Annotated in this window: 103 protein-coding genes, 7 tRNA genes, 4 pseudogenes and 1 riboswitch (2 of these 115 cut by a window edge); of the genes and pseudogenes, 65 read left to right on the forward strand and 49 right to left on the reverse strand. The window is 48.6% G+C overall.

The window, feature by feature from the left end:
- On the forward strand, positions 1 to 1176 hold the 3' portion of the coding sequence (locus EZMO1_RS20200; protein WP_061509670.1) for a homeobox domain-containing protein. 666 nt of this gene lie to the left of the window's left edge; only the last 1176 of its 1842 coding nucleotides appear in the window; its start codon lies beyond the left edge, outside the window; it ends in the stop codon at positions 1174 to 1176.
- Positions 1177 to 1567: 391 nt separating this feature from the next.
- Here the strand turns inward: EZMO1_RS20200 and EZMO1_RS20205 are convergent.
- Both EZMO1_RS20205 and EZMO1_RS20215 read right to left on the reverse strand, forming a co-directional pair.
- A pseudogene (locus EZMO1_RS20205) lies at positions 1568 to 2990 on the reverse strand (ISNCY family transposase).
- A 447-nt stretch (positions 2991 to 3437) separates the two neighbouring features.
- Complete coding sequence (locus EZMO1_RS20215; RefSeq protein ID WP_061509672.1) at positions 3438 to 3656, reverse strand: hypothetical protein; 219 nt, start codon at positions 3654 to 3656, stop codon at positions 3438 to 3440.
- A 491-nt stretch (positions 3657 to 4147) separates the two neighbouring features.
- On the opposite strand from EZMO1_RS20215, the gene EZMO1_RS20220 reads away from it, so the two are divergent.
- Positions 4148 to 6148, forward strand: coding sequence for a homeobox domain-containing protein (locus EZMO1_RS20220; RefSeq protein WP_061509674.1), 2001 nt, complete (start codon positions 4148 to 4150; stop codon positions 6146 to 6148).
- A gap of 93 nt (positions 6149 to 6241) precedes the next feature.
- Here the strand turns inward: EZMO1_RS20220 and EZMO1_RS20225 are convergent, their stop codons facing one another.
- Together EZMO1_RS20225 and EZMO1_RS20230 are read right to left on the reverse strand one after the other, a co-directional pair.
- Entirely contained in the window at positions 6242 to 7039 is a 798-nt protein-coding gene (locus EZMO1_RS20225; protein WP_236632015.1) for an aldo/keto reductase, read from the reverse strand.
- A complete protein-coding gene (locus tag EZMO1_RS20230; RefSeq protein ID WP_051789914.1) occupies positions 7032 to 8270 on the reverse strand; it encodes an FAD-dependent oxidoreductase in 1239 nt (412 codons plus the stop codon). The genes EZMO1_RS20225 and EZMO1_RS20230 overlap by 8 nt, the downstream gene beginning before the upstream one ends.
- Before the next feature lie 158 nt (positions 8271 to 8428).
- Here EZMO1_RS20230 and EZMO1_RS20235 point away from each other — a divergent pair, with 158 nt between their 5' ends.
- Entirely contained in the window at positions 8429 to 9163 is a 735-nt protein-coding gene (locus EZMO1_RS20235; protein WP_160174052.1) for a YccT family protein, read from the forward strand.
- A 7-nt stretch (positions 9164 to 9170) separates the two neighbouring features.
- Positions 9171 to 9863, forward strand: coding sequence for a 16S rRNA pseudouridine(516) synthase RsuA (rsuA, locus tag EZMO1_RS20240; RefSeq protein WP_034875871.1), 693 nt, complete (start codon positions 9171 to 9173; stop codon positions 9861 to 9863).
- Between the two features lie 18 nt (positions 9864 to 9881).
- On the opposite strand, the gene EZMO1_RS20245 is transcribed toward rsuA, so the two are convergent.
- From EZMO1_RS20245 to EZMO1_RS20280, 9 genes and pseudogenes are all read right to left on the reverse strand, one after another.
- On the reverse strand, positions 9882 to 10826 hold the full coding sequence (locus EZMO1_RS20245; protein WP_034875862.1) for a CNNM domain-containing protein: 945 nt from the start codon (positions 10824 to 10826) through the stop codon (positions 9882 to 9884).
- A gap of 132 nt (positions 10827 to 10958) precedes the next feature.
- Positions 10959 to 11531, reverse strand: a complete 573-nt coding sequence (locus tag EZMO1_RS20250) for an adenosyltransferase (protein ID WP_034875860.1) — start codon at positions 11529 to 11531, stop codon at positions 10959 to 10961.
- Positions 11532 to 11565: 34 nt separating this feature from the next.
- Entirely contained in the window at positions 11566 to 12540 is a 975-nt protein-coding gene (locus EZMO1_RS20255) for an NAD(P)H-dependent flavin oxidoreductase (protein ID WP_201772192.1), read from the reverse strand.
- On the reverse strand, positions 12537 to 14597 hold the full coding sequence (locus EZMO1_RS20260; protein ID WP_275934920.1) for an ATP-binding protein: 2061 nt from the start codon (positions 14595 to 14597) through the stop codon (positions 12537 to 12539). Before EZMO1_RS20260 ends, EZMO1_RS20255 begins: the two co-directional genes overlap by 4 nt.
- Complete coding sequence (locus EZMO1_RS20265) at positions 14582 to 15373, reverse strand: enoyl-CoA hydratase/isomerase family protein (protein ID WP_034875856.1); 792 nt, start codon at positions 15371 to 15373, stop codon at positions 14582 to 14584. Before EZMO1_RS20265 ends, EZMO1_RS20260 begins: the two co-directional genes overlap by 16 nt.
- A 7-nt stretch (positions 15374 to 15380) precedes the next feature.
- A pseudogene (locus EZMO1_RS20270) lies at positions 15381 to 16528 on the reverse strand (acyl-CoA dehydrogenase family protein).
- Positions 16529 to 16561: 33 nt separating this feature from the next.
- On the reverse strand, positions 16562 to 18178 hold the full coding sequence (locus EZMO1_RS20275) for an acyl-CoA carboxylase subunit beta (RefSeq protein WP_034875853.1): 1617 nt from the start codon (positions 18176 to 18178) through the stop codon (positions 16562 to 16564).
- On the reverse strand, positions 18175 to 18573 hold the full coding sequence (locus EZMO1_RS27890) for an AtuA-related protein (protein ID WP_330217121.1): 399 nt from the start codon (positions 18571 to 18573) through the stop codon (positions 18175 to 18177). The genes EZMO1_RS20275 and EZMO1_RS27890 overlap by 4 nt, the downstream gene beginning before the upstream one ends.
- 123 nt (positions 18574 to 18696) lie before the next feature.
- Positions 18697 to 20013 carry an acyclic terpene utilization AtuA family protein gene (locus EZMO1_RS20280; protein ID WP_330217120.1) on the reverse strand — a complete coding sequence of 439 codons (1317 nt, stop codon included), beginning with the start codon at positions 20011 to 20013 and terminating at the stop codon, positions 18697 to 18699.
- A gap of 247 nt (positions 20014 to 20260) precedes the next feature.
- Between EZMO1_RS20280 and EZMO1_RS20285 the strand changes: the two genes are divergently transcribed.
- From EZMO1_RS20285 to EZMO1_RS20295, 3 genes are all read left to right on the forward strand, one after another.
- On the forward strand, positions 20261 to 20647 hold the full coding sequence (locus tag EZMO1_RS20285; protein WP_051789912.1) for an AMP-binding protein: 387 nt from the start codon (positions 20261 to 20263) through the stop codon (positions 20645 to 20647).
- 14 nt (positions 20648 to 20661) lie between these two features.
- Positions 20662 to 21837 (forward strand): class I adenylate-forming enzyme family protein, encoded by a 1176-nt coding sequence (locus EZMO1_RS20290; RefSeq protein ID WP_051789911.1) that lies wholly within the window; start codon positions 20662 to 20664, stop codon positions 21835 to 21837.
- A 136-nt stretch (positions 21838 to 21973) separates the two neighbouring features.
- Positions 21974 to 22657, forward strand: coding sequence for a TetR/AcrR family transcriptional regulator (locus EZMO1_RS20295; RefSeq protein WP_051789910.1), 684 nt, complete (start codon positions 21974 to 21976; stop codon positions 22655 to 22657).
- Here the strand turns inward: EZMO1_RS20295 and EZMO1_RS20300 are convergent.
- From EZMO1_RS20300 to EZMO1_RS20310, 4 genes are all read right to left on the reverse strand, one after another.
- Positions 22654 to 24519: a TonB-dependent receptor domain-containing protein gene (locus tag EZMO1_RS20300; protein WP_051789908.1), complete on the reverse strand. Its 1866-nt coding sequence runs from the start codon at positions 24517 to 24519 to the stop codon at positions 22654 to 22656. The genes EZMO1_RS20295 and EZMO1_RS20300 overlap by 4 nt on opposite strands.
- Positions 24520 to 25431, reverse strand: coding sequence for a cobalamin-binding protein (locus tag EZMO1_RS20305; RefSeq protein ID WP_051789907.1), 912 nt, complete (start codon positions 25429 to 25431; stop codon positions 24520 to 24522).
- A 45-nt stretch (positions 25432 to 25476) separates the two neighbouring features.
- Complete coding sequence (locus EZMO1_RS27865) at positions 25477 to 25605, reverse strand: hypothetical protein (protein WP_275934921.1); 129 nt, start codon at positions 25603 to 25605, stop codon at positions 25477 to 25479.
- 18 nt (positions 25606 to 25623) lie between these two features.
- Positions 25624 to 25861, reverse strand: a riboswitch (cobalamin riboswitch).
- A 40-nt stretch (positions 25862 to 25901) separates the two neighbouring features.
- Positions 25902 to 26489 (reverse strand): cob(I)yrinic acid a,c-diamide adenosyltransferase, encoded by a 588-nt coding sequence (locus tag EZMO1_RS20310; protein ID WP_034875845.1) that lies wholly within the window; start codon positions 26487 to 26489, stop codon positions 25902 to 25904.
- Between the two features lie 138 nt (positions 26490 to 26627).
- On the opposite strand from EZMO1_RS20310, the gene EZMO1_RS20315 reads away from it, so the two are divergent.
- Positions 26628 to 26807: a type 1 glutamine amidotransferase family protein gene (locus tag EZMO1_RS20315; protein ID WP_051789906.1), complete on the forward strand. Its 180-nt coding sequence runs from the start codon at positions 26628 to 26630 to the stop codon at positions 26805 to 26807.
- Between the two features lie 132 nt (positions 26808 to 26939).
- Here EZMO1_RS20315 and EZMO1_RS20320 read toward each other — a convergent pair whose 3' ends face one another.
- Entirely contained in the window at positions 26940 to 27830 is an 891-nt protein-coding gene (locus EZMO1_RS20320) for a hypothetical protein (protein WP_034875843.1), read from the reverse strand.
- A 145-nt stretch (positions 27831 to 27975) separates the two neighbouring features.
- Here EZMO1_RS20320 and waaA point away from each other — a divergent pair, with 145 nt between their 5' ends.
- The 6 genes from waaA to EZMO1_RS20350 all read left to right on the forward strand — a co-directional run bounded on the left by waaA (position 27976) and on the right by EZMO1_RS20350 (position 35834).
- Positions 27976 to 29277: a lipid IV(A) 3-deoxy-D-manno-octulosonic acid transferase gene (waaA, locus tag EZMO1_RS20325; RefSeq protein WP_034875837.1), complete on the forward strand. Its 1302-nt coding sequence runs from the start codon at positions 27976 to 27978 to the stop codon at positions 29275 to 29277.
- A 9-nt stretch (positions 29278 to 29286) separates the two neighbouring features.
- Positions 29287 to 29922, forward strand: a complete 636-nt coding sequence (nth, locus tag EZMO1_RS20330; RefSeq protein ID WP_034875835.1) for an endonuclease III — start codon at positions 29287 to 29289, stop codon at positions 29920 to 29922.
- A 71-nt stretch (positions 29923 to 29993) separates the two neighbouring features.
- A complete protein-coding gene (dapE, locus tag EZMO1_RS20335; protein WP_034875832.1) occupies positions 29994 to 31154 on the forward strand; it encodes a succinyl-diaminopimelate desuccinylase in 1161 nt (386 codons plus the stop codon).
- Positions 31155 to 31173: 19 nt separating this feature from the next.
- Entirely contained in the window at positions 31174 to 31560 is a 387-nt protein-coding gene (locus EZMO1_RS20340; protein WP_034875829.1) for a hypothetical protein, read from the forward strand.
- 203 nt (positions 31561 to 31763) lie between these two features.
- On the forward strand, positions 31764 to 34253 hold the full coding sequence (gene plsB / locus EZMO1_RS20345) for a glycerol-3-phosphate 1-O-acyltransferase PlsB (RefSeq protein ID WP_051789905.1): 2490 nt from the start codon (positions 31764 to 31766) through the stop codon (positions 34251 to 34253).
- A 327-nt stretch (positions 34254 to 34580) separates the two neighbouring features.
- The gene (locus EZMO1_RS20350; protein ID WP_034875827.1) at positions 34581 to 35834 is read left to right on the forward strand and encodes a hypothetical protein; all 1254 of its coding nucleotides are present in this window, start codon (positions 34581 to 34583) and stop codon (positions 35832 to 35834) included.
- A gap of 108 nt (positions 35835 to 35942) precedes the next feature.
- On the opposite strand, the gene EZMO1_RS20355 is transcribed toward EZMO1_RS20350, so the two are convergent.
- From EZMO1_RS20355 to adk, 4 genes are all read right to left on the reverse strand, one after another.
- Positions 35943 to 36749: a class I SAM-dependent methyltransferase gene (locus EZMO1_RS20355; protein WP_082212228.1), complete on the reverse strand. Its 807-nt coding sequence runs from the start codon at positions 36747 to 36749 to the stop codon at positions 35943 to 35945.
- An 86-nt stretch (positions 36750 to 36835) separates the two neighbouring features.
- Positions 36836 to 37639 carry an undecaprenyl-diphosphate phosphatase gene (locus EZMO1_RS20360; protein WP_034875824.1) on the reverse strand — a complete coding sequence of 268 codons (804 nt, stop codon included), beginning with the start codon at positions 37637 to 37639 and terminating at the stop codon, positions 36836 to 36838.
- 93 nt (positions 37640 to 37732) lie between these two features.
- Entirely contained in the window at positions 37733 to 38476 is a 744-nt protein-coding gene (gene tsaB / locus EZMO1_RS20365; RefSeq protein WP_236632014.1) for a tRNA (adenosine(37)-N6)-threonylcarbamoyltransferase complex dimerization subunit type 1 TsaB, read from the reverse strand.
- A gap of 90 nt (positions 38477 to 38566) precedes the next feature.
- Positions 38567 to 39217 (reverse strand): adenylate kinase, encoded by a 651-nt coding sequence (adk, locus tag EZMO1_RS20370; RefSeq protein ID WP_034875822.1) that lies wholly within the window; start codon positions 39215 to 39217, stop codon positions 38567 to 38569.
- A gap of 212 nt (positions 39218 to 39429) precedes the next feature.
- Between adk and EZMO1_RS20375 the strand changes: the two genes are divergently transcribed.
- From EZMO1_RS20375 to EZMO1_RS20395, 4 genes and pseudogenes are all read left to right on the forward strand, one after another.
- Positions 39430 to 39927, forward strand: a complete 498-nt coding sequence (locus tag EZMO1_RS20375) for a hypothetical protein (protein WP_034875819.1) — start codon at positions 39430 to 39432, stop codon at positions 39925 to 39927.
- Positions 39928 to 40099: 172 nt separating this feature from the next.
- Positions 40100 to 41704: a C2H2-type zinc finger protein gene (locus EZMO1_RS25850; protein WP_086936430.1), complete on the forward strand. Its 1605-nt coding sequence runs from the start codon at positions 40100 to 40102 to the stop codon at positions 41702 to 41704.
- Positions 41682 to 42398, forward strand: a pseudogene (locus EZMO1_RS28295) (IS91 family transposase); the annotation flags it as partial. The gene EZMO1_RS25850 and the pseudogene EZMO1_RS28295, both read left to right, overlap by 23 nt.
- Before the next feature lie 153 nt (positions 42399 to 42551).
- Positions 42552 to 43049, forward strand: a pseudogene (locus EZMO1_RS20395) (transposase); the annotation flags it as partial.
- Between the two features lie 224 nt (positions 43050 to 43273).
- Here the strand turns inward: EZMO1_RS20395 and EZMO1_RS20400 are convergent.
- Positions 43274 to 44956: a hypothetical protein gene (locus tag EZMO1_RS20400; RefSeq protein WP_034875816.1), complete on the reverse strand. Its 1683-nt coding sequence runs from the start codon at positions 44954 to 44956 to the stop codon at positions 43274 to 43276.
- 213 nt (positions 44957 to 45169) lie between these two features.
- Here EZMO1_RS20400 and EZMO1_RS20405 point away from each other — a divergent pair, with 213 nt between their 5' ends.
- Entirely contained in the window at positions 45170 to 45481 is a 312-nt protein-coding gene (locus EZMO1_RS20405; RefSeq protein ID WP_034875814.1) for a hypothetical protein, read from the forward strand.
- 78 nt (positions 45482 to 45559) lie between these two features.
- Here the strand turns inward: EZMO1_RS20405 and ppc are convergent, their stop codons facing one another.
- Positions 45560 to 48193: a phosphoenolpyruvate carboxylase gene (ppc, locus tag EZMO1_RS20410; RefSeq protein ID WP_034875812.1), complete on the reverse strand. Its 2634-nt coding sequence runs from the start codon at positions 48191 to 48193 to the stop codon at positions 45560 to 45562.
- Positions 48194 to 48667: 474 nt separating this feature from the next.
- Here ppc and EZMO1_RS20415 point away from each other — a divergent pair, with 474 nt between their 5' ends.
- The 3 genes from EZMO1_RS20415 to EZMO1_RS20425 all read left to right on the forward strand — a co-directional run bounded on the left by EZMO1_RS20415 (position 48668) and on the right by EZMO1_RS20425 (position 50623).
- On the forward strand, positions 48668 to 49336 hold the full coding sequence (locus EZMO1_RS20415; protein WP_034875810.1) for a nucleoside recognition domain-containing protein: 669 nt from the start codon (positions 48668 to 48670) through the stop codon (positions 49334 to 49336).
- 2 nt (positions 49337 to 49338) lie between these two features.
- A complete protein-coding gene (locus tag EZMO1_RS20420; RefSeq protein WP_034875808.1) occupies positions 49339 to 49803 on the forward strand; it encodes a YjiG family protein in 465 nt (154 codons plus the stop codon).
- Positions 49804 to 50113: 310 nt separating this feature from the next.
- Positions 50114 to 50623 carry a nucleoside recognition domain-containing protein gene (locus tag EZMO1_RS20425; protein ID WP_082212044.1) on the forward strand — a complete coding sequence of 170 codons (510 nt, stop codon included), beginning with the start codon at positions 50114 to 50116 and terminating at the stop codon, positions 50621 to 50623.
- Here EZMO1_RS20425 and EZMO1_RS28300 read toward each other — a convergent pair.
- A protein-coding gene (locus tag EZMO1_RS28300) for an IS1 family transposase (protein WP_420809906.1) occupies positions 50576 to 51333 on the reverse strand; the annotation gives its coding sequence in 2 pieces (ribosomal slippage) (positions 50576 to 51066 and positions 51066 to 51333; 759 coding nt in all). The two genes, EZMO1_RS20425 and EZMO1_RS28300, sit on opposite strands and share 48 nt — an antisense overlap.
- A 120-nt stretch (positions 51334 to 51453) precedes the next feature.
- Here EZMO1_RS28300 and EZMO1_RS20440 point away from each other — a divergent pair.
- The 12 genes from EZMO1_RS20440 to EZMO1_RS20500 all read left to right on the forward strand — a co-directional run bounded on the left by EZMO1_RS20440 (position 51454) and on the right by EZMO1_RS20500 (position 60149).
- Complete coding sequence (locus tag EZMO1_RS20440) at positions 51454 to 51642, forward strand: hypothetical protein (RefSeq protein WP_051790433.1); 189 nt, start codon at positions 51454 to 51456, stop codon at positions 51640 to 51642.
- Positions 51643 to 51644: 2 nt separating this feature from the next.
- The gene (locus tag EZMO1_RS20445) at positions 51645 to 52106 is read left to right on the forward strand and encodes a YjiG family protein (RefSeq protein WP_034878035.1); all 462 of its coding nucleotides are present in this window, start codon (positions 51645 to 51647) and stop codon (positions 52104 to 52106) included.
- Between the two features lie 160 nt (positions 52107 to 52266).
- Positions 52267 to 52551: a DUF406 family protein gene (locus EZMO1_RS20450; protein ID WP_160174101.1), complete on the forward strand. Its 285-nt coding sequence runs from the start codon at positions 52267 to 52269 to the stop codon at positions 52549 to 52551.
- A 194-nt stretch (positions 52552 to 52745) separates the two neighbouring features.
- Positions 52746 to 53165, forward strand: coding sequence for a DoxX family protein (locus tag EZMO1_RS20455; RefSeq protein WP_051790434.1), 420 nt, complete (start codon positions 52746 to 52748; stop codon positions 53163 to 53165).
- 242 nt (positions 53166 to 53407) lie between these two features.
- Positions 53408 to 54010 (forward strand): alpha-ketoglutarate-dependent dioxygenase AlkB family protein, encoded by a 603-nt coding sequence (locus EZMO1_RS20460; RefSeq protein ID WP_034878037.1) that lies wholly within the window; start codon positions 53408 to 53410, stop codon positions 54008 to 54010.
- A complete protein-coding gene (locus tag EZMO1_RS20465; protein ID WP_061509678.1) occupies positions 53997 to 54617 on the forward strand; it encodes a tRNA-uridine aminocarboxypropyltransferase in 621 nt (206 codons plus the stop codon). Before EZMO1_RS20460 ends, EZMO1_RS20465 begins: the two co-directional genes overlap by 14 nt.
- 39 nt (positions 54618 to 54656) lie before the next feature.
- A protein-coding gene (locus tag EZMO1_RS28305) for an IS1 family transposase (protein ID WP_420809906.1) occupies positions 54657 to 55414 on the forward strand; the annotation gives its coding sequence in 2 pieces (ribosomal slippage) (positions 54657 to 54924 and positions 54924 to 55414; 759 coding nt in all).
- Positions 55415 to 55485: 71 nt separating this feature from the next.
- A complete protein-coding gene (locus tag EZMO1_RS25880; RefSeq protein WP_244886751.1) occupies positions 55486 to 55749 on the forward strand; it encodes a DTW domain-containing protein in 264 nt (87 codons plus the stop codon).
- 116 nt (positions 55750 to 55865) lie between these two features.
- Positions 55866 to 57368, forward strand: coding sequence for an ArnT family glycosyltransferase (locus EZMO1_RS20485; protein ID WP_051790435.1), 1503 nt, complete (start codon positions 55866 to 55868; stop codon positions 57366 to 57368).
- 157 nt (positions 57369 to 57525) lie between these two features.
- Entirely contained in the window at positions 57526 to 58119 is a 594-nt protein-coding gene (locus EZMO1_RS20490) for a TetR/AcrR family transcriptional regulator (RefSeq protein WP_051790436.1), read from the forward strand.
- Positions 58120 to 58126: 7 nt separating this feature from the next.
- Positions 58127 to 59035, forward strand: a complete 909-nt coding sequence (locus tag EZMO1_RS20495) for a phosphatase PAP2 family protein (protein ID WP_034878039.1) — start codon at positions 58127 to 58129, stop codon at positions 59033 to 59035.
- A 121-nt stretch (positions 59036 to 59156) separates the two neighbouring features.
- On the forward strand, positions 59157 to 60149 hold the full coding sequence (locus EZMO1_RS20500; RefSeq protein ID WP_034878040.1) for a nucleoid-associated protein: 993 nt from the start codon (positions 59157 to 59159) through the stop codon (positions 60147 to 60149).
- A 295-nt stretch (positions 60150 to 60444) separates the two neighbouring features.
- On the opposite strand, the gene EZMO1_RS27870 is transcribed toward EZMO1_RS20500, so the two are convergent.
- On the reverse strand, positions 60445 to 60573 hold the full coding sequence (locus EZMO1_RS27870; RefSeq protein ID WP_269077886.1) for a hypothetical protein: 129 nt from the start codon (positions 60571 to 60573) through the stop codon (positions 60445 to 60447).
- On the opposite strand from EZMO1_RS27870, the gene EZMO1_RS20505 reads away from it, so the two are divergent.
- The gene (locus EZMO1_RS20505; RefSeq protein ID WP_034878041.1) at positions 60573 to 61343 is read left to right on the forward strand and encodes a hypothetical protein; all 771 of its coding nucleotides are present in this window, start codon (positions 60573 to 60575) and stop codon (positions 61341 to 61343) included. The genes EZMO1_RS27870 and EZMO1_RS20505 overlap by 1 nt on opposite strands.
- On the opposite strand, the gene EZMO1_RS20510 is transcribed toward EZMO1_RS20505, so the two are convergent.
- Positions 61340 to 62089, reverse strand: a complete 750-nt coding sequence (locus EZMO1_RS20510; protein WP_222842150.1) for a class I SAM-dependent methyltransferase — start codon at positions 62087 to 62089, stop codon at positions 61340 to 61342. The two genes, EZMO1_RS20505 and EZMO1_RS20510, sit on opposite strands and share 4 nt — an antisense overlap.
- Positions 62090 to 62188: 99 nt before the next feature.
- On the opposite strand from EZMO1_RS20510, the gene EZMO1_RS20515 reads away from it, so the two are divergent.
- Together EZMO1_RS20515 and EZMO1_RS20520 are read left to right on the forward strand one after the other, a co-directional pair.
- Positions 62189 to 62374 carry a DUF3094 family protein gene (locus EZMO1_RS20515; RefSeq protein ID WP_034878043.1) on the forward strand — a complete coding sequence of 62 codons (186 nt, stop codon included), beginning with the start codon at positions 62189 to 62191 and terminating at the stop codon, positions 62372 to 62374.
- A 35-nt stretch (positions 62375 to 62409) separates the two neighbouring features.
- Positions 62410 to 63735, forward strand: a complete 1326-nt coding sequence (locus tag EZMO1_RS20520) for an NAD(P)/FAD-dependent oxidoreductase (protein ID WP_034878044.1) — start codon at positions 62410 to 62412, stop codon at positions 63733 to 63735.
- Positions 63736 to 63800: 65 nt separating this feature from the next.
- Here EZMO1_RS20520 and EZMO1_RS20525 read toward each other — a convergent pair.
- The 8 genes from EZMO1_RS20525 to EZMO1_RS20560 all read right to left on the reverse strand — a co-directional run bounded on the left by EZMO1_RS20525 (position 63801) and on the right by EZMO1_RS20560 (position 65402).
- Positions 63801 to 63876: transfer RNA gene (locus EZMO1_RS20525), tRNA-Lys, on the reverse strand.
- Positions 63877 to 63919: 43 nt separating this feature from the next.
- Positions 63920 to 63995 (reverse strand) — tRNA-Lys (locus EZMO1_RS20530).
- A gap of 75 nt (positions 63996 to 64070) precedes the next feature.
- Positions 64071 to 64146: transfer RNA gene (locus EZMO1_RS20535), tRNA-Asn, on the reverse strand.
- A gap of 64 nt (positions 64147 to 64210) precedes the next feature.
- A tRNA-Lys gene (locus tag EZMO1_RS20540) sits at positions 64211 to 64286 on the reverse strand.
- A gap of 36 nt (positions 64287 to 64322) precedes the next feature.
- Positions 64323 to 64398, reverse strand: a tRNA-Asn gene (locus EZMO1_RS20545).
- A 42-nt stretch (positions 64399 to 64440) separates the two neighbouring features.
- Positions 64441 to 64516, reverse strand: a tRNA-Lys gene (locus EZMO1_RS20550).
- 70 nt (positions 64517 to 64586) lie between these two features.
- Positions 64587 to 64662, reverse strand: a tRNA-Asn gene (locus EZMO1_RS20555).
- Positions 64663 to 64832: 170 nt separating this feature from the next.
- Positions 64833 to 65402, reverse strand: a complete 570-nt coding sequence (locus EZMO1_RS20560) for a TetR/AcrR family transcriptional regulator (RefSeq protein ID WP_034878045.1) — start codon at positions 65400 to 65402, stop codon at positions 64833 to 64835.
- Between the two features lie 94 nt (positions 65403 to 65496).
- On the opposite strand from EZMO1_RS20560, the gene EZMO1_RS20565 reads away from it, so the two are divergent.
- A complete protein-coding gene (locus EZMO1_RS20565) occupies positions 65497 to 66036 on the forward strand; it encodes a dihydrofolate reductase family protein (RefSeq protein ID WP_034878046.1) in 540 nt (179 codons plus the stop codon).
- 107 nt (positions 66037 to 66143) lie between these two features.
- Here the strand turns inward: EZMO1_RS20565 and EZMO1_RS20570 are convergent, their stop codons facing one another.
- Positions 66144 to 66746: a peroxiredoxin gene (locus tag EZMO1_RS20570; protein ID WP_034878047.1), complete on the reverse strand. Its 603-nt coding sequence runs from the start codon at positions 66744 to 66746 to the stop codon at positions 66144 to 66146.
- A gap of 236 nt (positions 66747 to 66982) precedes the next feature.
- Here EZMO1_RS20570 and EZMO1_RS20575 point away from each other — a divergent pair, with 236 nt between their 5' ends.
- Complete coding sequence (locus tag EZMO1_RS20575) at positions 66983 to 67756, forward strand: class I SAM-dependent methyltransferase (RefSeq protein WP_082212286.1); 774 nt, start codon at positions 66983 to 66985, stop codon at positions 67754 to 67756.
- A gap of 275 nt (positions 67757 to 68031) precedes the next feature.
- The gene (gene bfr, locus EZMO1_RS20580; protein ID WP_034878049.1) at positions 68032 to 68505 is read left to right on the forward strand and encodes a bacterioferritin; all 474 of its coding nucleotides are present in this window, start codon (positions 68032 to 68034) and stop codon (positions 68503 to 68505) included.
- A gap of 82 nt (positions 68506 to 68587) precedes the next feature.
- Here bfr and grxD read toward each other — a convergent pair whose 3' ends face one another.
- The 3 genes from grxD to EZMO1_RS20595 all read right to left on the reverse strand — a co-directional run bounded on the left by grxD (position 68588) and on the right by EZMO1_RS20595 (position 71250).
- A complete protein-coding gene (gene grxD, locus EZMO1_RS20585; protein ID WP_034878050.1) occupies positions 68588 to 68914 on the reverse strand; it encodes a Grx4 family monothiol glutaredoxin in 327 nt (108 codons plus the stop codon).
- Positions 68915 to 69018: 104 nt separating this feature from the next.
- Positions 69019 to 69828 (reverse strand): M48 family metallopeptidase, encoded by an 810-nt coding sequence (locus tag EZMO1_RS20590; protein WP_034878051.1) that lies wholly within the window; start codon positions 69826 to 69828, stop codon positions 69019 to 69021.
- A 153-nt stretch (positions 69829 to 69981) separates the two neighbouring features.
- The gene (locus EZMO1_RS20595; RefSeq protein ID WP_034878052.1) at positions 69982 to 71250 is read right to left on the reverse strand and encodes a pyridoxal phosphate-dependent aminotransferase; all 1269 of its coding nucleotides are present in this window, start codon (positions 71248 to 71250) and stop codon (positions 69982 to 69984) included.
- 202 nt (positions 71251 to 71452) lie between these two features.
- Between EZMO1_RS20595 and EZMO1_RS20600 the strand changes: the two genes are divergently transcribed.
- Positions 71453 to 71851, forward strand: coding sequence for a hypothetical protein (locus EZMO1_RS20600; protein WP_034878053.1), 399 nt, complete (start codon positions 71453 to 71455; stop codon positions 71849 to 71851).
- A 33-nt stretch (positions 71852 to 71884) separates the two neighbouring features.
- On the opposite strand, the gene metE is transcribed toward EZMO1_RS20600, so the two are convergent.
- The 3 genes from metE to EZMO1_RS20615 form a co-directional block, all read right to left on the reverse strand.
- Entirely contained in the window at positions 71885 to 74176 is a 2292-nt protein-coding gene (metE, locus tag EZMO1_RS20605) for a 5-methyltetrahydropteroyltriglutamate--homocysteine S-methyltransferase (RefSeq protein WP_034878054.1), read from the reverse strand.
- Between the two features lie 205 nt (positions 74177 to 74381).
- Positions 74382 to 75971, reverse strand: a complete 1590-nt coding sequence (locus EZMO1_RS20610) for an ATP-binding protein (RefSeq protein ID WP_034878055.1) — start codon at positions 75969 to 75971, stop codon at positions 74382 to 74384.
- Between the two features lie 22 nt (positions 75972 to 75993).
- Complete coding sequence (locus EZMO1_RS20615) at positions 75994 to 76707, reverse strand: winged helix-turn-helix domain-containing protein (protein WP_034878744.1); 714 nt, start codon at positions 76705 to 76707, stop codon at positions 75994 to 75996.
- A gap of 847 nt (positions 76708 to 77554) precedes the next feature.
- Between EZMO1_RS20615 and nrdA the strand changes: the two genes are divergently transcribed.
- The 10 genes from nrdA (at position 77555) to EZMO1_RS25885 (ending at position 89391) form a co-directional block, all read left to right on the forward strand.
- Positions 77555 to 79825, forward strand: a complete 2271-nt coding sequence (nrdA, locus tag EZMO1_RS20620) for a class 1a ribonucleoside-diphosphate reductase subunit alpha (protein WP_034878056.1) — start codon at positions 77555 to 77557, stop codon at positions 79823 to 79825.
- Positions 79826 to 79882: 57 nt separating this feature from the next.
- Positions 79883 to 81013 carry a class Ia ribonucleoside-diphosphate reductase subunit beta gene (gene nrdB, locus EZMO1_RS20625; protein WP_034878057.1) on the forward strand — a complete coding sequence of 377 codons (1131 nt, stop codon included), beginning with the start codon at positions 79883 to 79885 and terminating at the stop codon, positions 81011 to 81013.
- A 42-nt stretch (positions 81014 to 81055) separates the two neighbouring features.
- On the forward strand, positions 81056 to 81340 hold the full coding sequence (gene yfaE, locus EZMO1_RS20630) for a class I ribonucleotide reductase maintenance protein YfaE (RefSeq protein ID WP_413783219.1): 285 nt from the start codon (positions 81056 to 81058) through the stop codon (positions 81338 to 81340).
- Between the two features lie 118 nt (positions 81341 to 81458).
- The gene (locus EZMO1_RS20635; RefSeq protein WP_051790439.1) at positions 81459 to 83261 is read left to right on the forward strand and encodes an extracellular solute-binding protein; all 1803 of its coding nucleotides are present in this window, start codon (positions 81459 to 81461) and stop codon (positions 83259 to 83261) included.
- A gap of 51 nt (positions 83262 to 83312) precedes the next feature.
- Positions 83313 to 84110, forward strand: coding sequence for an acetolactate decarboxylase (gene budA / locus EZMO1_RS20640; protein ID WP_034878059.1), 798 nt, complete (start codon positions 83313 to 83315; stop codon positions 84108 to 84110).
- 92 nt (positions 84111 to 84202) lie between these two features.
- A complete protein-coding gene (locus tag EZMO1_RS20645) occupies positions 84203 to 85036 on the forward strand; it encodes a bile acid:sodium symporter family protein (protein ID WP_051790440.1) in 834 nt (277 codons plus the stop codon).
- Positions 85037 to 85359: 323 nt separating this feature from the next.
- Positions 85360 to 86280 (forward strand): aspartate carbamoyltransferase, encoded by a 921-nt coding sequence (pyrB, locus tag EZMO1_RS20650; protein WP_034878062.1) that lies wholly within the window; start codon positions 85360 to 85362, stop codon positions 86278 to 86280.
- Between the two features lie 28 nt (positions 86281 to 86308).
- Entirely contained in the window at positions 86309 to 86764 is a 456-nt protein-coding gene (gene pyrI, locus EZMO1_RS20655) for an aspartate carbamoyltransferase regulatory subunit (protein WP_034878064.1), read from the forward strand.
- Positions 86765 to 86891: 127 nt separating this feature from the next.
- Positions 86892 to 87554 carry a DMT family transporter gene (locus tag EZMO1_RS20660; RefSeq protein ID WP_187300034.1) on the forward strand — a complete coding sequence of 221 codons (663 nt, stop codon included), beginning with the start codon at positions 86892 to 86894 and terminating at the stop codon, positions 87552 to 87554.
- 286 nt (positions 87555 to 87840) lie between these two features.
- Positions 87841 to 89391, forward strand: a complete 1551-nt coding sequence (locus EZMO1_RS25885) for a transposase (protein WP_086936432.1) — start codon at positions 87841 to 87843, stop codon at positions 89389 to 89391.
- Between the two features lie 42 nt (positions 89392 to 89433).
- Here EZMO1_RS25885 and EZMO1_RS20670 read toward each other — a convergent pair whose 3' ends face one another.
- The gene (locus EZMO1_RS20670) at positions 89434 to 90882 is read right to left on the reverse strand and encodes a transposase (RefSeq protein WP_145912683.1); all 1449 of its coding nucleotides are present in this window, start codon (positions 90880 to 90882) and stop codon (positions 89434 to 89436) included.
- A 516-nt stretch (positions 90883 to 91398) separates the two neighbouring features.
- Between EZMO1_RS20670 and EZMO1_RS20680 the strand changes: the two genes are divergently transcribed.
- The 4 genes from EZMO1_RS20680 to EZMO1_RS20695 all read left to right on the forward strand — a co-directional run bounded on the left by EZMO1_RS20680 (position 91399) and on the right by EZMO1_RS20695 (position 95785).
- On the forward strand, positions 91399 to 93714 hold the full coding sequence (locus tag EZMO1_RS20680) for a hypothetical protein (RefSeq protein ID WP_061509687.1): 2316 nt from the start codon (positions 91399 to 91401) through the stop codon (positions 93712 to 93714).
- Positions 93711 to 94916 (forward strand): IS91 family transposase, encoded by a 1206-nt coding sequence (locus EZMO1_RS20685; protein ID WP_086936433.1) that lies wholly within the window; start codon positions 93711 to 93713, stop codon positions 94914 to 94916. Before EZMO1_RS20680 ends, EZMO1_RS20685 begins: the two co-directional genes overlap by 4 nt.
- 235 nt (positions 94917 to 95151) lie before the next feature.
- Positions 95152 to 95388 carry an EamA family transporter gene (locus tag EZMO1_RS27705; protein WP_034878071.1) on the forward strand — a complete coding sequence of 79 codons (237 nt, stop codon included), beginning with the start codon at positions 95152 to 95154 and terminating at the stop codon, positions 95386 to 95388.
- Positions 95389 to 95479: 91 nt separating this feature from the next.
- On the forward strand, positions 95480 to 95785 hold the full coding sequence (locus EZMO1_RS20695) for a hypothetical protein (protein WP_034878074.1): 306 nt from the start codon (positions 95480 to 95482) through the stop codon (positions 95783 to 95785).
- A gap of 232 nt (positions 95786 to 96017) precedes the next feature.
- On the opposite strand, the gene EZMO1_RS27445 is transcribed toward EZMO1_RS20695, so the two are convergent.
- Complete coding sequence (locus EZMO1_RS27445) at positions 96018 to 96227, reverse strand: hypothetical protein (protein WP_222842151.1); 210 nt, start codon at positions 96225 to 96227, stop codon at positions 96018 to 96020.
- On the opposite strand from EZMO1_RS27445, the gene rhlB reads away from it, so the two are divergent.
- From rhlB to EZMO1_RS20740, 8 genes are all read left to right on the forward strand, one after another.
- A complete protein-coding gene (gene rhlB / locus EZMO1_RS20705; protein ID WP_034878079.1) occupies positions 96208 to 97614 on the forward strand; it encodes an ATP-dependent RNA helicase RhlB in 1407 nt (468 codons plus the stop codon). The two genes, EZMO1_RS27445 and rhlB, sit on opposite strands and share 20 nt — an antisense overlap.
- 293 nt (positions 97615 to 97907) lie before the next feature.
- Entirely contained in the window at positions 97908 to 99311 is a 1404-nt protein-coding gene (locus EZMO1_RS20710; RefSeq protein ID WP_034878080.1) for a PhoH family protein, read from the forward strand.
- Positions 99312 to 99496: 185 nt separating this feature from the next.
- Positions 99497 to 100942 (forward strand): efflux transporter outer membrane subunit, encoded by a 1446-nt coding sequence (locus EZMO1_RS20715; protein ID WP_034878081.1) that lies wholly within the window; start codon positions 99497 to 99499, stop codon positions 100940 to 100942.
- A gap of 2 nt (positions 100943 to 100944) precedes the next feature.
- Positions 100945 to 102213, forward strand: coding sequence for an efflux RND transporter periplasmic adaptor subunit (locus tag EZMO1_RS20720; RefSeq protein WP_034878083.1), 1269 nt, complete (start codon positions 100945 to 100947; stop codon positions 102211 to 102213).
- Positions 102210 to 105344 (forward strand): efflux RND transporter permease subunit, encoded by a 3135-nt coding sequence (locus EZMO1_RS20725; RefSeq protein ID WP_034878085.1) that lies wholly within the window; start codon positions 102210 to 102212, stop codon positions 105342 to 105344. Before EZMO1_RS20720 ends, EZMO1_RS20725 begins: the two co-directional genes overlap by 4 nt.
- A 67-nt stretch (positions 105345 to 105411) precedes the next feature.
- On the forward strand, positions 105412 to 106389 hold the full coding sequence (locus EZMO1_RS20730; RefSeq protein WP_082212288.1) for an HlyD family secretion protein: 978 nt from the start codon (positions 105412 to 105414) through the stop codon (positions 106387 to 106389).
- Entirely contained in the window at positions 106386 to 107333 is a 948-nt protein-coding gene (locus EZMO1_RS20735; RefSeq protein ID WP_034878089.1) for an ABC transporter ATP-binding protein, read from the forward strand. Before EZMO1_RS20730 ends, EZMO1_RS20735 begins: the two co-directional genes overlap by 4 nt.
- An 8-nt stretch (positions 107334 to 107341) precedes the next feature.
- Positions 107342 to 108439, forward strand: a complete 1098-nt coding sequence (locus EZMO1_RS20740) for an ABC transporter permease (protein WP_034878090.1) — start codon at positions 107342 to 107344, stop codon at positions 108437 to 108439.
- On the opposite strand, the gene EZMO1_RS20745 is transcribed toward EZMO1_RS20740, so the two are convergent.
- On the reverse strand, positions 108436 to 109047 hold the full coding sequence (locus EZMO1_RS20745; protein WP_034878092.1) for a flavin reductase family protein: 612 nt from the start codon (positions 109045 to 109047) through the stop codon (positions 108436 to 108438). The genes EZMO1_RS20740 and EZMO1_RS20745 overlap by 4 nt on opposite strands.
- Before the next feature lie 346 nt (positions 109048 to 109393).
- On the opposite strand from EZMO1_RS20745, the gene gdhA reads away from it, so the two are divergent.
- A complete protein-coding gene (gene gdhA, locus EZMO1_RS20750) occupies positions 109394 to 110743 on the forward strand; it encodes an NADP-specific glutamate dehydrogenase (RefSeq protein WP_034878093.1) in 1350 nt (449 codons plus the stop codon).
- 23 nt (positions 110744 to 110766) lie between these two features.
- Here the strand turns inward: gdhA and bioF are convergent, their stop codons facing one another.
- Together bioF and bioB are read right to left on the reverse strand one after the other, a co-directional pair.
- Entirely contained in the window at positions 110767 to 111945 is a 1179-nt protein-coding gene (gene bioF, locus EZMO1_RS20755) for an 8-amino-7-oxononanoate synthase (RefSeq protein WP_330217135.1), read from the reverse strand.
- Positions 111946 to 111950: 5 nt separating this feature from the next.
- On the reverse strand, positions 111951 to 113027 hold the full coding sequence (gene bioB / locus EZMO1_RS20760; RefSeq protein WP_051790444.1) for a biotin synthase BioB: 1077 nt from the start codon (positions 113025 to 113027) through the stop codon (positions 111951 to 111953).
- 193 nt (positions 113028 to 113220) lie between these two features.
- Between bioB and EZMO1_RS20765 the strand changes: the two genes are divergently transcribed.
- Positions 113221 to 113718: an avidin/streptavidin family protein gene (locus EZMO1_RS20765; RefSeq protein ID WP_034878095.1), complete on the forward strand. Its 498-nt coding sequence runs from the start codon at positions 113221 to 113223 to the stop codon at positions 113716 to 113718.
- Positions 113719 to 113778: 60 nt separating this feature from the next.
- Here EZMO1_RS20765 and EZMO1_RS20770 read toward each other — a convergent pair whose 3' ends face one another.
- Both EZMO1_RS20770 and EZMO1_RS20775 read right to left on the reverse strand, forming a co-directional pair.
- Positions 113779 to 114294: a divergent PAP2 family protein gene (locus tag EZMO1_RS20770; protein ID WP_222842152.1), complete on the reverse strand. Its 516-nt coding sequence runs from the start codon at positions 114292 to 114294 to the stop codon at positions 113779 to 113781.
- Between the two features lie 46 nt (positions 114295 to 114340).
- On the reverse strand, positions 114341 to 115343 hold the 3' portion of the coding sequence (locus EZMO1_RS20775) for a transposase (RefSeq protein WP_145912468.1). It continues 425 nt past the right edge of the window; the window shows 1003 of its 1428 coding nt (coding positions 426-1428); its start codon lies off the right edge, out of view; it ends in the stop codon at positions 114341 to 114343.

A 115343-nucleotide genomic window follows, 5' to 3' on the forward strand; every position in this document is an offset into this window, starting at 1 on the left:
CCAAGTTCAGAAGAACAGAAGCCACTCCACTCACCTGATACATTCATAACAGCACTGGTTACTGCAAAAATGCAGTTATTATTGGAAATGACCGGTAATAATTTACACCACCGAGGACGGTATACAACCGTACCGGATAGTTTTAACCAAGAGCTATTGCTTTCACCAAAAACAAAATTTCCTGCTTACGACCTGTCCGTTAAGCCTGATAAATCCTACACAACTGTTATCACTTATATGTTTGGAATCTCTCCATACCAATATGATGGTGATTCATCTCTTATATTTCTTATTGAATACTATAGAGTTCAATACGATATGGGCAATCAGCAAGCGGCAGCTGCAATGAGTTTTGAGCAATACCTGTTAAATGAAATGCGCCAACAAAATCACATTTATACAGAGCAAGATATACTTGACCACCTTGCGTATATTAATCGGTATCGAGCTTCAGGAGCAACCTTCACCAACATTCAACCACCTACACATGCACGTACACATATACGCCATAAACGTAAAAGAAAATTTTTTACTCCTTCACAAAAAAATATTCTTGTTAATGCTTTTGCAAAAGATGATTATTTAGCCTCAAGTGATCTAGAGAAACTTTGTCAATCGACTGGACTCAGTCGGAAGCAAATTTTAACCTGGTACAGCAATAAAAGAGCACGAGAAAGAAAAAAAGAAGCTAAGTCTAATTCAAACGCTTTCAATCAGGGTCAAACTACGGCCGCACAAAGTGGAGGGTATTTATCACTTGCACCAACAGTGCAACCGAATATTCCGCCACCAATCATTTCAAATAATACTGTTAGTGTTAGCTCTGCACACGGTTTTCTTCTAAAACTGAAAAGGCAAAAACCATTCACAACCTGGAAGTTCCCCGACTATCCAGAATCGCCTGCACAGACAACAGCAAACAATGATAATGCTGTGCCAGAAGCATACATGTATGAATCGAGTTCAAAATCAGGTACTTCTGAGCCAGATGGCAGAAACCCTGCGTCAAGTGAAAGTACAAAATCTGAAAATGAACAAAATCAATCACAAAGAGCAATTAAGCCAAGGGAAAAGCCAAATTTTACAAAGGATGGTAAACCTGTCGAAATGGAAGTTAATGATAAAGGTGAAATAAAACGTGATAAAAACGGTGATATAGAGTTCAAAAGCGTCTAATTTAAAAAAAGAAGAGCAAATAATTCAATCACCAGTAAAGCATAACTGGTGAATGCCGCCCAAAGGAAATGCAGTTGGTCAGCAATTCCCGCTGAATATTAAAGCTCTTGTGCTGCAAGGTTTGTAGATCAGTAAAAAATAATCACATCGCAGACTCTATAGGGCTATATTGAAGAGCATTATATAGTGCCTGTCAGAAAACCTCTGAAAAATGGCAGTCGTTCCTGGCCGACAGAAGTTGATAACGGCTGGATTTCAGTTACCAGACGAACAAAGGATGTTTTTTGTACTGCGCTGCTCAAAATACAACCTGATTCGACTATCTACGAGCACAGTAATCTCTCATGCTTGGCATGATCAAAAGTAAACTGACGGGAGCCTGACTGAAAGGCTACTGACGATCTCTGGTCAGCAGAATTTTACCCAACCGCTTCAGGTTGCTGGCGACAACAGCCAGTGCGACATACCGCTCAAAGCCTTCTATCCCTTTATCCGGGCATTTGTCGAGACCATTCGCTTCCAGTGCGTTGATATCGGATTCAACGGCTGAGTGCTTCCTTCTTGCCCGGATAAATTCCGGGTGGCATTCCCGTTTTTTGTCATTGGCTGACAGCCTGCCTTTCTTGGGAAGAACTGAATGCTCCAGAAGAACTTCCAGCTTTTCAAGATTGCCCGGACTCCAGAAGCCTTTGTCGTAGCTCACCTGGCTTAATGTCGGGAACCGCTTTTTGGCAGCCTCAGCCATAGGTACTGTAACCTGGTCGTCTGTTTGTTTTTGCATGACCTGATGATGCAAAGTAAAACCGAACTGATCCTGCAACACGCAGACCCGTAACCCCAGTTCAACCGGAGTTCCGGCTTTGCCTTTGCTGATCCATTCTGTATGAGGCTCAAAGATTGAGAACACCTTCTCATTATGGGGAATCTGCTCATGTTCTATCACCCGTCGGTAAATCAGGTTTATCTGGTGACGACTGTGGGCTATGTGATATTTGAGGTTTTCCAGCCTTGGCTCATCCGGTTGCTTTTTCACCAGCAAGGACAAGGTCGTTTCAGCTCTGCGGACAATTGAAAGGCTGTACTTTATGTACTCGAGATGAGCCATCTCAATATCGTGCTGCCGCTGCTGCTGTTTCAGTTCACAGGTCGCACTGGAATGCTTCAGGTTTCGAGCCTTGTTGTAGCGCTTGCGATGCTGATCTTTGAGGTATTTGCGCTGACGCCAGCCCGGAAGCTGGTACTGATTGGCAAGAGCTGACGCAAACTCAATACTCTTACGGCAAGCGTCGCTCAGAAGGCTGATATCCGTGGGGAAATGGACATCGGTTTTGACTACGAACGAATCGGTACGGCCATGTAGCGGCTCATCTTTTTTTTAACCAGCTGGTGACCTGCATCCACCGTGACCTGGTTAATCTGATCCAGTATCTCCGGTGTGAAGAGGCTGATGTTGTCCTGTAATGTTTGTATGTGGTAGGTGTGGGTACAATAGGGACCATGCCCGAGCATTTTCCGTAATGTCCCATGTTCATTAGCCAACTCTTGCAGGCGGTCGTAGTCACAATTAGTGACAAGGCGCAGAGTGCCAAAGACCAGAATGTTCCAGAGGTCCATACCAGGACGACCATTGTGCCGACTGGCAGGAATTATGTTCTCAAGCACCTGAAAAACCCTGTGTCGCAGATCAGGTGTTATCCAGATATGTTGCAGCCCCGGAGCAGGCGGGGAATGTCGTCTCTGGACTTGGGATTAAACGTGATGGCGGAGATATCAACTTCGCCCAACTGCATTTGTGGGTTGATGGTTTGGCGCATAAATGTGGAAACAGCCTGTTTTGGAAAATCTTCGAGTACTATATGGGGCTACAGGCTGCTGTTTTCAAGTGTTTGTGGGTTTTCGGACAGGCACTATATAGGCTCTTCGCCGTTTCATATGGATTTCAGCACATCAGCTACAGGACTGGAGATCATGTACTCCACCTTAGAGTTTTAAATGTACGACTGTTTGGTTAGATTTTTTTCTTCACGAAAACCAGTCCGTCAGCCTGACGTTTAGCAGTTTGTCCAAACAGTCAACTCTCTTCCTTTTCTTAAGAATTATGCTGCTTTCGGCAAAATACTGATCGGTCGGTCGTGTATTTTCTCCGATATCAGCTCCAATTTTTGTTCATATCGGTTCCAGCAGCGGCGCACCCGAAGTGGAGGAATAATCCAGCACAAAGCACACTTTAACATTCCTGCTGTAACGGTATTCTCTGGCCATCAGGCAATTTTTCCGACTTCCAGGGCCGATTTATTCTGGCAAATGGTCAACAATTGCAATAAGGCATAACCAGCCATTTTTATATGCATCCACCGAAGCAACGTTCTGAGTTTTTGCTGCCAGAGATGCTTACAGCCGAATTCATGTTTCATTTGTTGAAACATAGGTTCGATAGGCCATCTTTGGGCATAAGCGAGCAGCACCTCTTCTGCTTCCATTGTCGTATCTGTCGAGATGAATATTTTACTTTCTGTTTCCCCTTGTTAACTCCGCTTTGTCGTTTATAAAACGGCTCCAGACGACAAGGACTATACGACCTTTTAGAAAACGAGCTCGGCAAAGACAGGAGCGGAAGGATACTGTCCGATGCTTTCCATAGAGCCAAACTTTCACACCTCCAGATTCCTTGGGAAATCCAATGATGATAGCTATTCCAGAACCCTTCGTAGTGGATAGCCAGCAATGCCTGTGTAACAAAGCCCTCACCGGAGAGCATACTCCCAAGGAGCAGTTCGCAGAACGTTGGTGCTGCATTTGAAGATAGCGCTCCGACAAGAAATGTCGTATATATAGAGTTCCTGAAGAATTACTCTTTGTTCTGAAGTGAACATGGCAACTGTTTCCTCTTGCTAGGAGGCTGTCCGAGAATAATCTGATTCGAAAAATACAAAACTTTCGTGCTTATAATTCTCTAAACTCGAGTATCCGTATGGCTTGCTATTTTATTCAACCATGGTTGGCTTTGCGTGCAAGTATCGCTCTTCTGTTAGTGCTATTTACTTGCAAATCTCAAAGTGATCTGGCTAACCACATTATCAGCTTTACTGCAACCGACTTTACTGCAACAGACTTTACTGCAACAGACTTTACTGCAACAGACTCTACTGCACCAGACTCTTCCATTCAGAAAAGCAATGGTTTTTACTGTCTGAAAAAAGACAATAGTCAACACTTCTGCTCTCTTACTGGTCTGCCGTCGAAAAACACAACGCCTACCTTTGTCAGGGTGCAGTCATCATCGCTCCTGACAGTCAATATAAATAATGATTCTAAAGACCCGGGTCGTCTGCTCATTAACAATGATGAAATCGTTGTGGTCTCCCTCAATGAACAGCCTGAAACCATTGAACTTAAGCTTCGCGACAAGATCAAACACCTGCCCGAAAGCCAGACAGACTCGGGCAACAGCTATTGCCAGACTGTTCCTGAACAGGAAGACATTCTGTCTTGTTACATGTATCCCGGAGATACTGTAAGAATAAAAACCCCTGCAGAATTGCTGCTGGGCAACAAAACGCGATATTCTGATGCATATGCAGAACTGACAACAGGCGAACCCAAGGACGCGAGCCACCAAACCTTTCCACCAGATGATTTTACCAATGGCTCTTTTCTTGTGCTTAATACAAGAAAGACAACCCCAAGTTCAGAAGAACAGAAGCCACTCCACTCACCTGATACATTCATAACAGCACTGGTTACTGCAAAAATGCAGTTATTATTGGAAATGACCGGTAATAATTTACACCACCGAGGACGGTATACAATCGTACCGGATAGTTTTAACCAAGAGCTATTGCTTTCACCAAAAACAAAATTTCCTGCTTACGACCTGTCCGTTAAGCCTGATAAATCCTACACAACTGTTATCACTTATATGTTTGGAAGCTCGTTCAAAAAACCTGGATATTATGGATATTGTGATGATGATCTTGCGCATCTTATAATAGGATTTAGACGTCAATATGATGAAGGGCGCATCTGGCTAGCTTTATTAGATGGAGTGACTTTTCAGGAATATCTGTTCGATCAACTCAGCCAAGGAGCTTACTCCCAGTATCCAAGGGATTATCTACTTTACTGCCTTAGCTTTTTGGAAACACGGCCAGCTTCAGGAACAAATCCCCCCCACATTCAACATTGTACATATGGTCAATATCCGTCAAATATCGCCTGCGCAATAGTAACTGCTCCAAATTCACGGGCAGGCTCAGGCCAAACTCTTCTTCAGTCCAGTAAACCCCTTGCAAGAAAGGCTGGAAACGAAAAATTGCCAGTAAAAAATAGGCAGTTATTCACAAAACGACAACAGACTGCACAGACACCAGGTACACCAGACAAGAAACGCAGAAGAGGAAAATTTACTCCTGAACAAAAAAGAATTCTTGAAAGCGCTTTTAAAGAAAATAATTATTTACCCCCAAAGGGTCAACAGAGAATTGCTGCTAAGGCTAAAATGACTACGATACAAGTCCGTGACTGGTTCCAGAATAGAAGAAAAGAGGAGAAAAAAAAGATGAATTCTTCACTTGCAACAACATTACAACAGTATTTTCATACCCCAGTCAATTCAATTAATGTTGCTGGAATTGCTGGAATTGCTGGAATTGCTGGAAGTAGTTTTGCACAAGTTTTAGCTCGAAGCTATCAGCAATTGCCGCCTCTTGTACTCGCCTCTGCCCCTGATTCAGGTGCGCAAGGATATAATTCACCTTTTGCATATCCTCTGCAGACAATAACAAACAATGATAATCCTGCATCGGGACCGTTGTTCTCAGAACCAAGCAGTTCAGAATCCAAAGATGAAGGTGAACAAAATCAACCAGGGTCAAGCCTAACACAACCAGATTTAACAATGGATGGTGAACCTGTAGAAATGGAACGTAATGAAGAAGGTTATGTACATTTCAAAAGGATCAAGAAGAACTGATTCAATCACCAGTAAAGCATAACTGGTGAATGCTACCTAAAGGAAATGCAGTCGGTAATCAGGTCCGGCACCGACTGCAAGGCAGAACAACGATTATTCCAATACTCGTGCGCAGGCTTTAACATTGTCCCGAAGATGCTTCGGATTAATGGTACCAATAATGGCTGAGGAAACAGCCGGATGACCCAACACCAGCTCCATGCTTTTCTCAACCGGGTCTTCACCTTCCAGACAGACATGTCCGCTGGCCAGTGCTTTTTTAATCAGAATACCTTTGTCGTGTGCTTCAGCATAATCCAGCACCGGCTTTTCCGCCTGCTCGTTCAGATTATAAGTCACCATGGCAATATCCGATTGCTCCAGTGCCAGAATACCGCCTTCTACCGTTTTGGTAGACATACCGGTAGCGCGAATCAAACCTTCTTTTTTCAGATCCGCCAGCACATCCAGACAACCGTATTGCTGAATGATATTAACGTCATCCCCACTGGAATGAACCAGCACCATATCAATGTAATCAGTCTTGAGGCGCTTGAGACTGCGTTCAATGCTGAAACGAACATGCTCCGGCGAAAAGTCAAAATGGGACTGTCCCTTACTAAACTCTTCACCCACCTTGCTGCAGATAACCCAGTCCTGACGCTGGCCTTGTAACAGTCTGCCCAGACGTTCCTCACTGATGCCATAGGCCGGCGCCGTATCCAGCAGATTGATACCCAGAGACCGGGCAAGTTTTAGCAGCTCTGTCGCAGTGCGATCATCAGGAATTTTAAATCCCTGCGGATACTTCACCTGCTGGTCACGGCCCAGCTTAACAGTGCCAAAGCCGATCGGCGACACCGCTATGTCTGTACCGGCAATCCGTCGGGGGGATAACACGGGGTCAGTCAAAATGCTTGCTCCAGAACTGTTCGCAGACTTCAGGATGCTTCAGATTAGCAGGCAGGGCAAAATCTTCATTGCCCGATGGCTTGACATTGTCAGCTTCCAGAAGGTTGCCCACTTCGTCGGCCAGGTTGGGAGCCAGAGCCAGCTTGGTCGGCCAGGTCACAATGCCATTGCCAACCGGCTGACAGAAAGCAGCATCGGGACGCAGCAGTTTACTTTGCTTGGGTTCGGCACGATTCACCCGCAGTGTGGACCACTGGGCATTGTCGAAGTTTACCCAGGGCAGAATCGCTGCCAGCTCCCGTCGAGCGACCCGAATCTGTTCTTCCGGTGTGCGCTCGACGCCGTCTTCAGCAATCTCGCCGCCCAGATACCAGACCCACTGACCATCTTCGGTCGGGTGGCTGGTGACCGTCATGCGCGGAACCGTTTTTACACCCAGACAATGTGCATAGAGCGGGTCAGGATGAGCGTGTTTTACCATCACCATATGCAGCGGACGCAGTTGCATCTCCGGCTCACTGATACCCCAGCGTCCCATCAGGGTACGTGTGCCTTCTCCGACCGTCAGCACAAACTTACCGGCCTGAATGCGATAGGTCATATCGCCCTGAGTATGCTCAATGTAAGCAATATCGCCATTGTCGCTGACAATACGGGAATTGCCGCTGTCCGGCGCCCAGTCCACCTTCAGGGTGCGGGATTCCAACCCCTTGACCAGACTTTTCACTACCGTCTGGATATCCAGAACAATCTCGTTCAACTCATAAGCCTTACCGCGGAAACTGTCATTACGGAAAATGGCTGGCAACTTCTCACGCTCTTTGACCTGATTGACACGCCCGCGCAGGGCTTTGCTGGCAAAGAAAGAGGTCATACGTGAAGCAATATCCCCCGGAGACCATAGGTAATGGTATTCGGACAATATCCGGGCATCACTGAGGTCAACATCCCCCTGCCCTGCCAGCGCATCACGCCAGCGTTTCGGCATACCGGCAATGCATTCCGCCGCCTTGGTCAGGTTGCCGGAAAGCGTGTACTTGGTACCACCATGAACAATGCCCTGAGACTTGATCGTCTGTCCGCCCCCCAGAGCCTCCTCTTCCAGCAGCAAAGCTTTATAGCCCTGCTGGTTCAGGGTATTAAACAGCCAGAGTCCAGCGATACCACCACCGATGACGACAACATCTGCGTTAATATCGGTCACGTTATCTGTTTCTACGGTTTGGTTCATAAGTCTGATTAGTTACTGTTAAGTGCGGCAAGTATAAGGAGTTAGGATCAGGAATTCACGCCCTGAAAGCCTTCAGCAGAGACATTCCCACTTGCTTTTGCAAAATGTCTACGGCATTTTGTGCCTTCTTTGGAGTTTCACTTATGAAGGTAGTCGCCATGAGCGTTGCGATGAGAACATTCATCAAGCCTGCAACGACTTTAAAAGTCATGCTGTTGTCACTGTTCACCCTGCCACTGGTCAGTAACCCTGCCTTTGCCGGGGTTGAAAGCACTCTCAAGCTACCTGTCAGGGCCGAACTGCTGGTACTGGACGGCAAAGCCGCAAAAGATCTGGATCTCTCCAGAGGCAAACCCATCCAGCTGACTAAAAAGCGTCATCAGGTCGTTTTTGAGCTGAAAGAAACCCTCGGTTCCGGCAACAATGTCGAACAGTTCACTTCCCGACCTTTTGTCATCAGTTTTCATCCGCTGGACGGACATCACTACACCATTGAAGCCCCAAGGCTGCTAAACAGACGACAGGCTGATGCTATCAACCGGGACCCGGGAAGCAAAATCACTGTAGTGAATGAAAAACAGGAAGAAGTGGCTTATGAAATTGCCACACTGCCTTCCCGTGGTATTCAGATTGGCCGTAACTATGCAGCCGATGTTCGCAAATTCAACATGACCGACAACGAAGCTGCCTTTCCCGAATTGGCTGGCGCTCAGGTAGCCGAGTCTACCCATGGTTTTGCCAGAGCCCAACAGGACACCTCCATTTATTCCGGTGCTGAAACCAACACTCCGGAAGAAAACGTGATGGCAGAACGTATGCTGAAGTACTGGTTCACGGAAGCTGACAGTGCAACCCGCAAAAGCTTTCTGGAATGGGCAGCAAGCCTGAAGTAATCCTACGATGCGTCTAGATAAATATCTGTGCGAAAGCACTGAACTAAGTCGCGCAGAAGCCAAGCGGCTACTGCGCGGCGGCGATGTCACCTGCAACGGCAAGGTGATCAAGTCCGGCAGCTTTAAAGTGCCGGAAGCCGCTGAAGTTCGAATAGAAGGTAACCTGCTGTCTTTACGCGGGTTGCGCTACATCATGCTCAACAAGCCGGTTGATTTCATCAGCTCAACCACCGACGACGATTATCCATCGGTTCTGAACCTGCTGGATATCGATAAAATCAGCACCCTGCACATCGCTGGTCGGCTGGATGTCGATACCACAGGATTATTGCTGATCACCGATGATGGACAGTGGTCACATAAACTGATGTCACCCAAAAAGGTCTGTGGAAAACGTTACCGGGTTGAACTGACCGATCCGATTCAGGACGATGCTGTTGAAACCTTTGCCAACGGTGTCGGGCTGCGTGGTGAAAAGACAGTGACAAAACCGGCAAAGCTGGAAATCCTCTCGCCCACTGAAGTATTGCTCACTATCACAGAGGGTAAATACCATCAGGTAAAACGGATGTTTGCTGCGATAGGCAATAAAGTTGAAAGACTGCACCGGGAACAGGTTGGTCAGATTGAACTGGATGAGAGCCTTGCACCCGGTGAGTGGCGCTATTTAACGGCGGAAGAAGTTAATTCGGTCACGTAAACCGTAAATACCTAAAAGTCATGCACTCTGGAGAATAGCCCGATAAATCTGCTTGGCAGTCACCATTCGGGTTTTCTCCGGCTCGGCTCCCCGCACCAGTGCCACTGATGCACGGGTTTCATGCAGGGTCTGCATCGCTTCCAAAAGAGTCGCACTCGGTTCCAGCCAGGCCGCTACTCTGGCAAGTTCTCCCACTTTTTTATCGTAATCGCCACGGATCAGGCAGCCGGTCAGGTGCCGGTACAAAACTACGCCTGTCGTTTTATTATCTTCAACCACCAGATAACGTTTATAGGGCTGATTTAAAACCTGTTCCTGAATTTCACCGAGAGTAGCTTCGGCTTTCAGATACATCGTTGGCCCGGTATCTTCCAGCAAATTAGCCAGAGTGGTGTGATTGGACGTTAATGCCTGCTCCAGCACCTTGCGCTCTTCTCTGGCAATGATTCCGGTCTTACCGTAATGTCGAATAATGCCTTTAAGCTCATCCAGAGTCGGCTTCCTGTTTTCCTGAATACCAAACAGCCGGGTCCATATTAAGGTAAAGCGAATCACCGGCCGCAGCAGGAAAGCCACAAAGCGAACAAAAGGTGCCGTATGATCCAGCACCCGATCCGCCACCTGCACTGCATAAAGCTTGGGAAGAATCTTGGCAAAAACAAGCATGCAGTAAGTCAGTAATGCGGTGAAAATAGCCAGCCCGAGATCATCAAACTGACGGGCAGCAATGGCGCCAATGACCGAACTTCCGGCAATACTGATTAAAGTGATCAGCACCACCATAGACGACAAATGTCTATCCTTTTGACGAATGACATACTTGATATCGTCCCGGTTTTTCGGGTTGTTTCTCAGAATGGTCGCCAGTCTCAGGTCATCAACATAAATAATGGCAGATTCGATCACGGACAAGGCAGCGGTCAACAAAACAATCAATGCGGCAACAACTACAACAAGAAGCATCCTTGCTCCTCCTTGGCATCAGACAGGGTAGATTCAGTACTTCTCTGAACTTCTAAGAGCTTCACAGAGTTTAAAAGTATCGGCGTCTCCCAACGTTTTTTTAGTCCCTATATTTAACATACGTGCAAAAACTCAACTTGTCTTAACTTTTGCAGACTTTGGCGGTTTCAAACTATAACTTTTGCTGGTGTAAGACGGTTCGGTGATGCCAAGACGGCGATTAATCACAACCGTTAAACGGAAAAACAGGTTACAGAGCATATTGGCAAAACGATGTAACTCATCAGGCACCTCGATACCTTCCGCATCCACAGCAACCAGTGCCCGAACCGCTTTTTTGCTCTGGGAACGACAGGCGTGGAGTAACTGCACCGATCGCCCACCGCGAGGCAAGACAAAGCCCGAAAGCTGTCCGGCAATTTCTGACTGGTAATGATCAAAATAACCGGCAAGCCATTGAATCTGCTCTTCAAAAATCGCCTGCTTACCCCGGATCGATCCGTTCAAGTTGAAGATTTTTGGCTGCAGCTCATCCAGAAACCGGAAAACATCTTCAAACCGGTCATCGCCTTCCAGCTCGGAAATCACTCCACCCAACGTGGCGCAGAGTTCGTCGGTAATGATTTCATAGTCACACAAGGCAGATGATTCGTAGATAAACGGGTAACAGAGTTCGCGGATATCCCGGGATTTTTGTAACGGCATAGCAGTATCCTTCAGATGTGAGAACGTTGATCAGTTACTTAGTGTTCGCAAGGCTCTGATGATATTCCCGAATCATCTGATCCACCAGCTCGTCACAACCAAGAATATCCTGTATGCCACACACCCCCTGACCGGCAGACCAGACATCCTGCCAGGCTTTGGAGCTGTCTGCTCCTTTTGCCGTTAATTTTTCCCCAAAATCCACCTGCCCCCGACTTGTCAGTGCGTCCGGATCATACCCCGACTGAATCAGGCTTGGTTTCATAAAGTTCGAAGGTACTCCCGTCACCGCAGGCGTATGCAGAATATCCTCAGCACCTGAGGCAATAATCATGGCTTTATGGCCTTCAGGAGCGCGGCTTTCGAGTGTGTTGATAAAGCGGGTTCCCACATACGCCAGATCGGCCCCCATCACTCTGGCGGCATGAACATGATGCCCCTTATTGATACAACCACCTAGCAAAAGACAACCATCCCAAAACTGCCGGATGCTTTCTATCAACGAGAAAGGATTGATGGTACCTGCATGACCTCCCGCACCACCACTTACGGCAATAATGCCATCCACATTGGCAGCGGCTGCTTTTCTTGCATGACGTGTATTGGTTGCATCATGAAAGACAACACCGCCATAACTATGAACCTGATCCACCACTTCCCGAACAGCACCCAGAGCGGTGATCACCAGAGGCACTTTGTATTGGATGCATAAGGCAAGATCAGCCTGCAAACGGGAGTTGGTGTCATGGACAATCAGGTTAACCCCAAAGGGTGCAGCAAGCTTCCCTGTTTCTTTCTCAAAATTGTGAAGTTCAGTGGTGATCTGAATCAGCCACTGTTCCAACCCTTCGCTGGTGCGTTGATTCAACGCCGGAAAGGTACCCACAATGCCTTTCTTACACCCGGCAATAACCAGATCAGGACCGGAAACCAGAAACATGGGCGCCATAACAACGGGAATCGATAGCCTTTCCTGCCAGCTTTCCGGCAATACCTGTTTTGACATCATGACTCAGCCTTTTCATCTTCCAGTTCGATCAGCAACTGGCGACCTTTAACCTGATCGCCGGCACTGGCTAAAACGGTGTTCACCACCCCGTCAACACCCGCCTTTAACGGATGTTCCATTTTCATTGCTTCAATCACCACCAACAGATCACCACGTTTCACCCGTTGACCACTCTCCACCAGCACATCGACGACCACCCCGTCCATGGAAGCTAGTACCTGACTGGAACCACTGGCGCTTTGCTTATCTACCACCAGAGAAATATCATCAAACTGCAAGTTACCCCGGGGACTGGTCAGCCACAATGTCTGCTCGTTTTGATAAAACGTGACAGTTTTCAAAACACCCTTAACCATGTACCGAAGCTGGCTTTCCAACAGTTCTACTAGCTGAATCTCATAATCCAAGCCATCCCTTTCAAGTCGATAGCAGTCAGCCGACAATCGGGTAAATCCCCACTGTTGAGCCTCATCACCACAACGAAGCTTCAGCAGTCGCTGACCAACACTCGCACTATTAAAACTGGAACGATTTAAACTGGAGCTATTTAAACTGGAACTATGAAAAGCTCGATGATGTTGTTCACCAACGCTCATCAATAAAGCTGCCACTGCCCACTCTTCCGCCTCAACCACCTGAGCTGACAAACTTGGATTGCCTGAAAATTGTCGTTCAATAAAATCCGTGGTTGCCTCACCTTCCCTGAAGCAGTCACTGTTCAGCAATTCGCTGAGAAAAGCTCTGTTATCCCGCAACCCTAGCAAATGGGAATCCTGCACCAGACGCACTAAACGACGGCGAGCCTGCTCTCGGTTGTCTCCGAAAGCAATCAGCTTGGCGAGCATAGGGTCATAAAAAGCACTCACCTGACTGCCCTTCTGAATGCCCGAATCAATCCGGACACCCTGCAATGCTTCGCTACTGACCTGATCAACCAGTGCAGGTTGCCATAACGCCACCGTACCCGTTTGTGGCATGAAGTCATGGGCAGGGTCTTCGGCGTACAAGCGCACTTCAATGGCATGCCCTTTTATACGCACATCGTCTTGCGTCAGAGGCAGGGTTTCTCCTGCTGCCACTCTCAGCTGCCACTCTACCAGGTCCAGTCCGGTTACCCATTCGGTGACCGGATGCTCGACCTGCAGGCGGGTATTCATTTCCAGAAAATAGTAATCATTATCCTGTGTCAGCAAAAACTCTACGGTACCGGCTCCCACATAATTACAGGCTTTTGCGGCCTGAATGGCAGTCTGCCCCATGGATTCACGCAAAGATGGCGTTAATACCGGCGACGGTGCTTCTTCAATCACTTTCTGGTGACGACGCTGCATACTGCAATCCCGCTCACCCAGATGGATAACGTTGCCATGGGTATCAGCAAAGACCTGAATTTCAATATGTCGGACGCGGGTTAAGGCTTTTTCCAGAATCAGCTGATCACTGCCAAAAGCACTCAGAGCCTCGGAACGTGCAGATTCAAGCTGGCTTTGTAACTGAGAGGCATCGGTGACAATTCGCATTCCACGCCCGCCACCTCCGGCAGCCGCTTTCACCATCAAAGGAAAACCAATACCTATGGCGGCATCCATCAGAACATTATCGTTTTGATCCTTGCCCTCATAGCCAGGAATACAGGGAACCCCGGCAGCCTGCATAGCTACTTTTGATGCCCGTTTACAGCCCATCAGTTCAATAGCCTGTGGATCAGGGCCTATAAAAGTCACGCCCTGATCAGCACAGGCGGCTGCAAAGAGACTATTTTCCGATAAAAAACCATAGCCGGGGTGAATGGCATCACTGTCTGTCGCTCTCGCTGCTGCCAATATCTTGTCAGGATTCAGGTAACTGTCTGCTGCCGTCTTTCCACCAATGCAGACGGCTTCATCTGCCAGATCAACATGAGGTGAACCTTTGTCAGCACTGGAATACACGGCAACCGTTCTATAGCCCTGATCTCTGGCAGTGCGGATTATCCGCTGCGCAATTTCACCACGGTTGGCTATTAACACTTTATTAAACATCGACGTTCCCTGTTGCCATACTAAGTGACTGACCATTCGGGCTTGCGCTTTTCGGCAAAGGCCAAGGCACCTTCACGCCCTTCCCCTGCGACCGTATGGACAAAGTCTTCTGCCGCCTGATCCAGCAATGCATCCATTGGGACATTACCCACCTGATGTAATAGCGCTTTCGTCATCGCGGTTGCATCAGGTGCACAGCGCAGTACCTGCTTTATCAGACGATCCACATCTTTCTCCAAAGCTTCCGGAGACCCAGACACCTGTTGCACCAGCCCAATAGAAAGCGCTTCACTGGCACTGATACGCAGCCCCAACAGTGCCAACCTGCGTGCTTGTGTCAGACCAAGGCGAGTAACTACAAACGGGGCAATCTGTGCAGGAATAATGCCGAGCGAGGTTTCAGGCATGGCAAAGGTCGCACTTTTATCACTGATGGCAACATCACTGATACAGGCAAGTCCGAGACCGCCACCCAGCACCGCGCCCTGTAGCACGGCTACTACGACATAAGGCAGTTGACTGGCTTTTTCAATCATGGTGCCAAACGCACGATTCATACTGGCAAGTGTTTGCCGGTCTTTCGCCATTGCCTGCATCTCTTTGATATCACCGCCCGCATAGAAATTACCGGCTGCACCTTGCAGGACAAGAACCCTTACCCCACCCTCAACAGCAAGGTCCATAACCTGAGACAGTTCGTTGACCATTTTCAGGTTCATGGCATTGGCTACAGCCGGACGATTCAGGGTGACTGACCATACTTTGTCGTTTTTATGAACCAGCAACGTTTCAAAGGCACTCAAATCCATCATCGTCGTTTTAACCCTTGTTTACGGTCATGTATTTGCCAATGATGCCCAGCATGATTTCATCGGCTCCGCCCCCGATAGAACCCAGACGATTATCCCGATAAAACCGGCTGACCACGTTATTTCACATAAAACCCATGCCACCCCAATATTGAAGGCAGGCATCGCTGACCTCGCGAGACAAGCGACCGGATTTCAGTTTCGCCATGGAAGCCAGACGGGTGACATCTTCACCCTGAACGTATTGTTCACAGGCCTGATAGGTCAGAGCACGTAACAGTTCCACTTCGGTTTGTAATTCAGCTAAACGGAACAAAATGGACTGGTTGGCAAGCAACGGTTTCCCGAACGCCTGCCGCTCGCGGGTATACGTCAGTGTTTCATTAATGCAGATTTCCATGCTCTTGAGGGACATGGCAGCAATATACAAACGCTCTTCCTGAAACTGCTGCATCTGCATCACAAATCCGGCACCTTCATGACCTATAAGGTTGCGTTGTGGCACCCGGACATTATCGAAAAATATCTGGGCGGTATCCGAGCTTCTCATGCCCAGCTTATCGAGCTTGTCAGAGAAGCTGATGCCAGCCGTATCCGTAGGCACAATGATCAGGGATTTATTTTTATGGGCGGGTTCATCCGAAGTATTGGCTAACAGGCAGATGAAGTCGGCCTGTGTAGCATTGGTGATCCACATTTTACTGCCATTGATTATGTAGTCATCGCCGTCTTTAATAGCGGTGGTTTTTATTCCTGAGACATCACTGCCCGCTCCCGGCTCGCTGACACCAATGCAGGCAACCTGCTCTCCGGCAATGGCAGGAGCCAGAAACGAGTCACGCACATAATCACTGCCAAAACGAGCCAGTGCCGGTGTTGCCATGTTGGTCTGCACACCAATAGCCATTGGTACACCGCCACAACGAATCCCGCCAAAGGCTTCAGCTGCAATCATTTCATAACTGTAATCCAGTCCCATTCCACCGTTTTCAACCGGCTTGCTGATGCCCAGAAAACCAAGATCGCCCATTTTTTAAACAGTTCTTTCGCCGGAAAGCAACCAGACTGCTCCCATTCTTCAACATGCGGATTGATCTCGTTTTCAACAAAACGATCGATGGTTCTTTTTAATTCGAGATGTTGCTGGGTCAAAATCATGAGGCTTCCTTATTATTTTTATTATTAAATGGTTTAAAAGCGTGCAACACCAAACTGGTTGGCCTGAAGTTCCCGATGCTCTGCCTGCCAGCAAATATCCAGAAGATGCGCCAGAAGCTCCCGGGTATCACGGGGATCAATAATGCCATCGTCCCACAGTCGTGCAGTACCAAAGACAGCTGTAGAACCGGCATTCAGCTGGGCTGCAGTGGCCATTTCCACTTGTTCCAGCTGCTTCTGATCCGGCTCAATACCCTGTTTACGCATTTTTTCTTCACTGACAATGCGCAGCACCTTACCGACCTGCTCACCACCCATCACTGCGGTTCTGGCATTCGGCCACGAGAATATAAAGCGGGGGTCAAGACCACGGCCACACATGGCGTAATTTCCAGCACCGTAAGAGCCACCAACCAAAATCGACAACTTGGGCACACTGGCATTGGCAACGGCCTGAATCAGTTTGGAACCGTGTTTAATAATGCCGCTGCGTTCTGCCTCTGTGCCCACCATAAAGCCGGTCGTGTTATGCAAAAACAACAATGGCCGCTTACTCTGCTGACACAGCTGGATAAACTGTGCTGCTTTGTTCGCGCCTTTTGCGGTAATAGGGCCATTGTTACCGATAATCCCTATGGCATGACCATCCACAGCGGCAAAGCCACACACAGTCTGAAGGTCGAACTCGCTTTTAAAATCACTGAACGCAGAGTCATCCACCAGCCGCGCAACCACCTCCCTGACATCATAAGGTTTCTTGCTATCCGAAGGGATAATGCCAAGCAGCTCATCCTGCGAATAGCGGGGCGGTTTCACTGCTTTTTTCTCAGGCAACACCAGAGATTCATTCCACGACAACGTACTGGTAATTTCGCGTGCCAGTGCAATGCCGTCACGGTCATTCCGGGCAAGGTAATCGGCGGTTCCCGCTTCATACACATGAAGATCACTACCACCCAATTCCTCGTCCGTGGCAGTCTCACCCGTTGCTGCTTTCAAAAGAGGCGGGCCAGCCAGAAACATTTTGGTTTGCTGCTTAACCGCTATCGTATAGTCCGATAGCCCTGGCTGATAAGCACCGCCTGCGGTCGCGTTACCATGAATCACCGTAATCTGGGGTATACCGGCACTGGATAAGCGCGCCTGATTGGCAAAGGCTCTGGCACCGGGTACAAAAACATCGGTGGCATACATCAGGTTGGCACCACCGCTCTCTGCCAGCGTAATCAGTGGCAGTTTATTTTCTCTGGCAATGTCCTGAAGCCTGAGGGTTTTCTCCAGTCCTGTGGGTGAAATCGTACCGCCTTTAATTGCACTGTTATTAACCTGCAACATACAGCGAACGCCGCTGACAAAACCCATTCCGGCAATAATGCCACCACCGGCTGTCGTACCGTCTTTATCATCATGCATTTTATAGCCCGCCAACGAGCTTAACTCGATAAAGCTGGAGCCCGGGTCTAACAGCAATGCCAAACGTTCACGAGGTAACAGCTTGTCTTTAGCATGAAACTTTTCTCTCGCGCTACGGGCTTTATCGTGCAATGCCTGTTCAAGGGCTCTGAATGCCTCGATACAGGCTGACATGGCCTGATAGTTTGTCTGGAATGATTCGCTATTAGTATCAACGCCGGACTCAAGAATCATCATTGCGAACCTCCGGAAACCTGTTCAAACAGTTTTTTACTAACGGTAACGGGCATCGACAATAACTGCTGGGCAATGGCTTTACCCTGAGGATCAATGCGAAGGCTCGCCATACCTCCACCGCCAAGACTGTGCGTCATAACAATATTGAGACTGTTCATACCAGGCAGCTGATAACGATGGATATCACTCCGAGGCGTAAGCAGATGTGCAAAGTACGTTTTTAGCCGATCAGTGGTCAAAGCCGCTTCAATATAAGGCAGATAACGTTTATCCCGGGCAATCACGCCAATATTGCACTGGTCACCCTTATCACCACTTCGCGCCAGCGCCAGCTTAACCAGCGGTACAGAAAAGTTGGTTTCTTCATCAGAGAGTTCAGGTACGGGATGATTCACCCAGTCACTGCGGATCGTTTCTTCTGCTTTGCCAGCTCTTACCTCAACTGTATGAGCTTCTTTATTAGCTGATGTTTTATCAGAAGTGATCAGGCTGAAAGTAGCATTTATCCGTCTTTTATCTCACAGGAATGAAAACAGACAGAGTCGTGGGCCGGGCTTGGGTCGCCCTCCCACCAGACCGGTAATACCGGGCGCCATCGCCGTAGCGGCCTGGGCGATTTCCTGACCAAACACCGTCAGGGCTTTTTTATCCTGATGGGAAACGGCCATTTTCACCACAACTTCCCGGGCATGGCTGCAATCGGCCTGCGCGCCATAAGTCGTTTCTGCGCCCAGAACCTCTATATTCACTTCATCAAAATCAGCGAGCCCTTTCCGGCTGAAAATATCTCTAACACGCTGGATAATGGCGTGGGCTACCACCTTGCCTTTATCCGCCGCGTCAATACCACCCAGCATAAAGGTTGCGTTTGAACGATAACCATCAAGACAGGTCGCACTGACCTTGTACTGATCAGAAGGCAACTGACCTTTAGCACCCGTTACCCTCACCTGATCAACAGCGATTTGCTCCAGTGAAACATTACGAAAGTTGCAGGTAACATCAGGCAACAAATACGCTTCAGGATCACCAATTTCATAAAGAATCTGTTCTGCCACCGTATGGCAACTCACCAACCCTCCAGTGTTTTCAGGCTTACTGACAACAAATGAACCATCTTCAGAACACTCAACAATGGGAAAGCCCATATTGGCATAGCCGTCTTTAACCAGATGCCAGTCCGTAAAATTGCCACCTGTCGTCTGAGTGCCACACTCGATAACGTGCCCGGCCAGCGACCCCTGAGCCAACCTGTCGTAGTCATCCCATGACCAGCCAAATTCGTAAACCAGCGGCCCGAGAACCAGCGCGCTGTCAACGACCCTGCCGGTAATGACAATGTCTGCACCTGCGGCCAAAGCGGCGGATACTGAGGGGGCTCCCAGATAAGCATTGGCACTGGTTAAACGCTCTGGCAACGCCTGACCACTGAACATGTCTACAACACGGGCTTCTTGGAAAGCAGGTTGCTGTGCCACAAGGTTGTCGCCTTCTACTAATGCTATGACCAGATCCAGTCCTGCCTGCTCAACCACGCTGGCGAGTGCTTCTGCGCAGCCTCTGGCGTTGATTCCGCCAGCATTACTGCAAACTTTGATGCCTTTGGATTGGATCGATTCCAAAAGAGGTTTAAGAGTGTGAATAAAGTCAGGGGCAAAGCCGGCTTCCGGATTCTTCAGCTGCGCTCCTGCCATGATGGACAGGGTCATTTCCGCCAGATAATCAAAGACCAGATAGTCCAGATCGCCACCCTGCACTAATTGAAAAGCTGCGCCGCCGGTGTCACCCCAGAACGCTGAAGCACAGCCTATTCGAACCGTTTTCTTTGACGTCATGTTAAAGCCCGGGCAATGAATATTTTTATTATTCTGCGACCATACCAAGCAAACGATTGGTAGAGAAGTGAACAGATTCGCAAATAAAAGATTCGTACCGTAAAGACTCCGGTTTTGCGGAGCAGTAGGCATTTCCATTCAAAACCAAGCGCTTGCTATTTATCGATATGGGTTTCTACGTTAGTTTGAAATTTACGCAACGCCCGAATATTAACAATAAAAACAAGAACAATAACGGAGCCTGCCAATGCCCTCACCCGCTCTTGAGAAAAACCTGATAGAAAGAATTGCCCTCGGCGATATGCTACGCCGGAGATCACGTGATTCTGGTAATCAGACGGCCATAGTTGGCTATAACGAGCACGGTCGCAGCACCATTACTTATCAGCAACTGAACCAGTTAAGCAATCAACTGGTCAGAGGGTTGCGAGAACAGGGTCTCAAACAGGGCGACTCATTAGCCCTGCTCGCTACCAACAGTATTGAGTTTTTTGCGGTGTTATTTGCCTGCTACAAAGGCGGCTTTGTGGCTGTACCTGTTAATTTTTTGCAGGCAGTGGGAGACATCCACTACAACCTGTCAAAAGCCAACGTTAAAGCCGTTGTCTGTGAACCGCGCTTCGCCCCCCCCTGACCGTTGGCGATGCTTTGGCAGACATCAGTATACGGGTATCCATTGGCAGTGATGAAGGACTGACGCTGGATGGATTAGCAGAAGGTCAGGATGTCAGCGATATCGATGATATTGTGATTCGTGACCGAGACACCGCCCACATCATTTTTTCCAGCGGAACCACTTCAAAACCTAAAGGTGTGGAAACGTCACACCTGTCAATGTGTCTGTCCAGTTTGAGCAACCCGATCACCTTCGGCTTCAATAAAAACGACAGCCATCTTGCAGTTCTGCCAACCTTTCAATGTGCATCATTGTCGATGTGTATCATGACGCTACAACTGGGCGGCAAACTCGTGCTTTTGCCACAGTTTGACCCGGTAAACGTAGCCAGACTGCTGGAAGCTGAAAAGATTCAGAACACCGGGCTATTGCCTGTTATGTGGCAGGGGCTTCTGGCATTACCCAACCTGAGGGAATTCGACTTCAGCCATCTCACCACCGGACTTTATGGTATGGCACCCATGTCCGGAGCTATTCTCCGGCAACTCAAAGAAGCTTTTAAAGGCTGCCAGTTCCACCTTGCCAGCGGCCAGTCGGAATACACCCCCTTCTCAAATGCGTTTTATGAAAACAGCGATACCGAACTGGAAGAAGCGAATTACTGGGGCGTACCGTCTGTCATTACGGATCAGGCCATTCTGGATGATGCGGGCAATGAACTACCACCGGGGCAGCAAGGCGAAATATGCTGGCGTGGTCCGCTGGTCATGAACCGGTACCTGGGTGATGAAACCGCTTCCCTGAAAGCCTGTGAACATGGTTGGCATCATAGTGGTGATCTGGGCTATATAGACAACTGTGGTCAACTGGTGTTTGTCGATCGCAAAAAAGACATGATTAAAACCGGCGGTGAAAATGTGGCATCGGTAAAGGTTGAGCAAGTTCTGCTGTCTGCGCCCGATGTCGTGCAGGTTGCAGTATTCGGTGTGCCCCATGCACGCTGGAGCGAAGCCGTGTGTGCTGCGGTGCAGATCGCGCCGGATCAGCCTTTTGACGAAGCCGCCATCATCCGGCACTGCAAAGACCGGCTGGCAGGTTTTGAAGTCCCCAAACGCATTGTTTCAGTAGAAACATTCCCTCTCACCGCAACCGGTAAAATTCAGAAAAACACCTTAAGGGCGCAGTACGAGGAGTTGTTTGAAGAATAAGCACCAGCTTCATTGCTGAGGTGTGTGGTAAAGCATCACACACCTTCTAAAAATGATAAGTACTCTAACGTCAATAGACGTTTGTCTGTGATAACATCGACCCGCGCTATACCAGAATAATTTTATAAGGCGACCCATGTCATTTACGCCCATCAATACGGATCAAATTCACCAGCTGAGACAACAGCTGATTGATGCAGGAACCATCGTAGACCCGGGCAGTGCCAAAGGCCGGTTGCTGAAGTCTGCTGCCACCTTGTTCAGAACCAAAGGGTTTGAGCGCACTACTGTACGTGACCTGGCAAAAGAAGTCGGCATTCAGTCCGGCAGTCTGTTTCATCACTATCCCAGTAAACAGGAAATACTGCGAAGCGTGGTAGAAGAAACCATTCTTCTGAATATTGCTTTGATGAAACTCTCTCTGAGTCTTAACCATTCTGTACAAAATAAACTCTACGCTTTGATACTCTGTGAGCTGCAGTCAATTCTGGTGGATACCGGTGCCGAAATGGCCGTATTGGTGTACGAATGGCGAGGTCTTAATGAAGAAAATCAGGCTCAAATCTTAACGCTAAGGGATGAATATGAGCGACTATGGCTTGATGTACTGAAACAGGCTTATGAAGAGCAGATGATTTCAATTAAGCCTACCTTATTAAGGCGTTTGCTTATTGGTGCCATCAGCTGGAGCATTAACTGGTATAAGCCCGACGGGGATTTGTCACTGGAAGAGCTGGCCGGAACCACATTGTCACTGGCTTTGGAGAAGTCGGGAGCCGTTCCCTCAACAGCTGACGTGGGAACGGCTTTGGAGGCTTAGAGTTCGGGGGTCCAGATCAGTGAGAGCATGCCATTAAACGGTTCACTCTTATAGCCAAGAGTAGTCGTATACTGCTTATCCAGTAGATTAGTTAATTTAAACTCTGTTTTCAGTTCAGACGAGATCTGATAACCACCTCGCAAATCGACTGTCATGAAGCCTGCCAACTCCTGATTGTTATTTACATCATTATAAGTACGTCCCTGACCACGAATAGTTCCTCCGACATTGAATTTCCCAAAGCGACGATCGGCATCCAAATTAATGAGCTGCTTTGCCCGTCTTTCCAGCACCTTATTTTTAGTTCTATTCTCTGGATCAAGGAGTGTTATATTTGCATTAACATCCCAACCTTCAATACGAGTGCTTGCTGCGAATTCAAAGCCTGTAATACGTGCTTTTTCAACATTTTCCATATGACCTGCAAATTCGTTGTCATCCGTTGGCTTGCTAACATAAAGGAACATATCATCTATATTGTTCCGGAAAATGCTTGCAGACCAACTGATTGTCTTAAACTTACCTTTAAGCTCAACTTCAAAGTTTTCTGATTTTTCTGGCTTTAAATTTGGGTTACCTGAGCCAGGAAAATATAAGTCAGAAAAAGTGGGAGCCCTGAAAGCTGTACCATAAGAAGGGATCAGTCGAAGGTTATATGGTAAGTCAAAACCCCAGGCAATATTACCCGTTGTTTTATTACCATAAGTCTCATTTTTATCATGGCGCAAACCAATTTGCAGATCACTACTCTCAAAGCTCGAGAGTTGCTGAGCAAATACCCCGTAATTATAACGGTTGTCTTCAGGGTACTTAGTGCCCGTATCAATAGTTTCGTAGCTGTAATCCAGTCCGGCTGTCAACAACTGGCTTTCCTGCCATTCTACATCGTTCTGCCAACTAGCCGAATACCTTCGACCTTTTGCAAAACTGGCTAATTTATCTTCGCCACGCCCCTCTTCACGACGAAAAGCATCCTCTTTGATATAGCCAGCCTCTAAGCGAGTGCTCCAAACCTCATTAACAGGGATCATGAGGTGAGAATTCAAGCTGGTCACAGAGAAATCATTGTAAGGCTTGGTTTCCAAATCGCCCCAGCCATTATGGTTATGGTCGTACTCAGCTTTACCTTCTGTATGATATACACTTACACCAGCATCTAAGCCACTTTCAAACTGCTTAGACACACTGCCCGAAATGGATTTATTGCGATAGCCATCATCGTCTCCATCACGGCCGATTTTACTGTCGGTGTGATCGTATCCCTGAGTTTCATAGAAGTTGGCACCCAGGTTAAATCGATAGCCGTTATGCTCCCCAGAATAATTTGCGTTGTACTCGCCGGTACCATGAGTTCCAATACCAGCTTTTAACCGTAACCTAGGCTTTCCATACCCCTGACGAGTAAAAATCTGAATAACACCACCCATGGCATCAGCACCGTACAAGCTGGACTTTGGTCCACGAACAACTTCAATACGCTCAATCATATCAGGATCGATATATTGGAGAGGGGCAACATTCATACTGGTGGAGTTAATCTTTTGACCATCCAACAACACCAGCGTCTGACCTGTTTTGGTTCCCCTCAGAAAAACACTGGCACTACTTCCTGGGCCTCCCGAAGTGGCCATTTGCATGCCCGGTGTTTTATTTAGAAGCTCAACGACACTACTCGCCTGACTCCTCTCAATCTCCTCACGGGTAATCACAGTTACCGGCGCCAGTGCCTGATCTACTGTCTGAGCCGTTCTGGAAGCTGTGACCACAACATCATCCAGACGATACACATCATCGGTAGCAACAGAAGCATTTACGAAACCGGCAACAGCAACCCCTATGGCTGCCTGTAATTTATACGACATTTAGTGTTTTCCTTGTGCAGTGCGCTGTTTGGCAGCTCTTACATGATCGAGTTGTTGGCAGAGAACTTCGGCACCGTTCAGGGCTCTGGGTGTGGGACGGGCAATCAGGTCACCGGGGATCGTAAACAGAAAACCGTTTTTCACCGCATTAATCTGGGCATACGGCTGCCAGCGGCGATGAATATCATGGTCTTTCTGCACGATTTCCGAGCTGACAATGGCATCAGGGTTTTGTGCCAGTACAGCTTCAATACTGACCTGTGGAACCCTTGGACGGGCACCGGCAAACACATTAACACCACCACACAGCTCGATGGACTGACTGATAATCTGCCCACCATTCACCGTCATTAAGGGGTTATCCCAGATTTCAAAAAACACTTTCACAGGTTCTGACTGGCGGTACTGCTTTCTGATCGCCTCATACTGCTGATAGAAGGCATCTGCATTCTTTTCAGCGACCGCAGCGGTTCCCATGACTGTTCCCAGACGTCGTATTGCCGATGCAATACCATCAAAATCAGTGGGATCAGCATAGAAGACATTCAGACCAATCTTTTCCAACTGGGTAGACAGACGCGAGTCGTTCCCTCCAGACCAGATCACCAACAGATCAGGCTTCATCGCCAGAACCGCTTCGGCACTGGTATTGGGATAGCCCCCTACCTTTGGCAGCTGTTTCACTGCGTCAGGGTAGTCACTGTGGTCATCCACCGCGATGACTTTGTCACCACCACCTGCGGCATAAACCAGCTCGGTCACCCCCGGAGCCAGAGAGATAATGCGTTGAACCGGCTTAACTGCACACACCGTCCGGTTCCGGTCATCCACAGCACAGCGAGGCTTAACCGGGGCGGCATAACCTGAAGCAGCGAAAAGTAAAAAAGTCAGGAAGAATACAGCGTGTTTCATGACATCCCTGAGGTTGCTTAACATTCTCAGGGCGGCAGGCAGCCGTCAGGTTATTAAAGCCTGACAGAGAATCGAATGCTTGTGATGCAAACGCTTCTGGAGAGGAAATCCACAGATTTTCTCAACCGCCAGGTAACCCGCCCGGTGTTTATAAACGGTAAACACATCATTCATCAGTGTTGTTCCTCGTTTACTGGTTGTTTTGCAAAGGCAGGTATCCTGGCTCCGGAGTCGTAAAGTCTGCAAACCTTCCCAAATCATCATAAACGACAAATGCTTTATGACTGTTCAGTGGTTTGATAGCAGACTCTCGTCCGTCACAGTTGCGGGTACAGCCGGGTTTTAAACCCAGTTCCCTGAAAGCCTTTTGGCTTTCCTTGCGCATAAGTATTTTTCAGCCACTACATGCGCAAAACCCTTACAGAGTCGCACATCATAACGGAACTAAGGTTTCAATGCACTGGGGAATTTCACAGTTTCTCCTTAGGAGACGCCTGCCATAACACCTCACCCTCATTTTGCCTGGCACAGTGGCGGGACAGCACATACATCACATCAGACAAACGATTCAGATACGTCATCAGCGGGGCATTGATCTCTGCACCAGACTCATGCAGTCGTACCACAGCCCGCTCCGCCCGGCGACCAACGGTTCGAACCATGTGGCAATGGCAGGCATTGGTGCCGCCACCGGGCAAGGTGAAATTGGTCAGCGGGGGTAGAGGTGCATTCAGCTCGTCGATCAGCTGCTCAAGAGCTTCGGTATGCTCCGCCTGAATCAGCTGATAACCGGGCATAGCCAGTTCTCCACCCACATCAAACAGCCGGTGCTGTATCGCCTCAATGTTTGCCAGCTGATCATCACTCACATCCTGACTGGCTCTTAACCCGTTCAGCAGCATGCCCATCCAGCTGTTCAGCTCATCGACTGTGCCAATAGCCTCAAAACGTGCATCACTTTTGGACAACGCCTGCCCGTCACCCAACCGGCTGGTTCCTTTGTCACCCGTGCGGGTATAAATCCGGGTTAATCGGTAATTCTGTTTTTTATCAGCCATTTAATAAATCCTGTCTAAGGGGAGCAGCAGGTAAAAACATACCATCGTCATCCTCGCGAAGGTGGGTATCCACTGTCCGCGGTGGATTCCCACCTTTGTGGGAATGACGGTATATTCTGTACTGCTACTTCCCTAAATTTGCTGGTCAGCCATAAAGATCAGGTCGAGCAACTGCCCGATGGTGCCACAATCATCACCACAATCATTGCATCCAGTGATTTCTGCCCTTACTACATGGTGACCTACGGCAAACACTTTTTAAGCATTCAGGGGCATCCGGAATTTACCAGAGCATATTCGGAAGCGTTAATTCTCTGACGTCAGAAGGACATTCCAACGCCGGTTGTCACAAAGGGCATTCAATCCATTCAAAAGCGGGTAGACAGCGGCATCACCGCCCAGTGGATGCTGAATTATATAGGCAAAGTACGATAGCGTGGGAGGGGGAATTTAGAATGAGTTCAAATACTCATCCAACATAGTGCCCAGTGCTTTTGGTACAGGTTGAGACAAATACCCTTTTCTGAATGAGTGGATGAGTTCTAATATTGATGGCTGAAACTCTTCCACATCTTCAGCTATTGACTGTAGTTCAATAGTCAGACCGGCAACTATCCACTTTAATGATTTTTCTGCATTCATCAAACCAGTGAAGTGTTCTAAGCTCATGCCAGGTGACAGAGTATCAATAAAATAAAAACGATCACTCCAATAGTCATACATATGATTTCTTAGATTTCTATCAGAAAAATTATGAAACAAACAATACAACTTCGTTTCTACTTCATTTGTGCACAGCATATGCATAGCAGCAACAGATTGCCCATATCTATAGTAAGCTTTTTTTGCTCTTTCCAGTGATACATCCCCTGAATTAAAAGCATCGTATGCAATTGCTTCTAAAGTTTTACCCCTTATAAATGGAAAGATTAAAAGTTCTAATGAAGAGTCGTAATTTAATATTTCCCTGTCCTGTATCGGAAACAATACTTTTGTACCAATATTTTTTAATTCTTCCAGAACGCCAGAGTCTGCCAGCTCACTTTTCTGAAAATTAAAAAGGTTAAATAGTGTATGCCCTGACTCAGGAGTTTTAACCACTTTTATGAAATAGTCTTTTGTCTTGTAAACGCCGTATGCTTCTATTAACTGCGCTCCAAAAACATCAACTATTTGACTCATAAAAAATTCATCAGGACACTTGTCAGTCTCTGGAAAGTTGTCCTGAATACTTGAATATACCCAAGATGACGTTCTATTTTCTGCAAACAGTTTAATTGGCAGTAACAAACTAATAAAAATAGCTACTATTCTTGCTAAATGTCTTGCTAAATGGATCATAAGTATGCCTGTTTGAATACATTCAGTAGCTAGACATCCCTTTTCGTTTAAAGTTCACAAAGTAACAATTTTTGCGTTTTAATCAGAACAATCTGTTATTATTTCGGGCATTAAAGCACTATTATCAAGGCTGACCAATATAAGCATGAACCGCTTTTTTTACTCCACACTTCTTTATCTGGCGACTCCTCTGGTCATGCTGCGAATGTTTCTTCGGGGTCGCAAAGCTCCCGCCTACCGCCAGCGCTGGAGAGAACGGTTTGGCTTCTTTCCGGCTCTGCCACAGGATAAACCGGTCATCTGGGTACATTCGGTCTCTGTCGGGGAAACCATTGCCAGTGCGCCACTGGTTACAGAACTACTGGAACGTTACCCCCGGCATCGTATTCTGATTACCACGATGACTCCCACAGGCTCGGACAGGGTTAAAGCCTTGTATAACCACCTGATAGGCGACCGGATTGAGCATGTCTATTGCCCCTATGATTTGCCCGATGCCCAGATGCGTTTCTTTAATCGGGTCAGGCCAGAACTGGCACTGATGATTGATACTGAACTCTGGCCAAACACCATTGCCGCCTGCCACAAGCGGAACATTCCGGTGGTTATTGTCAATGCCCGCCTGTCCGAACGATCTGCCAGAGGTTATGCCCGCCTCAAAGGGCTGGTCAGCACTATGCTGAAACAGACAACCATGGTCGCCTGCCAGAATAAAGACGACGGCGAACGGTTTATACAGCTGGGCCTCCCTGAACAACAGCTGGATATTACCGGAAGTGTAAAGTTTGATCTTTCCGTCAGCCCTGAATTAAAAGAAGCCGGAAAACAATTAAAAGAACGTTGGAGTGCCGAACTGGGGTACACACCGTTGGTCATCACCGCAGCGAGTACCCATGAAGGGGAAGACCAACCAATACTGGATGCCTTTAACCAACTACAGGCTAATCACAAAAACCTGCTTCTGATTCTGGTGCCACGGCATCCTGAACGGTTTGATCCGGTCTTTGAACTGGCAGTCAATAATCAATGTCATGTGGTTCGGCGCAGTGAGCAGCAACCTCTGTCACCCTCTACTCAAGTGCTACTGGGTGACACCATGGGCGAGATGATGACATTCTTCGCTGCTTCCGATATTGCCTTTGTCGGTGGCTCACTGATTGAACGGGGTGGCCACAATATGCTGGAACCGGCAGTGTTGGGGCTACCGGTTCTGTCCGGCCCCCATGTCTTTAACTTTCAGGACATCAGTGACTCTCTGGTAAAAGCGGGCGGCATGCAACTGGTTGACTCAGCAGAGCAACTGGCTGATTCTATTGACCGGCTGATGACGGACAAACAGCACTATCAGACAATGAGTGACAGTGCCGCCGAGTTTGTCGCCTCCAACCGTGGTGCACTGCAAAGAACCCTGACTTTGATTGGCCAGCAGTTACCTGCAATGAAGTAAACGTTTCAAATGAATAAACAAAAACGTACTGAAATTTTTACCCGCCTAAGGGATCAGAACCCGAACCCGACCACCGAACTGAATTACAGCTCCTCATTCGAGTTGTTGATTGCCGTAATTTTATCTGCTCAGGCCACCGACGTAGGCGTGAACAAAGCCACGGATAAACTCTATCCGGTGGCCAATACGCCACAGGCGATTCTTGATCTCGGACTGGATGGCTTGAAAAGCTATGTAAAAACCATTGGCCTGTATAACGCCAAGGCAGAGAACATCATCAAGACCTGCGCCATGCTGCTGGAACTGCACAATGGTGAAGTGCCTGACAATCGCGAAGCACTGGAAGCCCTGCCCGGTGTTGGCAGAAAAACCGCCAATGTGGTGCTCAACACCGCCTTTGGACAACCCGCCATGGCGGTAGACACCCATATTTTCCGGGTGTCTAACCGTACCGGCATCGCCCCGGGCAAGAACGTACTGGAAGTTGAGAAGCGACTATTGCGCTTGGTGCCCAAAGAGTTTCTGGTAGACGCCCATCACTGGCTGATCCTTCATGGTCGCTACGTGTGTAAAGCCCGAAAGCCCCAGTGTGGCAGCTGCATTATTGAAGACCTGTGCGAATTCAAGAAAAAAACGTCCGACTAATGGGTCAACTTCAAATGTGAAACCAGTGCTACAATCGACCTTTAATAAATCATAACGACCAAAGAACCTGCATGACTTCTGAAACCCTGAAACTCGCCATGGATCTGATCAGCCGCGCTTCCGTCACTCCGGAAGACAAGGGCTGCCAGGAACTGATGATCAGCCGGCTGGAACCTTTAGGGTTCACCATAGAACGGCTGCGTTTCGATGACGTTGACAATTTCTGGCTACGCCGGGGCACCGATGCACCGGTATTGGCTTTTGCCGGGCATACCGACGTGGTGCCCACCGGCCCCGAAAGCAAATGGGATAACCCGCCTTTTTCGCCGGTTGTTGATGATGAAGGCATGCTTCATGGTCGTGGCGCTGCGGATATGAAAGGCAGTCTGGCCGCGATGGTGACCGCCTGTGAAGTGTTTCTTCAGGAACATTCCGATCATCAGGGTTCTATTGCCTTTCTGATCACCAGTGACGAAGAGGGGCCGGCCAAAAACGGCACGGTTAAGGTCGTTGAACATCTTGAAGCCCGAAATGAAAAAATCGACTGGTGCATTGTTGGCGAACCCTCCAGTACAGAACTTGTAGGCGATATCATCAAAAATGGCCGTCGCGGTTCCATGCACGGCCATATGGTCATAAAAGGGATTCAGGGGCATGTTGCTTACCCGCATCTGGCAAAGAACCCGGTGCATGAAGTCGCGCTGGCTCTGTCAGAACTGACCGGTGAGGTCTGGGACAATGGTAACGATTACTTCCCGCCCACCAGCTTCCAGATCTGGCATATTCAGGCCGGTGAAGGCGCCAGCAATGTTATTCCGGGCAAATGCGAGGTAAACTTCAATTTCCGCTTTTCCCCGGAAGTCACTGCCGAACAGCTGCAGCAGCGTGTCCTTGCCATTCTGGATGCTCATGAGCTGGACTATGACATTGAATGGCACGTCAGTGGACAACCTTTCCTGACCCAGCCCGGAGCACTGGTGAATGCAGCCAGCGATGCCATCAGGGCCATCACTGGCAGAACCACGGAACTGTCCACTTCCGGCGGAACCTCAGATGGTCGATTTATTGCGCCAACCGGTGCTCAGGTGGTTGAACTGGGGCCGGTCAACGCCACCATTCACAAAGTCAACGAGTGCGTAAAAGCGTCTGATCTGGATGATCTGAGCCGGATTTATCAGGGTATACTGACCCGCTTGCTGACAGACGCTCTTTCTGATGAACTCTCTTGCTGACTAACAAGCATTAACTAAGATGACTACACCTGAAACCATTCAAGACATTGAAATCTATGCCAAAAACCTCAAGCTGGCGGATATTCGCAGCTGGCTTGAGAGCTGCTTTACATCGGTAGAAACCGCTCAGAGTGGCAAAGTCGTTCACGACTTGATTCTGGACGGCAATATTCCGCTGATGATTGTTGAAAACGCCGTTGGTAAAGCCTGGACCAGCATCTGGTTTAAATCTCCACACACACCGTGGTCAGACGACCGGGAATGCGCCCGAAGTCTGCAATCCTTTGCCGGATGTCGGGTTCGTGCCAATGCTGCGCCATGGTCAGACGGCGAAGACATGGACGAATGGTGGCAGGTGACCGAGTCCGGTGAAGAAAGCACCGTCTCCTGGCCCAATGCTGGCTGATACATTTCAGCATGTGTGCAGGAGCTGCTCATCTTGCACACAACCAACATCGAGTACGTCAATTAAGCCTGCATTGATCTGGTTCTTTGCGAACCTCCGCACAATCAAGCTAAAATCACGCGGTTTGAAAAGGTGAGCCACAAGGTTGTAAACGTACCCGTTCACCTGACCTATTCATCTGTTTTGCAGGCTATAGCCATTCCATGCATAAACCCATTACACTTAGCCGCTATGTCTTTCACAGTTTGCGTAAGCTGCTCGCTCTGGTAACAAGACCCTCGGTACAGAACGATTCGGCTGAAACCCTTGGTATCCAGCCTGACAAGCCCGTTTGCTACGTTCTGCGCAACCACTCCCTGTCTGACCTGCTGATGCTGGAGAACGTGTGCCGCAAAGCCGGTCTGCCCCGTCCCTACGCTTATATTGATGCCGGTGCCAAAGAAGGCGACCGGGCGCATTTTTTCCTGACCCAGCAGGAAGGTCTTATTCTTCAGCGGGAACGCCCCAAGCACTCCGATACACTGGAAAACCTGCTGAAGCGGGTAGAAGAGAGTGAAGATCAGGACATACAGCTGGTTCCCGTCAGCGTATTCTGGGGACGGGCGCCGGACAAGGAACATTCTGCCCTTAAACTGCTGTTTGACTGGAATTTCAGCCTGGGTGGCCGGTTCCGCAAGTTCTTCGCCATCCTGATCCATGGCCGTCATTCCATGGTGCACTTTAATCCAGCCATGTCTCTGCGAGAGATTGTTGATGAAGGTCAGGATTATCCTCGCACCCTTCGCAAGGTTGGACGGATTTTGCGCGTGCATTTCCGCCAGCTTCGTGAATCGGTCATTGGTCCCGATCTGTCCCACCGCCGCAACCTCGTCAACACCCTGATTCATACACCCCAGATTCGCAAAGCCATTGAAGCCGAGGCTGCGGCTCATGACATTACACTGGTGGAAGCGGAACAAAAGGCTCGTACCTATGCTAACGAAATTGCATCGGACTATTCTTATCCGGTTCTGCGTTCTCTGGATATTCTGCTGACCTGGTTCTGGAATAAACAATACGACGGCGTTTCTATAAACAATGTTGAGAAAATTCGTGATCTGGCTCAAACCCACAGCATTGTTTATGTACCCTGCCACCGCAGCCACATCGATTATCTACTGCTGTCGTATGTTCTGTATTATGAAGGTCTGACACCCCCTCACGTTGCCGCAGGCATTAACCTGAACATGCCGGTGGTGGGCACCATTCTGCGCAAAGGCGGTGCATTCTTTATGCGCCGGACTTTCCGTGGCAATCCTCTTTACAGCAGCGTGTTTCATGAATACATGCACACACTGTCTACTAAAGGTTTCCCGATTGAATACTTCGTGGAAGGCGGACGTTCCCGCACCGGTCGAACCCTGAACCCGAAAACCGGTATGCTGTCCATCAGCATGCGCAGTTATATTCGCGACAGCCGCAAACCCGTCACCTTTGTTCCGGTTTACATTGGTTATGAAAAGCTGCTGGAAGTGAAAACCTATCTTGGTGAACTGCGCGGCAAGTCCAAGAAAAAAGAGTCGCCTTTTGACGTTTTCACCACACTGGCTGCACTGAAAGACCAGTTTGGTAAAGCCTGGCTGAACTTTGGTGACCCGATTAATCTGGGCACACTGCTGGACAAACAGGTGCCGGGCTGGGAGAGCCACACTTCCATTGAAGAGAAACCCGTGTGGCTGAAGGAAGCTACCAACCAGCTGGCCTTTAGCATTGCCAGTGGTATCAACTCCGCTGCGGTTCTGAACCCGATCAACATGGTCGCCATGGCTTTGCTGTCTTCACCACGACACGCTCTGGGTGAACAGGAACTGGTACTGTTGCTTGATACCTACAGTCGTATCATGAGCCGTTGCCCGTACAGCTCCAAAACAGTGATGACGGATCTGGATGGTCACGCCATGCTGCGCTATGCGGAAAAACTGAATGTTGTAACCAAAATCAGCGATTCTCTGGGCGACGTTTACAGCCTTGAAGAAAAGACCGCAGTCGCCATGACTTACTATCGCAACAACGTATTGCACATGTTTGCAGTACCTTCATTGCTGTGCTGTCTGTTTGTTAATAATGACCGGCTGTCCCTGCGCGAGATTTACCGCGTGTGCACTATTTTGTACCCCTACCTGAAAGCCGAATTGTTCCTCCAGTGGAGCGAGCAAGGCTTTATGCGAGTGGTACGCAAGTGGCTGAATACCTTGGTGGATGAAGGGCTGATTACCGTAGACAGCGACAATGTTTTCTATCAGCCAGAACAGAGTTCGGCCAAGTACGTCATGCTGACCGTTCTGTCCCGTGCGATTTCCCAGACCATTGAACGCTTCTACATGGTGATCAGTTTGCTGATCAGTAATGGCAGTGGTTCTATTGAACAGGAAACGCTGGAAAACCAGAGCCGGGATCTGGCACAACGCTTGTCGATTATTCACGGTCTGAATGCACCGGAGTTCTTTGATAAATCCCTGTTCAAAGGCTTTATCGAACAATTGCGTCTGAATGGCGTTCTAGATATCTGCCAGACCAACAAGCTTAACTTTGGTGAAGAGGTTGTCATGGTCGCAGATGAAGCCTTCAAGGTGCTCACCAGCGAAGTGCGCCACAGCATTCTGCAAACCACGAAAAGTCAGCCTGCACCGATTCCGGAGCCGGGTGAAGACTAATATCAATCAAAATAATTAGCTATTCTATTGCGATTGGTATAATACCAATCAAAATAATTAGCTTCGTTATGAGCATGCCTTTTCAGCCGGTTAGGCAAGGCGGCGTGAGAAGCCATAGCCGTAGCTATGGCGACGAATGCCAACGCAGAATAACCGGCTGAAAAGGCAGCGCAATAGAATAGCTAATTATTGCGATTGGTATAAGCCCTTCCTGCGGGTTCAGAGCCTGACATAACGGTTCTGAACCCGCGATCAAATCTGACACACCAATGTACATATTTTCTTTGCCTATACTTTTGCGGTTATAGAGCCAAAGGTGAATAAGATATGTACTTTAAAAAACTGATAAAATTAATCGTTCCCCTATCTCTGATTACGTTATTCGGGCTGATTTCTTCCGTTTGGGCTACTTCCCCTGTATCTGATAACGAATCAGATGTTAAATCAGTTAAAGGCAAGTTGATGTCACGCTGGTTTATAAACAAGAACGACAACTCAGGCAAAGCCTTCTGTGAACATCATTTAATGATTGCAGTAGAAGGTGGCGGAACCAATACCCGCATTCGCATCACCACCCCTAACCCTGTAGATCAATCCAAGCCTTACGAACAAGTATTAAAACAAGGTAGCAACATTTATCGAACGGCTGAACAGGCCATCGACGTAACCCGGCTTCTGATTCAGGAAGGCGTTGAAGCCGTAGCTTCAAAAAACCACTGGAACAGTCAAAATACTTGTTATGAACTGGCGCTTGGAATGGCAGGCACCGAAGGAAACAATAATGATACTTTCCTGAAAGCACTGCAGAAAGATCCCCGTATGCAAAAGGCCGTTCTGGGATCAGATGCCGAGACCGCCTGGCTAAGTGTTTTTGACAGAGAAGGACTGATCGTTATTTCCGGAACGGGTGGCATTACACTTGGCCGCAACCATAAAGGTCAGGTCTATAGAAAAGGCGGATTCTCAGTACCGATGTCTGACACCCCTTCAGCTGCCGCTCACGCCCTGCATTATGGAAACTGTATTCACGATATTGTGAGTTTTGAAAATGAAAACGTATTTATCCCAGCTGGCGTTCATCTGGGCTTTTTTCAAAAACTCTTGAGCCGGAAGCAGGGATCTGGCAATGACGTCTTTATGTACTTACATGGTCTGGTAACCAGAGATCTGAGCCAATTTGCAGCGCTTGCTAAAGATATTCAACAATATTTCGATGGCTCGTTGATGTCAGAAGCGCTTCGGATCAGCCCCTCGTGTGAAGGGTATAAAAACGCTGGCATTGGAAGCAATCAGGGCAAGCCAGACGCAGGAAGCACGTCGATGGACTGGTCGAATAAAGATGACTGCGCAAATACAGCTATGGAAAAATCCATTCAGGATCTTACCAAGGCAGTATCCATTACTAATCCGGCATTCCAAAACTTGCCGTTTGCTATTCATGGCACTTTTGGCAAGGTTGTCTGGGACAGTGCGGTTCAATATGCCAGTATCCATGAGCACATTAGAAAGAGAAAAGTAGAACAGCCCATTGACCCACTGGCGGGTGCGTTGAAAATGTTGAAGGATATTCCTGTGCAATAATTTGCATTCACTGGCCGCTCTGAATTATACCAATTCCGTTTTCTAAATATGAATTGGTATTAAATCAGCAGCGGCCTTTTCCTGCTCTTTATGAGTCCCTCATCTGATTTATTTTTCTGACCCGAAAGCCTTATAAGCGTGAATATCATAACGACAGGCTTTACCTTCCAGTCGATAGGTTGGCTCTTTACCGGCCAGATCCGGTGCCAGCCTTGGACGTTTTACCACAACACGAAACTCTGCCAGTGATTCTGCCGGTGCCAGCAGTTCATCCGCATCGGGGTCGCCACTGAGCAGATCCTGAAAAATACGCATCTCTTTTTTGACCAGTGCCGATTTTTCCCGATGAGGGAACATCGGGTCCAGATAAACAACATCAAACTGTCGCCCATCGGTGGCAAGGTCTTGCATAGCCTGACGACTGTCGTCGTTAATGAGCGTCATTCGGCTGGCAATATCAGCTACTTCCGGGTTTTGCTTTGCCCGGTTAATGCCGTCCTGTAGCAGCGCCGCAATCACCGGCGAACGTTCAATCAGAGTGACGGTACAGCCCAGACTGGCCAGAACAAACGCATCACGTCCCAAGCCACCGGTTCCATCCAGCACATGTGGCGTTACACCTTTATTCAAGCCAACTGCCTTGGCAATATCCTGACCTTTGCCACCGCCAAACTTGCGCCGGTGTCCGGCTTTGCCACCCACGAAATCCACAAATACCGGCTTTTCTTTATCACCGGCACGGCGAAGACATAAGGTATCGTCCATAAAACCGAGAATAAGCGAACCTTTTTCCAGAGTACGGGTATCAAACACCCGTTCCGAGCCGGGGATTTTTTCATGCAGATCTGTCAGGCAAACGTGTTTCTCCAGCCCTTCGACCAGGCCGGAGTAATCAATGTAGAGAGAGAAGGACATCCGCAGCTTTCTCATTAAAAAATCAAATGAGAGTTTACCATTTAGACGGTGCCGAAGTATGTTGCTCTTGTTGCTTCAATCCAGGATCATCCCAACATGACCCAGAGCAGCACAGCCCCCAGACAGAAGCGGTAAATCACAAAGGGCATCAGGCCAATGCGGTTAATGAAGGCGAGAAAGTAATGGATACAGATCCAGGCGCTGACAGCCGCCACCAACGCTCCACCTACCAGTACAGACCAGTCCACCGGAGCCGTGTCTTTAATCAGATCGAGCGTCAACAGTGAGCCAGCACCAAGAATCACCGGAATGGATAACAGAAAAGAGAAACGGGCAGCGGCTTCTCTGGTGAGTCCCAACATTAATCCGGCTGTCATCGTAATCCCTGAACGGGAGGTGCCGGGAATCAGGGCAATCGCCTGGGCAAATCCGATAATCATTGCCTGCCTGAAGGTCAGTTTTTCCAGAGGCTGTATACGCCGACCTTTCAGGTCTGCCCAACCCAGCAGCGCACCAAAGATCAGGGTGGTTCCGGCAATGACACCAATGGTTCGCATGACTTCATCCAGCCCGATGGCTTTTAATGCAAAGCCAAAAGCCACCGCAGGAATGGTGGCAAAGATAAGATACCATCCAAGGCGGCTGTTAAATGTCGAGCCTTTACCGACCAGTGAGCCCAGCCAGTCGATGGCAATTCTGAAAATGTCGTTACGGAAATAACCAATAACCGCAGCCAGCGTACCAATGTGAACAGCCACATCAAAGGCTAACCCCTGATCGCTCCAGCCCAATAGCTGCGCCGGAAGAATCAGATGCCCCGAGCTGGAAACCGGCAGAAACTCGGTGATGCCCTGTATCAGGGCAAGAACAAACATTTGCAGAAAATCCATGAGTGGCACCTGTATCCATTGATAATGGTTATACAAGTATGTCGCCCCGAAGGAAGGTATCTCAAGGCTTTTCCGCAGGGTATCTGACAGGTGTTATCGTTCGCTTTTCTTCAACGCAACTTTATCACGCAGGTAGACAGGCATGGCCTGTTCAGCCGAAACTGTCAGCCCTTCGTTAAAATCGAAAGCTGCCAGCGTCGCAATGTCTCCGGCACGCGGGTAACAATCTGCATGGCAATCCACGACAGTGGCTGCCGTTTTTTCACGGAAAGCCCAGCCTGTTCCCATACCCAGCCATTGCTCATTACCCTCCGGGGCGATGCTCTGTGGAACAAGGACACTTTCCGGAGCAATAACCATTTCGTCCTGAGCCGGTTTCATTAAGCCATCCTGCTCCCGAAAAGCGCCCCAGTAAACTTCATTCATCCGGGCATCAATGGATGACAAAACAGAGGTGGTACCAAAACGGCGAAAACCTTCCTGCGCCAGAGCCGCCAGTGTGGAAACACCCAGCACCGGTTTATCCACAGCAAAGGCCAGCCCCTGAACCATAGCGGTCGCAACCCGTAAGCCGGTAAACGCTCCCGGTCCACGGCCAAAAGCCAGGGCATCCATTTCGTTTAATGAAAGTCCGGCATCGTCCAGAATCTGCTCAACCATCGACAGCAGTTCACGGCTGTGACGACGAGGCAACATCTGAAAATTTTCAATTATTTCACCATCAAGGTTCAGTGCTACAGAGCATGCCTCGGTGGCAGTATCCAGTGCCAGTAACTTCATGGGGTTCTCTGGGTTAATACCTTTACATGGTTGTCGTAAAAAATAAAAAGGACGCATAAGGCGTCCTTTTTATCGGTGTCATCTGACTGGGTAAGCTGCTTATATTACGCAGCTATCCAACGTAGCTATCCAACGTAGCTATCCGTATTACGCAGCTACCGGCTTCAGAGCGTCCAGCACCTTAGCTTTGATGTCGTCAACGCTACCTACGCCTTCAACGCTGGTGTAACGGGTTTCACCGCCCGCTTTCTGGTAAAAGTCTACCAGTGGAGCGGTCTGGTCGTGGTATACGCCCAGACGATGACGAACGGTTTCTTCTGCGTCATCTTCACGCTGAATCAGGTCTTCACCCGTCACGTCGTCCTTGCCTTCAACCTTTGGCGGGTTATAAACGACATGGTAAGTACGACCGCTGCCCGGATGAACACGACGACCCGCCATACGCTGAACAATCTCTTCATCTTGTACGGCGATTTCAACAACGTGATCAATCTCGACACCCGCATCACGCAGGGCTTCGGCCTGCGGAATGGTACGAGGGAAACCGTCAAACAGGAAACCGGCAGCGCAGTCAGCTTCCGCAATACGCTCCTTCACCAGGGCAATGATGATTTCATCAGAAACCAGAGAGCCGGAATCCATAACGGCCTTAACTTTCTTGCCCAGTTCTGTGCCGTTTTTAATGGCGGCACGCAGCATATCGCCAGTAGAAATCTGGGGAATACCGAATTCTTCCATGATGAACTGGGCTTGTGTACCTTTACCTGCGCCCGGGGCACCCAACAGAATCACTCGCATGAATAATGCTCCTGTCTAAAGCCTGCTTCGAAGTGTTTATACCCGTAAGCCAGCTTCAATTGACCGATATCTAAAAAGGCACACAGCATATACACACCCGTTGCCTGATACAAGAGTGCGATACAAGTTTCAAACTGAAATTCACAACGAATAAATAAAACGAGCTTTTATGCCGATAGGTTATTTAAGGATCGACTAACAGAGGCGCGGACATGTCCGGAAACAGAGCGAAAGCCCGAGCTAAAGCGGGTTTTCTCAGTGCAGCATTGTCACTGTTGATACTGCTGATACTGCTGCCATTGACTGCCCAGAGTATCCCAAACACCCGGATAATGGGCTATCGCTGGTTGCTCTCGGCCATTAAAAACAATCAGCCACCCAGTGGCTATATCGATCTGGCGAAATGCAGCATGACCAAAAACATCAGCGACATGCAGGCAGATCGTCGTACTTATCAAATTTCATTCACTGAGAATTTCTCGTACAACCCAGATAACGGAGAAATTGTCACCATAATGAATATTCTTTACCAGCAGACCAAAGACCTGAACGGAACACCTGTATTAATGAGTCGTCCTGCCACCACTATTTTATCCGGCAAGCCCCAGGGGAGTTTCCTCAATTATCAGATTGTGATGAATTATGATGGCAAGACATTGATGCAGCTTTATCAGTGTCCTTGGGATAAGGCTGTTTTTTTGTGGCGGTAAGTTCATATGAATTAGAGCGACAAAGGCGAAGACAGCATCAATTTTAGGCAACGTGTGTCTGACCATGCTTCTCAGACTCTACTCTGACAAGGTAGGCCGCTTCGCGGCGACTTTTTGATCTGTGCAGCCCTCCAACAACTGATAAAGCTTCCACACTTTTTATTGTCTATCCTTGCTGTCTCTGGTTGTAAAACAACAAAGGATAAAGACTATTAAAAGTCTAATTTTTCAGATACTGCTCTTCGTATCTTTCGCCTGTTTGGCCGAATCGCAGACTCACAGTTTTATCGTTGAGCTTGGATACAATGCGGATTCGCCAAACCAGAATTTATCTATAAAGCTTGAGTCGGACACATTGCCTGCAATGCAGATGGTTTATATGGAACCTTTACAAGGCAAACCAACAGAAATTATCAGCACAAACTGCTATTCAGGCTCAGACACGCCACCTGAAGATAAGCCCTATAGGCCAAGAGGTCTCTGGGAAAGCCTGACAACGGTTGTTGAGTCGGTTACTTTGCAACTGCTCTATGCCTCCAATAAAGTCATAGGTTACGAGCTGCTTCTGACACTTCAGGAAGACTCGCTATCCCCTCAACCTTTTTTATGGATACCCGTGGTAGCGACTGTTGTCGTTGGTTGGTTATCCAGAAATCGCTGGAACCCGGAAACGCCACTATTTAATCAACTCGATGAGCAAGAGTTTAACAAGCAACATGAACTTCAGATAATCTCATTTATGTTCGAGCCGCCTTCCAATAGCTCTCATTCATCAATGGTTCTATTCGGCACCCCGCAACCAAACTATCCTCATTCGCTTCGGTTCTACAATACCTGGGCTAATACTCATGGTGGTAGTAATGGTGGCGGCTGGCAAGAAAGCCAGCATACCTTAGGTGATAACTGTTACATCGGCGGCTGCTGGGGAAGGTGCCAATATGCACTGCCTAATGAAGCACTTCTGTACGATAATCATTACGGCACCGATCAGTATAAAAATGTATTCGCTGATGGATATGGGCAGCAAACATACGGGCAGGCCAATACTGAAAAGGATTACACCGGGGGGACAAACCATAGTACACATCCTGAAGGCTGTTTATGCGATAATTGTCTTGGTTCAAATTTGTTTTTCTGCTCGACTTCTGAAAGTACAGATACTACTATTCACTTTACTTCAATGAATTCTAACTCCTGCACTACAGAAGCGACCAGTACAGCACTTTCAAAACCAGTCACAATTGCCAATCCTAGTTCTAATTACGTAGTTTCTGCTGAACCATCGGAAAAAAAATGCAAGCAGACCCACTTGCCATCCGATCAAAGACCCAAGAGACCCAAAACACACGAATGTGACAAGTGCGGCTACAAAACCGATCGCGCTAGCATTTTGGAAAGGCACAAGCAGACCCACTTGCCCTCCGATCAAAGACCCAAAGCACACGAATGTGACAAGTGCAACTACAAAACCGATCGCGCTAGCAGTTTGAAAGCGCACAAGCAGACCCACTTGCCCGCCGATGAAAGACACAAAGCACACGAATGTGACAAGTGCAACTACAAAACCGATCGCGCTGGCAATTTGAAAACGCACAAGCAGACCCACTTGCCCTCCGATCAAAGACCCAAGAGACCCAAAATACACGAATGTGACCAGTGCGACTACATAACCGATCACACTGGCCATATGAACAAGCACAAGCGGACCCGGCACCCAGCTACAGGGCCAGACAACAACAATTCTGACGACGACAATGCGCCTGCCAACCCGCCTTAAAGAACTGTTCCATAAGAATGGCTTGTGGTGGCGTTTTTATCAGAAGCATAAACACCGCATACGCACTGCCATCGTCGATAACGTCATCAAAATGCTCAGCTGCGGACTGACCGTTCGTGGCTATGCCGTGTTTCAGTGCAGCAACCAGAGCTGTACCCATCAAAAGAAAATCTGTTTCAGTTGCAAAAGCCGGTTCTGCCCTACCTGCGGCAAGAAGCTCACGGACCAGTGGATAGAGCAACAGAAAGCCATTCTTCCGGATACCCAATGGCAACACATCACCTTCACCATGCCTTCGGAGCTTTGAGAACTGTTCCGTTATAACCGTCATTTATTGGGAAAGCCCAGCGCGCTGGCTGCGAAAGTTATGACGAAGCTCTCCGAAAAGAAAGGGTTCTTACCCGGCATCTTCACGGCACTACACACGTTTGGGCGTGACCTGAATGGAATGTTCACGTCCATCTGTCCATCACCCGCGGCGGGTTAACCGATGACAAAAAGACATGGAAGGAAATCTTCTTCAGCAAGCAGGTATTGATGCCCATGTGGCGGTACGAAATCATCAACCTGTTTCGGCAGGCATTCGCTCGTGGTGAACTGAAGTTACCGGAATCCCTTAAAAAGACTGGTGCTGCTACCAAAACAACCTTTAACCGCTGGCTCAATATCCACTATAAGAAGCTGTTCATGATCTTTTGAGGAAAGCGAAAATGGTGAGAAATTGTTGCTGTTTTTTGATCTCATGAGGCGCGTAGTGGTGCTACGCAACGAATGAGATCAAAAAACAGGGGCAATTTATCGACATTTGCAGCCCTCAATAAGATCGTGAACAGCTTCTAAGAAACCGTGGATCGTTCATTTTGCAAAGTCCAGTAAAAATCACCACCGTAACATCAAATACCCGGGTCGTTACCTGAAGCGTCCTGCGCTCTCCATGAGCCGCCTGAAACATTATGACGGCAAAGAGGTGATCTTCAGTTATCTGAATCACAAAACCAAACAGCACTTGCGCTTTGCCAGTGGTGCAGAGGATTTCATCAAACGGCTGGTTCAGCATATTCCGGATAAAGGATTCAGAATGATCCGCTACTACGGATTTCTTGCCTCGCGCATCCGGTCAAAACTACTTCCCAAGGTGTACGACCTTCTGGATCAACCAGAAAAAAAGGCGATCCCGATCCGTTTCCCGGCGTTGATGAAGAGCAGTTTCGGTGTTTATCCGCTGGAATGTATCCTGTGCAAATCCCGTATGGTGATGACTGGCATCGTAACCGGTAAAACGATGGCAGAACTGCGCCAGTGTCACGAAAGGCTTGCTCTGAACAGACCGATTATTTTGCAATAACAGGGAAAGTGCGTCCGGAGTAAATGGTGGCAGTGAATACTACTGGATAAAGGCATAAAACCTGACCTTTATCCTGCATTATTCCCAGTTGGCAGTATGGGTAAAAGTGCTCAAAAACAACTACCCAATAAAACCACCTATCCTATACGACAAACGGTTCCCTACCTGTGCTTTGAAATTCCTATGCATCGAGAAGTATCGCCAGAGTAATTTCAATCGACCAATCAACCTCTTCCCTTTTCATCTCTCCCTTCATCCATCGAATCATCATCCTCGGATGATTCTGCATCATCATCTATTTCTTCAGGCCCTGCAGTTTCAGATTTTTTACTCTTCGGATCGAATGACATTGGATCACCTATAATAGGCAATTGCAGCAATTTTTTGATCATATAGGCCTGCAGAAAATTCGCAGGCATTGATGTATAAAGCTCATGAAAAGCTTCAAGCATAATCCATTGTCTTTCATGCCCATTTTCAGCATAAATTTGTTGCATACTCTTAACAGGGTTTTTGGCTTCTGCGAACATGACAAATAACATAAGGCCTTCAATAACCTCATCAACACCAAAGGGCCTTTTCAATATTTGATCAAAAGTAGTTTTATACTTTGGTAAGAGATCGGTAAGTGCGTCTGCAAACCCTTGAGCATTTTTCAAAACCAGCACCTTTCCTCTTTCAATATTTTTATCTTGCCGACTTTCTGAGTACAACTTAGTCAATGCAACGTTAACCAGGAATCGTTGAACCGCATCAGACACGGCATGACCAGGAGACATTTTAGTATTCAAGATAGTCATGCCTTTAAACTGTTGTGTATCAAGCGTTAATGAAGGGTCGGGGTAATGCAGAGCAATACCCATTCCATGCCACCTGGCATAGGTCAGAAGATTAGCGAATAGCTGTTCCTGATCGTGTTTTCTTGAGTGTTTGTTAATAAAGCTTTTGATTGAACGAATGATTTTATCAGGATCAACTGGGCTTTTTTCCTTTAACATCGGGTGGTAAGTTATATTGATATCCATATCAAATTTGGGTGGCACCACATCACCAAAACCTGCTTCTGCCCGCTTTTGTTGTAGGTCATTCTCAAGCTTACTGACTTCCTGCGGGTCATAGGTATGACACTTTTTTACAATCATTTCAGGATACCGGTTTTGCAGGCTGTAGTCGGACTCAGAAGCACCAGCAGTTTCGTTTTTTTTATCCGCTTCAGATGCAGCAATGAAATTTCCATCGACAGTTAGCCCCAGCCGGTTATAACGCTCGTTTTCTTTGAGATACTCATGCCCCTTAACAAAAAGGTCCCAGTTTTTCTTTGTGAATTGTGCCCGCACCGGAGATTGTTGATTATCGTTTTTTCCCACAGCAACAGAAAAGTCACCCGCACTTTTACTATCGACAGACTCTGCCACTGATTGATCGTCTGCGGAGAAGCCGCGTTCTTGTTGCGAAGTGATAGGCGTTAATGATCCCTTTTCAACAATCAGAATTTCTGGATAAACACCTTTTACCGCTGGCGTCCCAAAACTCATCGGCGAATCCATGGCTGCAGATTGCTCCAACGCTGAAGACTGCTCTACCGCTAAAGATTTTGGAGGTTGACTCACATGCCCTTCTTCTGTTTTTGACTGAAGCGAGAGAGGCAGCTTAACAGGTTCAACGTACTCGCCGGTTTCACTGTTAATAACCCCACACAACAACTCCAGATCCAACACAAATTGCCCCCGATCATCCACTTTGACTGTCAAAACTTTCCTTTCACCAACCCCCTTTAAATGAAGCTTACCGGTACCATCATCCAGTTCTTCTACATAGCCGGAGATCTGACCATCTGCAGAAACAATTGGATTTAATGACAAACTCAATGCCGGTATTAAAAAAGCCAATCGCAAGACTGGTTTCATTGTAATTCCTCACTACCTGTGTTGATTACATCTGTTCCCTGAATGCATGGTTCTTCCATGTTTTAGTAAATATTCTGATCGGAGAAGTATAGACTCAATGACCAGATTCGCATCCTGACTAACTGGTTGAATTTCATCAATTTTCATATAAACGGGTACTTATAGACTCTGGCTATACTATTAATTCCAAGGACAATAAAAGGATGTACAGCTATGAGTAAAAAGAAAGACGTCCTGGTACTTTGCAAAGACAATAAAGCCAGTACACAGAGTCCGGTAGAAGAGTATTTTGCCTATCAACTTGATTTTGAAGCATTTAGAAAGTGGCGGGAAGGAAAACACAAGTGGCCTGACGGCAGCATCATTAAAGGTACCGGAAAACCTCTTTATAAAGGTGCCGTATTTCCCTTCACACAAACAAAGGGTAAGCCGGTCACTGCTGACCTGAGTGAATGGAAAGAGTTTGCAAATAACTCCCCGGATCTAAACCCGAATCCACGGGTTATTAATCCTGATTCTTTATAAATATTTATTTTTAAAATCAAACTGATATAAAAAAGCCCGAATGCCATTCAGCAATCGGGCTTTTTTATGTACCGGTTATTAGCCAGTGTTACGCATACCGGCAGCAATACCGGCCACGGTAATCATCAACGCCTGCTCCAGATTCTTACATTCCTTGTCTTCCTCCAGGTGGCGAAGACGGTAAAGTAGCTCTGCCTGCAGAACATTCAATGGATCAATGTAAGGGTTGCGCAGTGCAATACCCTGCTTGTTCACAGGATGGGCAGACATCAGTTCACTGCCACCTTTCAACTCCAGTACCGTATTAATGGCACTGTCCAGCAGCGTACGCAGCTTGTCGCCAAGATGCTGCAGCCCCGTTGGAACCAGACGATCTTCATAGTACTCAGCCAACTTTGGATCGGTCTTCATGAAGACCATTTCCAGCATTTCCAGACGTGCTTTGAAGAACGGCCACTGCTCCATCATCTCATCCAGAGTTTCGCGCTGCTCTTTCTCCAGAGCGTTTTTTAGTGCCACACCACAACCCAGCCAGGTCGGCAGCATCAGGCGAATCTGGGTCCAGGCAAAAATCCATGGAATCGCACGCAGGCTTTCTACACCACCATTAGGCTTGCGTTTAGCCGGGCGAGAACCCAGAGGCAAACCAGCCAGCTCCTGCTCTGGTGTCACAGCACGGAAGTAAGGTACAAACTCAGGCTCGCCACGCACCATGCCACGATACACTTCCAGAGAATCACGGGACAGCTGATCCATCATATCCCGCCAGCTCTGCTCCGGTGCCGGTGGTGGCAACAAAGTTGCTTCCATGGTGGCACTGGCGTAAAGCATCAGGCTCTTTCTGGCGACATCCGGAAAGCCGAACTTGAAACGAATCATCTCGCCCTGCTCGGTCACTCGCAGATGACCATTCACCGAACCCGGTGGCTGGGAAAGAATCGCAGAATGAGCAGGACCACCCCCACGGCCAATGGTACCCCCACGACCGTGAAAGAACGTCAGGTCTACATTGTGTTGCTTGCAGACTTCAGTGACTTCTTCCATGGCACGATACTGTGCCCAGCCAGCCGCCATCCAGCCAGCGTCCTTGGCAGAGTCGGAGTAACCGATCATGACCATCTGACCACCGGCACTGTAGCCACGATACCAGGGCAGACTTAACAGTTTTTCGATACAGTCAGCCGCACCGTCCAGAGCCGTGAGTGTTTCAAACAGTGGTACCACAGGCATTGGGAAATCAACACCGCACTCTTTTAACAGCAGAGCCACCGCCAATACATCAGACGGGTTGTACGCCATGGAAATCACGTAAGTACGCAGGGCTTTCTCACCCTCGCGGGCAATCACACGACAGGTATCAACCACTTCCTTAACGTCCGGGCTCGGCTGCCAGTTGTTCGGCAACAGTGGACGAGGGTTCTGCAATTCACGCAAGAGGAAGGTCTGACGGTCTGTTTCATCCCAGCTGGCGTAGTCACCCATACCCAGGGCGCGGGTCAGCTCACTCATCACTTCAGTGTGACGGTCTGCTTCCTGACGAATATCCAGCTTGATCAGGGTCAGACCAAAACTGTGGGCACGACGAATCATATCCAGCAGAGGGCCATCGGCAATCACGCCCAGTCCCACTTCTTTCAAAGAGCGATAGCACAGTTCCAGTGGCTCAATCAGCTCTTTATTGTCAGTCATGATGTCAGAGGCGTCGGCCATATCAACCAGAGAACGCTCACACCAGCTGCGGGTATGACGCAGACGTTCACGCAGCTTTTTCAGCACCGCACGGTAGGGTTCACGACACTCACCCATCACCTGCTTCATCTCTTCACTGCATTCGGTCATGGACAGTTCGCCAATCAGCGGCTTCATATCACGCAGATAAAGATCCGCTGCTACCCAGCGACTCAGCAGTAAAACTTCCTGTGTCACTTTGGAGGTCACAAACGGGTTACCGTCACGGTCGCCACCCATCCAGGAAGAGAAGCGAACCGGAACAGCATCAATAGGCAGGCGAATACCGGTGTGCTCTTCCAGACGTTCATCCATGGAGCGAACAAAAGCCGGAATGGCTTCCCACAAAGAGTGTTCAATGGTGGCATAGCCCGCTTTGGCTTCATCAATCGGGGTAGGACGCTGGGTACGGAATTCCAGAGTGTGCCAGGCCTGAGACACCAGCTGCTGCAGACGGTTTTCCAGACGCGCCTTGCGACGCTGGCTGAGGCTGGAGTCTTCCAGCTCGGTCAGGCATTCAAAAATAGATTCCTGCTTTTGAATCAGGGTACGACGGCTAACTTCTGTCGGGTGAGCCGTCAGAACCAGTTCCATGTCCAGTTTGCTGATGCTGCTGGCAATCTGTTCATTGGTCAGACCTTTGTCTTTCAGGCGTACCATGAGATTGTCAAAGTGATCGGGCATATCAAACGCTTCCTCACACTCTTTGGAAACACCATGATACTGCTCAGCAAGGTTTGCCAGATTCAGAAAGTGACTGAAGGCACGGGTAACCGGCACCAGCTCGTCATCAGACAAGCCTTTCAGCTGATCCAGCAGAACTTCGCGATCTTCTTCATTACCGGCACGGGCAGCTTTGGATAACTGACGAATGTTTTCAATTTTATTAAAAAACTCTTCGCCGTGATGATCCTTGATGGTGTGCCCCAACAAAGAGCCTAATCGATTGACATTACGTCGCAGGCTGGCCTGACTGTCTGCCATAGTGTTCGTTCCTGAATAGTTTAATAAAAATATCTGCCTATAAATTCTGGTACGTTTATACTAATGACTATCAAAATAACCAAAACGCTCTATTCAAAATTTATAAACCGACACATTCACGACTGGTTAATAGCCGAACAATTATTTCGGAAGCACCGAGCCTATAACAGAATTTCCGAATTTTAAAGCATTATCCACTTCGCTCAACGAACAACAAAAACAAACAATTACGCAATCAACTTCGTAACTATTGCTGTCATCTCTTGTTCATATATTAACTAAATAAATGCATAGAAAATAAAACTAGGTGGGTCAGCAATTAATGTAGATATTAACTGTATAAAATTTTCGCAATTCCCCGATAGGCGTGACATTCAAGGCTCTCTATCCTCTTTGATCGATTCTTTTTTGCACGGACGCTTCGTGATCAGGAAAGAATCCAACACTCCAACACAACATCCAACGGGTTTTATAATGAGCGCTACTGACGATCAGAAGGTCACGCTCGGAAACTATATTGCGCTGGCTTTTGCTGTCGTATTTTTTTCCGGTTTACTGCAGTCTAACGAATGGTACGGAGTCTTTGACTTCACTACCCTGAACGGTACTTTTGGTTCCATCGCTGGCGGCGGTATGTTCCGTGGTGCGGGTGGTGACGGTGCCCGTGACGGCTTCCTGTTCGCCCTGACTCTGGTTCCTACCTGCATGTTCGCACTGGGCATGATCAACGTTCTGGAACACTACGGCGCTCTGAAAGCGGCTCGTAAACTACTGTCTCCTCTGCTGCGCCCTCTGATGGGTCTGCCGGGTTCTGCCGGTCTGGCTCTGATTGGTTCCCTGCAGAACACCGACACCGGTGCCGGCCTGACCAAAAATCTGGTTGAAGATGGCGAACTGAATCAGGAAGAGACTGAAATCTTCACCGCGTTCCAGTTCTCCGCTGGTGCAACCATCGTGAACTTCTTCAGCTCCGGTGCGGTACTGTTCACCCTGACCAACGCCGACGGCTCTCTGGCAGTTCCAACTTCCATCGGTCTGACCGTGGCTATCATGTTCATCTTCAAGATCGTTGGCGCCAACATCCTGCGTCTGGTACTGAAGGCTCAAGGCAACAAAGTTAACGCTCAGACAAAGGCGGCATAATCATGGCTCAAGCTGGCAAAAAGATGATCACTGACGTCTTTGTGGAAGGCGCTCGCAAGGGGTGGAACATTGGTGCAATGAGCACCATTCCAAACGTAATGATGGCTTTCATCATCATCAAGGCTCTGAATGTGACCGGCGCACTGGGCGCTCTGGGTGCACTGTTCCAGCCACTGATGATTCTGGTGGGTCTGCCGGGTGAAGGTGCTGCCGTCATCATGAGCGCTATCATGTCCATGGGCGGTGCAGTCGGTATCGTGATGGGTCTGTTCTCTGAAGGCATCCTGACCGGCGAGCACATTGCGATTCTGGCTCCGGCCATTTACCTGTGTGGTTCCACTATCCAGTACGCTGGTCGTATTCTGGGTGTAATCGGTACCCGTGGTAGCCTGTACCCGATCATGTTTGCAATCTGTATCGCAAACAGCTTTATGGCTATGTTCGTTATGAACCTGTTCTTCGTTTAAGAAGCAACATTCATTGCCATAACGGGGACGATTTCGTTCCTGAAAAAGTCAGCTTCTAAGAAAAGAAGCTGGCTTTTTACACATTTACCACTATAAAAAAATATCTTCACACCAAGCTGGCAAATCAACCAGCAGTCGTAAATCGCACAACCGTGACTTTCAATCGAAAACAATCAAGTCATTAGTCGCAAATAGAGTCCATCTATAAAGATAATCACCATCAATTACACGCTTTATACCTGTGTTGAATTGTGACTGAAGTCCTTATTCTGACCCGCCTACACTCCAAACAAATAAGGTTCTGGTATCCATGAGTGCAACCGACGATCAAAGAGTAACGATCGGGAATTACATAGCACTGGCATTTGCGGTCGTGTTCTTTTCCGGTTTACTGCAGTCCAACGAATGGTACGGAGTCTTCGACTTCACCACACTGAACGGTACGTTCGGCTCCATCGCGGGCGGAATGTTTCGTGGAACGGGTGGTGACGGTGCCCGTGACGGTTTCCTGTTTGCCCTGACTCTGGTACCCACCTGTATGTTTGCACTGGGCATGATCAACGTTCTGGAGCACTTTGGTGCACTGAGGGCTGCCCGCAAACTGCTTTCACCACTGCTGCGTCCTCTTATGGGTCTGCCTGGCTCTGCCGGTCTGGCGCTGATTGGTTCTCTGCAAAACACCGACACCGGTGCAGGCCTGACCAAGAACCTGATGGAAGACGGTGAGTTGAATGAAAAAGAGTCTGAAATTTTTGGTAGTGGGCCAGAACTGTTATATCGCGTGAATATTGACCCCAAACTCAACTTTATTAATCAATAATCCAATAACAATATCGTGCATCTTTTCGAGCTTTGAAAAACAAATTGTCTTTCTGGCCAACCGTTTAATCCAAGTCCGAAAATTAAGGTTTTTACGCTCTATCTTCTGAGTGTTTGCTTTACCAATAATATGCATGTTTTCATCAAGGTGTCGCTCATAGGCTCCCCAATCATCGGTGTAAAATTTATTAATACCAAATGGCTTCAGAAGTGTTTTGAGTTCTTTAAAAACTTCATCTTTCCGTTTTCCGAAAACATAAGCAAGCACGGTATTTGTAGCGTGATCAACAGCATACCAAAGCCAGCGTTGGTTCGATTTATCATGAACATACGACCACTGCTCATCTAGCTCAGCCTCTTGGCAGACAAGCCCTACATGAATAATTGCATCTGACTTGAGATCAATAGTTTGAATATTTGGGTTGACCTTTACCAGACCGCTTTCTTTTTTTTTAGAGTCTTTATTACTGTTGTCTTGCTTATTCCGAGTACTTTACTTGTATCCCTGATTCCGCTGCCATTTATTGCCATATCGATGATTTTTTCTTTAACGCCAGGCTCACAGGCCTTGTAGCGATATTCAAGCATGAAGGTTTTGATTTCACATTTGTCATTACAGCAATAGTATCGTGGAACATCATGAGTGCTGTATCCGAAAGGCCGAACTTGGTTACTGCCACATGTTGTACAGAGGACTTGCGTAAGGCACATTTTTAAACCGCATTTTTCAAAGTTGCCGAATGTCGTATTTTAGCAGACAGGGCTAGAATCACAGAACTGTGCCACTACCAAATTTTTACCGCTTTCCAATTCTCCGGCGGCGCACTGATTGTGAACTTCTTCAGCTCCGGTGCCGTACTGTTTACCCTGACTAATGCCGATGGTTCCATGGCGGTTCCTACTTCCATCGGTCTGACCGTCGGTGTGATGTTTGTCTTCAAGATCATTGGTGCCAATGTTTTGCGCCTGATCCTGAAAACCCGGAACAAAAAGGTTAACGCTCAGGCGAAGGTGGCATAATCATGGCTCAAGCTCCAAAAAAGATGATCACTGACGTCTTTGTTGAAGGCGCGAGAAAAGGCTGGAACATTGGTGCAATGAGCACCATTCCAAACGTAATGATGGCTTTCATCATTATTAAAGCCCTGAATGTTACCGGTGCCCTGACCGCTCTGGGAGCACTGTTCCAACCGCTGATGGTGCTGGTTGGTCTGCCCGGTGAAGGTGCAGCGGTACTCATGGGAGCCATCATGTCCATGGGCGGTGCAGTGGGTATCGTAATGGGACTGTTCTCGGAAGGTATCCTGACCGGCGAACACATTGCGATTCTGGCTCCGGCGATCTACCTGATGGGGTCTACCATTCAGTATGCGGGTCGAATCCTTGGTGTCATTGGTACCCGCGGCAGCCTGTACCCGATTCTGTTTGCGATCTGTATTGCTAATGGCTTTATGGCAATGTTTGTCATGAACCTGCTGGTTTAACTCTTTCCGCCGAATCGTAGATTGGTATAAGATGAACTCGCCTGTGAGGCTGCATTAGACGGACAGAGACACGGTTGTTAAACATACGCTCTGTCCGACCTTTGCCATGACAAAATTAAAAACCGGGCCCTCTGCCCGGTTTTTTTTATGAGGTATGTTCATGAAAGACACTGACCAGTACGAGAGCGCCGCCTGCAACTGCGTGGAAGTTGGCACCCTGATCCGTGAAGACGACACCCTTCTGACACTGGACTTCTGCGACAACGATCAGATGACCGCTAAAGAACAGTTTGACCGGATGGAAAAGGATGCTCTATCCGTTGGCTCCGGCAACTGCCAGATTCAGTCAGAAATGGTTGAAGCCGATGGTAAACCAATCATTCGTGCCATGTTTGACTTTGACTGCACGGCCGAAAAGCTGATTTTCCAGATGAAGCATAAATAAGCGGGAAATGCGGTTTTCATTGCTTCGGTAATGAAAATTGCATTTTCAAAGATAACAACAGCACCTTATACACGACACAAGACTTGCAAACGATTCCTGTTCTCAGCCCTGAGCCAAATTGATCTGGATCAATGTTTTTCCAGCATCAGCATTGATAATAAACGGGCAATAAACACAATAAAAAGTAGCCAGTTATGCAAGCAATCATCTCTTCATTTTACGGGGCAGCCAGCCCGGAATTACGTCAGAAACTCTCCGGCTTTGGGTTACTGGTCATGCGGGCAGGCCTGGGCATCGGCATGTGGACACACGGCTGGCCGAAGCTGGTCAATTATGCAGAAAGGGCGCCAAAGTTTGTCGATCCATTCGGGGTCGGGCCTGAAGCCACTCTGGTACTGGCCATAATGGCCGAACTTCTGGGCAGTATTGCCCTGACCGTTGGTTTATTCTCACGTCTCAGTGCCTGCGCCCTGGCCTTCTCTATGGCAATCGCTGCCTATTATTTTGGACATGAACTGGCTTATATCTACATGCTGGCCTACATCGGGCTGATCTTTACCGGACCCGGCCGTTACTCCATTGACCAGATGATCTACAAGCGTTACGTCGCCTGACATCCATGGCTTGAGCAGGCAAACCCTGCCTGCTCTGTTATCCTTCCTGAATCTTCTTATACCAATTCCATTTTCTAAATATGACCATGAGCAAGCTATTTCAAATCGCTGGGCAAGGAAGAACGACGAGTAATAGCTGGCTATTGCGAGGAGTTCCGACGCAGAGCCAGTGGTTTGGAATGGCTGCACAATTCATGTTTAGAAGATAGAATTGGTATTATTAACGTCTACTGTATCGACTCATGGCAGCGCCTGAATGCATACCCGCACAAGATGCACAGCTTCAACTGTGGCATGAAGCTCTGTCACCCGCTGAGGCTCAACAGTATTTTCAGCATCTTCTAGCCGACACGCCATGGAAACAGGATCGGATACGGATGTTTGGCAAACGGGTGGCTATTCCCAGACTGCAGGCATGGTACGGTGACGAACATTGCAGCTACAGTTATTCCGGTCTGCAGCTTGCCCCTCTGGGCTGGTCACCCCTGCTAATGCAGTTAAAGACAAGAGTTGAAACCCTGAGCCAACAGAGATTTAACAGCGTTCTTTTGAACCTCTATCGAACCGGAAAGGACAGTAATGGCTGGCACAGTGATGACGAGCCGGAGCTGGGAGACCAGCCCGTTATTGCCTCACTGAGCCTTGGCGGATCACGCCGTTTTAAACTTCGGCATAAATTCGATCCATCGATTTCGGGGATCAATATTCAGTTAAACAGCGGTTCCCTGCTGGTTATGTCTGGACATTCCCAATCACACTGGCAACATTGCCTGCCGAAAACCGCTCGCCCAACCGAGCCCCGAATCAACCTGACGTTCAGGAACATCCTGCATGGCCCGCATTGAGTGCCCCCGCTGCCTTCGCCCGCTAAAAACCTGTTATTGCCAGGCACTAACCCCGGAAACAGCGACAACAGACCTGTTAATCATTCAGCACCCATCAGAAACCCGCCACGCTGTTAACAGCGCCCGTATTGCCAGCCTGGGCATTACAAACTGTGAAATAATCGTGGGCGAAGATTTCAGCAAGTCCACAGAACTGGACAAACGACTGTCAAATCGTCATGCCTGTCTGCTGTTTCCTTCAGACAACGCAGTGACCGTCAGAACTTATCAGGAGAACAGAACAAAACCGGATCTGTGCGTTATTCTGGATGGCACTTGGCGCAAAGCCAAAAAAATCTACTACCTCAATCCGGTTTTACAGGCTCTGCCCGCTGTCACGTTGTCCGACACTTACACATCGACTTACACCATCAGAAAAACCCCGGGCAAAGGCGCTTTATCAACCATTGAAGCGACGGTTGCTTTTTTAAGAGAGGTCAGCCAGATGCCAGCCGCCCACCAGAACTGTCTGGATGCCTTTGGGAAAATGATCAATGCCCAGATTGAAGCAATGGGCAAGGAAACGTTGGTAGTGGCACAGTTCTGTGATTCTAGCCCTGTCTGCTAAAATACGACATTCGGCAACTTTGAAAAATGCGGTTTAAAAATGTGCCTTACGCAAGTCCTCTGTACAACATGTGGCAGTAACCAAGTTCGGCCTTTCGGATACAGCACTCATGATGTTCCACGATACTATTGCTGTAATGACAAATGTGAAATCAAAACCTTCATGCTTGAATATCGCTACAAGGCCTGTGAGCCTGGCGTTAAAGAAAAAATCATCGATATGGCAATAAATGGCAGCGGAATCAGGGATACAAGTAAAGTACTCGGAATAAGCAAGACAACAGTAATAAAGACTCTAAAAAAAAAGAAAGCGGTCTGGTAAAGGTCAACCCAAATATTCAAACTATTGATCTCAAGTCAGATGCAATTATTCATGTAGGGCTTGTCTGCCAAGAGGCTGAGCTAGATGAGCAGTGGTCGTATGTTCATGATAAATCGAACCAACGCTGGCTTTGGTATGCTGTTGATCACGCTACAAATACCGTGCTTGCTTATGTTTTCGGAAAACGGAAAGATGAAGTTTTTAAAGAACTCAAAACACTTCTGAAGCCATTTGGTATTAATAAATTTTACACCGATGATTGGGGAGCCTATGAGCGACACCTTGATGAAAACATGCATATTATTGGTAAAGCAAACACTCAGAAGATAGAGCGTAAAAACCTTAATTTTCGGACTTGGATTAAACGGTTGGCCAGAAAGACAATTTGTTTTTCAAAGCTCGAAAAGATGCACGATATTGTTATTGGATTATTGATTAATAAAGTTGAGTTTGGGGTCAATATTCACGCGATATAACAGTTCTGGCCCACTACCCAAAACCGGATCTGTGCGTTATTCTGGATGGCACTTGGCGCAAAGCCAAAAAAATCTACTACCTCAATCCGGTTTTACAGGCTCTGCCCGCTGTCACGTTGTCCGACACTTACACATCGACTTACACCATCAGAAAAACCCCGGGCAAAGGCGCTTTATCAACCATTGAAGCGACGGTTGCTTTTTTAAGAGAGGTCAGCCAGATGCCAGCCGCCCACCAGAACTGTCTGGATGCCTTTGGGAAAATGATCAATGCCCAGATTGAAGCAATGGGCAAGGAAACGTTTATAAAAAATTACTCGGACAGAATCCAATAAAACATCAGAGTTGTGCCGGCTGAAGATTAATGCGAAAAATAAGAGTAATGGACTAACCTGAATCGTACTCAGGCATGACTCATGAGCAGATTCAGATACAAGGAGTCACAATAACAATGAACTCTGGCGCTCTCAATAGCACTAACAATGGCACTAGCACCGGCACTCAAGGCCAGAGCAGACTCTGGCTGTATGGCACTTTGATTGTTGCTGTCGCACTCATTATGCGTCTACTGTCGTTGGGAACCTACCCGCTGATGGACACCAGTGAAGCACGGTACGGTGAAATGGTGCGACTGATGGTTGAAACCAACGACTGGATTACGCCCTACTTTGATTACGATGTGCCTTTCTGGGGAAAACCACCCCTGTTTATCTGGATGTCTGCCATCAGTTTCAAACTGTTCGGCATCAACGAGTTTGCTGCCCGATTCCCGGCACTGCTAAGCAGCATTGGCACACTCTGGCTGACCTGGACACTGGCGTCTTTCCAGCTCAGCCGCAATGCCGCAAAACTGGCCGTTCTGATTCTCACTACCAGCGCCATGTTTCTGGTGTTAGCTGGTGCCTTGCTGGCTGACCCGATTATGGTATTCAGCATCACACTGGTCATCACCAGCTTCTGGATTGCGTTTAACAGCAACGAACGATCTCAGGCTGTTCACTGGGGTTACCTGTTCTTTGTCGGCTCGGCTCTGGCGTTGCTGTCAAAAAGTCTGGTCGGGCTGGTACTGGCAGGCCTGCCCATTTTCTTCTGGTGCTTGCTCCGTAGGCAGTTTATGCAACTCTGGCAGCGCCTGCCCTGGGTAAGCGGTACTGTTTTAGCCGCAGCAATTGCCCTGCCATGGTTTATTGCAGCTGAAATAAAAACACCGGGCATGCTGGAATATATGATTATCGGGGAACATTTCAGCCGGTATCTGGACAGCGGCTGGGAAGGCGACCAGTTCGGCTCGGCACACATCCGCCCCATTGGCATGATCTGGCCACTCTTTATTGCCGGAGGCATTCCCTGGTCTCTGGTACTGGCCGGATACGCCGTTCGGGCATTGTGGTGTAAGTTCAGACATAAACAGCCACTGGCTCTGTCTGAATGGGCATGTTTTCTGGCGTGCTGGCTGCTTTCCCTGTTGCTGTTTTTCACCTTTGCCAGAAACATGATCTGGACCTATGCCTTACCCATGATGCCGCCGCTGGCTCTGGCTCTGGCAACCCTCTGGGCGCCACACCTCAACACATCAATGCATCGGCGTATTGTATCGGGCGCCTGTATTACACCTGTATTAATGGCGATCACCATTTATATGCTCATAAACGACGGAGGGAAAAAATCCCAAAAGACTATGGTTCAGGCCATGCTTAACGAAAAGGCCAGCCAACCCGGTGAGCTTCTCTATTACAAGAAACGTCCTTTTTCTTCCCGTTTTTATTCTCACGGAAAATCCATACTGGTTGATACCGCCGATGAGATTAATACCCTGATTAATAATGGAAAAACAGACTTTCTGGCGACCAGAAAAGGTTACTTTGAATACCTGCCTGCTTATTTGCAGGAACGTTTTACCGCTATTCACTACTATCGCGACTGGATATTATGGCGGGAAAAAAATGACCGGTAATTCACCAGACACAGCATGATTCTTTGAAAAAGAACCTTCATTCAATGACTGTTTTATGCCAAACAATAACAGACTGACATATTTGCTTGTTTTAAAAATTAGCTGCTACATTGGAGTAACCTTTTTGAAACCAACACGTTTTTAAGCCATCACGGAAATGGGAAGACATTCATCATTTGATAAACAGGCTGTGCTTGAAAGTGCTTTGACTTTGTTCTGGTCAAAGGGTTTTTCTGCGACTTCTCTGAGACAACTTGAAGAAGTCACCGAATTACATCCGGGAAGTTTGTACCATCATTTCAAAAGCAAAGAAGGTTTGTACGTCAGTGTGCTGAAATACTATCTGGAACATGAAATGCCTGATCGTATCAACCGATACCTGACCGGCAACGCACCTTTAAGCGGCATTCGTCGTTTTTTTACTTCCGGCTATCGCAATCCACAGGAACAACATTATCGTAACTGTTGTTTTCTTGCCTGCTCCAGTGCCGAGCTCCATCTGCTACCGCAGGAGGCACAATCCCTGATCAATAAAGGCATGATGGATATTCAGGATGCCTTTGAAAAGCAGCTTGGATTACTTACCCGCCAAGGGTACACCTTTTCGCAAGAAATCAACGACATAGCCAAACATCTATCCTGCCTGTTTCTGGGTCTGCAGCTGTTTGCACGAATTCAGTCAAACCAGCATCAACTGGACTCAATCATTAACAACAGTCTGCAGCAATTGTTACCACACCGGATCAACTGAACCCGTTATGGATACCTTTATTATTATTTCCAGCATGCAGCAGCATCTTGCCTTTGTTGATGCACCTGTGCGCGCACTCTCCACCTACGGTTATTCTTACTATTACCTTTTGGTCGCTGCGATCGTTTTCTGGAGCGGCTTTACCCGTGCCGGAGGCAGGCTGGCCATGGGGACGGTGACCAGCAGTGTTGTCTTTGGCTCCTGTCGTCATTTCTTTGCCTCACCCCGCCCCTACTGGATTTACCCCGAACTGTTCAACGGGATGACAGAAAAGTCCTATGGAATGCCTTCCGGGCATACACAAAACGCCACTATGTTCTGGGGGTTAATGGCTTACAGCCTGAAAAACAGGTGGTTCTGGCTGGCAGCTGCCGCTTTGATTCTGTTAACCGGGATTTCAAGACTCTATCTGGGCGTTCATTTTCCTTTGCAGGTTGCCATCGGGCTAATGTTGGGTTTAACCCTGTTGCTGTTATTCATTCTCTTTGAACAGCGGGTAATAGATTTTCTCCAGCCTATGCCTGCCTGGAAAAAAATAACCCTGACTGTATTTGCCACCTTTCTGCCGTTTGTTTTTATCCTGATTTGTCGGGAAGTGTTGCATATCGGCTCAACCAGCCACAATCCATTACCCTACAGTTTGTTTTTACGATTCAACGGATTACTGACCGGCTGCGCTGTTGGATTACTGTTTACCCTGCCTGTAACGCCTTCTTTGCGACTGTTTTTCACCCGCGCCATTCCCGGAACCATCAGTGTCATTGTCATCTGGCAAAACATGCCGGAGCTTAACAGCCTGAAAGATCATCCTGTTCAGTTTTACACAGCACGGTTCGGTCTGTATACCTCGCTGGCTCTCTGGGCTACCTGGCTCTGGCCTCTTTTGCACCAGCGGCTGGGAGCCTTTCGAACTTAAATCTCACGAGCAAACAACCGCATTTGCAAACAAATGGCTATGTTTACCAACAGATAGCTATGCTCGCGAATAAACAGTCTGTACCATTAACCGATTACTGACAGTCAATCTCCAAGTACCCATGGCTATTAAACAGATCCTCGTCCATCAGCTGGAACAAAACCCTGAAAGCAACGCCCTGACCACAACAACAGGTCATATACTGCCCCCCACCCCGGCTTTGGAGGCTATGCTGGATGACCTGCTGCAAACCTATAACAAAAAACAGGATAAACGTTACGGTCAATTTGCTGCGGAGCCTGAAAGCCCGTTCCCGGCAGAACTCGGCCAATACCTGAATGACGAGCTGACGTTTGAAGATCTGACCGTTAACACACTGAGTCAGATCAGTGAAAAGCTGGGAGAAGCAGGCGCTCTGGGCGGAGGCTATGTTCTGTTTGCAGACTATCAGCAGGGACTCACCCGTTATCTGATACTGTGCATGTTGAACAGCAACATCAGCGTTACCGTTACAGAAGACCTTTCCATACAGGACTGTGCTTACCTCGACACCGGCAAAATGTCTCTGGCCTGTCGCATTAATGTGACCGAGTGGCAAGGCAACACCGACAGTGGCCGCTATTTGTCCTTCCTGCGTCCCCGGGGCGGGCGACGTCTGAGTGATGTATTCCAGGAAGCTCTTGGGTGCAGCGAAACCAGTGGCAGCAAGGAAGAAGCCGACACTCTGGTAAAAGCCGTAAAAGCGTTTGCCAGCGAAGCACCCTCACTGGAGAACCATAAAGAAGTCAGTCGTCAGGTATACGACTTCTGCCAGACTAAAGTAGATGAAGGCGATGCCCTGACTCTGGAAGAATTAACCGGCTATCTCAGTGAAGCCGGATCAGACGAATTTGCACGGTTCGTCAACACCCGCGACTACGATATGACCACGCCCATGGCGCCGGAAAAACGGACACTCACCAAGCTGGTTCGTTACACCGGTCGCAGCAAAGGGCTGACTCTGGCCTTTGATGCCGAGCTTCTGGGCACTCAAGTGCATTACGATGAAACCACTGACCAGCTGGTCATTAAAGGCGTTCCGGAAAAGCTGAAAGAGCAACTGAAAGGTCAATAATACCAATCAAAATAATTAGCTTCGTCATGAGCATGCCTTTTCAGCCGGTTAGGCAAGGCGGCGTGAGAAGCCATAGCCTTTATGCCCTATGGGTAGTAGCTATGGCGACGAATGCCAACGCAGAATAACCGGCTGAAAAGGCAGCGAATAGAATAGCTAATTATTGCGATTGGTATAAGCTCTCCATAAAGGTATGACCGGGGGGGACAGATTCACTCTGCTTCCTGTCAGCGATAACATTCCATTCTTTCTCTGCCATTTACACAGCTTCGCTCCTGCTGAATTACAGCGCTGTTCATGCGATGATGATTAAGTTCGACCAGAGTAATCCGATAATAACAGGCATCAGCCAGACATAATCAAACACCGGAGCCACCTGTTTTGCAGCGACTTTTACCCCCATCAGCATTCCAGCTAGCATCATTGCTCTTTGCTTTATTCATCGCCGGTGTTTCATTCAAGGCTTATTCCAAGGAAACACTGACAGCGAATAACCTGACGCCTGAACACATCATCCGTCAGGAGCTTCTTCTGAATCAGCTCATCGTTAATATTTACCTGTTACAAATTGACTTTCTCAACAGCGATGCACGGGAGAAAATACAGGACAACCTTTCACTGCTCGACTCATCCATTCCCAATCTTCCTACCCGGGGAGAAGATGGCGAAACCAGCGGCCTGCTCGCCACCACCAAGGCACTCTGGCCGGTTATCAGCCGTCATACCAGCTGGATGGGCAACTTGCCCAAACAGTCCCGCCCTCCGGAGGCTAGCAGCCTGTTGCTGGCGCTGGCCAAGCTGGATCGCCAGCTGTTACTCCTCAGGCAGAAACTGATGACCCAGACACCTGTGCAAAAACCGGAATTAAATATATTGGAGCAGGCTTTGCTAATGCAGAGACTCTCCAGAGAGTACCTGGCTCTGGCGATGAATGATCAATCTTCTGATATGGCACAATCCAGTCAGCAACAACTTCAGACTCTGGCCAAACATTTCAATGAGCGCATGCATCGCCTGAAAAGCCAGTACCAGAAACATCCTTATGCTGGCAAGCCGATCCGTCAGGCTCAGGCGGCCTGGCTCTTCATTGCTGACAGTATCCAGAGTTACCCACAGAAAGCCATTCCCGAGATGGTGGCTAAATACAGTGATCGCATTGTTGGCAAACTGACTTCTGTTCACAAAATGTTTTAAGTTTTGCGAGTCATTTCGCAGACTCTCTGAACATAAACGTCGGCAGCACCCCATGGAAAACAGGCTTCAAACTGATCCATCACTTCAAACGCAGGCTGATCAATGTAAGGTTGCAAAGAATAGCTGACAGTCACAATGCGGGTACCTGCCGATAACAAAGCCAGCTTTTCCGCCAACTGTGTGATCACCACATCATCCAGATCAGAAGCAAACAGATAAATGATCGTCGCAGAACTCAGGTCGGAATTCAGATAATCTTCACGGCAAACGTTAACACCAGAAATCCTTAACAACCTGACAACCCAGCTCAGTCGCCAGACAAAACCCGGCACCTGCTCAATGGCGGTTACCCGACATCCGGCTACAAGATTTAGCCACAACGAGGTAAAACCACTACCAGCCCCCAGTTCAAACACATGGTCATCACCAGACAAACCAATACGATCAGCCATACTGGCTAATGACATCAGAGGCGTTTCACCGTAACTATAAAAATCATCAGCATTCATCCATTTCAGATATCGCCGACTAACGCTGTAAGGGCCGGAAAAAAGGTAGAGAAACTTCAGCAGGCAATAACTCAACAAAAATATCTTACAGGCTCGAAAGCGCCATAGAACGCAAACAAACTCTTTCCATTCCTGATACTTAACATTCAATCCAAGCCCTATCAGTTTCAGCACAGAATTTTCCAGTCGTTCATCTATTTTTTTTATTAAACCAGTACGAATGCACCATTCCAACACAACAACCGCGTTTTACAGTCACTCTCAACACAAGGTATGGTTAGATTGTGAGCGAGGAAAATTTGTACTACCTTACCAAGCAGTCAGGGGATTTTAATAATGGACAGAACCCAGACCCGACTGAAGCCAGAAGATCAGGCCAAAGTCGATGATTTTTTGAATCGGGGAACCAACGCCACTGAACGCAATGCCTTCAGACCCTTTAAGCTAATGCTCTGGCTGGCAGCTATTATTGTTGTGCTTGGAGTACTGAGCAGGGTCATTGGCGTATTCATCCTGGGCTAATTACTTTTTACAGCAAATAACCGTGCGATATCCAAGTGAATAATGTAAATAAAAATGATCATTTACACCGGATTGTCATTGTTGGCGGGGGAGCCGGAGGACTGGAACTGGCAACAATGCTTGGGCAGTCCATTGGTAAGCAGAAAAAAGCATCCATTACACTGGTTGATGCACAGCGAACACATTTCTGGAAACCGTTATTGCATGAGGTAGCCGCAGGCTCCCTGAATGCGTTTGAGGATGAACTCTGCTATCTGGCCCAGGCAAAGTGGAATCACTTCCACTTTTTACTGGGCCGAATGACCAATCTGGACAAAGACAACAAAACCATCGAGCTGGCTCCGATCTGCGATGATTACGGCAACGAAGTCGTATCCCGTCGCCAACTGGAGTACGACACACTGGTTCTCTCGGTGGGCAGCACGGCTAATGATTTCAACACCCCCGGCGCTCCGGAAAATTGCCTGTTTCTGGACAACCGGGAGCAGGCGGAGCGCATACACACGACACTTCTCAACCATTACCTGCACGCACAGGCATCTGGCAGCGCGCAGTCAGAGCTGAACATTGCCATTATTGGCGCTGGCGCAACGGGCGTTGAACTGTCTGCGGAACTGCACAACGCTGCCATTGAACTGGCGCATTACGGTCTGGATGCCATTTCCCCCCAGAATGTCAAAATCACCCTGATTGAAGGGGCACCACGTATTTTGCCGGTACTTCCGGAACGCATTAGCAACAGCGTGCATAAACAGCTGGAAAAGATGGGCGTCACCATCATGACCGGACAACTGGTCAGCGAGATCCATCAGAACTCGCTGGTCACCCTCAGTAAAACGACTCTGAAATCGGATCTCAGCATCTGGGCTGCAGGCATAAAAGCACCGGGGTTTCTTGGCAAGCTAGGGCTGGAAACCAATCGCATCAACCAACTGGTGGTAAGACCCACATTACAAACAACGCAGGATGACCATATCTATGCATTTGGTGACTGCTCCAGCTGTACAATAACCCTTAAAAACGGCAGCGCCCTGACTATTCCACCTCGCGCCCAGGCTGCCCACCAACAGGCATCACTGCTGGCAAAAAGTCTGAAAAGAGTGGTAGCTGGCAATGATCCCATGAACTTCACCTACAAAGACTATGGCTCTCTGATTTCACTCAGCCGCTTCAGCGCTGTTGGTAATCTTATGGGGGCAGTGACGGGTGATATGATGGTGGAAGGTGCACTGGCCAAGCTGTTTTACATCAGCCTGTACCGAATGCATCAGATGACGCTGTTTGGCAAGGTTCGAACCGGGGCTTTGATGCTGAAAGACGCCCTGGGCAAAACCACGCGTCCCCATCTAAAACTTCATTGATGCTTTTCAACAAAAAAATTCACAACGAAAAAAGCCGCTCTGACGAATCAGAACGGCTTGGAAAATGGTGGGTCGTGTAGGATTCGAACCTACGACCAATTGGTTAAAAGCCAACTGCTCTACCAACTGAGCTAACGACCCACAAGCTACCAGCTACGCAAACTGTTAACCTTGTAAGTAAAAATGGTGGGTCGTGTAGGATTCGAACCTACGACCAATTGGTTAAAAGCCAACTGCTCTACCAACTGAGCTAACGACCCACGCCGTTTACCAGGCACGCAACCTGACAAACGCACTAACAACCCATTCAAAGATTGAACAAGTTGAAAGAAAAGTGGCTCCCCGAGCTGGACTCGAACCAGCGACCAATAGATTAACAGTCTACTGCTCTACCAACTGAGCTATCGGGGAACAATTTTTATCTTCAAAAACACCAGAGACATTGAATAATCCCTATCCGTTCTCAAAGAGAATATGGTGGGTCGTGTAGGATTCGAACCTACGACCAATTGGTTAAAAGCCAACTGCTCTACCAACTGAGCTAACGACCCACAAACAACCAGCCACACAAGCTGACCATTTAAATATGGCTCCTCGAGCTGGACTCGAACCAGCGACCAATAGATTAACAGTCTACTGCTCTACCAACTGAGCTATCGAGGAATTAAGGCCAGACAACTTAACACATAAACGCAACAGAAGGAATGGTGGGTCGTGTAGGATTCGAACCTACGACCAATTGGTTAAAAGCCAACTGCTCTACCAACTGAGCTAACGACCCATGCCGTTTATCAGATACGCAACCTGATAAACCCTGCCGCACTTCAACTCAAACAAGAATCTGAAAGAAGTGGCTCCCCGAGCTGGACTCGAACCAGCGACCAATAGATTAACAGTCTACTGCTCTACCAACTGAGCTATCGGGGAATCGCGTTCGGTGATGCGTTGTCGTCATCACCTGACGGCAGCGAATATTAATGAGATTTCTGAAGGAGTCAACCCTTTATCCAAAACAATGTGCAAAAAAGGCTCAAAAAAAGTTTCAGAGATAACAAAGAGATATATCAATATCCGGACTGGATAAGTTTCATACACACTCAATCAATGTTCTGCTCCAAAGCGAACATCACCATTCTGACCGGACGCTCAATATCTGTGGCTAAAATCGCTCCCGACTTCTTTTGGCACTCCATATTTTGGCACTCCATAGCCAGAACAAAACCGTGAAGATAATCTGCAATCAGGTTTAGAGCATCATCGATTAAAACCTTGGGTAATGATAACGGTGCCAATGCCAACTCAAACCGTTCTCTGAAGACGTCAGCCGGACCGAATTTCTTCATGGACAGCATGGTTTCCAGCAAACCCGGATGCCGGTTTAACAGAGACACATAGCTGATACACAACCGCAACACGTCACCCTGCCAGTCACCTCGCCCCTCTGGCTTATAAATATCACTCACCAGAGCCACGGTAACTGCCTCCAGCAATACCGCTTTACTGGAGAAGTAATGGTAGATCGCCATTGCATCGACTCCCAGCTCCGCCGACAGCCTGCGTATGCTCGGCACCTTACCTTCTGCTGTTAACAGTTCTCTGGCTGCAAGAATAATTTTATCTGCTGACAGAGAGCTGCCTGCACCTGACGGTCTGCCCCGTTTTTTCATCGTTTAGAATTTCCACGTATACAAACTTGTTTTTTCTACACTGTAGAATAAACTCAAAATTCACCATCACTCAACTGAATGATTGTAAAAACTTATGAGTAACATTGTTTATATTGCCACCAGCCTTGATGGCTACATTGCCGATAAAAATCACGGGCTTGACTGGCTGCACAGCACACCCAACCCGGATAATGACGATATGGGGTTTATGGACTTCATTTCCAGAGTGGATGCGCTGGTGATGGGGAGAAAGACCTTTGAAATAGTCGCCGGTTTTGATGGTGAATGGCCTTATCCAAAGCCTGTTTTTGTGCTCAGTCGTACTTTGAACAGCATTCCGGAACATTTACAGGACAAGGTATTTCTTATTAATGGAGACACTGAAGCCGTCACGTCCGACCTTCATCAACGCGGCTACAAAAACCTTTATATTGACGGTGGTACAACGATTCAGCAGTTCCTGCAGCAGGATATGATCGACGAGCTGATTATTGCCAGGATTCCGGTGGTGCTTGGCGGTGGCATTCCATTATTTGGCAATCTGGAGCAGCCACTGTCTTTTAAGCATACTGAAACAAAAGTACACCTCAACGCCATTGCACAAAGTTTCTATGTACGAAACCGTGCCCATTAACCTCTGAAAAAACAAAAGACACTACCAGTTCATCATGGTAGTGCCTTTACAGGGTAGCGCCTTTATATGCTCAAACAGGCTTGCCCAATAACCGTATAGTCTTTTACTTACAGTTCTTCAGCGCTTTCAGCGAGGTACTTGGCAACGCCGTCAGGAGAAGCGTTCATGCCTTTGTCACCTTTGTTCCAACCTGCAGGGCAGACTTCGCCATGCTCTTCATGGAACTGAAGTGCATCCACCAGACGAATCAGTTCATCCATATTCCGCCCCAAAGGCAGATCATTAACGATCTGGGAACGTACCACACCCTTGTCGTCAATCAGGAAAGCACCACGGAACGCCACACCGCCTTCAGACTCAACATCATAATCTTTGCAGATCTGATGGGTCATATCAGCAGCCAGAGTGTATTTAACCGGACCAATACCACCTTCATTGACCGGAGTGTTACGCCAGGCATTGTGTGTAAAGTGAGAATCAATAGAAACACCAACCACTTCAACGTTACGTTCTTTGAACGCATCCATACGATGATCCAGAGCAATCAGCTCCGATGGACAAACAAAAGTGAAGTCCAGTGGGTAGAAGAACAGAATACCGTATTTGCCACGGATAGCTTCCGAGAAGGTAAACCCATCGACAATAGTGCCATCACCCAGAACCGCAGGAACGGTAAAGTCAGGAGCCTTCTTGCCTACCAGTACGCCCATTTATTTATCTCCGGTTAGTTAACTGTGTCCAATAACACTCAGAGCCAACCTGTCCTCGTTGGCTTATATAGAGCCTCAACATCCTGAAGCTGCTGCCAATCATACACACCGCAGGTATTTTTGCCTATGTTCGCGACAAAAATAACTACCGGCAGAATAGACTGATCTCAAATGAAAGTCGGCCACAAGCTAAAAATCCTGCCTATACTCCTGTCTCCAAAACCTACATTCTGGGTATGAGCATGTCGGAGCCGGATAAGCTTTATCATAAAATGGCACACCCTGCCGGTGTTGCGTTCTCGGTCACCAACCCGCTGATTGATCACTGGCTTAACTGCTGGAATAACACCAATCCTCTGCTGGATATAGGTTGCGGCAACTGCCACAACAGTCTGAAAGCCTTGGATTTTGGTGCACAGGTTTATGCAACAGAGCTTAATGAAAACAGCTTGCATTTGCTGCAACAGGAACATAAAGACAAAGCTGACCGACTTAGTTTTCATCTGGCACAACTTCCTGACAGCATGCCTCTGCCAGACAATTACTTTTCCGGTATTCTCTGCTCCGAGGTGTTTCACTTTCTTAAACACGAAGAAATTCTGGCATCTATACAACAGCTTCACCGTTTATTAATCCCCGGTGGTAAAGCGGTATTAACCTGCGCCTGTGAAGACATACAGATTTTTCAGGCAGTGAACCTCAGGCAAACAAAAGAAACACAACGGCAAAAATATCCAGACAGGATGGATCCTGTGGATCATTATATTGACTATTTCGAACAGGCCATTCGTGAATTCGAGCCAGATCACGAAGCCTGGCAACTGAGAACGTTGTTAGATTCAATACTGCCCAGAGATATGTTTAATTACTTCAACCCGGATCAACTGGCAAAAGCCTTTGCCGATGCAGGTTTCCACATAGACCTCATCACAACAGGTCCCGCACTGCATTACCCGGCATGGGAACACGGTGAGCACGATCATGTAAGGCTCGTGGCTGCAAAACAATAAGCCTGCATTGATGACGCGTTCACGGGCTCTGTAAAGCAGAAAAGTGCATGATCCGGGCCCGTTACTCGACCAAAATCTTTTAATAAAAAATTTTCAATAAAAGCCTCTTGAAAAGTGATTAAATCCTAAACATTCAACACCGCCCACTCAATGCAAATGATAAATATTATCGTTATCTTTCAAGTAGATAGTTTTTGACAGATTCCGGTGTCACTCCATACTTGGTAGGTTAACGGGCAACCGTTTTTTTATTATTCCAGTAACGGATACCTATCATGAATGGTGATCAAACTGTTATCGAACACCTGAACAAGGCATTGATGAATGAGCTGACAGCCATTAACCAGTATTACCTGCATTCCAGCATGTTAAAAAACTGGGGAGTGAAAAAGCTGGGCAAAGAAGTCTACAAAGAATCCATTGATGAAATGTGGCACGCTGACTGGCTGATTGAACGAATATTGTTTCTGGAAGGAATGCCTGACTTTAAACATCTGGACAAGCCTATTCTGTCAGACTCTGTTCAGGGTATTCTTGAATCAGACCTGCAACAGGAAAAGAAAGCGATTCCTGTATTAAAGGAAGGCATTAAATGCTGTGAAAAAGCGGGCGATTATGGCTCAAGGCAATTGCTGGAAAAAATACTGACAGCTGAAGAAGAGCACATGGACAGTCTGGAGGTTCACTTGCACCAGATTAAAATACTGGGCATGGAAAACTATCTACTTTCCCAGAGCGCTGACGAATAAATACGTAAACAATTCCTGCTTAACCGGGTTGGACGCTAGCAACAAGCAGAACAGTCCAACCCGCAAAGCTTCTGGCAAACAGTTACTCGCTTGTACCAGCCGCTTCAGACACCAGCTTCTGCAAATCGCCACTGTTGTACATATCGATCAGAATGTCGCATCCACCGACCAGCTCGCCACCTACCCACAGCTGTGGAAAGGTCGGCCAGTTCGCGTATTTTGGCAGATTGGCGCGAATGTCAGGGTTAGCCAGAACGTCAACAAAAGCAAACTGTTCACCACAGGCCATCAGCACCTGAACCGCTTTGGATGAAAAACCGCACTGAGGCAGTTTTGGGGACCCCTTCATATAAAGCAGAATGTTGTGAGTTTTAATTTGTTCCTGGAAGTCTTCGAGTTCAAATGCCATTAGAACAGCCTGTTTATTAATAGAAATAAGTCTGGAGCATCATAGCAAAGGTATAACCCAGCGGTACACTGGGTTATACAACAATAACTATCAATCAGCGCACATTAATGCGGTTTCCCCAAGTGCTGCACCTTGGGAATATTAGCCCTCAAACCGGAAATCCGCGTGTTATGCGCAGGGTGAGTACTCATAAACTCCGGCGTTCCACCTCCGCCAGCGGCTGACATTTTCTCCCAGAGAGTCACCGCAGCGTTCGGGTCGTACCCTGCTCTTGCCATGAGTTCCAGTCCAATCAGGTCTGCCTCCACCTCATTGGTTCTGCTGTTTGGCAGGGTCATCGCATAATTAACCACCACATCTGCCATCTGCATCATATTCTGGTCGGTTCCCAGTAAAGCGGCCGCAGCACTAAAACCGAGTTGCTGAACATAGGCACGGGACATGGCTTCACGACCATGCTCGCGCAGCGCATGAGCCATCTCATGACCCATAATCGCAGCAATTTCATCGTCGGTGAGTTTCAGCTCATCCAGAATGCCGGTATAAAACATAATTTTCCCCCCCGGCATACAATAAGCGTTCAACTGCTTACTGCTGAGCAAATTAACCTCCCAGTCCCAGTGCTGAGCGTCCATACGAAATACACTAACATGCTGCACCAGCCGGTCAGCAATCTCTCTCAGTTGCTTTAATTGTTTCTGATTCTGATTCAGGGCTCCCTGTTCCTTACCCTTAGCCAGTTCCTTACGGTAGGCCTCGGCAGCCATCTGGTTGACTTCGCTTTCTGAAAGAAGGGTGACCATTCGCTGCTGACGCTCAACACCAATGGTACCGGGTGAGGTGGTAGAAACCGACTGACATCCTGTCAGCATCATTGCTGCCCCTACAGCAATCGCTCTGAACAACTTCTTCATAATTTATTTACCAACACTATTGAGCGATGTTTTATGTAACAGTGCCACTCTTCCTCCCCCGACAACAAAGATGGCACTTTAAAAATAAAGAATGCAGCCATTGAAACACACGGGCTGCATTTGCTTTAACCTGATTCAGGTCAGGTTTTCTTTTTAATCCAGCCAGCTGGCAATTCGATCACAAGCCTGTACCAGCTTTGGGCAGTGTGCTTCTACAAAAGCATCCCCGGATAAACCGCTGTCGTTTATAGCATCCAGAGCCTCACCGCCATCAAAATCCACAAACGCCATGCGAGTGTACAACTGATTGTCGTCTAATCCAAAGTCCGAACCCGGCAATACGGCTACTCCCTTCTCGTCGAGCAGTCTCTCACACAACGATTCCGACGAGAATATACCCTTTGCTTCCAGCTTTGGCCGAACCTTCTCAAAACTGGTGAGTAAATAAAATCCACCCACTGGCTCTTCCATTTCCAGCCCGATTTTACTTAGCCGTCTCACCATATACGACGATATTCGTTTCAGTACATCACGGGTCGCAACCAAATAAGCATCAAGCGCCGCAGATCGGGAAAACGCTGTGCAGGCAGCGTATTGTGTCGGCGCACTGATGGACGTAAAGGTTTCACTGGCAATCACGGCCATGGCTTCCTGCAACGGTCTTAATGCGTCAGGCAACAACATCACTCCCAGTCGCCAGCCTCCGGCACCACACCACTTACTCAGGCCGCTACTGATGACCGTTCCTTCCGGGTAATAAACAGACATGGATTGATGCTGTCCATCAAAGGTGGTTTCCGCATAAATCTCGTCTGCCACCACAATAATTCCATGTTTGCGGGCAACCAGTGACAAAGCTTTCAGGCTCTCAGCATCATAACTGCAACCGGTTGGATTACTGGGGTAATTTAGAATCAGAATGCGTGTCCTGCCCGGTTCCTGCTGGCAGAATGCATCCAGTTCATCCGCCTGCAACCGCCACTGGTTTTCCGGTTGAGTCGGCAGATGAAACACTTTTCGGCCCAACAATTTCGCCTGAGGCGCATAAGACACCCATGAAGGCGCGGGAATTAACAGATCACCTTCGCAGGCCATCTGTAAATTAAAAATCAGTTCCTTGGAGCCCGGCCCGACCAGAACGTCATCTGCCTTTCTTGGAATACCATCGCGCTGCTGATAATACCTGGCAACGGTTTCACGCAGCGTATAAAGCCCCTTAACCGGTAGATAATCTTTCTCATGAGCATGTTGTCTTAATGCGGCGGTAACTACTTCGGGAACGGGAAAAGGAGATTGCCCAAGCCCCAGTTTAATTATGTCACGTCCCTGTTGGATCAAGCGGTTACTGTCTTCGTTAATCCGCAGTGTGGCTGATGGTTTCAGCCCTCTCACATTCCTGTTGAGCTGATCGACTTTAATCATTGTTATTTTTCTGATTCGTCCTGTGACCGATAATACCCGCCCAACGAGGGTAATGTTTTCAGGCAGGTATACGCTGATTTAACACCCTATTGATTTAAGAGAACAACTGTTTTTTTCAATACATTGTATTTTTTTGTAAGAAACCGGATTCTGTCGCCATTGGCTACAATGGTGGCCAACTTCCTCTAAAGAATAATGATCCATGAAACAGACACCCAATCTTTTGATATTGCCACTGATATTGCTGTTATCAGCCTGTGGTTCACTTTCCAGAACCAATACAATGACTGAATACTATCAGCTTGAAACGAACCTGCTGATTGACGGCAGACCTCTTAATGAACAAAGCATCGAACTGCCAGGTCAGACAACCACAATTCTTTATTTTTATGACGACGTGCTGAATCAAACGTACAAAGTCGAGTACGCCGTCTTACCGGGAGAACAGGAACACACTCTGTTTATTGATACCCAGATGTACCGTACGGTAAACAGTCCTAATTTTCTGGTGTACGACAACGAGGAAGCAGCAGCCGTTTTTCAAGAGGAGGCTCCGGAGATTGAAATTAAAGTCAAAGCCAGACAGATCCACCGACACTGACAACCCGCCAGCTCTGCTGGCGGGCAGACGGTATCAGTATTCAGCTCTCAGCTCACGAGCCACCTGAACCATATTACTCAGGGCCTCTTCCACTTCAGGCCAGTCACGGGTTTTCAAACCACAGTCTGGGTTAATCCAAAGACGTTCAGCCGGAATTTTTTCAGCAGCTTTTTGCATAAGCTGTTTCATCCAGCTTCTTTCTGGCACATTGGGCGAATGAATATCATAAACCCCGGGGCCAATCTCATTGGGATATTCAAACTCCTCAAAGGCATCCAGCAGTTCCATATCCGAGCGAGAGGTTTCAATGGTAATGACATCTGCGTCCATAGCCGCAATGTATTCAATAATGTCGTTAAACTCGCTGTAACACATATGCGTATGAATCTGGGTTTCATCCTTTACACCACTGGCCGACAAACGGAAGCAGTTGACAGCCCAGTCAAGGTATTCAGGCCAGTCTGCCTTTCTCAGGGGAAGCCCTTCCCGGATCGCAGGTTCGTCAATCTGAATAACCTGAATGCCTGCCTGCTCCAGATCCACCACTTCTTCGCGCAATGCCAGCGCCAACTGTTCGCAAGAGACTTTTTCAGGAATATCGTCCCTGGTGAAAGACCAGCACAGAATCGTCACAGGCCCTGTCAGCATACCTTTCATGACTTTATCGGTCTGCTGCTGGGCAAAGACACTCCAGGTGACCGTCATGGGCGCTGGCCGACTGATATCACCATAGATAATCGGTGGTTTAACACAGCGGCTCCCGTAACTCTGCACCCAGCCATACTCTGTGAAAGCAAAGCCGTCCAGCTGCTCACCAAAGTATTCCACCATATCATTGCGCTCTGCTTCGCCATGAACCAGAACGTCCAGCCCTAACGACTCCTGCCGTTTGATCGTGGACTGTATCTCCTGCTGCATAGACTCAAGATACTGCTGATTGCTCAGCTGATTCTTACGATAGAGACTGCGTTGACGACGGATTTCGCTGGTTTGTGGAAACGAGCCAATCGTGGTCGTAGGAAACAACGGCAAGTTCAGTTTTTCCCGCTGCAAGCTATGCCTTTTAGCGTAAGGTGATTGCCGTTGCATCATTCCCGGGGTGATCGCACTGACGCTTTGTTCAACATCTTTCCGATGCACACGTCTTGATGTTTTTCGGCTACAGGCCACTGCGTCCGATAAGGTAAACCGGGTTCGGGTACTGTCGCTGCTATCGCCGGATAATGCCCTGCCTAATACAGCAACTTCTTCACACTTCTGGACCGCAAAAGACAACCAGGATTTAATTTCATCATCCAGTTGTTCTTCAGTAGACAGGTCAACCGGGACATGCAACAGGGAGCAGCTGGAAGACACCCAGAGCCGGTCACCCAGTTTCTCACGGGCGGGTTTTAACTGCTCAAGAATCGCGGAGAGGTCAGAACGCCAGATATTGCGCCCGTCAATCACGCCCACCGACAAGGTTTTGTAAGCGGGTAATCGATCCAGCTCCTGAAGCAACTGTTCAGGAGCCCGAACCAGATCAACATGCAAACCTTCAACAGGCAAGTTAACGACAGTCGTCGTAGCATCATTCAGGCCACCAAAATAAGTCGCCAGCATGATTTTAACGTTATGATTCTGAAGCCGGTTATAAACATTCTCACAAGCCTGCAGCCATGGCTGCGGAAGATCCAGAACCAGAACAGGTTCATCAATATGTACCCAGTCAGCACCCGCTTTGGCCAGCTCTTCCAGAACCTGACCGTAAACATCGATCAGACTGTTCAGCAACTCCAGTCGATCAAAGCTTTCACCTTTTATTTTGCCGAGCCATAGCCAGGTTAACGGCCCAATCAGCACCGGCTTGGTATTAAAACCCTGTTGTATAGCTTCTGCGGTTTCTTCGATGACAGACTGGCTGGTCAACTGGAATGTCTGACCTTTATGCAGTTCGGGCACAATGTAGTGATAATTGGTATCAAACCACTTGGTCATTTCACAAGCGGCGGCAGGCTTACCTGTTGGTGCCCGGCCTCTTGCCATGCGAAACAGGGTATCCAGTAGATTATCCGCATTCGTTTCATTGCCATCCCGAAAGCGCTGCGGAATCGCGCCTAGCATCAGGGAGTGATTCAGCATCTGGTCGTACCAGGCGAAGTCACCTGTAGCCACCCGATCCATACCTGCATTCTGTTGCATTCGCCAGTGCATTGACCGTAAACGCTTACCTTCCGCCATCAGGGCTGACTGATCGAGATCACCTCTCCAGTATGCCTCTGTCGCTTTTTTCAGTTCACGATGTTTGCCAATTCTGGGAAAACCAACACAATGCGAAGTCGCCATTGCCACCCTCCTTGAAGGTGATATGTCATGGGTTTTACTGGATTTATTCTGCTAATGGCTACAGTGCCTATAACAGGTAGGAACCAGTTTGGTCGATGAATGGCAATGCTTCAAATTGAATTGAAAAAACAAAAACGACGGAAAGTTTATATTAAGTATCGGACATGCAGACAGACACACGCAGTCTGTCTGCAATAACCCGATATCAGCGACGTTGTTTGCGGGGCCAAACAAGGCTGAAACGGGCACCGCCCATGGGGCTATGACTGACCATCGCCCGACCATTATGCCAGTACATTATACGACGTACGATAGACAGTCCGAGACCATAACCGCCTGTATTACGGGTACGACTGTCATCCAGCCGGGTAAAAGCAGAGAACACCCGATCCCATTCCGACTCGGCAATGCCTGGCCCATCGTCATCAATATCCACCCTGCAGGTTTCCTGAGTGGAGGAAAAACGCACTTGCACCCTGCCACTGGCATAACGACAGGCATTACCCACCAGATTCTGAATAGCACGGTGAATATAACGACGGTCAACATCCGCAAAACGTCTTGGGTCGAGTACATTACACGGAATATGTTCAATGGTGACACGATCCTGCAGCCGACCGTATTCACTCACCACCTGCGCCACGACTTTATCAACATCGTGTCGTTTATAACGAATCTCCGGAGCACCCTGTTCAAGATTGGCATAGGTCAGAAATTCATCGACCAGGTTATCCAGCTCTTCGATATCCTTATCCATCCCCTCCAGTTGTTTCTCACGCTCCTCACTGGTTTGGGCGTCTGCCACCAGATCCAGACCAAAACGCAGACGGGCCACCGGCGTTCGCAGTTCGTGGGAAACACCGCGAATCATCTCTTTCTGCAGGCTCAGTAATCGCTGAATGTATCCGGCCATCGCGTTAAATGCCGAGGCAAGACGACCAATAGAATCGGTGCCACCGATGGAGACCCTCACATCAAAATCTCCCCGACTGAATCGGGTAGCTGCCCGTTCCAGACGACGCAGGCGCTTTTCCATGCCACGTACCAGAATATAGATCGCCAGACTGATTGAGGTCAGCACGAACAGGCCAATGGAAATCATCAGCTTAAAGGGATAGGGGTTTAACAAGCGCAGAGGTCCCAGTCGCAGAAGCTCGCCCGTATCAGGCAGGCTGGTATACATGGAAATACTCTGACCTTCATCGTCCAGCAACACCAGCATACTGCCCTGACGTAACTCTTCCTGTTGCACCGGCAGTAACCGGGTCTGCGTCTCCCTGAGCAGATGTACCGGATAACTGAAGGATTTCTCCGACAGTTCCTGCAAGCGTTGCCCGCGCATTTCTGGCTCATAACGCAACAGTTTTTCCCGAAGCAGGCTCAGGGTGCCATTGATAATCTGTTCCGAAATATTGAGCACGCTTCCCTGTAGCAGCTGGCTTTCACCAAGGCGGGTAGACACCAGCGCACGATTATCATCCAACATCTGGATATAAACACCTGAACGATCCATATGACCAAGCGCTTTGTCACTCAGTTCAGCCTCGGCAACCGGTACGATTGAAAAAGGAATGGCAACGCGATAAGCCCACTCATCCAGCCAGCTCTGACGTTCTTGCTCAGGCAACTCCTGAAGACTTTCGGATACCAGCCGGAAAGTACCACGCACCATATCTTCGCGGTATTCACCCAGCCTCTGGCCATTAATCAGCGTGACCGACATGCCGGACAGCACCGCCACCAGCACCAGCGTAAACAGCAGCCCGCCATATATCCGGAGAAAAATACTACTCACAAACCTAACCTGTCACTGCCGCTTAATCACTCTTCACAAACAGATAGCCTTTACTGCGCACTGTTTTGATCAGGCGGGGATGCATGGGGTCATCACCAATCTTGGGTCGAATTCTGGAAACCCGCACATCAATAGAGCGATCCTGGCCGTCGTATTCAATGCCTCGCAGCTGGGCAAAAATTTCTTCCCGGCTCAACACCCGACCAGCGTTGGAGCACAACAGCCACAGAAGGTCGAACTCGGCACTGGTCAACTCAATACTTTCCTGGTTCAGCCAGGCTTCGCGCATAGCATTATCGACCACCAGCGGACCAAAGGTCAGACGACTGGTGTTTTCGTCCTGTTCATCTTCCACCGGGGCAACAGCACGGCGCAGCAAAGCCCGAATACGAGCCAGCAGCACCCTGGGGCGAACCGGTTTGGCAACATAGTCATCGGCACCCATTTCCAGACCCAGAACCTCATCAAGATCCTCTGCCCGGGCAGTAAGCATCAATATCTGCCCATGGTACTGACCACGAACCCGCCGACAGATCGATATCCCGTCTTCACCGGGCAGCATCAAATCCAGAACCACAAGATCCGGACGCTCCTGCAGAATACGCTCAACCGCTTTTCCACCGTCGCCTTCCACAGTCACCTGCAGACCATTATTTTCAAGGTAATCCCGGGTCAGGGCTGCCAGCCGCTCATCATCCTCAACAATCAGTATCCGGCCTGTCTCTGTATTTTCCACAAGCAAACTTCCACCACTCAACATATTCTGCGTGATACTACTACAGCACTGCGCCAGAATCCTGCCTGTTCAGGGACTATAGCGTCGGTTGTTACAATATCACGACAAATTTGACACCAGATTCATAAAAAGACTCATTCGTTCAGACTATTTTTTCTTCACTCTGTTTTTTTTGCCCTGATTCGTAAAAAAATGACATGTCAGCAGCTAACAGTTCAGCAAAATGGCAACCACTATATGTTGTGGTCAACAAAAACCCCGCCACTCTCGGGTTCAGAAAAAATCAATAGCATTTTCTTTATCTAAAGGGTTCGATATATTTCTTTTTATTATAAAAAAATTTGGGTCTTCATCATGAGCTGTCAGATACTGTTTGAGCCCGATAAAAAAGACAAATCACAAGTTTGCAAACACTAACATGAAAGTAAATTCACACGTTTTTCACTGTATTTCCACGACAGCGTCAGCTTGAACTTCTGCCGATACCGCATTATCTTGTGTATATAAACACACAGCATACAACATGTTGTATGCAGGGCAGTCGGCACACCACTATATGTCATGGTCGCATCGCTGACTGCGAGTACCTGAGAGTACCCATCAAGGCGCGGTAAGAACGCTAAACGTCAGGGAAGAGTACTTAAAAACACCCGGGCAATCATCTGTCCGGACTGGTTATCTAAGATGCGTGTTGCAGTTGAATCTGGTTTTTTTATCAATACAGGTTATAAGCACGCGATCAGTATCTCCCGTTCGTTCTCTGGCTTCTGTGTCTCTGTCTGATGCAGTCGGCGGGTCTCACTTCGACTTCGAAAACACAACATATTGATTTACAGGTAAGGGCTGAATGAATAAAAACATCCTGGTCACCAAGAGAAACGGCGACAAGGAGCAGCTGGATCTGGACAAGATCCATAAGGTAATCGCCTGGGCTGCTGAGGGATTAGACAATGTTTCTGTGTCAGAAGTGGAACTAAAGTCACACATACAGTTCTACGACGCAATCCAGACCACGGATATTCATGAAACCCTGATAAAGTCTGCTGCCGACCTGATCTCTGAACAAGCGCCTGATTATCAGTATCTGGCCGCCAGACTGGCCATTTTTCATCTGCGCAAAAAAGCGTACGGCCAGTTTGAACCTCCGGCACTCTACGACCATGTGCAAAAGCTCTGTGAAGCAAAAAAGTACGACATTCACCTGTTAACAGATTATAGTGAGGCAGAGTTCAGCCAGATGAACAGCTTCATTGATCACCAGCGCGACATGGACTTCAGTTACGCCGCCGTCAAACAGCTGGAAGGTAAATATCTGGTTCAGAACCGGGTGACGGGTGAATACTACGAAAGCCCTCAGATGCTGTATATGCTCATCGGTGCCTGCCTGTTTTCCAGCTACCCGAAAGACACCCGAATGGACTACATTCGTCGTTTTTATGACGCAGTGTCCACCTTCAAGCTGTCTTTACCAACGCCTATTATGGCCGGGGTCAGAACACCGACCCGGCAGTTCAGCTCCTGTGTTCTTATTGAGTGCGGAGACTCTCTGGATTCGATCAACGCCACATCCAGCGCCATTGTCAAATACGTCAGCCAGCGAGCAGGCATCGGTATTAACGCAGGCCGTATTCGCGCTATTGGTAGCCCGATTCGGGACGGCGAAGCCTTCCATACCGGTTGTATCCCTTTCTACAAGCACTTCCAGACCGCTGTTAAATCCTGCTCCCAGGGCGGTGTCAGAGGAGGGGCGGCCACCTTATTCTACCCGTTGTGGCACTATGAAGTGGAAAACCTGCTGGTACTGAAAAACAACCGAGGTGTGGAAGAAAACCGTGTACGCCACCTTGATTACGGTGTTCAGTTCAACCGTCTTATGTATCAGCGACTGATTCAGGGCGGCAACATCACCCTGTTCTCGCCCAGCGATGTGCCCGGCCTTTACGACGCCTTTTTTCAGGATCAGGAAAAGTTTGAAGCATTGTACGAACAGTATGAAAAAGACGACAGTATTCGCAAAAAGACGTTGAAAGCGGTAGAACTGTTCTCCCTGTTTGCCTCCGAGCGAGCCAGCACCGGCCGTATTTACCTTCAGAACGTTGACCACTGCAATACCCATAGTCCGTTTGACCCTGCGGTGGCTCCGGTACGTCAAAGCAACCTTTGTCTGGAAATTGCCCTGCCTACCAAACCCTTACAGCATGTAATGGATGAAGAAGGTGAAATAGCCCTGTGTACACTGGCCGCCTTCAACCTTGGCAAAGTGGAACAACTGGACGAGCTGGAAGAACTGTCAGACCTGCTGGTACGGGCACTGGACAGTCTGCTGGACTATCAGGATTACCCATTGCCTGCCGCTTACAACGCCACTATGGGGCGCCGTCCACTGGGTGTGGGCGTGATTAACTTTGCCAACTATCTGGCCAAAAACAGCGTGCGTTACTCCGACGGTTCCGCCAACGGCCTGACCCACAAGACCTTTGAAGCCATCCAGTACTACCTGCTGAAAGCCTCTAATCAGCTGGCGAAAGAACAGGGCACCTGCACCAAGTTCCATGAAACCACGTATGCCAAAGGTATCCTGCCCGTCGATACCTATAAGCAGGATCTGGACGCAGTATGCAAGGAACCTCTGCACCTGGACTGGGAAGCCCTGCGTGGTGAAATTCGGGAATACGGACTGCGTAACTCAACCCTGACAGCCCTGATGCCCTCTGAAACTTCATCCCAGATCAGCAATGCCACCAATGGCATCGAACCACCCAGAGGCTATGTCAGCGTTAAAGCCAGCAAAGATGGCATTCTCAAACAGGTTGTACCGGACTATGAAGCATTACGCGAGCGTTACGAGCTGATGTGGGACATTGACAGCAACGACGGTTATCTGCAGCTGGTAGCGATAATGCAGAAGTTTGTTGACCAGACCATTTCAGCCAACACCAACTACGATCCGGCTCGCTTCGAAGGTGGCAAAGTGCCCGTCAAACTGTTACTGAAAGACCTGTTAACCGCTTACAAACTGGGGGTTAAAACACTCTACTACCACAACACCCGGGATGGCGCAGCGGATACCCACGAAGATGTTGATGACGGTTGCGCCGGCGGTGCCTGCAAAATTTAACAACGATTCCATTTAACCCAGTCGTGGTCGCTCCGGCGACCCGGATAGACAAATACTATGAGCTACACCACATTCAATCAGGAATTGTTTAACGCGACGGAAGAACCCATGTTCTTTGGCCGTAACGTCAACGTCTCCCGCTACGATGTACAGAAGCACCCGATCTTCGAAAAGCTGATTGAAAAACAACTGTCGTTTTTCTGGCGGCCGGAAGAGGTTGACCTGTCCACAGACCGCAGTGATTTTGCCGCGCTGCCCGAGCATGAAAAACATATTTTCCTGAGCAACCTGAAGTACCAGACACTGCTGGATTCTATTCAGGGGCGCTCACCCAATGTAGCCCTGCTGCCCATTGCCTCGTTGCCGGAACTGGAAACCTGGCTGGAAACCTGGGCGTTCAGTGAAACCATTCATTCACGTTCGTACACGCACATCATTCGCAACATCCTCGCCGAACCTTCTGCCGTGTTTGATGACATTGTGACCAACAATGCCATCGTCCAGCGAGCCACCGACATCACCCGTTATTACGATGACCTGATTGAAGGGGTTAACCAGTACAACCTGCTGGGCGAAGGTGAACACCGGATCAATGGAGAGACAGTCCATGTCTCGGTCAGTGACCTGAAAAGAAGGCTTTACCTGACGATCGTGTCGATCAATGTACTGGAAGCCATTCGTTTCTACGTCAGCTTTGCCTGTAGCTTTGCATTTGCAGAACGCTCCACCATGGAAGGCAATGCCAAGATCATCAAACTGATCGCCCGGGATGAAGCCCTGCACCTCACCGGCACCCAGCACATGCTGCAGATCATGGCCGAAGGCAAAGACGATCCGGAAATGGCACAGATAGCGGCGTCTCTGCAAAGCGAAGCACGGGAAATCTTTATCGAGGCGGCCAGACAGGAAAAAGAATGGGCTGAATACCTGTTTCAGGACGGTTCCATGATCGGACTGAATAAAGACATACTCAGCCAGTATGTTGAATACATCACCAACCAGCGTATGTCGGCGATAGGCATGGAACCGGCTTTTGCACCTATTCAGAATCCGCTGCCATGGATGAACAGCTGGCTGAACAGCGACAATGTACAGGTAGCACCGCAGGAAGTAGAAGTCAGCTCTTATCTGGTAGGGCAGATAGACAGCGATGTGGGTTCAGAAGACTTCAGTAATTTCTCACTGTAAACTCATCGACCGACAAACAGGGAAGACGACAGGAGACTTCCGTTGGCCAACATCATCAAGATAATGGAAGGGTTCAGCTTTATTCCCAGAAGCGAGCTGAACCTGCTGGAAGCCCTGGAGTCTCAGAAAGTCGAAGTCGAATACCAATGTCGGGAAGGGTTTTGTGGCAGCTGTCAGGTGCAGCTGCTGGAAGGTGAAGTGGAATACACCAGCGAGCCTATCGCCTTTATTCCTGAAGGCCGGATTCTTCCCTGCTGCTGCCATGCCAAAAGTGACCTGACTATTGAAATCCCGGGTGGCTGCCGCATGAAAAAGACATCACAATGATACGGCAGAAGAAAGCCCACCTGCGTACTACTGCCTAAAGCCCGGGAAAAACATCCTTAACTGGTAGGTCAACAATCTTTGGCTATGATTATCGTTGCCACAGCACAACGAGAACAAAATGCACCTTCCGCTTACTGTCTTTTTTCTGGCACTCACTTTCATTCAGACAACAAAAGCTAAGCCTGTCAGTTCAACGACAACTAAAACCACCATAAGCCACGAGTTCACTCTGATTGGCAAGAGCAAATACCCGGCGGACTTTACCCATTTTGATTATGTAAATCCGGAAGCCCCCAAGGGCGGGACACTGAAGCTGGCCACAAACCTCAACTTTGATTCCTTAAATCCCTTTAACAATCGAGGTACAGCCCCGCCCTACATCCACGACACCCATGCGCGCCTGATGGTTCGTTCAGCCGACGAAAATTACTCTTTATACGGTTATGTTGCGGAACAAGTGGAATATCCTGACGATTTCAGCTGGGTAATTTTTCACATCAACCCCAACGCAAAATTTTCCGACGGAACAAGCATTACAGCCAATGATGTTACCTTTACACTGAATCGCCTGAAAACAGAAGCATCCCCATTTTTCAAAAATCTGTATAAAAGTACCTCAGCTGAAGTTCTTTCCCCTCAAAAGGTTCGCTTTACCTTTGCCACACCCGGCCCCAAAGCCATCGCCCTTTCTGCCTACATGCCGGTTTTGTCGGAACATTACTGGAGTAACCGCTCACTGGATGACCGCTTAACAGAGGCGCCTGTCAGCAGTGGTCCACTGCGTCCGGGTAAATTTATCAAAGGGCAGACCATTATTTACGAAAGAGTCAAAGATCACTGGGCCGCCGGTCTCCCTGTAAATAAGGGTCGTTATAATTTCGATGCCGTCCGGGTTGATGTGTATCGTGATCAGCACGCAGCGGCTGAAGCTTTCAAGGCCGGACTCTATGACCTTCGTTACGAACAGGATGCCAGCCAGTGGCCAGTGAACAAAAAGAAACCGGACAAAAACAAACGAGCAATTGGGCACATCACGCTGTCACTGCAATACCCGCCCGCTATGGCGGGTCTGGTCTTTAACACCCGCCTCGAAAAGTTCAGGGATTTACGGGTTCGAAAAGCCTTAACGCTGTTATTCGACTTTGAGTGGATCAACCAGAAACTCCTGCATTCAAACTACCAGCGAACCGTCAGTTTTTTCAGCTATACCACTCTGCAGGCCACCGAACCACCTGACAAAAAAGAACTCGACCTTCTTCAACCGGTAAAAGCACAATTAAATGACTCGATGTTGGGTGATCCGGAACAACCCCCGGTAACCCGCGGCAATGGCGACAACCGGGACAACCAGCGCAAAGCCCTGCAACTACTGAAAGAAGCGGGCTGGGTACTCAATAAAGGCGTGATGAAACACCAGAAAACCGGCGAGGCACTTACCATGACGATTCTTGGCGATGATCATTCCCAGGAACGACTGCTCGTGCCTTTCAGGAAAATACTGGGCAAAATCGGGATTGATCTGGATATTCAAACCGTTGATAAAAGCCAGTTTCGAAAACGCGTCAGGCAGTTTGATTTTGATATTGCCAACTGGCACTTCTGGCATTCACTGTTTCCCGGCTCCGAACTGATGCACTCCTTCAGCAGCAAAACAGCACAGCAACCCGGCAGCGGCAATATTGCCGGCATTCAACACCCGGCCATCGACTATTTGTTGGACAAACTGGTTAACTGTCAGAGCTACAACGAACTGATTCCGGCAGGAAGAGCTCTGGATCGGATCCTGCGCAGCCAGTATTACCTGATTCCCAAGTGGCACACCCGTCAGCTGCACGTGTTGTACTGGAATCATATCGACAAACCGGATCAGAAGGGCATCTACTGGCATTCGCATAATGACTGGTGGTCACTGCCCAGATAATTTCAAAACAGCTGCTATATTGTCCTGAACAAAAAAACAGGGCGACGAACAATGAACAACCCATTCCGCGTCTTACCTTGTTACCTCAAGTTCAGTTTTTTACTGCTGGTTTTCACCGCAGGATGTACCAGTGCTGCTGAAGATTGCCTGTTTCAGTATTCAACCATCAACGCCCTGCTGGAAGGGTACTTTCATGGTGATATGACCTATAAAAAGCTACAGCGGAAAGGTGATTTTGGAATCGGAACCTTCAACCATCTGGATGGCGAGATGCTGGCACTCGACGGTTTCTTCTACCAGATTAAAGCGGACGGCAAAGCTTATCCTGTCTCTCCGGAAACCAGAACGCCCTTTGCCATGGTGTCATTCTTCCGAAGTGAACGGGAAGCAACCGTTCCAGCCAAACTGACTTACCCGGAACTGGAAAAGTTTCTGGATAACAAAATCGATGGCTCCCAATTGATTTACGCGATTCGCATTGAAGGCGAATTCAAGCAGCTAAAACTTCGCAGTATTCCTGCCCAAAAACCACCCTATAAGCGACTGGCTGATGTTCAGGCAAAGGATCAGGTAGTATTCAGGCATCAGAACGCCAAGGGAACTCTGGTCGGCTATCGTTTCCCATCCTTCATGGGCAACCTGAACGTGTCCGGTTATCACTTCCACTTTATTGATGATAAACGGCAGTTTGGTGGACATGTGATGGAACTTGAGATCATCACCGGGCTGGCAAAGCTGGATTCGCTGTCTAGTTTCAAAATGAAACTTCCCAGAGACAAAGCGTTTTCTGACCTCACCCTCGACAAGGCTGATAAAGCCGAACTGAAGAAAATTGAAAAAGGATCGTAACCCTGTTCTCCAGATTACTTCCTCTATGGGCACTATGCGGACTGGTTATTGGCTATAGCTTCAGTCCGTATATCACCCCTTATAAATACGCGATGTCACCTCTTCTGGCGATCATCATGTTTGCCATGGGGCTGACACTGACAATTGCAGACCTGCGTGAAGCCCTGACCGATCCCCGCCCTCTGATCATGGGCGTGTGCCTGCAATTCATTCTGATGCCTGTTCTGGCGTTCAGCATCAGTCAGGCTCTTTCGCTACCGTCAGAACTTCTGGTAGGGATGATGCTCGTAGGCACAGCACCGGGCGGCACCGCTTCCAATGTGCTGGCTTACCTGGCAGGTGGTCGGGTTGCCTTGTCCATTGGCATGACCACACTGTCTACATTGATGGCAGTGTTTGTCATGCCTTTTCTGTGCTCGGTCTATTTAAGTACGGTCATTAAGGTGGATCAGGTGGGGATGTTAATCAGTATTCTGAAAATCGTTATTCTGCCTGTGGCTGGCGGTGTTCTGCTGAATGCCCTGTGCCCAAAGCTGATCAATCGCATCAAGCCTTGCCTGCCATCAATTGCCGTTATCGGCATTTGTTCAGCTATCACGCTGGTGATTGCCATGAATGCTGATGCACTGGCCAGCCTGTCGGCGATTGTCGTTGTAGCAGTGCTGTTGCACAACACTCTGGGGTTGATATCCGGTTATGTCTCTGCACGCTTGTGTGGAATGGATATACCCACTGCACGAACCGTGGCCATTGAAGTCGGTACACAAAATACCGGCCTTGCTGCAGCACTGGCCTTTAAACACTTTACGGTTCTGGCTGCGTTGCCCGGGGCAATATTCAGCATGACCCAGAATATTCTGGGCGCTCTGCTGGCCAGCTACTGGTCTGCAAAACCACCGAAAAACAGGAAACCCTTGACCGACTGATGCCTAACCGTAGAATGTCACTCAATTTTGGTGGCAATTTTACTGTCATTTGCACTGCGTTCATGCAATAACATTGACTTACTGCAGTATTTTCACATCAATAACTTGTTAGAATGCTTTATTAGGTCTGAAAAACAGACCGACTGGACGAACGGATACTTCCGAGGCTAAGCGACCCATGTTCATGTTGGTTACAGCAAAACCTGAAGCACTGGCTCCCATTCTCAAAGCCAGCCGTCGTCGATTTCCCGTTTTTTAAAAAAGCCCCTTTTTATAAGGGGCTTTTTTTTGGTTTAAAAACCCACGCAGACAGGTGTTTATTGATGGAAAACCGACTCTACAAAAGAGATATCATTTCCATTGCTGACTTTGACCGGAAAGACCTTGAACTGGTTCTGGAAACAGCAGCACAACTGAAAAACTCACCACGCCCGGACCTGCTGAAAGGCAAGGTGATCGCGAGCTGCTTCTTTGAAGCTTCAACCCGAACCCGCCTGTCTTTTGAAACTGCAGTACAACGACTGGGTGGCTCCCTGATTGGCTTCTCCGATGCTGGCAACACCTCTGCCAAAAAAGGCGAAACTCTGGCGGATTCCGTTAACATCATCAGTTCCTACACCGATGCATTTGTGATGCGTCACCCTCAGGAAGGTGCAGCAAGACTAGCGTCCGAATTTTCCAGCGTTCCCGTCATCAACGGTGGCGACGGCTCAAACCAGCACCCTACCCAGACCCTGCTGGACCTGTTCAGTATCCGTGAATGTCAGGGCAAACTGGACGGTTTGAAAGTAGCTTTTGTCGGTGATCTGAAATACGGACGTACCGTTCACTCTCTGACCCAGGCACTGTGTCACTTTGGTGCAGAATTTACCTTTATTGCGCCCAAAGCTTTGACCATGCCCGATTACATTCTGGAAGAGCTGGATGCAAAAGGCATCAAATACAGTTTCTCTGACTCTATCGAAGAAACGACACCCCAAGTAGATATTATCTACATGACCCGTGTCCAGAAAGAACGGTTCGATGAAACCGAATACAAGCACATTGCCTCAAAATATATTCTGGATGTAGATTCACTGAAGAACGCAAAAGACAACCTGAAGGTTCTGCACCCGCTGCCACGGGTAGATGAAATCGCTGTTGAAGTGGATAAGACACCTTACGCCTACTACTTCCAACAGGCTGAAAACGGCGTTTATGCCCGCCAGGCTTTGCTGGCTCTGGTATTGAATGAAGTCCTTTAAACAGCTGAACCGAATTGAGGAATAGACAATGAGAAACAAACTTCAGGTTGAGGCCATTCGTCAGGGCACTGTTATCGACCACATTCCGGCCGGACAGGGCATTAAAATCCTGGATCGTCTGCAACTGCTGGATTCTGATGCCAGCATTACTGTAGGTTTCAATCTGCCCAGCAAAGACCAGGGCCATAAAGACATTATCAAGGTCACTGACCGGAAATTTACCGAGCAGGAAGCAAACCAGCTGGCACTGTTTGCTCCAAGTGCCACCATCAATGTGATTGACAACTACGAAGTCGTAGACAAATTCAAAATGGCGCTGCCCGACAGCCTGCTGGGTGCCTTTGCCTGCCCGAACTCCAACTGCATCACCCACAACGAGCCGGTTGATACCCACTTCTCCCTGCGCGCACATCAGGGCGACGTCCGCCTGAAGTGCAAATATTGCGAGAAAAGCTTTAGCAAAGACATTGTGTCCGGGCTGTAACCGTTCTTCCTGATCAATGTATTGGGCAGCTCCTTCAGAAGTTTATCTGCAAGAGCTGCCCTGTGAACCTCCCCTGATTATTCATGTCTATACTCCATCGGGCTTCAACCAGCAGTACGGGCAGGATGTGAATAAATATTTCTCTTCAAAACAGCTTATTCCCTATATCAAACTGGCTGTCATGAGCTTTTTCTTTGGCGGTGTTTTTGTGGCAGGAAGAACCATTGCCGGCGACGTTGAGCCTGCCATGGCAGCCTTTTTACGGTTTGCCATCGCCACTGTCATGCTGATCTTCATTCTGCTTTGGAAAGAAAAGCGCATACCCGTACCCACACCCACCCAGTTTATCGGGCTAACAGCCCTCGGGTTAACCGGGGTTCTTGGTTACAACCTGTGCCTACTGATCGGGCTGGAAACGGTGTCCTCCGGTCGTAGCTCTGTCATCGTTGCGACCAACCCCGTCTTCATTACCTTCATGTCCGTTCTGTTTCTGGGAGATCAGCTGACCCGCCGCAAACTGGTGGGCATTGGTTTGTCAGTGTCCGGAGCCGTACTGGTCGCGTCTCACGGAAGCTGGAATAATCTGATGCAGTTCAGTTCCGGCGACCTATCCATTCTGGTCTGTGCAATCTGCTGGGCCAGTTACTCGGTCATTGGCAAATACGTCCTCAAGGTAGGCCGCTTCGCTGCGACTTTTTGTGCGGTGCAACCTTTTGGCTTTGACAAAAAACACACTCATCAGGGTTTACGCATCAAATTAAAACAATCGTACCTATCTTGTAGAGGCTGAATATTAACGACTACAGATTTTCAAAGTACGACTGTTCGGTTTGGAATTGGTGAAAATCAGGAGATATAAAACCTACTGTCGTTTAAAAATCCTGAGAGTTTGATTATTTCAACTTCTTTTCAGCTGTGTGTTAGAGAAAACAACTCCCTAATCCTCGATGCTGCAGTTTTACCTAAACAAGTAACGTATTTATCTTGATTCTAAGCTGCATCTAAAAGTTTAAACCTAAATTCATCACTTGAGAATCCCGACTAAACTGTAACCCCATCTGCGAAGAGGGATACAGATGATTTTTCCACCAAAATCTGTTCACCCAAAAGGTGAACTTAAAGAACTCAGCAAAAAGTGCTCAACGACCTCTCTTGAAGTGGACACGTTTGAGGGAAAAATCCATGTTGAGTGGGAACCTGGCGCATCAGTCACACCAATGGGGCAGTTACCCTTTTTTATTCAGTTTTTAAAAACAGGTTGTAGATTTGAACCATGGGTTGAAGATTGCCCTTTAACTTACAAAAGCAATAACGCACCTGAAAAAGTTAATGTAATAGGTTCCCTTTTTCTCTCAATACTCTCAGGTCACAAACGTTATGCTCATATTGGAACGTTAACCGGGGATGGAGTGAATCCCAAATTACTGGGTATGACAAAGGTAGTCAGTGATGATTCTGCTCGTCGGGGTTTACTCAAAATAGATGAGAAAGAAGGTGTTGAATGGATGCAGCATCATTTGCAGGAATGCTATGAACCCTTATTAAAGTTAACATGGATATTAGATGTCGACGTTACGATAAAAACCATTTACGGAAGTCAGGAAGGAGCAGAAACAGGTTATAACCCTCATAAGAAAGGGCGTCCTTCACATACTTATCATTCTTACATGATGGCTAATTTAAAGCTGGTTCTTGATGTTGAAGTTCAGCCCGGTGATAAAGGAAACAGTAAGCATTCATTGCCCGGTTTAATAAATCTATTAAACCGTCTACCAAAAGAGTGTTGGCCTGAATTTGTTCGAGGTGATTGTGACTGGGGCAGTGACAGAGTGATGTCAGAACTCGAACAAGCAAATTGTGGTTATCTATTCAAAGTAAAGAAGACAGCCAACGTCAAAAAGTCCATATACCATGCGCACTGTAGCGGGGGATGGGTTCGCTACAACAGATATTGGGAAGGCAAGGAGTCAGAATTAAAACTAGGTGGTTGGGAGAAATCAAGACGAATCATTATTGTTCGAAGAAGATTATCAGGTGATTCTCTGTTGCTGGAGAAAGAGAATAATAAGAAGCAAAAAGAAATCGCTTTTATCTCAGACCCTGAAAACATCAAACTCTTTGAGTACTCAGTATTAGTGACCAGTCTTGATAATGACGTTGTATCCATCATAGATCATTACAGAGACAGAGCTGACTGTGAAAATAATTTTGATGAAATCAAAAATCACTGGGGATGGGGAGGTTACACAACCAAGGATATAAAGCGATGTCGTATTCTATCAAGGATGGTTGCACTGGCATATAACTGGTGGACTTTGTTTGTAAGACTGAGCAATCCTGATTCGCATAAAGAAGCAATAACCAGCAGGCCATTATTGATGAGTGCTATTGGCAAGTTAACAGAGAGTGGGCGTAAGAAAAAAATAACGATTACCAGTCAGCATAATTTGATAAAAAAGATCCAAACAATGCAGGAAGATCTCTGTGTATTTTTTGATGCCATTAAGAAGACTGCAGCGCAGTTGACTCCAATTGATATCTGGTGCCGAATATTAACGAGGGCTGTGTCGAAATTTTTAACAAAAGGTGAAATTATTACGCCTGTCCAGCTTATTAACTCAAGTTAAGCGAAAGCAAGGTTTAGCAGGATAGTAGCTGGCATTGCTCTCTTAGAGCGCGGTGGGTAATCGCTCAACTGCTGAATTTAGGTTAAACTTCCGGGCGTGTGCTTTGAGTGAGTCAGTTGCCTTTTGTTCTCCCAGGTCTCTACCAGCCATATGCCTGCTCGACTCCCGCTTGGGCAAAGTATGCTCTAAGGCTAAGGCCAGAGCCTTAAGCTCGGTATCTGGATCTTCCGATTCAACCACTGATTTCACCGTAGCAAGCAAGGCTTCTGCATTGAGGCGTTCGATCAGACAGCCTGCGGGCATTCCGGCCTGTTTGTTTTTCAGTAGGACGAATTGCTCAGGGTGCAGTAACAGCATGTGTTCGCACAGCAGGCTCAGGATCACGCCGCGCTGCGATCCGTCAGCACCTTGCTGTTTGCTCAACCTGTTCCAGCCACAATGAGCTTTCCAGTCTTGAATGAAAACCTCGACCAACCACCTCAAGGTGTAAATCCTGGCTATGTCGGTATGCCGCCATGACATATCTGAAGCCACCAGATAGCGATAATCCTCTTCACCCTCATACTTCAGGGCAATAACAAAACGTCTTTTCCCATGAGCCTTAACATACAGCCGAGCAGCCAGCATCGTGACCTGCTCTTCTTTGCCACCGCGTATTATGAGTTGAGTTTCAGCGCCTTTCTGGCGCGAAAAGTAAGCTTTGAGAGTCGCTTCCGAGTGGTTTCGGTTGGATACTTTCTGATTCGAGCGCAGTTGGCTGACAACCTGGGCTCCGCCTGTTATTTCCGCAGCCTTATCCATAAAGTCTCCTGTGCCATACAGTGCATCAGCGAGAATTGCTTTGATCGTAATGTTAGGAAACGAATCAACAAATTCTTGCAGCATAACCAGCGTCAACGACTGCATGGTGGGGTAACGAACATGATCTGGCTCAGGACGATTCGGTCGTTCTTTTTTCTGAATGCCTTGCTTCCTGAGCGCCTTGTCTTTCTTCCTCCATGCAGATAACTCAGGGTCAGGAATATAAAAGCGAAACCCTACTGGAAAGGTAGCTACTTCAGTAACGAGCACCATAAACACCAGTTCCTGCCCATTAAAATAACCACCTGTTGATTTGTCTTTTATCTTATGGGCACCGTCGATTTTTGAAGTCCTTTTAGTGCGCTTTTTTCCTGTATCGTCGATAGCAAGGGTTCCACTTTGTATTCCATAGCGTAGAAGAATATTTCTGACGCTGGCCTGTAGCAGGCTTTGCCATGCAATTTCTGCTTGATAAAACATCCAGCACAGACGGGTCGCTTTGAATCTGCCTAAGCTTCTGCGCTCAAAAGCAGCCCAGTTAATAGTTTTAGTTACCACGATTCCCATGATAAAAACGCCCAGTGCCACTTTCTGGGATCTACTCAACTGCGCAGAGGAATTGATGGACTTGAGCGAATCGTTCAAAGCATCCAGAAAGGCAGTGACAACGGGTAATGGGCGAATTAGCAAGATACGACACTTGACGGTTATTAAGTTCCTATGAGATCTTACCTCCAACCTGCTGCTGTGGCTATGATGGAATCTCGCAAGGCTTGAATTCGGAGCTGCAGTAGTAGTCTGCTCTTATGCCACCCTGCCATTTCCTGCTCTCCCTCAAATATCAAAAACTGCAGCATCGAGTAATCGGCATTTGCTAGTTCAGATTGATGCGTAAGCCCTGACACACTCATTTTCCTGAACTATCCTTTCTCACTCTAACAACTGGACATAGGGACAACATTAAGAGCAATCCCATGGTAATCAAGGTCTACAGCTATGTCTGTGATAAGCATGAACTTTACTGCCGAGCCATATAATGCGATCCGAGCGAAAGCCCTTGCAAGATCTGTCAATTGCGAGCCTGCCTGCAGACCTTAGTTGCCAAGGCCTTTCGCTTAATGTCGTCCTTATGAACAACTGGAATGAAAGGATAGAGCCATAAAACGCTTACTCTTTGCTGTACTACTGCTACTCTCTTTCGTCTGTTTGGCTGAGACGCAGACAAAGAGTTTTATTGTAGAGGTTGAACATAACAACCAAAGCTTTTCTATAAAGCCTGACCTGGATGCATGGCCTGCAATGCCAGCCATTGATATGGAGCCATTGCGGAAAAACTCGGCAGACACTACTGACACAAGCAGCTATGCAGGATCAGACTCACCACCTGATGACAAGCCATACAGACCTCCCGGTTTCTGGCAAACCGTGACCACTGTGGTTGAGTCCATTTGGCAGCCTCTGTACGCCAATCGTGAAGTCATCGGTTACACATTAATTCTGACTCTCCAAAAACAGGGAAGCCCCCCTGAGTCCCAGCCTTATTTATGGCTACCTGTGGTAGCGACTGTCGTCGTCGGTTGGCTGACCAGAAAACACTGGAATCCAGAACTCCCTCTGTTCAGTCAAATGGATGAACAGGAGTCTAGTGAGCAGCATGAACTTCAAATCATCACGTTGATGAACTCGAATCAAGGAAGTTCTTTCTGGCAATCTTTCCCGGAACGACAACAGGACCAATCATCTGGCTCATGGTATTCCTTTGGATATTCACCTTCTTCAGGCTGCCTGTCTGGTAATTCTGGTGGCGGTGGCGGTTTTCCCCCTGGTTCCGCACATACCTTCGGCCAGCATTGTCCCGAGCATCCATGTAACAATGGACCTTGCACCTATGCCTCCAATCGCGGCGCAGACCAGCATCCTGCTAATGGCCGGTGTCAGGATTACCGTATGGAACTGGATACATATATAGGTATAGGGGAACAGCTGTGTTTATCATTTCAATCTGCTCCAGCTCCAGCTCCAGGTTCCAGCGCTTCTAATGGCTTTGGTAATTTTCCCGTTGCCTCTGCCCTACAGCCTTTAGAAGCAACTGAACAACATTTATGCGGTTTCTGTACTGACGGCTCCTGTTTTCTCCGCAGAAATCCTTGTCCTGCTATAAAGAAAAAGCTTCAGCACACTGGCTCTGAATCTGAATTTACGGGAGATAACTCTCAACAGCTGTTAAACCAGCATCTTAAGGAATTCCGTGCTTTGCGAACTCCCACAGATAACCTTTGTTGGCTGCATGCTATCAATTTATCCGCAGATGTAAACGTCTCTGGTCTGATTGAAAGGCTCATTGCCATGATTAAAAATTACTTAGAAGGTAATGCGCAGGAATTGACAACCGAATATCTAAATTTTCTCTCAGGCTGGGAAGCTGTACAGGGTGTAGAAAATGTCCGATTGGTTTTGAAACAACTCACCAATCGAGAATGGCCAGACTTCACTATTTTATTGCCGCTTCTGAGCCACTTACTCGAAAAAACTTTTGTCGTTGTCAATCTGCATGCCAGTGGATTGACTCAGGATCAGGTTTTTACCTACGCCAATCCTGATGATTTTCAAGTCACCATAGTCTCAGAAGCATCGTCTATAAGTACCACAGGGGAACCTGTATATCTGGGACTTCTATCCAATGATAATCACTTTGTCGGTATTCGGCCTAGCACCCAAGATGAAAACAATCCATACCGCTGTCCTGTTTACTTGAACAACTTTACAGAAAACAGTGATATCAAGAGTACAAAAAGAAGAGACCACACCGGGCAACAAACCTGTGACGTGACAGTGGTCGGGGAGGATGGCCAGCAGCGGCCATGCGGGACGGTCTGCAAGAATGCTCAAGACCTGTTGAATCACAAAAGAATAGACCACACCGGGCAACAAACCTGTGACGTGGAGGATGACCAGCAGCAGCCATGCGGGACGGCCTGCAAGAATGCGAAAGCTCTGTCGGATTACAAAAGACAATATCAGCCCGGGCAACAAACCTGTGACGTGACAGTGGTCGGGGAGGATGGCCAGCAGCGGCCATGCGGGACGGTCTTCAATAATGCCCAACACATGTTGAATCACAGAAGACAATATCACCCCGGGCAACAAACCTGTGACGTGACAGTGGTCGGGGAGGATGGCCAGCAGCGGCCATGCGGGACGGTCTGCAAGAATGCTCAAGCCCTGTCGTATCACAAAAGAAGAGACCACACCGGGCCACAAACCTGTGACGTGACAGTGGTCGGGAGGGATGGCCAGCAGCGGCCATGCGGGACGGTCTGCAAGAATGCTCTAGACCTGTGTACTCACAAAAGCCAATATCACACCGGGCAACAAATCTGTGACGTGACAGTGGTCTGGGAGGATGGCCAGCAGCGGCCATGCGGGACGGTCTGCAAGAATGCGAAAGCCCTGTCGTATCACAAAAGAAAACATCGAAAACGCAAGAATGGCGATCTCAGTTCATCGGAAGGTAAAGAGTGATTCGCCTCCCAACCCGACTTAAAACACTTTTCCAGAAAGGCGGCGCATGGTGGCACTTTTACCAGAAGCACAAACACCGCATACGTCCTTCCATTGTGGATAACGTCATCAAAATGCTCAGCTGCGGATTGACGGTGCGGGGCTATGCCGTGTTCCAGTGCAGCAACCCAAAATGCTCGCACCAGAAAAAAGTCTGCTTCAGTTGCAAGAGCCGGTTCTGTCCCACCTGCGGCAAGAAACTCACTGACCAGTGGATAGAACAGCAGAAAGCGATATTTCCGGATACCGAGTGGCAACACATCACCTTCACCATGCCCTCGGAACTCTGGGAGTTGTTCCGGTACAACCGGCAATTGCTGGGCGCACTCAGCGGATTGGCAGCCAAGGTTGTTCTGAAGCTGACCCGAAAAAAGGGAATATTGCCCGGCATCTTCACCGCCCTGCACACCTTCGGCCGTGACCTGAAGTGGAACGTGCATGTGCACCTGTCTGTCACCCGTGGCGGGCTGGCCAATGACAACAAAGACTGGAAGCCTCTCTTCTTCAGCAAGCTGGCACTCATGCCCATGTGGCGCTATGAAATCACCCAACTTTTACGGGAGAGCTACAGCCGAGGGGAACTGAAGCTTCCGAAAACCCTGCAAGCCATCTGTCCCAACAAAACCGGATTCAATCGTTGGCTCAATGGCCACTACCAGAAACCCTGGATCGTTCACTTTGCCAAACCCAGCAAGAATCACCACCGCAACATCAAATACCTGGGTCGCTACCTGAAACGCCCAGCCCTGTCCATGAGCCGCCTGAAACACTACGATGGCAAGGAGGTGATCTTCGGTTATCTGAACCATACCACCAAAGCGTATCTGCGTTTTACCAGCAAAGTGGAGGACTTCATCAAACGCCTGGTACAGCACATTCCGGACAAAGGCTTCCGCATGATCCGGTACTACGGTTTCCTGGCCACCCGAGTGCGCTCAAAGCTGTTACCGAAAGTTTATGATCTGCTGGAGCAGCCTGAGAGAAAAGCCATTCCGATCCGGTTCCCGGCGCTGATGAAAAACAGTTTTGGGGTAGACCCACTGGAATGTATCATGTGCCAATCCAGGATGATTTTGACAGGCATCGTGCCGGGTAAAACACTGGCGGAGCTGCGGCAGTGCCATGAACGGCTGGCACTGGGCAGACCGGTTGCTCTGGAGTAACAGGGTCAGTGTGTCCTGAGCAAACAGAAGCAGAGAAATAGATGGTTTATTTCAACTTCACACCAATATCACCTGAAAAACTGCGGTTTTTTAGTGTCAGATAAAACGGCCTGATCTCTCTTCAGAAAAAACCATCAGAACTATACGACAACAGGTTTTCTATCTATGCTTTGAAATTCCTATACATCAAGCCATTCTCTCGTTTGATCGCAATGCCTGGATAGCCATTGTCTATATGGGCGTATTCGGAACGGTTTGCGCCTTTCTGCTCTACTATCAGGGCATACAGGCTCTGGGGGTAGTCAGGGCGGGAGCATTTATTAACTTGATTCCGGTCAGCACCCTGATGCTGGCCCTGCTTATCCTGAATGAAGATATCGACGCTTCAATCATGATTGGCACGATCATCACTATTTTCGGCATTTTTCTGGTTAATTCGCAGCAAAAAGCCGCCATTGGAACCAATCAGTGATACCTATGTCTAATACCCGAAATCTCTGAATAACCATAGAATAAAGAAGGTAAGGTTATAAGTCCGCCAAGGGTGGCTGAGGGTATGCAATATGGAATTTGGTCCCGTTCAATCACTTGTACAAATCCTTTCCGGCCCGGATCGCAGCAGTGCGCCTGCGCCCGAAACAGCCGCCGCGCAGGCTCAGAAATCCTTTGAGGAAGCGAGTTTCTTCGCTGCTCACTTTAAAAACTTCTCTGTTCGGCCAGTACCTGACCAGCCTCTGATGCTCATGTTGCTTAAAGGCAAGTGGCGTCGCAAACTGCGCAAAGTCGGTAAAAAAGAAAAAGCCGGACGCATCTATATGCGTAAACCCAGAGATAAAGAAGAAAAGGAAGAACACCACGAAGCGCTGTAAAACGACTGATTAATCAAGATCTATACGCTCAAAAGTGGTTCTTCCGCCTTGTTTAACTTAAAATCGATGGGATTAGCCGCAGAACCTTAAACAACCCTCTGCGACATCATACTGCGCCATGCCACCCTAGGAGCCTGTCGGACTTAGCCGACCGTAGCGAGAAAAAGACCGGTTTGAGACAGTTTTGACGATCATTTGAGGCGAATAGCGAGCTATTCAACGAAAAGGATCGTCAAAAATGGCCAAATCCGGCTTTTTCGCAGTAGGTCAGTGGTAAGTCCGACAGGCTCCTAGAGGCAGGTACATTGAACCTGACCTGTTCACCGCCAACATCATCTGGCAGTAGCTCTGGCCGCAGTTGCTCAGCCTGAATCTGTTCATTTGTCCGGTTCAGGAAATCGATAAGGAACGAGATCAAAGCATTGAGTGGTTTACTAAGCATTTTCCGCAAAAAAAAAGCGGCACCGCAATCCGGACAAAAGCAAACGTCTGCGACTGCTCCGAAAAATGAAAAAAAAGCTCAGGGTAAACACTCTGAGGCTTCCGGTTCGCGCAAGAAAAAGCGCAACCAGAAGCACACCAATAACGCCCGCAAAAGTCACTCCAGACCGGCTCAGAAAAAATCTGTACCTGAATGGGATATCAGCCAGTTTGTGGTAGAGCCGGAAGAAGGCAAAACACGCTTTCATGATTTCGACCTGCCCAACGGCCTGATGCAAGGCATTCACGAGTTGGGGTTCAAGTATTGCACACCCATTCAGGCAGAGGTTCTGGGTAGCACTCTGGCTGGCCGAGACGCCATTGGTAAAGCACAAACCGGCACAGGTAAAACCGCTGCATTCCTGATCAGTACCATCAAACAGCTGATCGATATTCCACCACCCGACACCCGCTACATTGGTGAACCCCGTGCAGTGATTATTGCGCCAACCCGAGAACTGGCTCTGCAGATAGGCAAAGACGCCGAAGCCCTGACCAAACACCTGCCTCTGCATGTGGTGACTGTGGTGGGCGGTATGGACTATGACAAACAGCGCCAGAAGATCAATGCCAACTACATCGATATTCTGGTGGCAACACCCGGTCGTCTGCTGGATTACTGTGAACGCAAAGACCTGTATCTGGACCTGACTGAAACCCTGATTATCGACGAAGCCGACCGCATGCTGGACATGGGCTTTATTCCCCAGGTTCGCCGCATTGTTCGAATGACACCTCGTCCGGGCGATCGCCAGACTCTGTTGTTCTCGGCAACGTTTACCGACGAAGTACTGCGCCTTGGCGAACAGTGGACCTGGACACCGGTTAAAGTCGAGATTGAACCGGAAAGCGTGGCAACCGATACCGTTGACCAGAAACTCTATCTTGTCACCAACGAACAGAAATACCCCCTGCTGACCAACCTGATCAAACAGGACAATCTGGATCGCGTGATCGTTTTCACCAACCGTCGTGACCAGACCCGCAAGCTCACAGAACGTTTGCAGAAAGACGGTTTCAAAACCGATCAATTATCTGGCGAAGTCCCTCAGAAGAAACGCATACGCACACTGGAAAACTTCAAGAACGGTAAAATCAATGTGCTGGTCGCCACCGATGTTGCCGGACGTGGCATTCATATTGACGGTATCAGCCATGTGGTGAATTACTACCTGCCCGAAGATCCGGAAGATTATGTACACCGCATTGGCCGAACCGGCCGGGCGGGCGCTTCCGGCACCAGCATCAGTTTTGCCTGCGAAGATGACTCCTTCCTGATTCCTGATCTGGAAGAAATGCTGGGCGCCAAACTGAACATGGAATACCCACCTGAAGAATTATTGAAGTAGCTCACAAAACGATAAAAAAGTGGCCGGTTCATCCGGTCATTTTTTTGTCAAAAAGACCCGTTCAATGATTAATCCGTCACAAAAAGCAGATTAAATGGGGAGTATTCGAAAGGTAAGTAGATAGTAGGAAAAGCAGCTTATTCTTTGAATTTTAGAACCAAAACAGGTGAAAAAAAGATTTTTGGAGTGAAAATTTTATTTTTTATTTCTAACGGAAATTTAAACTTGATGACCTCCATTTTTTCGATAACTATTAAATATGAGTGATCCACAAACCGACGAGGAAGTCGCTTATGGGAAAAGCCTTGGAAGCCAAGCCGATCATCTCAACCCAAACAACCACCTACATACTTGATAGCAATGTCCTGATACACGACCCAAACTCAATACTGAACTTCGAAGAGCACCGCGTACTCATCCCAATGACAGTTCTGGAGGAACTGGACAAACTCAAAAACGGAAAACAAACCATCGCTGCTGATTGCCGTCAGGCTATCCGCATTATTGACCAGATACTGGGCAGCGCCTCTCCGGCAGAAATTGAAAGCGGCGTCGCCATTACCCGGGGAGAAAAAGCCGCCCCCCTTGGCACACTATCCATCCTGTCCCACCAGGAAGCAGACAACGTTACCACGCTGCCGACCAGCAACAACGACAACAAAATCATTAACGACATCTGCCAGTACCAGCGCAACCACCCCGATACTGAAGTGGTACTGGTCACCAAAGACATCAACATGCGCCTCAAATCCAGGGGCTGCGGTATTCATTCAGAGGATTACCACAGCGATCAGCTGCTGTCCGATATCGGTATGCTGACCAACGGTTATCTGCACTTTGAGGGAAATTTCTGGGATCGCGTCAACGAAGTCAACACTCAGCAGGTGGAAGGAGCCACTTATCACCGAATCCCCAGAGACACCTTCAGCGAAGACTTATACCTGAACCAGTTTTTTCTGGACGACACCGGCTTTGTTGCCAGAGTACACAGTCTGACCGACGACGAAGTTCAGCTGCTGCACATGAGCCACGAAAACCTTATGAATCAGGAGGCATGGGGTTTACAACCGCTCGATATTTATCAGGCTATGGCTCTGAACCTGTTACTGGATCCGGATACCCATCTGGTGAATCTGACAGGCGCAGCCGGTTCCGGTAAAACCATTCTGGCACTGGCAGCCGCTATCGAAATGACGGTTGCTACCAAACAATTTCGTCGAATCATAGCCACACGTTCAACCCGTGGGCTGGACGAAGATATTGGCTATTTACCCGGCACCGAAGCAGAAAAAATGGAGCCCTGGCTCGGTGCCATTACCGATAACCTTGAAGCCCTGCACTACGATGATGAATCGACCAACGGCAGTGTCGATTACATTCTGAAGCAGGTGCCTCTGCACTTTAAATCCCTTAACTACATTCGCGGCCGAAGCTTCCAGCAAAGTCTGATTATTATTGACGAATGCCAGAACCTGACGCCACACCAGATCAAAACGATCATCACCCGCGCCGGAGCAGGCAGTAAGGTCATCTGTCTGGGTAACCTGGCACAGATTGACACGCCTTACCTTGCCCCTACCAGTTCAGGTCTGACGTATATGACTGAACGCCTGAAAAACTTTCCACATGGTGGCGCCCTACAACTGAAAGGCGTACCCCGCTCACCACTCGCAGCTTACGCTGAAGAGTATTTGTAACTCTCGAAGGAGCCTGCTTTGCAGGCTCCTTACCCCCTCAGAATCTGCCGAAATACGATCGAATTTGTAACATTCTTATACAAATTAAGAGAAACTGTCGAAACATGATCAGTGTCATACCCATCAAAAACCGTCTTCCGATATAACTCCCCACCAGCGCCAACTTCTGCAGTAAAGACTCACGAATGCACAGATATCGACATCACACCCTTGCTCTGGTCACAGTGCTGACCGCAGCCCTGTCGGGCTGTTCACTCATGCCTGCAGAACATACGACAGAATCTGCAAGCCTGCCGGACACTTTTTCCCAGACCGGCCAGTACAACACTTCAGAACAATGGTGGCATGAGTTTAATGACCCCCAGCTTAACGGTTTGATTGAAGAGGCCCTGACCAGCAATTTCACCATCCAGTCGGCACTGGCCAGAATGGAGCAAGCTGCAGCCCAGGCCAATGTGGCGCAAGCAGGTCTTTACCCAAATATCACCGGTAGCGGGGGTCAGAGTTATCGGCGCAACCAGCAGCAAAATGGCAATATCAATAAAAACGAATCATTTGATGTCGGCATCAGTGCCCGCTGGGAAATTGATTTATGGGGACGACTGCGCCATCGCTCCGATGCTGCTGTCTATGACTATCTTGCCAGCTCGGAAGCCTTGCAGTCTGCCGCCATCTCTCTGGCGGGTAACATCGCAAAAACCTGGTATCAACTCTCTGAACAGTCGGCACGCATTGATATTTTATCCCGTCAGCTGAACAACATTGAACACATCACCCAAGTGACTAATCTGCGTTACACCAGCGGTCAGGGCTCCATCAGCGCCGTCTGGCGTCAGGAGCAAATAGCAGAGTCAACCAGAGCCAGCCATTTGCAGGCCGTTAAACGACAGGAAATTCTTATCCGACAGCTCAATGTGCTGTTAGGTAAGCCACCAGCGAGTGAACAACAGTGGGAGATCACCCATTTTCCGGAATTCCCTGCACTGCCTGCAACCGGCCTGCCTGCGACTTTGGTTGAAACCCGCCCGGATATCAGAAACAGCTGGTATCAGTATCAGGCCAGACGCCATCAGGTGGCTGAAGCCAAAGCGGCACGCATCCCAACCTTTTCAATTGCTGCCGGTACCGACACCAGCGGTGACTCTCTGGATGACCTGTTCGACTTCTGGGCCACCGATTTTGCCCTGTCATTAAATGTACCCATTTTCCGGGGCGGTCAGCTGAAAAGCCAGCAACGCCGCGCCGAAGCTATGTCTACCCGCGCATTTTACGATTACACCCAAACGGTTTTAGACGCACTGCGTGAAGTAGAAACCAATATGCTGGAAGAACAGAACCAGCAGGAGCAACTCGCCAGCCTGCAGGAACAAACCCTTTCTGCCCAGAAGATTCTGGATGTAGAAAGTGCCCGTTATGCCACGGGCATTCAGCGCTATCTGGACGTACTGAACGCCCAGGAACGCCTGTTCAACCTGCAACTACGCAGCATTACCGCACAGCGCCAGCTTCTTGACCGGCGCATCAACCTGTATCAGTCACTGGGCGGAAGCCTGCTCAATATTGACGACAATGGAGAACTGATGATTCAAATGCCCATAGCGAAAGAAACCAAAGATCGGGAGGCTGTCTGATCATGGGTATTTCAGTAGCCAGCAGTAAAAAATGGGTAAAAATCATAGCCCCTTGCATTGTCCTGATCATGGGTGTTGCCGTTGCCAGCCACTATCTGGACAGCAAACCCCGAATTCGTTCCAGAAAAGGTCAGCCTGTTGCCAGACTGGTACAGGTTAAAACCATACAATCCGGCTCCCAGCAACCCTGGATAACCGGCAATGGACAGGTCATTGCCAAACAGGAAGTAGACCTTCGCTCACAGCAACGTGGACAAATCATCAGCCTGCCTGAAAAATTCATTCCCGGCGGTTTTGTCAGCAAAGGCGAAGTGCTATTACAGATCGATCCAAGAGATCATCTGCTGCAAATAGAACAGTCACAAGCTGGTCTGGCAAAAGCCAAAGCAACACTGGAAGAAGAACGTGGTCGTCATCGCGTTGCCCAGATCGAATACGAACTCTCCGGAAAAGAACTGCCGGACAATGAAGTAGGACTGGTGCTTCGCCAGCCACAGCTGGCGGATGCTGAAGCCAACCTGAAACGGGCACAGGCGGTTTTATCAAGAGCCCGCATTGATTATGACCGAACCCGTATTGAAGCGCCCTTCGATGCCCAGATCACAGCCCGCAATGTTGCCGTAGGCAGCATGGCACGTGACAACATGAGTCTGTTTCAGCTGGTCGCTACCGATGCTTTCTGGCTCGAAGTCAGCCTGCCCACTCAACACCTGCCATGGCTAACATTTCCTGCTGACAACCAGCATGAGACTGAAGATGGCAATTGCTTCGGCTCTGTCGTTCACATTCGCAATGTTGCCGACTGGCCAGAACATGTTTATCGGGAAGGCTGTGTGGTCAGTCTGTTGCCCGAGCTGAACAGTCGGGTTCGTACCGCCACTGTACTGGTTGAAATTAAAGACCCACTGGCACTGCTACCTGAAAACCAGGGCAAACCACAGGTACTGGTCAACGAGTTTCTGCAGGCTGAGATCCGTGGTAAGCAGGTGGATAATGTCGTCAGTCTGCCCAGACGAATGCTGCAAAATGGCAACCGCGTCTGGTTGATGAATACAGAAAATAAACTGGAATCCAGAGACGTCTCACTGACTTATCGCGGGCGTGATCATGTGCTGGTTGATGGCGGTCTGGTCGCAGGCGAAATGCTGGTCACTTCGGCACTGCCCGGAGCCATCGAAGGCATTGCACTTCGAACCGAACGCCGTCGTCGGGGTAACAGAGAAATCGCACAGCAGGATCAACCTGCAGCTGAGAGCAAGGAGTCTCTATGAGCCATTGGCCTGAAGGCATTCTCAGCAAAGGTCCCATCGCATGGATGGCAAGGAACAGTGTAACAACCAACCTGCTGATGCTGTTCTTCATTATTGGTGGGCTGGTGACGTCTTTTCAGATTCGTAAAGAGGTTTACCCCAATTACGAAATGAACTCGGTGCGAGTCACTGTTTCCTACAATGGTGCCACACCGGATGAAATGGAACTGGGTATTGTCTTACCCATAGAAAATGCCATCCGCGGTATTGAAGGCATCAAACAGATTAACTCCCGCGCACCCGGCGGATTTGCCAACATCACTGCCGAGCTGATGAACAATGTCAACGTTGATCAGGTGTTGCGGGAAATAGAAAGTGCTGTGAACCGCACCAACCTGCCCGCCGGAGCCGAGAAACCCCGGGTGGTTCAGTCATCAAGACGACACGAGTCCATGGAGTTGATTCTCTATGGCGATGTGAACCCTATTGCACTCAGGGAAACCACCAGACAACTGCGTGACATTCTGATGCGCTCGGCTTATCTGACCCAGGTTGAAATGCATGGCGCATCGCGATACGAAGTCAAAGTTCTGGTGGATCAGGCCAATCTTGAGCGCTATAACCTGACACTGAACAACGTTTCCAGCACCATTGCCAATCATGCGCTGAAACAGTCTGGCGGCAAGCTCGACACCGAAGGCGGGGACATCCTGATCGAAGTCGATAACCGTCAGGAATGGGCCAAGGATTTTGAATCCATTCCTGTGGTAACAACACCTCAGGGCGGACACATCTACCTTGACGAGATTGCTACGGTAGAAGATGGCTTTACTGACCGTAAATTCGTGTTCTATTACAACGGCAAGCCGTCCACCAGCATCAAGATATACCGGATCGGCGAACAAACCCCGATCGGCATCTCCGAAGCCGTACATGAGATGATGCCACAGCTTGAAGCAGCCCTAATGCCCGGCATTCAGTTGGAAATTGTTAACGACGATGCCATTTTGTATCGCGCCCGCATGGGACTGCTGCTGAAAAATGCTTTTTCCGGTCTGGTACTGGTATTAATCGTTCTGGCACTGTTTCTGGAACTACGCCTCGCGTTCTGGGTCACCATGGGCATCCCGACAGCCTTTCTGGGTTCACTGATTTTCCTACCGGTGATGGATGTATCGATCAATATGATCTCGATGTTTGCGTTCATCATTGCACTGGGGATCGTGGTCGATGACGCCATTATTGCCGGTGAGAATGTCTATGAGCGCATGAGTCAGGGCATGCCATTTACTCAGGCAGCCATTATTGGCGTTAAGGATATTGCCGTACCTCTGACGTTCAGTATTCTGACGAACATTGTCGCTTTTATTCCTATCTGGTTCCTGCCCGGCACACTGGGCATGATGTTTCAGGTGATCCCCTTGGTGGTGGCAACTGTTTTTGCCATTTCCTGGATTGATGCATTGTTTATTCTTCCAGCGCATCTGGCTCATCTTAAAAAAGATAATCCAGCCACACTGTTCCGCTATGCCAATGCTGTTCAGTCAAGGTTCAGCAAAGGTCTGGAGAGGTTTGTTGAACAGCTCTATAAACCGGCGTTGAAAGTGCTGCTGGAATTCCGCTATCTGATCGTTGCGCTCGGTATCGCCATGCTGATGACCTCAATCAGTTACATCAAAGGTGGACACCTTGGTTTTACCACCATGCCAAGAGTCGAAGCTGAATTTTCCGTAGCGCGCGTCACTCTCCCTCTGGGCACCTCTCTGGAAGAAGCCAATACGGTGCGCAGACGCCTTGAAGAGTCCGCTCAGCAGGTTATGGATGAAAACGGAGGCCGGGAGCTGGTAAAAGGCATCTCGAGTATGCAGCGCAACAGTGAAGGTGAATTCCACGTTGTGGTGAGAATGTTTCTGCAACCTTCCGAATTTCGGGATATGAGCACCCGGGATGTATCAAGGACATGGCGGGCAACTACGGGCGAGATTCCCGGCGTTGAAGGTGTGCGCTTCTCATCGGCTGGCGGCGGCCCCGGTGGCGATGTTGCCGGTGTCACCGTAGAACTTCGACATCACGATAATGACCTGTTGGAAGAAGCCAGTAATGATCTGGTGGCCATGTTGAGCAACTACGCCGGTGTCGTTGACATTGAAAACTCCTTTGCGTCCGGCAGCAGCAAACTGAACCTGTCACTCCTTCCTGCCGGACAAAGCCTTGGTCTGAATGAACGGGAGCTGGCCCGTCAGGTTCGTTCCGCCTTTAACGGTGTACGCGCTATACGACAACAGCGAGGCAGTGAAGAAGTCGATGTGATGGTTATGCTGCCCGATCATCAGCGAGCCAGTGAATTCGATCTCGAACAGTTGCCCATTCGTGCAGGTAACAGCTATGTACCATTATCACAGGTCGCTACGCTGGAGCGGGACTATTCTGCGTCTCTTATCCAGCGCCGGGAAGGTCGTCGCCGGGTCACTGTGGGCGCCGATATTACCCCATCATCAGAAGCCATGACCCTGAGCCAGACGTTGGCGGAAGAAACCTTCCCGATTCTGCGACAGGGCTATCCGGGTCTGGATATTGGCTTCCGTGGCGACCAGATGGAACAGAAAGAGAGCATGGACAGCCTGTTCACCAACGGCATTATGGTGATGCTGGCACTGTACTGTTTGCTCGCCATTCCGTTCAAAAGCTATACCCAGCCATTGATCATTATGACCATTATTCCCTTTGGTCTGATTGGTTCTGTGCTGGGTCATATTGCTTTGGGATACACAATGAGTGTCGTCAGCCTATTAGGTGTTCTGGCACTCAGTGGTGTGGTGATTAACGACAGTCTTATTCTGGTGACAGAAGCCAACCGCAGACGGAAAGAAGACGGAATGGATGTGCATGATGCGCTGATCGCCGCCTGCGGACGTCGTTTCCGCCCCATCATCCTGACGACCCTGACCACTTTTGGTGGTCTGGCTCCGATGATACTGGAAACATCCAATCAGGCTCGTTTTATGATCCCCATGGCGATATCACTGGGTTTTGGTATCTTGTTTGCGACGTTTATTACTCTGCTTCTACTGCCGAGTATGTATTCGGTTCTGGAAGATATTAAGGGCTTGTTTATCGCCAAGCCTCAATCAAAAGCATTGAGTCATAGCTAATAATACCAATTCCACCCGAGTAGGAAGTGTTATCATTGCTCACCAGAGAAAAACAATCGGTGATGCAATGATCACTTTCTCAAGACCTCACACATTTTTATCCTGCCTGCCTTTTCTCACCGTGTTCAGCCTGATGCTTTCAGGCTGTACAAACGACTCTTCAACCCGGGTTCTTGGCACACTGGAACGCGACCGGATTGTTCTGTCAGCCACCGCGCCTGAAGTGATCGTGGACGTACAGATACCGGAAGGTTCCAGAGTCAAAAAAGGCGATCTGATTCTCAGGCTTGACGACAAAAAACAGCGGGCTGTTGTCGCTTCGGCACAGGCTGAGGTCGAAAGGGCCGAAGCCTATCTTGCCGAACTGAACAGTGGCACCCGCCCGGAAGAAATTGCAGCCGCTCGTTCCCGGGTAGCCAGCCAGAAAGCGCTGTATATTGAAGCCAGAAATAACTACGAACGGACTTCAGCACTGGTTGAAAAGAAGATGCTCACCCAGTCTGATCTTGATGCCGCTCTGGCAAAACAGAACTCACTATCAGCCAATCTGCAGAACGTCAAAGACAAACTTCAACTGTTACTACAGGGCACCCGGATAGAAACTCTGGAGCAGGCAGAAGCTTCACTGGCAAAAGCTCTGGCATCACTTGAGTTAGAACAGCGTAAACTGGCTGACCTGTCTCTGCATGCTACCCGTGACAGCTGGCTCGACAGTCTGCCCAGACACCAGGGAGAAAGGGTCGCAACAGGCACGCCACTGGCTATTCTTCTTGCTGACCATGCACCTTATGCCCGTGTTTACATTCCGGAACCTCTGCGTACACAGGTCAGAACCGGCGACAGTCTGTCCGTTCATATAGACGGCATAGATCGTATTTATTCCGGCACCGTACGCTGGATAGCCCTTGATCCGGCGTTTACCCCTCACTTCGCCCTGAATGAAAAAGAACGGGCACAGCTGGTGTATCTCGCCAAAGTTGAACTACCGGCTTCTGCAGCAGACTTGCCAACCGGTGTTCCGGTTCAGGTGGAGTTACCGCAATGACAACACTGGCCATCAGGGCAGAGGGGCTGACACGTCGTTTTGGTGACTTTGTCGCTGTTAACAACCTTGATCTGATGATTCCGAAAAAAACCATTTACGGTTTTCTCGGACCTAACGGCTGCGGCAAATCGACCACCATGCGCCTTCTGACCGGCCTGTTAACACCCAGCGCCGGACAGGTAAAGGTTCTGGATATGGAGATCCCCAAAGATTCGGAAGCTCTGAGGTTGCGGCTGGGTTATATGACACAGAAGTTTTCCCTGTACGACGACCTGTCTGTGGAAGAAAACCTCAAGTTTATGGCACAGATTTACAACCAGCCTGCCCGAACCAGCAAACAACGTATTGAACAACAACTGTCAGAATTTGGTTTAAACCAGCGTCGTAGACGACTGGCAGGCAGTCTGAGTGGAGGGCAACGTCAGCGTCTGGCACTGGCGGCTGCAACTCTGCATCAGCCCGAGTTGTTGTTGCTGGATGAGCCCACCTCCGCCGTTGATCCGGAAAACCGCCGGGATTTCTGGGAAACCCTGTTCGACTTGTGCGAAGAGGGTACAACGATTCTGGTGTCCACTCATTACATGGATGAAGCAGAACGCTGCCATGGTCTGGCCATTCTGGAGTCGGGTTGTAAACGTGCTGACGGCTCTCCTAAAGAGTTAATGGCCAATATGGGAGCCCATGTACTGGAAGTGGATGGAGACGACCTGAGACAGGTAAAAAATACCGTAGAACCACTTCCCGACATTCTTTCCACCGCTCAACAAGGCACTTATCTCAGGGTTCTGGTTAATCAACACATTGCCGAACCTGAGCAATGGTTAAGGCAGACACATCCTGACATTATGGCAGGCAGATCTGTTCGTCAGGTACGACCCAGTCTGGAAGATGTGTTTGTGCAATGTACACGACAAGATTGCACCGGACAGAATAAACGTCAGTAGGAGTTTATGTGAATAGCCTGCAACGCATTCTTGCTATTTTCCTGAAAGAGCTTCGACAACTGGCGCGGGATAAGCCAACGTTTGGCATGGTGGTTATGGTGCCATTGATTCAGTTGCTGCTGTTTGGTTATGCCATCAATACCGATGTTCGCCACCTGCCGGTTGCCGTTGTAGATCATGCCGCCAACAGCGGCAGCCGCGCCATGGTGGCAGCCGTTCAGGCATCACAGGTTGCCAATGTTGTTCGTTACGAACACAGTATTCCGGAAGCTGAAGAGATCATGCGACGGGGCGATATTCGTGCCATCCTGATTATCCCCCGTGACTTTGAACAGCGTATGGCTCGCAAGGAGATTGCCGCCCAGTGGCTGGTTGACGGTTCCGACCCAATGATCAGCAGTGCTATAAAGCATCTTGCCAATATGCCCGCCAGTGCCATGCCGGGATTTTACTCACAACCTGAACCGCCTTTGTTTGAAATAACCCTTTATTACAACCCTGAACAACGTGCGGTGGTGAATATTGTACCGGGGCTGGTAGGCGTTATTCTGACCATGACCATGATTATGTTTACCTCGGCAGCACTGGTTCGGGAGCGGGAGCGCGGCAACCTTGAGCTGCTGATTACCACACCGGTCAAACCGGTAGAACTGATGATTGGCAAAATTGTGCCGTATATTTTTATCGGGCTATTACAGGTCGGCATTATTCTGACTCTGGGTTACCTGATCTTTTCAGTTCCCATTGATGGCAGTATCGTCCAGATTCTCTTAGCAACTTTGTTGTTTATCGCTGCCAGCCTGACCATGGGATTGATTATTTCAACCCTGGCCACGACCCAGCTGCAATCCATGCAGATGACCGTATTTATTCTGCTGCCATCGATACTGCTCTCCGGCTTTATGTTTCCTTTTGAAGGCATGCCAAAAGCAGCACAATGGTTGGCAGAGTTATTACCTGCCACACATTATATGCGACTGATGCGAGGCATTGTTCTGCGCGGTGCCAGCATCAGTCATATGTGGATGGATGTGATTGCCCTTGCTGTCTTTACCCTGCTGGGGATCTGGGTGGCTGCCATGCGGTTCAAGAAAACGCTGGACTAATCAAGGGTTGGCCGATCAATGGCAAAACGGTCTCTGGTGGTGGAGTAATAACTCCCTTCCATCCGGCCAACCGTATCCAGTTTGCCCACATTAATACGATCACCGTCTTTTAATTCATCATTCACATGGATATGACAGATTTGCCCCAAAATCAGGTTACCGGCCATAGGGTCATTGCCAAATGAAATGACATCGTGCAAACGACATTCATAGTGAACCATCGCCTCCTGAACGGAAGGTGGCTTTACCAGATAAGAAGGCATGGCAGTCAACCCGGCCTGCTGCAGTTCATCCACATGATGCTCGAAGGGAGCCGAAGTCTGGTTCATGGCATCTGCGACCTGATGGCTGACCACATTCACCACAAATTCCTTCGTGTTACGGATGTTATTCAGGGTGTCTTTGCTTTTTCCGGTACCGTCCAACAAAGGCGAGAAACCCAAAACAGGTGGATTCACACTCACCACATTGAAGAAAGAGAACGGTGCCAGATTGACTATACCCTGATCATCCATACTGGATACCCAGGCAATGGGTCTGGGCGTCACTGTGCTGATCAGTAATTTGTAGACATCCTTTACAGGGACCTTGTTTGGATCAATGTTCATGGCCGGTTCTCTTTATAATTGAGGTTTCTGGACGGCAACAGTATAGACATAACCAGAAAACCCCTCTTTTCGTCAATAATACCAATTCCGTTTTCTAAATATGACCATGAGCAAGCCAATCCAAATCGCTGGGCAAGGAAGAACGACGAGTAATAGCTGGCTATTGCGAGGAGTTCTGACGCAGAACCAGCGGTTTGGAGTGGCTGCGCAATTCATGTTTAGAAGACGGAATTGGTATAACACCCATTTATTGACACAGACTCACTATGCTTCAGCCTGATTAGTAGTACACTGCGCAAATCGAGCCAAACCCTCTCGTAAACCTTATAACAAAGGAGAGTTCCAAATGTTCTCCAGCCAACTAAATATCGATGAATTTATGCAGGGGCTGCACAAGCGCAATCCACACGAACCTGAGTTCCATCAGGCGGTGCAGGAAGTTGCCCAGAGCGTTATCCCTTACATTAACCGCCACCCGCAGTACATCAACACCCGAATTCTGGAACGCATGACCGAACCTGACCGAATCATCAGTTTCAGGGTCTGCTGGGAAGACGACGATGGCAATATACGGGTGAATCGTGGTTACCGGGTTCAGTTTAATAACTCCATTGGTCCCTACAAGGGTGGACTGCGCTTTGCAGCCAACCTGACGCTCGATACACTCAAGTTCCTTGGCTTTGAACAGACCTTTAAAAACAGCCTGACGACTCTGCCGCTGGGTGCCGCCAAAGGCGGCTCTGACTTCAACCCTAAAGGCAAAAGTGATCGGGAAGTCATGCGTTTCTGCCAGTCATTCATGACCGAACTGCACAAACATATCGGTGCACACACCGACATTCCTGCCGGAGACATTGGTGTTGGAGCCCGGGAAATCAGTTATATGTTTGGCCAGTACAAACGAATGGAAAACGAGTTTCAGGGCGTACTCACCGGTAAGGGGCTTGAATACGGCGGCAGTCTCATTCGCAAAGAAGCAACCGGCTTCGGAACCGTGTACTTTACCCAGGAAATGCTGAACGAGCACGGGCATACTCTGCAGGATAAAAACTGCGTGGTTTCAGGTTCCGGCAATGTCGCCCTGTACACGGCAGAAAAAATTATCGAGCTTGGGGGTAAAGTGGTTGCCATGTCGGATTCTTCGGGCAGCTTCCACAAGCCGGAAGGCATCACCCCGAACGAGTTAAACTGGCTGATTGATCTTAAAGAAGTACGCCGGGGTCGTATCAGTGAATTTGCCGAGCAGTTTGGCTGCGAATTTTACCCTGACGCCAAGGTGTGGCAATTCCCCTGCCAGCTGGCCTTTGCCTGCGCCACGCAGAACGAACTCAATCTGCACGATGCCAAAACCCTGTTTGCCAATGGCTGCATGGCGGTAGCAGAAGGTGCCAATATGCCCACCACACTGGAAGCCTCCCACTTCCTGAAAGAGCACAACATTCTGTTCGCCCCGGCCAAAGCTGCCAATGCCGGAGGCGTAGCGGTATCCGGGCTGGAAATGAGCCAGAACAGTATGCGGATTTCCTGGTCAACCGAAGAGCTGGAAGAACGTTTGCATAAAATCATGCGCAAGATCCACCAGCAGTGCATGACCTACGGTCGTGATGAAGATGGCTCGATCGATTATGTTCAGGGAGCCAATATCGCCGGATTCAAGAAAGTGGCCGACGCCATGCTGTCATACGGTGTCGTATAACATCAGGTGAATCACAAAGCCGGTCAGGCAGCCTGCTCCGGCTTTGGCCAGACAATGCTTTGTAGCGCGTCTATCAAACGATCGATATGCTCCCGGGTATGCGCAGTGCTGAGTGTTACCCGCAACCGGGAGCTACCCGCAGGTACGGTGGGAGGTCGGATCGGGGTCACCAGAACACCCAGATCAAGTAACTGCTTACTTACTCTCAAAACCTTTTCAATACTGCCAACATGAATCGGTTGAATGGCTGATTCGGAAGCAGTTAAAGGGATTCCCAGGCTTTCACAGTTTCTGCGAAAATACCGGATATTTGCCGTTAATTTGTCCCGGCGCCAATCTTCCCGTTCAACAATTTTCAGACTCGCTCGGGAAGCTTCGGCAATCGCTGGCGGCATGGCTGTGGTATAGATATAGCTGCGAGCGAACTGGATCAGATTTTCAATCAACGCCTCGGAACCTGCCACGAAGGCTCCTGCGGTTCCGAACGCCTTGCCAAGGGTTGCCATCAGAATGGGCACCTCATCCACAGACAAACCATTCTCATTCAAACTGCCTCGCCCACCTTTGCCAACACAGCCAAATGCATGGGCATCGTCCACCATCAAGCCAGCCTGATACTGTCTGGTCAATGTGATCAACTCTTTCAGCGGAGCCTTGTCACCGTCCATGCTGAACACACCATCGGTGGCAACCAGTGTTCGCCGGGCTTTGTTTTTTTTCAGACGTTGTTCAAGATTCTCCATATCAAGATGCTGATAGCGCTGAAACCTTGCGCCGGAAAGACGCCCCGCATCCAGCAGGGAAGCATGATTCAGACGATCCTGAAACAATGCATCGCCCGGATTCAGCAATGCACTGATTGTTCCCAGATTGGCCATATAACCGGTTGAAAACAGCAGTACCCTTGGCCGTCCTGTGTACTCCGCCAGCTCTTCCTCAAGCTGACGATGCGCCCGACTGTGGCCATTAATCAAAGCCGAGGCACCACTGCCAACCCCATAAACGTCAGATGCCTTCTGAAAGGCAGCCCGGATGTCGGGATGATCAGCCAGCCCAAGATAATCGTTACTGCAGAACATCAGGCAGGGGTGACCATCCACGATGGCTTCCGGTTTCTGGGGGCTGTCCAGTATCACACGATGACGATAGAGCTGTTGCGCCTTGCGCTGAACAAGACGTTCTTCCAGTTCAAAATTCATCATGGGGATTAACCTGCTGCAGCATCATAATAAAGAGGCTCGACTTCCTTCTCTTCCCTTTTCATGCCCAGCTTGTCAAACAGTGCCATATCCTCATCACTGTCAGGCAGTGGTGTCACCAGCAGCTTCTCCCCAAGAAAAAGGCTGTTGGCTCCCGCCATAAAACAGAGGGTATGGTGAAGCTCGTCCATTTGCCTGCGACCGGCACTTAGCCGGACATGGGCACGCGGCATAAGAATACGGGCAACGGCAATGGTGCGGATAAACTCGAGAGGGTCGAGCTCTTCAGTTTCCCCCAGCGGTGTGCCTTTTACCCTGACCAGCAGGTTGATGGGAACACTGCCAGGATGTTCCGGCAGGTTCGCCAGTACCCGCAGCATACTGGCCCGGTCACGCACGCTTTCTCCCATACCCAGAATGCCACCGCAACAGACGTTAATACCGGCCTCTTGCACATTCGCCAGAGTATCCATTCGGTCACTGAAGGTTCGGGTGGTAATAATATCACCGTAGTATTCAGGCGAGGTATCCAGATTGTGGTTGTAATAATCAAGACCTGCTGCTGCCAGTTCCCGTGACTGCTCCGGTGACAGCATGCCAAGAGTGACACAGGTTTCCATGCCCAGAGCCTTGATTGAACGAATCATTTGAATCACATGGGACAGGTCTTTGTCTGTCGGACTGCGCCAGGCCGCGCCCATGCAGAAACGGGTTGCGCCATTGGCTTTTGCCTGTTTTGCGCGCTCCAGAACCGTCTCTACCGCCATAAGCTTTTCTTTTTCGAGGCCGGTATTGTAATGACCACTCTGCGGGCAATATTTGCAATCTTCCGGACAGGCACCGGTTTTAATGGACAGCAGCGTACTGAGTTGAATACGATTCGGGTCGAAAAACAGCCTGTGCGTCTGTTGTGCCCTGTACATTAAATCGTTAAATGGCAGGGCAAACAGCGCTTCGACTTCTGCTCTGTTCCAGTCATGTCTGACAACCGGAAGTTCAAGGCTGCATAACGGGTTTGCTTCACTCTCCTGCTGACTGCTTTGCAGAATGGAATGAGCCTGCTCAACGGACACTTTTGAAACCATCGTTCTTGAAAACCACCTGAGCGATTTGTTTATTTTGTCGCCAAAGTGTATGAGCAGTCGTCATTATGTCAACCTGACAGACACTTAAAAGTTTACAACTAAAAGTCCATTGACGTATTCAGCCGGAACTTTAAAAAACTGAATCCTTGTCTATTGTTATGGATTGCGAACAACTTTATAAGACGATTATTCCATGTATAAAAGAACGGTCACCCGGTTGTTTTTGTGCGGAATGCTGGCTGCAGCCTGCCCGTTTTCAACTGTTTATGCTGCACCACTGACTAAAACACCCGTACAACTGCCTGAAACAGGTAAGCCTTCAATGCAGGATCTTTTCCACGGATATTGGGTAAATACCCGGGGTTCCAGTCTGGATCTCAAAGAAAATGCCGGTCAGCTCAGTGGTTATTTCACAACAGCCGTTGCTAAAACCAGAAGCTGCATAGGCGTACCGTTGGCCATCACCGGGTCAACGAATAAAAACGCCATGGCCATCAGTTTTTCACTGGCTAGCTGTGGCTCATCTGCGGTGATCGCTTTAACCGGACTGATCATGAAAGATCAAAATGGTAAAGAACAGTTGAGAACCCAGACATTGGTTCAGTTTAACGGCAAGGAAAGCTGGGATTCCCAGGTGCTGACCACCGACTATTACACCCGGCAGGAACCCGGCAAAAAAACCAGCCACTAAAATTGCCACTTATCCCAATGACCTGTCACAGCAGGTCATTTAGATTTTATGTCAGCCACTTCATGTAAGCAGATAACCTTCCATCACAAAGCCGACCAGAACACCCAGCGAGGCACCAATCATGACTTCAAAAGGCGTATGCCCAAGCAGCTCTTTTAGTCGCTCATCGTGAATTTTTTCTTCGATCTTATGCGTCAGTCGTTCAATAATTTTATTGAGCACACCGGCCTGTTTACCTGCTGCCCTGCGGATTCCGGCAGCGTCGTACATCACCACTGCTGCAAAAATGGTCGCCATGGCAAACTCGGAGCTGCCCCAGCCTTCAATCAGACCGACACAGGTAGCCAGTGACGTCACCGTTGCCGAATGAGAGCTGGGCATACCTCCCGTGTCCCAAAGACGCCTGATGTTAATCTGGCCTTCCATTAATACTGAACTGATGACCTTGTAAAACTGGGCACTGAACCAGGCAATGAACACCACATCCAGAATTTTATTACCCAGAAACACACCCGAATCTAATAACATTGTGTTCCATACAACCTTGAACAAAACATTGGCTGCGAACGTTAACACTCGATGCTGCAGTTTTACCTAAACAAGTAACGTATTTATCTCGATTCTAAGCTGCATCTAAAAGTTTAAACTTCCGGGCGTGTGCTTTGAGTGAGTCAGTTGCCTTTTGTTCTCCCAGGTCTCTACCAGCCATATGCCTGCTCGACTCCCGCTTGGGCAAAGTATGCTCTAAGGCTAAGGCCAGAGCCTTAAGCTCGGTATCTGGATCTTCCGATTCAACCACTGATTTCACCGTAGCAAGCAAGGCTTCTGCATTGAGGCGTTCGATCAGACAGCCTGCGGGCATTCCGGCCTGTTTGTTTTTCAGTAGGACGAATTGCTCAGGGTGCAGTAACAGCATGTGTTCGCACAGCAGGCTCAGGATCACGCCGCGCTGCGATCCGTCAGCACCTTGCTGTTTGCTCAACCTGTTCCAGCCACAATGAGCTTTCCAGTCTTGAATGAAAACCTCGACCAACCACCTCAAGGTGTAAATCCTGGCTATGTCGGTATGCCGCCATGACATATCTGAAGCCACCAGATAGCGATAATCCTCTTCACCCTCATACTTCAGGGCAATAACAAAACGTCTTTTCCCATGAGCCTTAACATACAGCCGAGCAGCCAGCATCGTGACCTGCTCTTCTTTGCCACCGCGTATTATGAGTTGAGTTTCAGCGCCTTTCTGGCGCGAAAAGTAAGCTTTGAGAGTCGCTTCCGAGTGGTTTCGGTTGGATACTTTCTGATTCGAGCGCAGTTGGCTGACAACCTGGGCTCCGCCTGTTATTTCCGCAGCCTTATCCATAAAGTCTCCTGTGCCATACAGTGCATCAGCGAGAATTGCTTTGATCGTAATGTTGGGAAACGAATCAACAAATTCTTGCAGCATAACCAGCGTCAACGACTGCATGGTGGGGTAACGAACATGATCTGGCTCAGGACGGTTCGGTCGTTCTTTTTTCTGAATGCCTTGCTTCCTGAGCGCCTTGTCTTTCTTCCTCCATGCAGATAACTCAGGGTCAGGAATATAAAAGCGAAACCCTACTGGAAAGGTAGCTACTTCAGTAACG

Origin of the sequence: Endozoicomonas montiporae CL-33, from assembly GCF_001583435.1 — a bacterium.
In the GTDB taxonomy this organism is placed as follows: Bacteria; Pseudomonadota; Gammaproteobacteria; order Pseudomonadales; family Endozoicomonadaceae; genus Endozoicomonas_A; species Endozoicomonas_A montiporae.

Bases quoted from the DNA above. Each gene is read 5' to 3' on its own strand.
- EZMO1_RS20285 (WP_051789912.1), top strand. From the start codon at position 20,261: ATGCCCTCACCCGCTCTTGAGAAAAACCTGATAGAAAGAATTGCCCTC.
- EZMO1_RS20600 (WP_034878053.1), top strand. From the start codon at position 71,453: ATGAAACAGACACCCAATCTTTTGATATTGCCACTGATATTGCTGTTA.
- gdhA (WP_034878093.1), top strand. From the start codon at position 109,394: ATGTTCTCCAGCCAACTAAATATCGATGAATTTATGCAGGGGCTGCAC.
- EZMO1_RS20715 (WP_034878081.1), top strand. From the start codon at position 99,497: ATGCACAGATATCGACATCACACCCTTGCTCTGGTCACAGTGCTGACC.
- ppc (WP_034875812.1), bottom strand. From the start codon at position 48,193: ATGGCAGACAGTCAGGCCAGCCTGCGACGTAATGTCAATCGATTAGGC.
- EZMO1_RS20730 (WP_082212288.1), top strand. From the start codon at position 105,412: ATGATCACTTTCTCAAGACCTCACACATTTTTATCCTGCCTGCCTTTT.
- nrdA (WP_034878056.1), top strand. From the start codon at position 77,555: ATGAATAAAAACATCCTGGTCACCAAGAGAAACGGCGACAAGGAGCAG.
- EZMO1_RS20350 (WP_034875827.1), top strand. From the start codon at position 34,581: ATGTACTTTAAAAAACTGATAAAATTAATCGTTCCCCTATCTCTGATT.
- EZMO1_RS20720 (WP_034878083.1), top strand. From the start codon at position 100,945: ATGGGTATTTCAGTAGCCAGCAGTAAAAAATGGGTAAAAATCATAGCC.
- EZMO1_RS20305 (WP_051789907.1), bottom strand. From the start codon at position 25,431: ATGAAACACGCTGTATTCTTCCTGACTTTTTTACTTTTCGCTGCTTCA.
- EZMO1_RS20415 (WP_034875810.1), top strand. From the start codon at position 48,668: ATGAGCGCTACTGACGATCAGAAGGTCACGCTCGGAAACTATATTGCG.
- plsB (WP_051789905.1), top strand. From the start codon at position 31,764: ATGCATAAACCCATTACACTTAGCCGCTATGTCTTTCACAGTTTGCGT.
- EZMO1_RS20320 (WP_034875843.1), bottom strand. From the start codon at position 27,830: ATGATCCATTTAGCAAGACATTTAGCAAGAATAGTAGCTATTTTTATT.
- dapE (WP_034875832.1), top strand. From the start codon at position 29,994: ATGACTTCTGAAACCCTGAAACTCGCCATGGATCTGATCAGCCGCGCT.
- metE (WP_034878054.1), bottom strand. From the start codon at position 74,176: ATGGCGACTTCGCATTGTGTTGGTTTTCCCAGAATTGGCAAACATCGT.
- EZMO1_RS20375 (WP_034875819.1), top strand. From the start codon at position 39,430: ATGTCCGGAAACAGAGCGAAAGCCCGAGCTAAAGCGGGTTTTCTCAGT.
- bioF (WP_330217135.1), bottom strand. From the start codon at position 111,945: ATGATGAATTTTGAACTGGAAGAACGTCTTGTTCAGCGCAAGGCGCAA.
- tsaB (WP_236632014.1), bottom strand. From the start codon at position 38,476: ATGCGTCCTTTTTATTTTTTACGACAACCATGTAAAGGTATTAACCCA.
- adk (WP_034875822.1), bottom strand. From the start codon at position 39,217: ATGCGAGTGATTCTGTTGGGTGCCCCGGGCGCAGGTAAAGGTACACAA.
- EZMO1_RS20735 (WP_034878089.1), top strand. From the start codon at position 106,386: ATGACAACACTGGCCATCAGGGCAGAGGGGCTGACACGTCGTTTTGGT.
- bioB (WP_051790444.1), bottom strand. From the start codon at position 113,027: ATGGTTTCAAAAGTGTCCGTTGAGCAGGCTCATTCCATTCTGCAAAGC.
- EZMO1_RS20565 (WP_034878046.1), top strand. From the start codon at position 65,497: ATGAGTAACATTGTTTATATTGCCACCAGCCTTGATGGCTACATTGCC.
- bfr (WP_034878049.1), top strand. From the start codon at position 68,032: ATGAATGGTGATCAAACTGTTATCGAACACCTGAACAAGGCATTGATG.
- EZMO1_RS20420 (WP_034875808.1), top strand. From the start codon at position 49,339: ATGGCTCAAGCTGGCAAAAAGATGATCACTGACGTCTTTGTGGAAGGC.
- EZMO1_RS20300 (WP_051789908.1), bottom strand. From the start codon at position 24,519: ATGTCGTATAAATTACAGGCAGCCATAGGGGTTGCTGTTGCCGGTTTC.
- EZMO1_RS27870 (WP_269077886.1), bottom strand. From the start codon at position 60,573: ATGATGCTAGCTGGAATGCTGATGGGGGTAAAAGTCGCTGCAAAACAG.
- EZMO1_RS20215 (WP_061509672.1), bottom strand. From the start codon at position 3,656: ATGGAAGCAGAAGAGGTGCTGCTCGCTTATGCCCAAAGATGGCCTATC.
- EZMO1_RS27865 (WP_275934921.1), bottom strand. From the start codon at position 25,605: ATGAATGATGTGTTTACCGTTTATAAACACCGGGCGGGTTACCTGGCG.
- grxD (WP_034878050.1), bottom strand. From the start codon at position 68,914: ATGGCATTTGAACTCGAAGACTTCCAGGAACAAATTAAAACTCACAAC.
- EZMO1_RS20450 (WP_160174101.1), top strand. From the start codon at position 52,267: ATGAAAGACACTGACCAGTACGAGAGCGCCGCCTGCAACTGCGTGGAA.
- EZMO1_RS20645 (WP_051790440.1), top strand. From the start codon at position 84,203: ATGTCACCTCTTCTGGCGATCATCATGTTTGCCATGGGGCTGACACTG.
- EZMO1_RS20360 (WP_034875824.1), bottom strand. From the start codon at position 37,639: ATGGATTTTCTGCAAATGTTTGTTCTTGCCCTGATACAGGGCATCACC.
- EZMO1_RS20595 (WP_034878052.1), bottom strand. From the start codon at position 71,250: ATGATTAAAGTCGATCAGCTCAACAGGAATGTGAGAGGGCTGAAACCA.
- EZMO1_RS20560 (WP_034878045.1), bottom strand. From the start codon at position 65,402: ATGAAAAAACGGGGCAGACCGTCAGGTGCAGGCAGCTCTCTGTCAGCA.
- EZMO1_RS20570 (WP_034878047.1), bottom strand. From the start codon at position 66,746: ATGGGCGTACTGGTAGGCAAGAAGGCTCCTGACTTTACCGTTCCTGCG.
- EZMO1_RS20500 (WP_034878040.1), top strand. From the start codon at position 59,157: ATGGCTATTAAACAGATCCTCGTCCATCAGCTGGAACAAAACCCTGAA.
- EZMO1_RS20265 (WP_034875856.1), bottom strand. From the start codon at position 15,373: ATGATGGATTTGAGTGCCTTTGAAACGTTGCTGGTTCATAAAAACGAC.
- EZMO1_RS20310 (WP_034875845.1), bottom strand. From the start codon at position 26,489: ATGGCTGATAAAAAACAGAATTACCGATTAACCCGGATTTATACCCGC.
- EZMO1_RS20460 (WP_034878037.1), top strand. From the start codon at position 53,408: ATGGCAGCGCCTGAATGCATACCCGCACAAGATGCACAGCTTCAACTG.
- EZMO1_RS20260 (WP_275934920.1), bottom strand. From the start codon at position 14,597: ATGGTCAGTCACTTAGTATGGCAACAGGGAACGTCGATGTTTAATAAA.
- EZMO1_RS20275 (WP_034875853.1), bottom strand. From the start codon at position 18,178: ATGATGATTCTTGAGTCCGGCGTTGATACTAATAGCGAATCATTCCAG.
- pyrB (WP_034878062.1), top strand. From the start codon at position 85,360: ATGGAAAACCGACTCTACAAAAGAGATATCATTTCCATTGCTGACTTT.
- EZMO1_RS20295 (WP_051789910.1), top strand. From the start codon at position 21,974: ATGTCATTTACGCCCATCAATACGGATCAAATTCACCAGCTGAGACAA.
- budA (WP_034878059.1), top strand. From the start codon at position 83,313: ATGAACAACCCATTCCGCGTCTTACCTTGTTACCTCAAGTTCAGTTTT.
- EZMO1_RS20455 (WP_051790434.1), top strand. From the start codon at position 52,746: ATGCAAGCAATCATCTCTTCATTTTACGGGGCAGCCAGCCCGGAATTA.
- EZMO1_RS20745 (WP_034878092.1), bottom strand. From the start codon at position 109,047: ATGAACATTGATCCAAACAAGGTCCCTGTAAAGGATGTCTACAAATTA.
- EZMO1_RS20765 (WP_034878095.1), top strand. From the start codon at position 113,221: ATGTATAAAAGAACGGTCACCCGGTTGTTTTTGTGCGGAATGCTGGCT.
- EZMO1_RS20465 (WP_061509678.1), top strand. From the start codon at position 53,997: ATGGCCCGCATTGAGTGCCCCCGCTGCCTTCGCCCGCTAAAAACCTGT.
- EZMO1_RS20445 (WP_034878035.1), top strand. From the start codon at position 51,645: ATGGCTCAAGCTCCAAAAAAGATGATCACTGACGTCTTTGTTGAAGGC.
- EZMO1_RS20695 (WP_034878074.1), top strand. From the start codon at position 95,480: ATGGAATTTGGTCCCGTTCAATCACTTGTACAAATCCTTTCCGGCCCG.
- EZMO1_RS20255 (WP_201772192.1), bottom strand. From the start codon at position 12,540: ATGATGTCAAAACAGGTATTGCCGGAAAGCTGGCAGGAAAGGCTATCG.
- EZMO1_RS20485 (WP_051790435.1), top strand. From the start codon at position 55,866: ATGAACTCTGGCGCTCTCAATAGCACTAACAATGGCACTAGCACCGGC.
- EZMO1_RS20495 (WP_034878039.1), top strand. From the start codon at position 58,127: ATGGATACCTTTATTATTATTTCCAGCATGCAGCAGCATCTTGCCTTT.
- nth (WP_034875835.1), top strand. From the start codon at position 29,287: ATGAATAAACAAAAACGTACTGAAATTTTTACCCGCCTAAGGGATCAG.
- EZMO1_RS20250 (WP_034875860.1), bottom strand. From the start codon at position 11,531: ATGCCGTTACAAAAATCCCGGGATATCCGCGAACTCTGTTACCCGTTT.
- EZMO1_RS20245 (WP_034875862.1), bottom strand. From the start codon at position 10,826: ATGCTTCTTGTTGTAGTTGTTGCCGCATTGATTGTTTTGTTGACCGCT.
- EZMO1_RS20490 (WP_051790436.1), top strand. From the start codon at position 57,526: ATGGGAAGACATTCATCATTTGATAAACAGGCTGTGCTTGAAAGTGCT.
- EZMO1_RS20405 (WP_034875814.1), top strand. From the start codon at position 45,170: ATGAGTAAAAAGAAAGACGTCCTGGTACTTTGCAAAGACAATAAAGCC.
- EZMO1_RS20575 (WP_082212286.1), top strand. From the start codon at position 66,983: ATGAGCATGTCGGAGCCGGATAAGCTTTATCATAAAATGGCACACCCT.
- rsuA (WP_034875871.1), top strand. From the start codon at position 9,171: ATGCGTCTAGATAAATATCTGTGCGAAAGCACTGAACTAAGTCGCGCA.
- EZMO1_RS20635 (WP_051790439.1), top strand. From the start codon at position 81,459: ATGCACCTTCCGCTTACTGTCTTTTTTCTGGCACTCACTTTCATTCAG.
- EZMO1_RS25885 (WP_086936432.1), top strand. From the start codon at position 87,841: ATGATTTTTCCACCAAAATCTGTTCACCCAAAAGGTGAACTTAAAGAA.
- EZMO1_RS20220 (WP_061509674.1), top strand. From the start codon at position 4,148: ATGGCTTGCTATTTTATTCAACCATGGTTGGCTTTGCGTGCAAGTATC.
- EZMO1_RS20515 (WP_034878043.1), top strand. From the start codon at position 62,189: ATGGACAGAACCCAGACCCGACTGAAGCCAGAAGATCAGGCCAAAGTC.
- EZMO1_RS20590 (WP_034878051.1), bottom strand. From the start codon at position 69,828: ATGAAGAAGTTGTTCAGAGCGATTGCTGTAGGGGCAGCAATGATGCTG.
- EZMO1_RS20355 (WP_082212228.1), bottom strand. From the start codon at position 36,749: ATGTCCTTCTCTCTCTACATTGATTACTCCGGCCTGGTCGAAGGGCTG.
- EZMO1_RS20725 (WP_034878085.1), top strand. From the start codon at position 102,210: ATGAGCCATTGGCCTGAAGGCATTCTCAGCAAAGGTCCCATCGCATGG.
- EZMO1_RS20230 (WP_051789914.1), bottom strand. From the start codon at position 8,270: ATGAACCAAACCGTAGAAACAGATAACGTGACCGATATTAACGCAGAT.
- EZMO1_RS20400 (WP_034875816.1), bottom strand. From the start codon at position 44,956: ATGAAACCAGTCTTGCGATTGGCTTTTTTAATACCGGCATTGAGTTTG.
- EZMO1_RS27445 (WP_222842151.1), bottom strand. From the start codon at position 96,227: ATGCTTAGTAAACCACTCAATGCTTTGATCTCGTTCCTTATCGATTTC.
- pyrI (WP_034878064.1), top strand. From the start codon at position 86,309: ATGAGAAACAAACTTCAGGTTGAGGCCATTCGTCAGGGCACTGTTATC.
- EZMO1_RS27705 (WP_034878071.1), top strand. From the start codon at position 95,152: ATGGGCGTATTCGGAACGGTTTGCGCCTTTCTGCTCTACTATCAGGGC.
- nrdB (WP_034878057.1), top strand. From the start codon at position 79,883: ATGAGCTACACCACATTCAATCAGGAATTGTTTAACGCGACGGAAGAA.
- waaA (WP_034875837.1), top strand. From the start codon at position 27,976: ATGAACCGCTTTTTTTACTCCACACTTCTTTATCTGGCGACTCCTCTG.
- EZMO1_RS20425 (WP_082212044.1), top strand. From the start codon at position 50,114: ATGAGTGCAACCGACGATCAAAGAGTAACGATCGGGAATTACATAGCA.
- EZMO1_RS20710 (WP_034878080.1), top strand. From the start codon at position 97,908: ATGGGAAAAGCCTTGGAAGCCAAGCCGATCATCTCAACCCAAACAACC.
- EZMO1_RS20235 (WP_160174052.1), top strand. From the start codon at position 8,429: ATGAGCGTTGCGATGAGAACATTCATCAAGCCTGCAACGACTTTAAAA.
- EZMO1_RS20340 (WP_034875829.1), top strand. From the start codon at position 31,174: ATGACTACACCTGAAACCATTCAAGACATTGAAATCTATGCCAAAAAC.
- EZMO1_RS20280 (WP_330217120.1), bottom strand. From the start codon at position 20,013: ATGACGTCAAAGAAAACGGTTCGAATAGGCTGTGCTTCAGCGTTCTGG.